The organism is Micromonospora marincola (assembly GCF_056150385.1).
The window spans coordinates 113,170-224,910 of sequence record NZ_JAXCFT010000006.1 but is presented as its reverse complement, the minus strand read 5'-3'; the positions used below and the strand labels follow the sequence as shown (position 1 = coordinate 224,910).

Annotated in this window: 107 protein-coding genes, 2 tRNA genes and 1 pseudogene (2 of these 110 cut by a window edge); 47 read left to right on the top strand and 63 right to left on the bottom strand. The window is 72.7% G+C overall.

The window, feature by feature from the left end; translation table 11 throughout:
- A protein-coding gene (locus tag SM450_RS16805) for a ribose-phosphate diphosphokinase (protein WP_474620657.1) crosses the window boundary here: on the bottom strand, nt 1-451 show its beginning. The gene continues 488 nt to the left of window position 1, outside the view; the window shows 451 of its 939 coding nt (coding positions 1-451); the start codon lies at nt 449-451; its stop codon lies off the left edge, out of view.
- Nucleotides 452-516: 65 nt separating this feature from the next.
- Between SM450_RS16805 and glpK the strand changes: the two genes are divergently transcribed.
- Entirely contained in the window at nt 517-2,001 is a 1,485-nt protein-coding gene (gene glpK, locus SM450_RS16800; protein WP_474620656.1) for a glycerol kinase GlpK, read from the top strand.
- Between the two features lie 104 nt (nt 2,002-2,105).
- Here the strand turns inward: glpK and SM450_RS16795 are convergent, their stop codons facing one another.
- Nucleotides 2,106-2,924, bottom strand: a complete 819-nt coding sequence (locus SM450_RS16795; RefSeq protein ID WP_474620655.1) for an ABC transporter permease — start codon at nt 2,922-2,924, stop codon at nt 2,106-2,108.
- Nucleotides 2,921-3,898 carry an ATP-binding cassette domain-containing protein gene (locus SM450_RS16790; protein WP_474620654.1) on the bottom strand — a complete coding sequence of 326 codons (978 nt, stop codon included), beginning with the start codon at nt 3,896-3,898 and terminating at the stop codon, nt 2,921-2,923. Before SM450_RS16790 ends, SM450_RS16795 begins: the two co-directional genes overlap by 4 nt.
- 52 nt (nt 3,899-3,950) lie before the next feature.
- On the opposite strand from SM450_RS16790, the gene SM450_RS16785 reads away from it, so the two are divergent.
- Nucleotides 3,951-4,691 carry a TetR/AcrR family transcriptional regulator gene (locus SM450_RS16785; protein WP_474620653.1) on the top strand — a complete coding sequence of 247 codons (741 nt, stop codon included), beginning with the start codon at nt 3,951-3,953 and terminating at the stop codon, nt 4,689-4,691.
- Between the two features lie 28 nt (nt 4,692-4,719).
- Here the strand turns inward: SM450_RS16785 and SM450_RS16780 are convergent, their stop codons facing one another.
- From SM450_RS16780 to SM450_RS16765, 4 genes are read right to left on the bottom strand one after another with little or no spacing between them, the layout of a single operon-like run.
- Complete coding sequence (locus SM450_RS16780; protein WP_474620652.1) at nt 4,720-5,457, bottom strand: VOC family protein; 738 nt, start codon at nt 5,455-5,457, stop codon at nt 4,720-4,722.
- Between the two features lie 10 nt (nt 5,458-5,467).
- Nucleotides 5,468-5,629 carry a DUF397 domain-containing protein gene (locus tag SM450_RS16775; RefSeq protein ID WP_474620651.1) on the bottom strand — a complete coding sequence of 54 codons (162 nt, stop codon included), beginning with the start codon at nt 5,627-5,629 and terminating at the stop codon, nt 5,468-5,470.
- Between the two features lie 26 nt (nt 5,630-5,655).
- Nucleotides 5,656-5,913, bottom strand: a complete 258-nt coding sequence (locus SM450_RS16770; protein WP_474620754.1) for a Scr1 family TA system antitoxin-like transcriptional regulator — start codon at nt 5,911-5,913, stop codon at nt 5,656-5,658.
- Between the two features lie 49 nt (nt 5,914-5,962).
- Nucleotides 5,963-6,796 (bottom strand): phosphoribosylaminoimidazolesuccinocarboxamide synthase, encoded by an 834-nt coding sequence (locus SM450_RS16765; RefSeq protein WP_474620650.1) that lies wholly within the window; start codon nt 6,794-6,796, stop codon nt 5,963-5,965.
- Between the two features lie 119 nt (nt 6,797-6,915).
- Here SM450_RS16765 and SM450_RS16760 point away from each other — a divergent pair, with 119 nt between their 5' ends.
- On the top strand, nt 6,916-8,250 hold the full coding sequence (locus tag SM450_RS16760) for an ABC transporter substrate-binding protein (protein ID WP_474620649.1): 1,335 nt from the start codon (nt 6,916-6,918) through the stop codon (nt 8,248-8,250).
- A gap of 73 nt (nt 8,251-8,323) precedes the next feature.
- Here SM450_RS16760 and SM450_RS16755 read toward each other — a convergent pair whose 3' ends face one another.
- The 5 genes from SM450_RS16755 to SM450_RS16735 form a co-directional block, all read right to left on the bottom strand.
- Entirely contained in the window at nt 8,324-8,572 is a 249-nt protein-coding gene (locus SM450_RS16755; protein ID WP_474620648.1) for a hypothetical protein, read from the bottom strand.
- A 105-nt stretch (nt 8,573-8,677) separates the two neighbouring features.
- Nucleotides 8,678-8,751: transfer RNA gene (locus SM450_RS16750), tRNA-Met, on the bottom strand.
- A 124-nt stretch (nt 8,752-8,875) separates the two neighbouring features.
- Nucleotides 8,876-8,949 (bottom strand) — tRNA-Met (locus SM450_RS16745).
- Between the two features lie 60 nt (nt 8,950-9,009).
- Nucleotides 9,010-11,994: a UPF0182 family membrane protein gene (locus SM450_RS16740; RefSeq protein WP_474620647.1), complete on the bottom strand. Its 2,985-nt coding sequence runs from the start codon at nt 11,992-11,994 to the stop codon at nt 9,010-9,012.
- Nucleotides 11,995-12,120: 126 nt separating this feature from the next.
- The gene (locus SM450_RS16735) at nt 12,121-13,134 is read right to left on the bottom strand and encodes a YlbL family protein (protein WP_474620646.1); all 1,014 of its coding nucleotides are present in this window, start codon (nt 13,132-13,134) and stop codon (nt 12,121-12,123) included.
- Nucleotides 13,135-13,248: 114 nt separating this feature from the next.
- On the opposite strand from SM450_RS16735, the gene SM450_RS16730 reads away from it, so the two are divergent.
- Complete coding sequence (locus SM450_RS16730) at nt 13,249-14,520, top strand: zinc-dependent metalloprotease (protein WP_474620645.1); 1,272 nt, start codon at nt 13,249-13,251, stop codon at nt 14,518-14,520.
- A 458-nt stretch (nt 14,521-14,978) separates the two neighbouring features.
- Here the strand turns inward: SM450_RS16730 and SM450_RS16725 are convergent, their stop codons facing one another.
- Both SM450_RS16725 and SM450_RS16720 read right to left on the bottom strand, forming a co-directional pair.
- Nucleotides 14,979-15,581, bottom strand: a complete 603-nt coding sequence (locus SM450_RS16725; RefSeq protein ID WP_474620644.1) for a hypothetical protein — start codon at nt 15,579-15,581, stop codon at nt 14,979-14,981.
- Nucleotides 15,582-15,827: 246 nt separating this feature from the next.
- Nucleotides 15,828-16,349: a M48 metallopeptidase family protein gene (locus tag SM450_RS16720; protein WP_474620643.1), complete on the bottom strand. Its 522-nt coding sequence runs from the start codon at nt 16,347-16,349 to the stop codon at nt 15,828-15,830.
- 477 nt (nt 16,350-16,826) lie between these two features.
- Here SM450_RS16720 and SM450_RS16715 point away from each other — a divergent pair, with 477 nt between their 5' ends.
- The 3 genes from SM450_RS16715 to SM450_RS16705 all read left to right on the top strand — a co-directional run bounded on the left by SM450_RS16715 (nt 16,827) and on the right by SM450_RS16705 (nt 19,644).
- Nucleotides 16,827-16,994, top strand: a complete 168-nt coding sequence (locus SM450_RS16715; RefSeq protein ID WP_007464795.1) for a DUF5679 domain-containing protein — start codon at nt 16,827-16,829, stop codon at nt 16,992-16,994.
- A 180-nt stretch (nt 16,995-17,174) separates the two neighbouring features.
- A complete protein-coding gene (locus SM450_RS16710) occupies nt 17,175-18,287 on the top strand; it encodes a TOMM precursor leader peptide-binding protein (RefSeq protein WP_474620642.1) in 1,113 nt (370 codons plus the stop codon).
- A 10-nt stretch (nt 18,288-18,297) separates the two neighbouring features.
- Complete coding sequence (locus SM450_RS16705) at nt 18,298-19,644, top strand: ABC1 kinase family protein (RefSeq protein WP_474620641.1); 1,347 nt, start codon at nt 18,298-18,300, stop codon at nt 19,642-19,644.
- Between the two features lie 306 nt (nt 19,645-19,950).
- Here the strand turns inward: SM450_RS16705 and SM450_RS16700 are convergent, their stop codons facing one another.
- From SM450_RS16700 to SM450_RS16690, 3 genes are all read right to left on the bottom strand, one after another.
- The gene (locus tag SM450_RS16700; RefSeq protein WP_474620640.1) at nt 19,951-20,316 is read right to left on the bottom strand and encodes a WhiB family transcriptional regulator; all 366 of its coding nucleotides are present in this window, start codon (nt 20,314-20,316) and stop codon (nt 19,951-19,953) included.
- Nucleotides 20,317-20,455: 139 nt separating this feature from the next.
- Nucleotides 20,456-20,707: a hypothetical protein gene (locus SM450_RS16695; protein ID WP_474620639.1), complete on the bottom strand. Its 252-nt coding sequence runs from the start codon at nt 20,705-20,707 to the stop codon at nt 20,456-20,458.
- Between the two features lie 130 nt (nt 20,708-20,837).
- Nucleotides 20,838-22,997 (bottom strand): ATP-dependent DNA helicase UvrD2, encoded by a 2,160-nt coding sequence (locus tag SM450_RS16690; RefSeq protein ID WP_474620638.1) that lies wholly within the window; start codon nt 22,995-22,997, stop codon nt 20,838-20,840.
- Nucleotides 22,998-23,087: 90 nt separating this feature from the next.
- On the opposite strand from SM450_RS16690, the gene SM450_RS16685 reads away from it, so the two are divergent.
- Entirely contained in the window at nt 23,088-23,330 is a 243-nt protein-coding gene (locus tag SM450_RS16685) for a mycoredoxin (RefSeq protein WP_474620637.1), read from the top strand.
- A 57-nt stretch (nt 23,331-23,387) separates the two neighbouring features.
- Here SM450_RS16685 and SM450_RS16680 read toward each other — a convergent pair whose 3' ends face one another.
- Nucleotides 23,388-24,653, bottom strand: a complete 1,266-nt coding sequence (locus SM450_RS16680) for an MFS transporter (RefSeq protein WP_474620636.1) — start codon at nt 24,651-24,653, stop codon at nt 23,388-23,390.
- 202 nt (nt 24,654-24,855) lie between these two features.
- On the opposite strand from SM450_RS16680, the gene SM450_RS16675 reads away from it, so the two are divergent.
- From SM450_RS16675 to SM450_RS16665, 3 genes are all read left to right on the top strand, one after another.
- A complete protein-coding gene (locus SM450_RS16675; protein ID WP_474620635.1) occupies nt 24,856-25,827 on the top strand; it encodes a helix-turn-helix domain-containing protein in 972 nt (323 codons plus the stop codon).
- A gap of 73 nt (nt 25,828-25,900) precedes the next feature.
- Nucleotides 25,901-26,134, top strand: coding sequence for a DUF397 domain-containing protein (locus tag SM450_RS16670; protein ID WP_474620634.1), 234 nt, complete (start codon nt 25,901-25,903; stop codon nt 26,132-26,134).
- A gap of 197 nt (nt 26,135-26,331) precedes the next feature.
- Nucleotides 26,332-26,601, top strand: coding sequence for a hypothetical protein (locus tag SM450_RS16665; RefSeq protein ID WP_474620633.1), 270 nt, complete (start codon nt 26,332-26,334; stop codon nt 26,599-26,601).
- A gap of 73 nt (nt 26,602-26,674) precedes the next feature.
- Here SM450_RS16665 and nudC read toward each other — a convergent pair whose 3' ends face one another.
- The 3 genes from nudC to SM450_RS16650 are packed head-to-tail and all read right to left on the bottom strand — an operon-like array spanning nt 26,675 to nt 30,266.
- On the bottom strand, nt 26,675-27,628 hold the full coding sequence (nudC, locus tag SM450_RS16660) for an NAD(+) diphosphatase (RefSeq protein ID WP_474620632.1): 954 nt from the start codon (nt 27,626-27,628) through the stop codon (nt 26,675-26,677).
- On the bottom strand, nt 27,625-28,959 hold the full coding sequence (locus tag SM450_RS16655) for a M16 family metallopeptidase (RefSeq protein WP_474620631.1): 1,335 nt from the start codon (nt 28,957-28,959) through the stop codon (nt 27,625-27,627). Before SM450_RS16655 ends, nudC begins: the two co-directional genes overlap by 4 nt.
- A complete protein-coding gene (locus SM450_RS16650; RefSeq protein WP_474620630.1) occupies nt 28,956-30,266 on the bottom strand; it encodes a M16 family metallopeptidase in 1,311 nt (436 codons plus the stop codon). Before SM450_RS16650 ends, SM450_RS16655 begins: the two co-directional genes overlap by 4 nt.
- Before the next feature lie 148 nt (nt 30,267-30,414).
- Between SM450_RS16650 and SM450_RS16645 the strand changes: the two genes are divergently transcribed.
- The 4 genes from SM450_RS16645 to SM450_RS16630 are packed head-to-tail and all read left to right on the top strand — an operon-like array spanning nt 30,415 to nt 33,574.
- Nucleotides 30,415-31,479: an ABC transporter substrate-binding protein gene (locus SM450_RS16645; protein WP_474620629.1), complete on the top strand. Its 1,065-nt coding sequence runs from the start codon at nt 30,415-30,417 to the stop codon at nt 31,477-31,479.
- The gene (locus tag SM450_RS16640; protein WP_474620628.1) at nt 31,476-32,255 is read left to right on the top strand and encodes an ABC transporter ATP-binding protein; all 780 of its coding nucleotides are present in this window, start codon (nt 31,476-31,478) and stop codon (nt 32,253-32,255) included. The genes SM450_RS16645 and SM450_RS16640 overlap by 4 nt, the downstream gene beginning before the upstream one ends.
- A complete protein-coding gene (locus SM450_RS16635; protein ID WP_474620627.1) occupies nt 32,245-33,129 on the top strand; it encodes an ABC transporter permease in 885 nt (294 codons plus the stop codon). The genes SM450_RS16640 and SM450_RS16635 overlap by 11 nt, the downstream gene beginning before the upstream one ends.
- Nucleotides 33,130-33,133: 4 nt before the next feature.
- Nucleotides 33,134-33,574 (top strand): RrF2 family transcriptional regulator, encoded by a 441-nt coding sequence (locus tag SM450_RS16630; RefSeq protein WP_474620626.1) that lies wholly within the window; start codon nt 33,134-33,136, stop codon nt 33,572-33,574.
- An 82-nt stretch (nt 33,575-33,656) separates the two neighbouring features.
- Here the strand turns inward: SM450_RS16630 and SM450_RS16625 are convergent, their stop codons facing one another.
- The 7 genes from SM450_RS16625 to SM450_RS16595 form a co-directional block, all read right to left on the bottom strand.
- Nucleotides 33,657-33,824 carry a hypothetical protein gene (locus tag SM450_RS16625; RefSeq protein ID WP_474620625.1) on the bottom strand — a complete coding sequence of 56 codons (168 nt, stop codon included), beginning with the start codon at nt 33,822-33,824 and terminating at the stop codon, nt 33,657-33,659.
- Nucleotides 33,825-33,960: 136 nt separating this feature from the next.
- Nucleotides 33,961-35,214 carry a DEAD/DEAH box helicase gene (locus tag SM450_RS16620; protein ID WP_474620624.1) on the bottom strand — a complete coding sequence of 418 codons (1,254 nt, stop codon included), beginning with the start codon at nt 35,212-35,214 and terminating at the stop codon, nt 33,961-33,963.
- A 214-nt stretch (nt 35,215-35,428) separates the two neighbouring features.
- A complete protein-coding gene (gene cspE, locus SM450_RS16615; RefSeq protein ID WP_013288421.1) occupies nt 35,429-35,632 on the bottom strand; it encodes a transcription antiterminator/RNA stability regulator CspE in 204 nt (67 codons plus the stop codon).
- A gap of 196 nt (nt 35,633-35,828) precedes the next feature.
- Nucleotides 35,829-39,242 (bottom strand): ATP-dependent helicase, encoded by a 3,414-nt coding sequence (locus tag SM450_RS16610; RefSeq protein ID WP_474620623.1) that lies wholly within the window; start codon nt 39,240-39,242, stop codon nt 35,829-35,831.
- Nucleotides 39,239-42,874 (bottom strand): ATP-dependent helicase, encoded by a 3,636-nt coding sequence (locus SM450_RS16605; protein ID WP_474620753.1) that lies wholly within the window; start codon nt 42,872-42,874, stop codon nt 39,239-39,241. Before SM450_RS16605 ends, SM450_RS16610 begins: the two co-directional genes overlap by 4 nt.
- 376 nt (nt 42,875-43,250) lie before the next feature.
- The gene (locus SM450_RS16600) at nt 43,251-43,796 is read right to left on the bottom strand and encodes an LOG family protein (protein WP_474620622.1); all 546 of its coding nucleotides are present in this window, start codon (nt 43,794-43,796) and stop codon (nt 43,251-43,253) included.
- 1 nt (nt 43,797) lies between these two features.
- Nucleotides 43,798-44,667 (bottom strand): LOG family protein, encoded by an 870-nt coding sequence (locus tag SM450_RS16595; RefSeq protein ID WP_474620621.1) that lies wholly within the window; start codon nt 44,665-44,667, stop codon nt 43,798-43,800.
- 156 nt (nt 44,668-44,823) lie between these two features.
- On the opposite strand from SM450_RS16595, the gene SM450_RS16590 reads away from it, so the two are divergent.
- Nucleotides 44,824-44,985: a hypothetical protein gene (locus tag SM450_RS16590; protein ID WP_474620620.1), complete on the top strand. Its 162-nt coding sequence runs from the start codon at nt 44,824-44,826 to the stop codon at nt 44,983-44,985.
- A gap of 48 nt (nt 44,986-45,033) precedes the next feature.
- Here the strand turns inward: SM450_RS16590 and dapE are convergent, their stop codons facing one another.
- Nucleotides 45,034-46,107, bottom strand: a complete 1,074-nt coding sequence (dapE, locus tag SM450_RS16585; protein ID WP_474620619.1) for a succinyl-diaminopimelate desuccinylase — start codon at nt 46,105-46,107, stop codon at nt 45,034-45,036.
- A gap of 102 nt (nt 46,108-46,209) precedes the next feature.
- Between dapE and dapD the strand changes: the two genes are divergently transcribed.
- Nucleotides 46,210-47,169, top strand: coding sequence for a 2,3,4,5-tetrahydropyridine-2,6-dicarboxylate N-succinyltransferase (gene dapD / locus SM450_RS16580; protein ID WP_474620618.1), 960 nt, complete (start codon nt 46,210-46,212; stop codon nt 47,167-47,169).
- Between the two features lie 64 nt (nt 47,170-47,233).
- Here the strand turns inward: dapD and SM450_RS16575 are convergent, their stop codons facing one another.
- Nucleotides 47,234-50,572: a S8 family serine peptidase gene (locus SM450_RS16575; RefSeq protein WP_474620617.1), complete on the bottom strand. Its 3,339-nt coding sequence runs from the start codon at nt 50,570-50,572 to the stop codon at nt 47,234-47,236.
- 143 nt (nt 50,573-50,715) lie between these two features.
- Between SM450_RS16575 and SM450_RS16570 the strand changes: the two genes are divergently transcribed.
- A complete protein-coding gene (locus SM450_RS16570; protein ID WP_474620616.1) occupies nt 50,716-51,270 on the top strand; it encodes a sugar O-acetyltransferase in 555 nt (184 codons plus the stop codon).
- Nucleotides 51,271-51,366: 96 nt separating this feature from the next.
- Nucleotides 51,367-53,928, top strand: coding sequence for a hypothetical protein (locus SM450_RS16565; protein ID WP_474620615.1), 2,562 nt, complete (start codon nt 51,367-51,369; stop codon nt 53,926-53,928).
- 7 nt (nt 53,929-53,935) lie between these two features.
- Here SM450_RS16565 and SM450_RS16560 read toward each other — a convergent pair whose 3' ends face one another.
- Genes SM450_RS16560 through SM450_RS16550 form a run of 3 tightly spaced genes read right to left on the bottom strand, consistent with a single transcriptional unit; the run spans nt 53,936 to nt 56,255 of the window.
- Nucleotides 53,936-54,583 carry a nucleoside/nucleotide kinase family protein gene (locus tag SM450_RS16560; protein WP_474620614.1) on the bottom strand — a complete coding sequence of 216 codons (648 nt, stop codon included), beginning with the start codon at nt 54,581-54,583 and terminating at the stop codon, nt 53,936-53,938.
- Nucleotides 54,583-55,224, bottom strand: coding sequence for an SIMPL domain-containing protein (locus tag SM450_RS16555; protein ID WP_474620613.1), 642 nt, complete (start codon nt 55,222-55,224; stop codon nt 54,583-54,585). The genes SM450_RS16560 and SM450_RS16555 overlap by 1 nt, the downstream gene beginning before the upstream one ends.
- Before the next feature lie 5 nt (nt 55,225-55,229).
- The gene (locus SM450_RS16550) at nt 55,230-56,255 is read right to left on the bottom strand and encodes a prephenate dehydrogenase (RefSeq protein WP_474620612.1); all 1,026 of its coding nucleotides are present in this window, start codon (nt 56,253-56,255) and stop codon (nt 55,230-55,232) included.
- Nucleotides 56,256-56,525: 270 nt separating this feature from the next.
- On the opposite strand from SM450_RS16550, the gene SM450_RS16545 reads away from it, so the two are divergent.
- The gene (locus tag SM450_RS16545) at nt 56,526-58,367 is read left to right on the top strand and encodes a M48 family metallopeptidase (RefSeq protein WP_474620611.1); all 1,842 of its coding nucleotides are present in this window, start codon (nt 56,526-56,528) and stop codon (nt 58,365-58,367) included.
- A gap of 71 nt (nt 58,368-58,438) precedes the next feature.
- Here the strand turns inward: SM450_RS16545 and dapC are convergent, their stop codons facing one another.
- Both dapC and fdxA read right to left on the bottom strand, forming a co-directional pair.
- Nucleotides 58,439-59,548: a succinyldiaminopimelate transaminase gene (gene dapC, locus SM450_RS16540; protein ID WP_474620752.1), complete on the bottom strand. Its 1,110-nt coding sequence runs from the start codon at nt 59,546-59,548 to the stop codon at nt 58,439-58,441.
- Nucleotides 59,545-59,871, bottom strand: coding sequence for a ferredoxin (fdxA, locus tag SM450_RS16535; protein ID WP_030490464.1), 327 nt, complete (start codon nt 59,869-59,871; stop codon nt 59,545-59,547). Before fdxA ends, dapC begins: the two co-directional genes overlap by 4 nt.
- Nucleotides 59,872-59,950: 79 nt before the next feature.
- On the opposite strand from fdxA, the gene SM450_RS16530 reads away from it, so the two are divergent.
- The gene (locus tag SM450_RS16530; protein ID WP_474620610.1) at nt 59,951-60,913 is read left to right on the top strand and encodes a GNAT family N-acetyltransferase; all 963 of its coding nucleotides are present in this window, start codon (nt 59,951-59,953) and stop codon (nt 60,911-60,913) included.
- A 2-nt stretch (nt 60,914-60,915) separates the two neighbouring features.
- Here SM450_RS16530 and SM450_RS16525 read toward each other — a convergent pair whose 3' ends face one another.
- From SM450_RS16525 to mshB, 3 genes are all read right to left on the bottom strand, one after another.
- A complete protein-coding gene (locus tag SM450_RS16525; protein ID WP_474620609.1) occupies nt 60,916-61,380 on the bottom strand; it encodes a hypothetical protein in 465 nt (154 codons plus the stop codon).
- Between the two features lie 81 nt (nt 61,381-61,461).
- Nucleotides 61,462-61,935 (bottom strand): hypothetical protein, encoded by a 474-nt coding sequence (locus SM450_RS16520; RefSeq protein ID WP_474620608.1) that lies wholly within the window; start codon nt 61,933-61,935, stop codon nt 61,462-61,464.
- A gap of 17 nt (nt 61,936-61,952) precedes the next feature.
- Complete coding sequence (gene mshB / locus SM450_RS16515; protein WP_474620607.1) at nt 61,953-62,876, bottom strand: N-acetyl-1-D-myo-inositol-2-amino-2-deoxy-alpha-D-glucopyranoside deacetylase; 924 nt, start codon at nt 62,874-62,876, stop codon at nt 61,953-61,955.
- A gap of 87 nt (nt 62,877-62,963) precedes the next feature.
- Between mshB and SM450_RS16510 the strand changes: the two genes are divergently transcribed.
- Nucleotides 62,964-65,108, top strand: a complete 2,145-nt coding sequence (locus SM450_RS16510) for a S9 family peptidase (RefSeq protein WP_474620606.1) — start codon at nt 62,964-62,966, stop codon at nt 65,106-65,108.
- Nucleotides 65,109-65,153: 45 nt separating this feature from the next.
- On the opposite strand, the gene SM450_RS16505 is transcribed toward SM450_RS16510, so the two are convergent.
- The 6 genes from SM450_RS16505 to SM450_RS16480 all read right to left on the bottom strand — a co-directional run bounded on the left by SM450_RS16505 (nt 65,154) and on the right by SM450_RS16480 (nt 71,374).
- Nucleotides 65,154-65,297, bottom strand: coding sequence for a hypothetical protein (locus SM450_RS16505; protein WP_474620605.1), 144 nt, complete (start codon nt 65,295-65,297; stop codon nt 65,154-65,156).
- A gap of 182 nt (nt 65,298-65,479) precedes the next feature.
- Nucleotides 65,480-67,225 (bottom strand): ABC transporter substrate-binding protein, encoded by a 1,746-nt coding sequence (locus SM450_RS16500; protein WP_474620604.1) that lies wholly within the window; start codon nt 67,223-67,225, stop codon nt 65,480-65,482.
- Between the two features lie 35 nt (nt 67,226-67,260).
- On the bottom strand, nt 67,261-68,247 hold the full coding sequence (locus tag SM450_RS16495; RefSeq protein ID WP_474620603.1) for an ABC transporter permease: 987 nt from the start codon (nt 68,245-68,247) through the stop codon (nt 67,261-67,263).
- Nucleotides 68,248-68,259: 12 nt separating this feature from the next.
- Nucleotides 68,260-69,267, bottom strand: coding sequence for an ABC transporter permease (locus SM450_RS16490; RefSeq protein WP_474620602.1), 1,008 nt, complete (start codon nt 69,265-69,267; stop codon nt 68,260-68,262).
- Nucleotides 69,264-70,274, bottom strand: coding sequence for an ABC transporter ATP-binding protein (locus SM450_RS16485; protein ID WP_474620601.1), 1,011 nt, complete (start codon nt 70,272-70,274; stop codon nt 69,264-69,266). Before SM450_RS16485 ends, SM450_RS16490 begins: the two co-directional genes overlap by 4 nt.
- Nucleotides 70,271-71,374, bottom strand: a complete 1,104-nt coding sequence (locus SM450_RS16480) for an ABC transporter ATP-binding protein (protein ID WP_474620600.1) — start codon at nt 71,372-71,374, stop codon at nt 70,271-70,273. The genes SM450_RS16485 and SM450_RS16480 overlap by 4 nt, the downstream gene beginning before the upstream one ends.
- A gap of 240 nt (nt 71,375-71,614) precedes the next feature.
- Here SM450_RS16480 and SM450_RS16475 point away from each other — a divergent pair, with 240 nt between their 5' ends.
- The 6 genes from SM450_RS16475 to SM450_RS16450 all read left to right on the top strand — a co-directional run bounded on the left by SM450_RS16475 (nt 71,615) and on the right by SM450_RS16450 (nt 79,091).
- A complete protein-coding gene (locus SM450_RS16475) occupies nt 71,615-72,163 on the top strand; it encodes a Uma2 family endonuclease (protein WP_474620599.1) in 549 nt (182 codons plus the stop codon).
- A 33-nt stretch (nt 72,164-72,196) separates the two neighbouring features.
- The gene (locus SM450_RS16470) at nt 72,197-73,630 is read left to right on the top strand and encodes a TldD/PmbA family protein (protein ID WP_474620598.1); all 1,434 of its coding nucleotides are present in this window, start codon (nt 72,197-72,199) and stop codon (nt 73,628-73,630) included.
- Between the two features lie 53 nt (nt 73,631-73,683).
- Nucleotides 73,684-75,081, top strand: coding sequence for a TldD/PmbA family protein (locus SM450_RS16465; RefSeq protein WP_474620751.1), 1,398 nt, complete (start codon nt 73,684-73,686; stop codon nt 75,079-75,081).
- Between the two features lie 209 nt (nt 75,082-75,290).
- Complete coding sequence (locus tag SM450_RS16460; protein ID WP_474620597.1) at nt 75,291-76,097, top strand: hypothetical protein; 807 nt, start codon at nt 75,291-75,293, stop codon at nt 76,095-76,097.
- A gap of 10 nt (nt 76,098-76,107) precedes the next feature.
- Entirely contained in the window at nt 76,108-78,021 is a 1,914-nt protein-coding gene (locus SM450_RS16455) for a fumarate reductase/succinate dehydrogenase flavoprotein subunit (RefSeq protein WP_474620596.1), read from the top strand.
- Nucleotides 78,021-79,091, top strand: a complete 1,071-nt coding sequence (locus SM450_RS16450) for a succinate dehydrogenase/fumarate reductase iron-sulfur subunit (protein ID WP_474620595.1) — start codon at nt 78,021-78,023, stop codon at nt 79,089-79,091. Before SM450_RS16455 ends, SM450_RS16450 begins: the two co-directional genes overlap by 1 nt.
- A 131-nt stretch (nt 79,092-79,222) precedes the next feature.
- On the opposite strand, the gene SM450_RS16445 is transcribed toward SM450_RS16450, so the two are convergent.
- Entirely contained in the window at nt 79,223-79,612 is a 390-nt protein-coding gene (locus SM450_RS16445) for a (deoxy)nucleoside triphosphate pyrophosphohydrolase (protein ID WP_282284651.1), read from the bottom strand.
- Between the two features lie 241 nt (nt 79,613-79,853).
- Here SM450_RS16445 and SM450_RS16440 point away from each other — a divergent pair, with 241 nt between their 5' ends.
- The 5 genes from SM450_RS16440 to SM450_RS16420 are packed head-to-tail and all read left to right on the top strand — an operon-like array spanning nt 79,854 to nt 82,578.
- Nucleotides 79,854-80,162, top strand: coding sequence for a 4a-hydroxytetrahydrobiopterin dehydratase (locus tag SM450_RS16440; RefSeq protein WP_474620594.1), 309 nt, complete (start codon nt 79,854-79,856; stop codon nt 80,160-80,162).
- 31 nt (nt 80,163-80,193) lie between these two features.
- A complete protein-coding gene (locus SM450_RS16435; protein ID WP_281586752.1) occupies nt 80,194-80,556 on the top strand; it encodes a PH domain-containing protein in 363 nt (120 codons plus the stop codon).
- A 27-nt stretch (nt 80,557-80,583) separates the two neighbouring features.
- A complete protein-coding gene (locus tag SM450_RS16430) occupies nt 80,584-81,300 on the top strand; it encodes a SanA/YdcF family protein (protein ID WP_474620593.1) in 717 nt (238 codons plus the stop codon).
- A 41-nt stretch (nt 81,301-81,341) separates the two neighbouring features.
- Nucleotides 81,342-82,073 (top strand): class I SAM-dependent methyltransferase, encoded by a 732-nt coding sequence (locus SM450_RS16425; protein ID WP_474620592.1) that lies wholly within the window; start codon nt 81,342-81,344, stop codon nt 82,071-82,073.
- A 10-nt stretch (nt 82,074-82,083) separates the two neighbouring features.
- Nucleotides 82,084-82,578: an N-acetyltransferase family protein gene (locus tag SM450_RS16420; protein WP_474620591.1), complete on the top strand. Its 495-nt coding sequence runs from the start codon at nt 82,084-82,086 to the stop codon at nt 82,576-82,578.
- 27 nt (nt 82,579-82,605) lie between these two features.
- Here the strand turns inward: SM450_RS16420 and SM450_RS16415 are convergent, their stop codons facing one another.
- From SM450_RS16415 to SM450_RS16400, 4 genes are all read right to left on the bottom strand, one after another.
- The gene (locus SM450_RS16415) at nt 82,606-83,409 is read right to left on the bottom strand and encodes an ABC transporter permease (protein ID WP_474620590.1); all 804 of its coding nucleotides are present in this window, start codon (nt 83,407-83,409) and stop codon (nt 82,606-82,608) included.
- Nucleotides 83,406-84,341, bottom strand: coding sequence for an ATP-binding cassette domain-containing protein (locus tag SM450_RS16410; RefSeq protein WP_474620589.1), 936 nt, complete (start codon nt 84,339-84,341; stop codon nt 83,406-83,408). Before SM450_RS16410 ends, SM450_RS16415 begins: the two co-directional genes overlap by 4 nt.
- Nucleotides 84,342-84,353: 12 nt before the next feature.
- On the bottom strand, nt 84,354-85,196 hold the full coding sequence (locus SM450_RS16405; protein WP_474620588.1) for a DUF4097 family beta strand repeat-containing protein: 843 nt from the start codon (nt 85,194-85,196) through the stop codon (nt 84,354-84,356).
- Between the two features lie 70 nt (nt 85,197-85,266).
- Entirely contained in the window at nt 85,267-85,773 is a 507-nt protein-coding gene (locus SM450_RS16400) for a toxin-antitoxin system HicB family antitoxin (RefSeq protein ID WP_474620587.1), read from the bottom strand.
- Nucleotides 85,774-86,003: 230 nt separating this feature from the next.
- Here SM450_RS16400 and SM450_RS16395 point away from each other — a divergent pair, with 230 nt between their 5' ends.
- Nucleotides 86,004-86,585, top strand: a complete 582-nt coding sequence (locus SM450_RS16395) for a Uma2 family endonuclease (RefSeq protein ID WP_281586744.1) — start codon at nt 86,004-86,006, stop codon at nt 86,583-86,585.
- A gap of 118 nt (nt 86,586-86,703) precedes the next feature.
- Here SM450_RS16395 and SM450_RS16390 read toward each other — a convergent pair whose 3' ends face one another.
- Nucleotides 86,704-87,144 carry an ArsI/CadI family heavy metal resistance metalloenzyme gene (locus SM450_RS16390; protein ID WP_474620586.1) on the bottom strand — a complete coding sequence of 147 codons (441 nt, stop codon included), beginning with the start codon at nt 87,142-87,144 and terminating at the stop codon, nt 86,704-86,706.
- 76 nt (nt 87,145-87,220) lie between these two features.
- Here SM450_RS16390 and SM450_RS16385 point away from each other — a divergent pair, with 76 nt between their 5' ends.
- From SM450_RS16385 to SM450_RS16375, 3 genes are read left to right on the top strand one after another with little or no spacing between them, the layout of a single operon-like run.
- Nucleotides 87,221-87,568 carry an ArsR/SmtB family transcription factor gene (locus SM450_RS16385; RefSeq protein WP_474620585.1) on the top strand — a complete coding sequence of 116 codons (348 nt, stop codon included), beginning with the start codon at nt 87,221-87,223 and terminating at the stop codon, nt 87,566-87,568.
- A complete protein-coding gene (locus SM450_RS16380) occupies nt 87,565-88,302 on the top strand; it encodes an aquaporin (protein ID WP_474620584.1) in 738 nt (245 codons plus the stop codon). Before SM450_RS16385 ends, SM450_RS16380 begins: the two co-directional genes overlap by 4 nt.
- A complete protein-coding gene (locus SM450_RS16375; protein WP_474620583.1) occupies nt 88,299-88,700 on the top strand; it encodes an arsenate reductase ArsC in 402 nt (133 codons plus the stop codon). The genes SM450_RS16380 and SM450_RS16375 overlap by 4 nt, the downstream gene beginning before the upstream one ends.
- Before the next feature lie 332 nt (nt 88,701-89,032).
- Here SM450_RS16375 and SM450_RS16370 read toward each other — a convergent pair whose 3' ends face one another.
- The 6 genes from SM450_RS16370 to SM450_RS16345 all read right to left on the bottom strand — a co-directional run bounded on the left by SM450_RS16370 (nt 89,033) and on the right by SM450_RS16345 (nt 92,737).
- Nucleotides 89,033-89,311, bottom strand: a complete 279-nt coding sequence (locus tag SM450_RS16370; RefSeq protein ID WP_474620582.1) for a hypothetical protein — start codon at nt 89,309-89,311, stop codon at nt 89,033-89,035.
- Between the two features lie 253 nt (nt 89,312-89,564).
- Nucleotides 89,565-89,978 (bottom strand): hypothetical protein, encoded by a 414-nt coding sequence (locus tag SM450_RS16365; protein WP_474620581.1) that lies wholly within the window; start codon nt 89,976-89,978, stop codon nt 89,565-89,567.
- Complete coding sequence (locus tag SM450_RS16360) at nt 89,960-90,244, bottom strand: hypothetical protein (RefSeq protein WP_281586737.1); 285 nt, start codon at nt 90,242-90,244, stop codon at nt 89,960-89,962. The genes SM450_RS16365 and SM450_RS16360 overlap by 19 nt, the downstream gene beginning before the upstream one ends.
- Before the next feature lie 64 nt (nt 90,245-90,308).
- Nucleotides 90,309-91,394: a redox-regulated ATPase YchF gene (ychF, locus tag SM450_RS16355; protein WP_474620580.1), complete on the bottom strand. Its 1,086-nt coding sequence runs from the start codon at nt 91,392-91,394 to the stop codon at nt 90,309-90,311.
- Between the two features lie 11 nt (nt 91,395-91,405).
- Complete coding sequence (locus tag SM450_RS16350; RefSeq protein ID WP_474620579.1) at nt 91,406-92,167, bottom strand: Type 1 glutamine amidotransferase-like domain-containing protein; 762 nt, start codon at nt 92,165-92,167, stop codon at nt 91,406-91,408.
- Between the two features lie 30 nt (nt 92,168-92,197).
- Nucleotides 92,198-92,737, bottom strand: coding sequence for a MarR family winged helix-turn-helix transcriptional regulator (locus SM450_RS16345; RefSeq protein WP_474620578.1), 540 nt, complete (start codon nt 92,735-92,737; stop codon nt 92,198-92,200).
- A 93-nt stretch (nt 92,738-92,830) separates the two neighbouring features.
- Between SM450_RS16345 and SM450_RS16340 the strand changes: the two are divergent.
- A pseudogene (locus tag SM450_RS16340) lies at nt 92,831-93,601 on the top strand (EamA family transporter); the annotation flags it as partial.
- A gap of 101 nt (nt 93,602-93,702) precedes the next feature.
- Here SM450_RS16340 and SM450_RS16335 read toward each other — a convergent pair.
- Nucleotides 93,703-94,164 (bottom strand): hypothetical protein, encoded by a 462-nt coding sequence (locus SM450_RS16335; protein WP_474620577.1) that lies wholly within the window; start codon nt 94,162-94,164, stop codon nt 93,703-93,705.
- Nucleotides 94,165-94,374: 210 nt separating this feature from the next.
- On the opposite strand from SM450_RS16335, the gene SM450_RS16330 reads away from it, so the two are divergent.
- From SM450_RS16330 to SM450_RS16315, 4 genes are all read left to right on the top strand, one after another.
- Complete coding sequence (locus SM450_RS16330) at nt 94,375-95,826, top strand: AlkA N-terminal domain-containing protein (protein ID WP_474620576.1); 1,452 nt, start codon at nt 94,375-94,377, stop codon at nt 95,824-95,826.
- The gene (locus SM450_RS16325) at nt 95,823-96,335 is read left to right on the top strand and encodes a methylated-DNA--[protein]-cysteine S-methyltransferase (RefSeq protein WP_474620575.1); all 513 of its coding nucleotides are present in this window, start codon (nt 95,823-95,825) and stop codon (nt 96,333-96,335) included. The genes SM450_RS16330 and SM450_RS16325 overlap by 4 nt, the downstream gene beginning before the upstream one ends.
- A gap of 35 nt (nt 96,336-96,370) precedes the next feature.
- Entirely contained in the window at nt 96,371-98,185 is a 1,815-nt protein-coding gene (locus tag SM450_RS16320) for an ABC transporter ATP-binding protein (RefSeq protein WP_474620574.1), read from the top strand.
- A gap of 71 nt (nt 98,186-98,256) precedes the next feature.
- Nucleotides 98,257-100,089 (top strand): ABC transporter ATP-binding protein, encoded by a 1,833-nt coding sequence (locus SM450_RS16315; protein WP_474620750.1) that lies wholly within the window; start codon nt 98,257-98,259, stop codon nt 100,087-100,089.
- A gap of 70 nt (nt 100,090-100,159) precedes the next feature.
- Here SM450_RS16315 and SM450_RS16310 read toward each other — a convergent pair whose 3' ends face one another.
- The gene (locus tag SM450_RS16310) at nt 100,160-100,363 is read right to left on the bottom strand and encodes a helix-turn-helix transcriptional regulator (RefSeq protein WP_474620573.1); all 204 of its coding nucleotides are present in this window, start codon (nt 100,361-100,363) and stop codon (nt 100,160-100,162) included.
- Nucleotides 100,364-100,595: 232 nt separating this feature from the next.
- Here SM450_RS16310 and SM450_RS16305 point away from each other — a divergent pair, with 232 nt between their 5' ends.
- Together SM450_RS16305 and valS are read left to right on the top strand one after the other, a co-directional pair.
- A complete protein-coding gene (locus tag SM450_RS16305) occupies nt 100,596-100,754 on the top strand; it encodes a hypothetical protein (RefSeq protein WP_474620572.1) in 159 nt (52 codons plus the stop codon).
- A 114-nt stretch (nt 100,755-100,868) separates the two neighbouring features.
- Nucleotides 100,869-103,433: a valine--tRNA ligase gene (valS, locus tag SM450_RS16300; RefSeq protein ID WP_474620571.1), complete on the top strand. Its 2,565-nt coding sequence runs from the start codon at nt 100,869-100,871 to the stop codon at nt 103,431-103,433.
- Nucleotides 103,434-103,530: 97 nt separating this feature from the next.
- Here valS and SM450_RS16295 read toward each other — a convergent pair whose 3' ends face one another.
- Genes SM450_RS16295 through SM450_RS16280 form a run of 4 tightly spaced genes read right to left on the bottom strand, consistent with a single transcriptional unit; the run spans nt 103,531 to nt 106,985 of the window.
- Entirely contained in the window at nt 103,531-104,241 is a 711-nt protein-coding gene (locus SM450_RS16295) for an ABC transporter permease (RefSeq protein ID WP_474620570.1), read from the bottom strand.
- The gene (locus SM450_RS16290) at nt 104,241-105,200 is read right to left on the bottom strand and encodes an ABC transporter ATP-binding protein (protein WP_474620569.1); all 960 of its coding nucleotides are present in this window, start codon (nt 105,198-105,200) and stop codon (nt 104,241-104,243) included. Before SM450_RS16290 ends, SM450_RS16295 begins: the two co-directional genes overlap by 1 nt.
- A complete protein-coding gene (locus SM450_RS16285; protein WP_474620568.1) occupies nt 105,197-106,078 on the bottom strand; it encodes an ABC transporter permease in 882 nt (293 codons plus the stop codon). Before SM450_RS16285 ends, SM450_RS16290 begins: the two co-directional genes overlap by 4 nt.
- Nucleotides 106,071-106,985 (bottom strand): ABC transporter ATP-binding protein, encoded by a 915-nt coding sequence (locus SM450_RS16280; RefSeq protein WP_474620567.1) that lies wholly within the window; start codon nt 106,983-106,985, stop codon nt 106,071-106,073. The genes SM450_RS16285 and SM450_RS16280 overlap by 8 nt, the downstream gene beginning before the upstream one ends.
- 339 nt (nt 106,986-107,324) lie before the next feature.
- Between SM450_RS16280 and cysC the strand changes: the two genes are divergently transcribed.
- The 3 genes from cysC to galT all read left to right on the top strand — a co-directional run bounded on the left by cysC (nt 107,325) and on the right by galT (nt 110,830).
- Nucleotides 107,325-108,854: an adenylyl-sulfate kinase gene (cysC, locus tag SM450_RS16275; protein ID WP_474620566.1), complete on the top strand. Its 1,530-nt coding sequence runs from the start codon at nt 107,325-107,327 to the stop codon at nt 108,852-108,854.
- 117 nt (nt 108,855-108,971) lie between these two features.
- Nucleotides 108,972-109,760: a DeoR/GlpR family DNA-binding transcription regulator gene (locus tag SM450_RS16270; protein WP_474620565.1), complete on the top strand. Its 789-nt coding sequence runs from the start codon at nt 108,972-108,974 to the stop codon at nt 109,758-109,760.
- The gene (gene galT / locus SM450_RS16265; protein ID WP_474620564.1) at nt 109,757-110,830 is read left to right on the top strand and encodes a galactose-1-phosphate uridylyltransferase; all 1,074 of its coding nucleotides are present in this window, start codon (nt 109,757-109,759) and stop codon (nt 110,828-110,830) included. Before SM450_RS16270 ends, galT begins: the two co-directional genes overlap by 4 nt.
- An 85-nt stretch (nt 110,831-110,915) precedes the next feature.
- Here galT and SM450_RS16260 read toward each other — a convergent pair whose 3' ends face one another.
- Nucleotides 110,916-111,741, bottom strand: the 3' portion of a protein-coding gene (locus SM450_RS16260) for an NADP-dependent isocitrate dehydrogenase (protein ID WP_474620563.1). It continues 392 nt past the right edge of the window; the window shows 826 of its 1,218 coding nt (coding positions 393-1,218); its start codon lies beyond the right edge, outside the window; its stop codon occupies nt 110,916-110,918.

Below are 111,741 nucleotides of genomic sequence, written 5' to 3'. Positions count from 1 at the left end.
GCTCGCGCAGCGCGTGCAGGTGGTCCACCGGGACGCTGAAGAAGCCGTGCACCTGCGGCGAGTGCAGCGTCATGGCCAGCACCCGGTGCGCTCCGGCCGAGGTGAGCAGGTCGGCGACGAGCCGCCCGCCGATGGAGATGCGCGGCGCGTCCTTCTTGTCCGACCGGGCGTACGCATAGTGCGGCAGCACCACGGTGATCCGGCCGGCCGACGCGCCCCGGGCCGCGTCGATCATGAGCAGCAGCTCGACCAGGTGCTCCTGCACCGGCGGCACCAGCGGCTGGATGAGGAAGACGTCCCGCTCCCGGCAGTTCGCCTGCAACTGCACCTCAAGGCAGTCGTTGGCGAACCGGGACACCCGCACCGGGTGCAGCGGTACGGCGAGGTGGGCGCAGATCTCGGCGGCGAGGTCGGGGTGGGCGGTCCCGCTGAACACGGCAATGTCACGCACGTCTGGTGATCGTACGGGCCGGTCGGTGGGAGGCGTGGGACGCTCCCGGCGGGTACGGTGCGTGCGTGACCGGAGAGTTCGTCGCCGCCATCGACCAGGGCACCACCTCCTCACGGTGCATCGTCTTCGACCGGGCCGGCGAGATCGTCGCCGTGGCCCAGCGCGAACACCGGCAGATCTTCCCGCGACCCGGCTGGGTCGAGCACGACGCGGAGGAGATCTGGGCATGCGTCGAGCACGTGGTGCGGGAGGCGCTTGCGACCGCCGACATCGGCCCCGAGCACCTGGCCGCGGTGGGCATCACCAACCAGCGGGAGACCACAGTGGTCTGGGACCGGGCCACCGGCCGCCCGGTCGCCAACGCGATCGTATGGCAGGACACCCGCACCGGTCCGCTGCTGCGCGAGCTGGCCGAGGCGCACGACGCCGACCGGCTGCGGGCCCGCACCGGCCTGACCCTGGCCACCTACTTCGCCGGGCCGAAGCTGCGCTGGCTGCTCGACCACGTCGACGGGCTACGCGAGCGGGCCGAGCGGGGCGAGGTGCTGTTCGGGACGATGGACAGCTGGATCATCTGGAAGCTGACCGGGCGGCACGTCACAGACGTGACGAACGCCAGCCGCACCCTGCTGATGGACCTGGAAACCCTCGACTGGGCGCCGGAGCTGCTGGACGCGCTGCGGATCCCGGCCGCGATGCTGCCGGAGATCCGCTGCTCGGCCGAGGTCTACGGCACCGCCGAGGGCGTGCTCGCCGGGGTGCCGGTGGCAAGCGCGCTCGGCGACCAGCAGGCCGCGCTGTTCGGGCAGACCTGCTTCCAGCCCGGCGAGGCCAAGTGCACCTACGGCACCGGCAGCTTCCTGCTGCTCAACACCGGGGCCAGCCCGGTGCCGTCACGGCACGGCCTGCTCACCACCGTGGCCTACCGGATCGAGGGCCAGCCCGCCACGTACGCGCTTGAGGGCGCGATCGCGGTGACGGGCTCGCTCGTGCAGTGGCTCCGCGACAACCTCGGCCTGATCTCCACCGCCGCGCAGGTCGAGGAGCTGGCCCGCACGGTCGACGACAACGGCGGCTGCTACGTGGTGCCGGCCTTCTCCGGCCTGTTCGCGCCGCACTGGCGCAGCGACGCCCGGGGAGTGATCGCCGGCCTGACCGGCTATGTCACCAAGGGCCACCTGGCCCGGGCGGTGCTTGAGGCGTCCGCCTTCCAGACCCGCGAGGTGGTCGACGCGATGAACGCCGACTCCGACGTCGCGTTGCGCCGGCTGCGGGTGGACGGCGGGATGACAGCCAACGCGCTGCTGATGCAGTTCCTCGCCGACGTGCTCGACGTGCCAGTGGTGCGGTCGCGGATCACCGAGACCACCTGTCTCGGCGCCGCCTACGCGGCCGGCCTGGCCGTCGGCCTCTGGCCGGACCTGGCCACGCTGCGGGAGAAGTGGCGGTCCGACGCGCAGTGGGAGCCGGCGATGGACCCGGCGCACCGGCAGCGCGAGGTGCGCCAGTGGCACAAGGCCGTGCAGCGCACCCTGGACTGGGAGGACTAGGTCCGGGACGGGCGGCCTCGCCCGGGTGACGGTGGTCCGCCACCGGCCCGCACCTGCCGACCTGCCGGTGGGTGTGCCGCACGGCGGTGGATGCCGTGGAGCGTTCAGCGCCCTCGGCGCGTGTAGGCACGCAACGACAGCGGGACGAAGATCACCAGTAGCGTGAGCGCCCAGAGCAGGACCGCGGTCGACGGATGCTCAAGTGGCCAGGCCACGTTCCCGACCGGGGTGCCCGGGTTGCCGAACAGTTCCCGTGACGCGGCGGTGAGCGCGCTCACCGGGTTCCAGTCAGCCAGGAAGCGGAGCCATCCCGGCATGCCGTCGGTAGGGACGAACGCGTTCGACAGCATCGTGAACGGCAGGCCCAGCGGCACCAGTGAGTCGGCGACCTGGTCGTTCTTGACCGCCAGGCCCACATACACGCCCACCCAGCTCAGCGCGTACCGCAATACGATCATCAGCAGGAATGCGTTAACCGTGGGAACCAGGCCGCGGTGCGGCTGCCAGCCCACTGCCAGTCCCGCGACCACCATGATGCCCAGCATGAGCAGGCCGATCAGCAGGTCCGCGCCGGTCTGCCCGAACGGCACCGCCAGGCGTGCCATCGGCATGGAGCGGAATCGGTCCATCACACCGCGAGCGGCGTCGGTGGCCATCCGCGTCGTGACGCCCAACCACGCGGAGAAGGTCACCATCGCGAACAGGCCGGGCATCAGGTACTCGCGGTAGTTGCCACCGTTCGGCACCTGGATCGCGCTACCGAAGACGAACCCGAACAGCACCACCATGATGATCGGGAAGACCAGTGCGGCGACGATCTGCCCCGGTTCCTGCCGCAGCCGACCTACCTCGCGGCCGACCAGGGTCAGCCCGTCGGTGAACGTCCAGCGGAGACGACCCATCGGCGAGGTGAGGGTGGTCATCGGACGGCCTCCTTGCGATCGGTGAGGCGCAGGAAAACCTCGTCGAGGGTGGGGCGGCGCACGCTCACGTCGGCGGCGACGATTCCGGCCTGGTCGAGGTCGCGCACGATGTCGGCGAGGCGAGGGCCGGTGGCGGGCAGGGCAACGCTGAGCCGGTCGGCCTCGGTCGGCGTGACTTCGGCACCGGTCAGCTTGCTCAGGACGGTCTCCGCCACAGGCAGGGTGGCGGGGTCCTCGATGGTGACATCGAGGCGGTCCCCGATCGTGGCCTTCAGCTCGTCGGGCGTGCCGGTGGCGATCACCCGCCCGTGGTCGACGACGGCGATGTCGTCGGCCAGGTGGTCGGCTTCGTCCAGATACTGCGTGGTGAGCAGCACGGTGGTGCCGTCGGCCACCAACTCGCGGATGCTTGCCCAGATTTCGCCGCGGCTGCGCGGGTCCAGGCCGGTGGTGGGCTCGTCCAGGAAGAGCACCTTGGGGCGCAGGATGAGGCTGGTGATCAGGTCGAGCCGACGGCGCATGCCGCCGGAGTAGCCGGCGACCGGGCGGTCGGCGGCGTCCATCAGGCTGAAGCGGTCGAGCAGTTCGTCGGCCCGCTGGTGCGCCGCGCGGCGGGACAGGTGGTAAAGACGCCCGAACATACGCAGGTTGCTGCGACCGGTGAGCTTCTCGTCCACGGCGGCGTACTGGCCCGCGAGCCCGATCCGCGCGCGTACTTTGCCGGCCTCGCGGACGACGTCGTATCCGGCGACACGGGCTTGCCCGGCATCGGGATCCGACAAGGTCGCGAGGATACGCACTGCGGTTGTCTTCCCGGCCCCGTTCGGGCCGAGCACGCCGCAGACCGTGCCCTCCGGGACGGCCAAGTCCAGCCCTTGTAACGCATGCGTGCCGCCGAAGGACTTGTGCAGCCCTTCGGCGACCACGATCGGTTCCGCCACGATCCCCCCACTGAGTACGCCGTACGCGGTCATGGCGGTAGCGTAAGGTACTGGGTACGGCGTACGCAACCGGGAGGGTGACACGGTGACTGGCACCGAGTACGTGAACATCTGGATGCGCCCCGAACGCCCGGCCTACGGGCCCAAGCCGGCGTACAGCCGCGCGCAGATCACCGAAACGGCGATCCGGATCTCCGACGCCGAAGGACTGGAGGCCGCCACCATGCGGCGGGTCGCCGCCGAGATCGGCGCCGGCGCGATGTCCCTCTATCGATACGTCCCCAGCCGAGACGACCTGATCGAGCTCATGGCCGATCGAGTGATGGGCGAGATCGAGGTCACGGACCTGCCCTCAGGCGACTGGCGGACGGACCTGACGCGCTATGCAGACGGGCTGCGGGCCATGTGGCTGAGGCACCCGTGGATCGCCACCGTGCAGCGGTCACTGCCCAGCTTCGGCCCGAACCAGCTGCTCCTGATCGAACGGCTGATGGGAATCCTCGACGCCCACGTCTCCATCGACGAGAACCTCGCCCTCATAGCCATGCTGAACAGCTACATCGAAGGCATGGTCCGCGAGGAGATCAGGTCAGCCAGAGAACTCCATCGCAGCGGGCTCAGCGAATCGGAGTGGATGGCGCGGAGCTACCCGTACGTCGACCAACTGGTGAAAAGTGGGAAGTACCCGATCTTCACCAAGATCGTTATGCAGGCACGCCAGCCGCACCTGAGCCGCGACGATCAGTTCCGGCACGGACTCCAACGCGTTCTTGCCTGCATCGCCACGGCCCTCCCGTCGAACGACCGAGTCCCCGAAGGCGCCTGAGAAGTTCCTGATCCACCAGACACGTGGCTCAGGCCGGGGTGAGCAGGCAGAACTCGTTGCCCTCGGGATCGGTCAGGACCGTCCACGGGACATTGGTGCCGCCCAGGTCGGCGTCGGTGGCGCCGAGCGCCCGGAGCCGGGCCGCCTCGGCCGTCATGTCGCCGCCCGGGTAGGGGCGGACGTCGAGGTGCACCCGGTTCCAACCCGTCTTCGGGTCGGGGCTGCGGACGAACTCCAGGTAGGGGCCGACACCCTGGACGGAACGCAGTGAGGCGTGCTGGTCGGTCACCTCGTGCACGGCCCAGTCCGTCGCCTCGCCCCAGAAGCGGGCCATCTCCCGCGGGTCCGCGCAGTCGACCACGACCGCGGCGATCGGCCCGGTTTCCCGGTAGATCGGACGGGGTTCCAGCACGCAGAACTCGTTGCCCTCCGGGTCGGCCAGCACCGTCCACGGAACGTCACCCTGGCCGATGTCGACGGGTGTCGCGCCCAACTCCGTCAGCCGCGCGACCAGCTCTGCCTGATGGTCCGCCGACGAGGTGGCCAGGTCGACGTGCACGCGGTTCTTCACCGTCTTGGGTTCCGACGAGACGACCAGGTCGAGGCAGACGGCGACCGGGTCGGGGTAGACAAAGTCCTCCGGTTCGAGGTTGGTCACGCCCGGCTCCTCGCTGGAGATGCCCCAGCCGAGCGCCTTCGCCCAGAATCCGCCCAGCGCGGCGTCGTCCCGGGCCTTCATGTTGATCTGCACGAGCCTCGTCGCCATACCGGCGAGACTAGACGACCTTGACCTGCGTGACGAAGGCCCGCCAGGCGGCCGGGGCGAAGCCGAGGGTGCCGCCGGCGCGGTCCTTGGAGTCGCGCACCAGCACCCGGCCGGGCAGGTTGTCGGCGACCTCGACGCAGGTGTTGCCGCCGTTGCCGGACCGGCTCGACACGCGCCACCGGGGGGTGGGGACAGTGTTCACAGCTCGCTCACCAGCTTTCCGATCAGCTCGACGGACACGCCGGCGGGCAGTGCCTCGCTGAGCAGCGTGTCCCACATCGTCCTCATGATAGAGACGGCGTCCGGCCGGTCGACGACGTGACCGAAGACGCCGTCCACATAGGCCACCTCGTCGCCGTCGGGAAGCATGGCCAGCACGAAGCCGCCGGTCAGGCCCGGGTGCGCGCCCACCCCGTCGGGCACCACGTAGAGCCGGATGTGCGCCAGCGCGGCCAGCTCGACCAGCCGCTTGTCCAGCAGGTACGGGCAGATGGCGGTGACGCGGTCAGTTCCAGCGGTTGCCGGTGAGCTTCTCGTACACCTCGACGTAGCGGGCGCGGGTCGCCTCGACCACGTCGGCGGGCACCTCCGGCGCCGGCGGGCGCTTGTCCCAGCCGCTCTCGACGGCCCAGTCCCGCACGTACTGCTTGTCGAAGGAGAACTGGGCCCGACCGGGCTGGTAGGACTCGGCCGGCCAGAACCGGGACGAGTCGGAGGTGAGAAGCTCGTCGGCGAGGACAAGCGTGCCGTCCGGCGCCCAGCCCAGCTCCAGCTTGGTGTCGGCGATCAGGAGTCCCCGGTCGGCGGCGATCTCCGCGCCGCGCCGGTAGACGTCGATGGTGATCTGTCGCAGCCGCTCCGCGGTCTCCGGCCCGACCTTGTCGACCACCTGGTCGTAGGTGATCGGCTCGTCGTGCTCGCCCCTCGGCGCCTTGGTCGACGGGGTGAAGATCGGCTCGGGCAGGATCGACGCCTCCGCCAGGCCCCGGGGCAGCGGCACGCCGCAGACCGAGCCGGCGCGTTCGTACTCGGCGAGGCCGCTGCCGGTCAGGTAGCCCCGGGCGACGCACTCGATCGGCACCATCTCCAGCCGCCGGCACCGGATCGCCCGCCCGGCGAACTCCGCCGGCACGTCGGTGGCGGAGACGACGTGGTTCGGCACCAGGTCCGACAGTTGCTCGAACCACCACAGCGAGAGGGCGGTGAGCAGGCGGCCCTTGTCCGGGATCGGGGTCGGCAGCACCACGTCGTAGATGGAGACGCGGTCGGAGGCGACAAGGATCAGGTCCGCGCCGTCGGCGTAGACGTCCCGGACCTTGCCCGAGTGCAGAAGTTCCACGGCGCTAAGTACACCATGACGGGGCGGGCCGTCCGGCACGCCCACCGGCCGTCCGCCCGGCGTTGACACCCCCCGCCGGGGCCGGTGGAATGATCGGTCCACCCACCTTCGGAGAGAACGTGCGCGCTCAGCGGCCCGTACCCCGCACCGGTCTTGACCGACGGCGGTTCCTCGGCGCGTGCGCCGGCCTGCCGCTGCTGGCCGGCGGGCTGACCGGCGGCCTGACCGCGTGCAGCCCGCAGGAGGGGGCCACGGCCGACGACGGTCCGGTCGAGCTGTCGGTGTTCTGGTGGGGCGGCAACCGGCGGGCCCAGGCCACCGAGCAGGCGCTGCGCCTCTACACCCAGCAGAACCCGCGGGTCGGCTTCCGGATCACCTGGCAGGGGCTGGCCGGCTACTACGACCGGCTCGCCACCCAGGCCACCGGCGGCAACGTGCCGGACCTGTTCCAGATCGACGACACCCTGCTCACCGAGTACGACCGCCGGGACATCCTGCTTGACCTCAGCCGCTACGCCGCCGACGGCCGGCTCGACCTGCGCGGCCTGCCGGAGCAGTTGGCCCGCTACGCGCGGGTGGACGAGCGGACCGTGGCGGTGCCCGCCGCGCAGACGAGCGCGGCGCTCGTCTTCAACCGGGCCCTGCTGCGCCGGTTGGGCCAGCCCGAGCCGCGCACCGGCATGTCCTGGAAGGAGTACGCCCGCTGGGCCGCCCGCGTCACCCGGGCCTCCGGCAGCCGGGTGGCCGGCACCATGGACCCCTCCGGCGACTACCGGGCGCTCTGGCTCTGGCTACGCGGTCAGGGCCGCGAGCTGTACCGGGCACGACAGCTCGGGTTCAGCTCGGCCGAGCTGCTCGAATGGTTCGAGTTCTGGGAGGTCGCCCGCTTCGACCGGGCCACCCCAAGCGCCGCCCTGGTCGAGCAGGCGGACAGCGGCGAGTTGGCCCGCCAACTCGTGGTCACCGGGCACGCCGCGGCGTCCTTCGCCTGGTCACACCAGTTCCCGGAGTTGCAACGCCTTACCAAGGAGGAGCTGGGCGCCGTCGCCTTCCCCGGCACGCCCGCCGCCCAGTGGCCGCGGGCGTCGATGTACTGGGCCGGCTTCCACGGCACCCGTCACCCGGGCATCGTGGTGGACGTGCTCACCTTCCTGACCACGAACGTGGCGGCCGGTCGGGTCCTCGGCGTCGAACGCGGGCTGAACCCGAGCGCGCAGGTCCGCGCGTCAGTCGTCGACGGCGTGACCGACCGGGCGGAGAAGCGGGTGGCGGCCCTGGGCGCGGAGCTGGACGGGCTGGCCGGTCCGGCGCCCGCGCCGCCGCCCAGGGGACACGCCGCGGTGCGGGGCCTGCTGATCGATGCGGCCGAGAGCATCCGCGCCAAGCGGGCCGGCGTCCGCGGCGCGACCTCCCGCTTCATGGCCCAGGCGAACGCCGCCCTGGCCGGCGGGTAAGGCGGGGCCCCCGTTTAACGCATTCGGTAGAGGCGGGGGCCCCGCTTAACACCTGGCGCGGCGGTGCAGCGCGTCAGCGCGGCGGGCGGTTGCGCCGGCCCCGGGTGAGAAGCAGCACCAGCAGCACGATCCCGCCGACCACCACCAGGCAGCAAAGCAACCCGAGGACGCCGAAGCCGCCGCGGGAGCGCCGGCGCGCGGCCTCCACCACGACCTCGCCGGTGCCTGTCGACGCCCAGGCCGCGACCGGCACGAAGACCGAGAGCACGACCGTCCCGATGACCGCGCTCAGGCGGCCCCACCATCTGTTCCATCCAGCCATGCCCCCCATCCTCGCCGAGGCACGCAACCACGGCACAAGGACAGGGCGGAAGGATCGGATACGGCGAAGGCCCCGGAGTTTCCTCCGGGGCCTTCGGCGATCACGTAGCGGGGACAGGATTTGAACCTGCGACCTCTGGGTTATGAGCCCAGCGAGCTACCGAGCTGCTCCACCCCGCGTCGCCTCGCAAAGCCTATCGCATCCCGGTCGCGGAGATCAGCCGGGTCCCCGATCCCACCGATCCGGCGAGGAGAGGAAACGGCGAAGGGCCCCGGAGCGAACTCCGGGGCCCTTCGTCACGAGTAGCGGGGACAGGATTTGAACCTGCGACCTCTGGGTTATGAGCCCAGCGAGCTACCGAGCTGCTCCACCCCGCGTCGGCTCGTTAACCGTAGCGCACCGGCCCGGCGAGGCGCAAAACGGGGTGTCGGCCGGCGTCAGCCGCTCGGTGACACCGACGGCGAGGGGGATGCCGGCGCTGACGGCGAGGCGCTGCCCGAGGGCGCGGCGGACCCCTTAGCCGCCGCCTGGGCCTGCTGGAACGCCGTCATCGCCTCGTCCAGCGCCTTCAACGCCCGCCCGTACCGCTCGAAGTCGCCGGACGCCTGCGCGGCCTTGACCTCGGCGATGGCGGTCTGCACCTTGCCGGCCGCGTCGGCCAGCTCGCCGGTGAGCGGCGGCGGGGTGTTGTTGTTGCCGCCGGACGGTGGCGGGTTGTTGTTGTCGTCGCTCGGCGGCGGGGTGCCCGATCCGGCGCGCTTGCCCTGCTCGACCAACTGTTTGATGCCGTCGCTGAGGTTGTTGGCGAGCACCACGTACGAACCGCCGTCACCGTAGGAGAGCAGCACCTTCTGCAACAGCGGGTACGCGTCCTGGCTGCTGCTCTTCACATAGATCGGCTCGACGTAGAGCATCCCGTCGGCGAACGGCAGCGACAGCAGGTTGCCGTACTGCACCTGGGCCTGGTTGGAGGAGAGCAGGTTGAGCTGTTGCCGGATGTCACCGTTGTTCGTCATCTGCTGGTGCACCTGGGTCGGCCCGGAGATCCGGGTCTGGTCCGGCAACTCCAGCACCTCCAGGCGCGGCTGCCCGTCCACGTACGAGCCGGAGAGCAGCGCGGCGAGGTTCTGCCGCCCGTTCGGGGTGACCGCGGACGTCAGTTGGAAACGTGGCCCCTCCTGCCCCGGGAACTGGGTGAACAGGTAGTAGGGAGGCTGCCGCTGCCCACTGTCCGGCGCGTCCGGCACATTCGGCACCTGCCAGAAGTCCTGCCCGGAGTAGAAGTCACCGGGGTCGGTGACGTGGAACTTGGTGAGCAGGTTGCGCTGCACTTTGAACAGGTCGGCCGGGTAGCGGAAGTGCTCGGCCAGCTCCGCCGGGATGTCGCCCTTGGGCAGCACGAGGTCGCCACCGAACGCCTTGTTCCACGCCTTCAGCACCGGGTCGGTGTCGTCGTACGAGTAGAGCTTGACCGTGCCGTCGTACGCGTCGACGGTGGCCTTCACCGAGTTGCGGATGTAGTTGACGTTCTCCCGGGCGAGCTGGAACGTGCCCCGGCCGGTCAACTCGTCGGCGGTCTCCGCCTGGAGGTTGACCCGCTCGGCGTACGGGTAGGTGGCCGCCGTGGTGTAGCCGTCGACGATCCACAGGACGCGACCGTTCACCACGGCCGGGTACGGGTCGCCGTCGAGGGTGAGGAACGGCGCGACCTTCTCCACCCGGTCGCGCGGGTTACGCACGTAGAGCAGCTTGGAGTTCTCGTTGACCGCCTCGGAGAGCAGGAAGTTGGGCTCCTGCTCCTTGATCGAGTAGAGCAGTCGCCGGGGGAACGAGCCGATCTTGACGCCGCCCTCACCGGAGTAGGTGTAGTACTGCTCGCCACCGGTCTGGGTGGGGCGGTCGAACTCGACGTTGCGGTCGCCGTTCTGCCCGACGATCGCGTAGTCGTCGGCTTCCATCCGCTCGCCGTAGTAGATGCGCGGCTGCTGGGCCGGGATCTCCTCGGTCGGCGAGGAGCACGCCTCCTGCGCCTTCTCACCGAGGAAGCCGGAGACGAAGTACGGCTGGCCGCCGCAGACCACCTGGTTGGCCGGCGCGGCGACCAGGCCGTACCCGTGGGTGTAGACGGTGTGCCGGTTGATCCAGTTGCTCTGCTGGTCGGTCAGCTCGCCGTAGTTGATCTCACGGACGCCGACCACGTAGTCGGAGGTCTTCTCCTTGACCGAGTATCTGTCGATGTCAAGCTTCGAGCCGAAGTCGTAGAAGCCCCGGACCTGCTGCAACTGGGTGTAGGTCTCGGAGACCAACTGCGGGTCCAGCAGCCGGACGTTCGGCACCACCGAGGTGTCGGTGGCGAGGCTGGCGGGTGGCACGAGGTTGCTCGCCGCGTACCCGGTGGTCTTCGTGCCTTCGAGACTGAACGCGGACCTGGTCGCGGCGATGCTGCGTTCGATGTACCGCGCCTCCTTGTCCCGGGCGCTCGGCTTCACCTCGAACGTCTGCACGGCCCACGGGTAGATGCCGCCGATCGCCACCGCGGAGACGCCGAGCAGGGCCAGCGAGATGCCGGGCCACACCAGGTTCCGCATCACCGCGTTGGAGAACACGATGATCGCGAGTGCCACCAGGATGGAGATCCAGGCCAGGATCTCCTTCGCCGGGAGCAGCGCGTTCACGTCGGCGTAGCCGGCGCCGTAGAGCTTGGTGCCCTCGTTGTACTCAAGCAGCATCGCGCGCCGGTCCAGCACGTAGGCGATGGCCTTGAGCAGCACGAAAACGGCGACAAGCGAACTCAGGTGGGCGCGGGCGGCGTTCGTCATCCGGTCGCCGACGCCCTGGAGACGCACCCCGCCGAAGACGTAGTGCACGGCAAGCGCGCCGAGCAGGGCCAGCACCACCGCGGTGAAGCCGACGCCGAGCACGTAACGCCAGAACGGGAGCTGGAAGACGTAGAAGCCGACGTCGACGCCGAACTCGGGGTCCTTGACGCCGAAGTCGCCGCCGTTGCGGAACAGCAGCCACTGGCTCCATCGGGTCTGCGCGGACAGGCCGGCGAAGAGCCCGACGACGGCGGAGACCAGGGCGATCCAGGTGCCGAGCCGGGGGCTCAGCAGCATCCGGTAGCGCTCCAGGGTGGCCTGCTCGGCCGAGTGCGGGCGCATCCGGGGTCGCACCCGGTAGGCCAGCCAGAGGTTACCGGCGATGACCAGCGCCATGACGACGCCGACCACCAGGAACAACAGCAGCCGGGTGGCGAGCACACCGGTGAAGACCTGGGTGTAGCGAACCTCGTCGAACCACAGCCAGTCGGTCCAGGCGTTGACTCCCCACCCGAGCAGGGTGAACAACACGAACACCCCGATCAGGACCCCGATGGTGACGCGCCCGCGCCGGCTCATCCTCGGCAGGGGACTGCTACGCATGACCACTATTGGCTCCGCACGTTTGATGTGATCGGCTCCGACCAGGCACCCCAGAGTACGGGGTGTTCCTGAACACGTCGGGTCAAGGTCACGTCACGATCGCCCGGTGGGGATGACCGGTCCCGCTCAGCAGCGCGTCGGCTGCCCTCCGGCGCGGAGCGTCTCCAGCGCCGTGAGCGCGTCGTCGAGCGTCGCCACCCTCAGCAACGGCAGATCCGGCTGCGGGTTCCGCACCGCCTCGGCGCAGTTGTCCGCGGGCACCAGGAAGACCTTCGCCCCGGCCTCCTTGGCGCCGACCAGCTTCTGCGCGATGCCGCCGATCGGCCCGACCTGCCCCTCGTCGTCGATGGTGCCGGTGCCGGCGATGACCTTCCCGCCGGTCAGGTCCGCCGGTTCCAGCTTGTCGATGATGCCGAGGGTGAACATCAGCCCGGCGCTCGGCCCGCCGATGTCACCGAGGTCGATCTTCAGCGTGAACGGGTGCGGCTGCTGCTGGTCGATCTCGACGCCGATGCGCGGCCGTCCGTCCTGCTCCCGGCTGGTCACCGTGGCCGTGCCCGGAGTGCCGCCCCGGGCGTAGCCGATCTTCAGCGCGGTGCCGGCCGGCTTCGCCCGGATCAGCTCGGTGAGCTTGGCCGCGCTCGTCACGGGCGTGCCGTCGACCGAGGTGAGCACATCGTCGGGCCGGAACACGTCCACCGACGGCCCGCCCGGGGTGACGGTCTTGACCCGTACCCGGATCGGATAGCCCAACTCGCGCAGGGCCGCCGTCTCGGCGCTTGTCTGCGAGTTCTGGAAGTCCTCCGCGTTGCGCTGCTCGACCTCCTCCTGCGACTCCCCCGGCGGGTAGACAAGCTCCCGCGGCACCACCGCCTCGTCCGAGGAGAACCAGCCGGCCAGCGCCGACCGGAGCCGGACGGTGGGCTGCACCCCGACCGTGGTGAGCCGGAGCTGCCCGGCGGAGGTGGACGTCGCGCGACCGGTGACCTGGATGACCTCCTTGCCGTTCTCACTGCCGAGCGTGTTGACGGTCGGGCCGGGGCCGAGCACCACGTACGGCAGGGGCACGCTCAGCACACCGACGCTGAGCAGGGCGGTGAGCAGTGCACCGAGCAGGACGGTCAGGCCGCGACGTCTCATGGGCCAAGAGCGTACCGATCCGTCCCGCGCCGTCCGGCACGGTGACCGCGACTTCGCCCTCAGCGCAACGCCGACGGGCACGACCTGCGGCGCAGCCCGCGTACCGTAGAGGTCGTGCCTGATATTCCGTTCGGCTTCGCGCTCCCGGGTGGGCAACCACCAGACCCCAACGATCCCGCGCAGATGCAGCAGTTCATGTCGCAGTTGCAGCACCTGCTGTCCGCGCCGGGCAGCGGACCGGTCAACTGGGACCTCGCCCGGCAGGTCGCCGCGAGTCAGCTCGCCGCCGCCGGCGACCCGGCGGTCTCGCCGTTCGAACGCAACGCGGTGGAGGATGCGCTGCGAATCGCCGACCTCTGGTTGGAGCCGGCGACCTCGTGGCCCTCCGGCATCCGCTCGTCGGTGGCCTGGAACCGCAATGAGTGGATCTTCAAGACACTCGACGTGTGGCGCAAGCTCTGCGACCCGGTGGCCAGCCGGATGGTCGGCGCGATGGGCGACCTGGTGCCGCCGGAGGCACGGGCCCAACTCGGCCCGATGCAGTCGATGGTCGCCACGCTCGGCGGCGCGCTCTTCGGCGGCCAGCTCGGCCAGGCCCTCGGCTCACTCGCTGCCGAGGTGCTCTCCGCGGGCGACATCGGCCTGCCGCTCGGTCCCGCCGGCACCGCCGCGCTCATCCCGGCCAACATCAAGGCGTACGGCGAGGGCCTGGTGCTGCCGGAGGACGAGGTACGCCTCTACGTGGCCCTGCGCGAGGCCGCCCACCAGCGACTCTTCCAGCACGTGCCGTGGCTGCGCGGGCACGTGCTGACGGCGGTGGAGAACTACGCCGCCGGCATCCGGGTCAACCGGGAGGCGATCGAGGAGGCGATGGGCCGGGTCGACCCCACCGACCCGGAGTCGATGCAGGCGATCGCCCTGGAGGGCATCTTCACCCCCGAGGACACCCCGGCCCAGAAGGCCTCGCTGGCCCGGCTGGAGACGGTCCTCGCCCTGGTCGAGGGCTGGGTGTGCCACGTGGTGGACAGCGCCGCCGGTGACCGCCTGCCGAACGTCGTACGCCTCGGCGAGGCGTTCCGCCGCCGCCGGGCCGCGGGTGGCCCGGCCGAGCAGACGTTCGCCGCCCTGGTCGGCCTCGAACTGCGACCGCGCCGGCTGCGGGAGGCGACGGTGCTCTGGGCGGCGCTTACCGAGCAACGCGGCATCGCCGGCCGGGACGCGATCTGGGGCCACCCCGACCTGCTCCCCTCCGACGACGACTTCGCCGACCCGCAGGGTTTCGCGACCACCGGCAGCGACCTGGACGATGAGCTGGCGAGCTTCGACTTCTCGGCGCCGGGCGCGCCGGAGGAGCCGACCCCCGGCGAGGACGACGACAAGTCCTGACTTCGGGCACCGGTCGGGCCCGCACGGATCTCCGTGCGGGCCCGACCGCCGTTCCGTCCACTGCCGCCATTCACCGCCGGGCCTTCGGGCGAGATCCTCGGCGGACGCGGTTGCGCACCCGCCCGACGCCAAGGGCCGGTACGACCTGCGGCTGCTGGTGAGCCGGCCGGGCGTGGACGTGCCTGCGGTCGAGCTTGCTCGACCCAGCGGCCGGCGCGGAGCTGGTCGCCGCCCGCCTGACGCCCCGCCGATCTTGGACTTGTGGCACCTCCGATACCGGCATGGATCCGACATACCCTGGCACCACAAGTCCAAGATCGACGCCCACCGGCCGAGATCTCCCAGCGGGGGTGGGCAGACCGGGCAGACCGGGGGATCGGTGGGCAGCCTCGACAGGCAAGTGGCGGGCAGCCCCGGAGTGCGGTCAGGCCGGGCGAGCGGTCAGGCCGGGCGAGCGGTCAGGCCGGGCGGCCGGAGAGCAGCGCCCGGGTCGCGTCCCAGCCCTCGAAGGCCGGGTCGAGGGCACCGAGGTCGGCCGGGCCGCGTAGTCGGCGCCAACCGGTGGTGACCGCCACGTCCCCCGGCCGGGGCGCCGCGGCGCGCACCTCGGCGGGCGCGGCCGTATCGAGATCCAGCACCGGAACCCACGCCGGCAGGGGCAGCCGCGCGGCCACCCCGAGCAGGCCCGGCCCGCTCCCCTCCACCGGGGCGACCGCCACCGGTCGGCTGGACAGCGGCCGGAGCAGCTTGCCGAGCGTCAGTCCGGGCACGTCCGGTGCGTCGGCGGCGACCACGGCCGCCTGGTCGTAGGCGGTGAGCGTCGCGAAGACGGCGTTCGGGGTGGGCTCGGGCACCTCGTACACGGCGGTGCCCGGCCACACCACCGCGTCGGCCAGCCAGCGGTCCGCCGGGGTGACCGCCACCGCGGTCTCCACCTCGTTCAGCGTGGCCAGCAGGTCCACCACGTCCTCGGCGAGGGCGGTCCGCCACCGCGCCGGCTCGATCCCCGGCGGCGCCCAGCCCACCGGTCCGAGCAACGCCACCACCACACGTCGAACCATCCGCCGACCCTAGCCCCTTCTCCCCACCGACCCACCCACACGACCCACCCACACGACCCCACCCACACGACCCCCACCCACACGACCCCACCCGCGTCGATCATGAAGTTGGCCGCGACAAATCGGGCGGACCACGCCGCCAACTTCATGATCGACGCGGCAGGTGACCAGCACGGGCGCATGGAGGGGGTGAGGAGGGTGGGGGTGGGGGTGCGGTGGGGGTGGGGGTGGGGGTGGGGGTGGGTCTCAGGGGATGCCGGCGGTGGCGGCCACGCCCTCCAGGTAGCCGCGCGCCCGCTCGGCCCGGGGGTAGCGGGCGACCAGGGCCCAGAACCGCGCGTTGTGGCTGGGAACGATCAGGTGCGCCAGCTCGTGGAGGAGGACGTAGTCGATCACCCAGTCGGGCATGTCCTGGATCCGGTGGGAGATCCGGATGGTGCGGTCGGCCGGGGTGCAGGAGCCCCAGCGGCCGTTCTGGTTGGTCACCCAGCGGACGCTCGCCGGCTCGGCGGTCGACCCGTGTTCCGACAGGTAGAGCCCGATCAGCCGGGCCGCCCGGGCCAGCAGCTCGGCGTCCGAGCGGGCGAACCGGCCCTCGCGGGCGGCCAGCCGGGCAAGCATCCGGTCGACCCACTCGCTCTCCTCGGCCCGGGAGAACTGGTCGGGGATGAGGACGACGACACGTTCCCCGTCCCGGTACGCGGACACCGTGCGTCGCCGGCGCTGGCTGCGCCGCACCTCGACGACGGGCTTCCGCGTCCCGGCCATTACCGGCTCGCGCAGCCTCGGTTGACTGTCACGAGGGAAAGGTAATGCGTACTGACCAGGGCTCCGCAAGAGTCAACACGACGACACGCGCCCGAAAAATGATAGTTGGCGACTAAGAGTCCCGAAAAATTTCTTTGCGACGGTAGTTGACCATCACCTGTCCGCCGCCCCTCACGTTAAGTGATCTACGACGGGCCGCTCGCGGAGGGGCCGCGCGAAGGGGATCTGAGCGCATTTACCCGGCGTGTCCCCGCGAAACTGGCTTATCAGACGTTACTCGGCATGCACACTCTCGTCGTCGACTTGCTCACAGAGTCGGCGTGCAGCTGACATGGAACCCCCCAGACCTGGGTAGGGTCCGCCAACCAGCGGTCAGGAGACTGATCGCGGAGAACCCCCCGGCGCCGGTGCCGCTCGTGGCCCGCCGCAGGGAGACCCGCCGGGGACACCTCCGGCGGACGAGACGAGGAGGCTACCGTGGCCGACCAGGCCCAGACCTACAACGGTTACTGCGTCAAGTGCAAGGAGAAGCGGGACTTCGAGGGGCACGTGGAGGTTTCGAAGACCGGCATGAACATGGCCAAGGGCAAGTGCCCGGTGTGCGGCACAACAGTGAACCGCATCCTGGGTAAGGCCAAGGTCTGACCCGTCCGGGTTCGACCGGGGGAGGAGTGGCCTCGGCCACCCTCCCCCGGTCGCACATCCGACACGGTTACCGACGGGTTGTGGAAAACCCGCGAAATCCTGTGGACAACGCTGGCCAAGGCGCGCCGCGCCTGTGGACAACGAATGACGGAGCGCTCGGACACGGTCACCATTCGTGGCGTGACCCCTCCCACCCCGCTCCCCCGCCCCACGCTCCTGCCCGGCCTGACCCGCCTCTGGCGTGACCGGCACACCCTTCAGCTCGGCCTGGAACCCGGCCCGGCGGTGCTGGTCGAGGTTTCCACGCCGGGCGCCACCCACCTGCTCGACCTGCTCGACGGCACCCGCAGCGAGCGCGCCGTGCTGGCCGCTGCCACCGCCGCCCGGGTGCCACCGGACGAGGCCCGAGCCCTGCTCGACGCGCTCCGGGCCGCCGGTCTGGTCGTACCGGGGCACACGCTGCTCCCCCGCGACCTCGCCGGGCCGCCCCGGGCCCGGCTGGCCGCGGAGGCGGACGCCCTGGCCCTGGCCGCACCCGACCTGCCCGGCACGCCGGCCCGGCTGCTACGCCGTCGCCGGGCCGCCCGGGTGCTGCTCACCGGCTCGGGCCGGCTCGGTGCCGCGGTCGCCGTCGCGCTGGCCCAGGCCGGGGTCGGGCACGTCGTACCCGACCTGTCCGGCCCGGTCCGCGCCGGCGACCTGGTCGGGACCGGCCTGCCCGGCGCGGAGCTGGGCCGGCCACTGGCCCCGGCGGTACGCGAGACGCTGGGCCGGTGCGCGCCCGGCACGGTCACCGGCCCGCTCCGGGCGGCCCGGCCCCACCTGGTGGTGCAGCTCGGTGTGAGCCGGCCGGCTGAGGCGCTCGCCCTCGGCCACGCCCTCCGCCGGCAGCCCCACCTCCTGCTCGACGTGCGTGGCGGCGTACCCGTGATCGGGCCGCTGGTCCGCCCGCCCGCCGGCCCCTGCCTGCGCTGCCTCGACCTGCACCGCGGCGACCGGGACCCGGACTGGCCGGCGCTCGCCGCGCAACTCGCGGCCGACCACGGCGAGCCGGCCTGTGCGACCACCACCCGGCTCGCCGCGACGGCGTTCGCGACGGCCGAGGCGCTGACCCAGCTCGACGGCGGCACACCGGAGACGCTCGGCGTCGCGGTGGAGGTCCGCGGCGCCGGGCGCCTCCGGCACCGCCGGTGGTCCCCGCATCCCTCCTGCGGCTGCTGCGGGCGTCGCCCGATCCGGTCGGCCCCGGCCGCTCCCGGCCGCACGGCAGCAGCGGGCCCCTCGCGTCGGTAACAATGGTCGGGTGACCGACATCCCGCGGCGGGCCGTGTCCCGCACCGCCAAACTCGCCGCCCTGCCGCTCGGGTTCGCCGGTCGAACCGTCCTCGGCATGGGCAAGCGGGTCACCGGGCTCGCGTCCGACGTCATTTCCGCCGAGATCCAGCAGCGCACGGCCGAGCAGTTGTTCAGCGTCCTCGGGCAGCTCAAGGGCGGGGCGATGAAGTTCGGCCAGGCCCTGTCGGTGTTCGAGGCGGCGCTGCCCGAGGAGGTCGCCGCGCCCTACCGGCAGGCGCTCACCAAGCTCCAGGAGGCCGCCCCGCCGCTGCCCGCCGCGACCGTGCACAAGGTGCTCGCCGAGCAGCTCGGGCCGGACTGGCGGGACCGGTTCGTCTCCTTCGACGACGTCCCGGCCGCCGCGGCCAGCATCGGCCAGGTGCACCGCGCGATCTGGCGCGACCCGGGCTACGGGCCGGGCGGCGGCCCGCTGCACCGGGACGTGGCCGTCAAGATCCAATATCCGGGCGCCGGTGACGCCCTGCTCGCCGACCTCAAGCAGCTCTCCCGGCTGGGCGGCATGTTCCGGGCCATCCAGCCGGGCCTGGACGTCAAGCCGCTCCTGGCCGAGCTGCGCGAGCGGATCACCGAGGAGCTGGACTACGAGTTGGAGGCCGAGTCGCAGCGGGCCTTCGCCGCCGCGTACGCCGACGACCCGGACATTTTCATCCCGGCGGTGCTCGACGCCGCGCCCCGGGTGCTGATCACCGAATGGGTCGAGGGCATTCCGCTCTCCCAGATCATCCGGGAGGGCACCGAGGAGCAGCGCGACCGGGCCGGGCAGTTGATGGCCGAGCTGCACCTGTCCGCGCCGGAGCGGGTCGGGCTGCTGCACGCCGACCCGCATCCGGGCAATTTCCGGCTGCTGCCGGACGGCCGGCTCGGTGTGATCGACTTCGGCGCGGTGGCCCGGCTCCCGGAGGGCACGCCCGAGCCGATCGGCCGGATCGCCGCGCTCGCGCTGCGCGGGGACGCCGACGGGGTGGTGGACGGCCTGCGTGGCGAGGGTTTCGTCAGCCAGTCCGAGCCGATCGACGCCCCGGCGGTGCTCGACTTCCTCCGCCCGATGCTGGAACCGATCGCGGCCGACGAGTTCCGTTTCACCCGGGCCTGGCTGCGCGCCGAGGCGGCCCGGCTGGCCAGCCCCCGCTCCGCCGCCTACCAGCTCAGCCGCCAGCTCAACCTGCCGCCGTCCTACCTGATGATCCACCGGGTGACGCTTGGTTCGATCGGGGTGCTCTGCCAGTTGGAGGCGAAGGCGTCCTACCGGGAGATCCTGGAGCGCTGGCTGCCCGGCTTCGCCCCGGTGGCCTGAGGGCAGAGGTACGCCGAAGGGGCGGTGACCATCCGGTCACCGCCCCTTCCTCAGGTGTCGATCTAGAGAACGCCCAGGTCGCGGGCCGACTGGCTGCGGCCCCGCATGGCGACGGTACGGGCGGAACGGGTTGCCTCAGTGCTCGTGTTGGTGCGACCGGCCTGAGGCCGGGGCATTCGAGCCCGGGACAACGCTTCGTGGAGTAGTTGCATCTCGGTTCCATTCGGCAGGTGCAGCATTGGCTTTTTCTCTCTGCTCGGCCGGTGGAGGGACACCGGCATCGGTCGGCTTCGGAACGTAGGTGTGTCAGGCTGCCAGTCGGACGGCGCTGCGTGACTCGGACAGCCCACTGGCCGCCAGTCGCGCCTCCGCCTCGACCCGGAGCTGGGCGTCACGGGCGACGTCCTCCTTACGCGGGCGGCCACGGGGCCGCTTACGCGGGACGACCGCGCCACGCTCGAAGATCTCGCCGCCCCAGACGCCCCAGGGCTCGGCCCGCTCCACCGCCCCGGCCAGGCACTCGACGCGCAGCGGGCAGTCCCCGCAGAGCGACTTGGCCAGCTCGAGCTCGGCGGGCGAGTCGGAGAACCACAGGTCGGGGTCGAACTTCCGGCAGGGCAGGTTCGCCTCCACCTCGACGCTCACGTCGAGTGGGGCCAACGCGAGACTCATCCTCCGGTCACCTCTCTCTCACTTCGATCTCGTGGATCGCATTTCCGACTTCGGCACTACGGCGGTGCACAAAAAACTGAGGCCGCGGATCCCGGTGAGCGGGTTCCGCGGCCTCGAGGTGAGCCGGTGGTCTGATGGATCAGACCGGTCTACCTCGAGGTGGAACGCCGCGGACATCGGTGCGCTTCTTGACGCCGACGCCCATGCCCGTGAAGCCACTGGTCCCCTCGACTCCACGCGGCGGTGCAACGGTCAGGTTCAGCTCGGCCTGAACCTGGGCCTGGTGCACCTGCGGAGCCGACGGTCGAGCGGCAAGGGCCACCCGAACGGACGACAGCGGAACGTCGGCAGCTGGCATCGCCGCCGGACGCTCATACGTGTAAATCTCCATTGGTGCCACCTCCCTGACCTTCCTCGTGCCGACCGTGGACTCATCCCCCGTGAGCAGCCAGAACAGCGCCGCTCCTGAGGTGTGTCCTGAGGCTATTCCTCGCCCTCGGGCGAGGGCAAACGATTTACGGCTAGTTTTCAGAAGTTTTCTGTGGGCAGACGTCGTCCACCGTCGCGCCGGCCACCAGAGCCAGCACCGTATCGCCGTAAAGCCCCACTTTCCGGGGCCCGATCCCGGCGATCGCGACCAGTTCCTCGGTGCGTGCCGGCTTCCGCTCCGCAAGCGCGGTGAGCGTGGCGTCGGTGAAGACCACGTACGCCGGCACCCGCTGCGCGCCGGCCACCCGCTGCCGCCACCCCAACAGCCGCTCGTACAGCTCCTCGTCCAGGTCCGACGGGCAGGTCGGGCAGCGGCCCAGTTTGCGGTCCGCGCCGGCCAGCAGGGTGGCGCCGCAGATCCGGCAGGACACCACCTGCGGTCGCCGCCGCCGCTCCGCCCGCCGGGCCGGGCCCGCGCCGCCGGCCCGCTCGCCACCGCCCGCGCGGTCCAGTTGGGGCAGGAAGCGGGACGGCCGCCGGGCCCGACCGCCGGGCGAGCGGGCCGCCGCGTACGACAGCCACAGCCACTCCCTCGCCCGGGTGATCCCGACGTAGAGCAGCCGCCGTTCCTCCTCGACCTGCGCGGGCGTCTTCGCGTACGTGGTGGGCAGCGTGCCCTCGGCCAGCCCGACCAGGAACACCGCGTCCCACTCCAGGCCCTTGGCCGAGTGCAGCGACGCGAGCGTCACCCCCTCCACGGTGGGCACGTGCTGCTGGGCGGCCCGCCGGGCCAGCTCCTCGGTGAAGTCGGCGAGCGTCACCTGCCGCTCGACCGAGGCGGCCTCCCCGATCGGCACCACAGGCGGGGTCGCGGCGTACTCCTCGGCGAGCTGGACCAGCGCGGCGAGCGCCTCCCAGCGTTCGCGCGCGGCGCCGCCGGCCGGGGGCGCGTCCGGCGCCCAGCCGACCGCGGCGAGCCCCTCCACCACGGCCGCCGGCAGCGGCGTCTCCCCGGGGACGGATCGGGTGGCGGCACGGAGCGCGATCATCGCCTGGCGCACCTCGGGTCGCTCGAAGAACCGCTCCGCGCCCTGGAGCACGTAGGGCACCTCGGCCTCGGTAAGCGCCTTCTCGTACGCCTCGGACTGCGCGTTCGTGCGGAACAGCACCGCGATCTCCCGCGCCGGGGTGCCGCCGGCCACGAGCGCCCGGCAGCGGGCGGCGACGGCGTTGGCCTCGGCCGGCTCGTCGGTGAAGATGCGCAACTCCGGCTCCGGGCCGGGGCGGCGCTGGCCGTGCAGCTCCAGCCGCAGCCGCGCCTCGGCGCCCCGGGCCGCCGAGATCACCGCGTTGGCCAGACCCACCACCTGCGGGGTGGAGCGGTAGTCGCGGACCAGTCGGACCACTGTCGCGCCGCGGTGGTGGCGCGGGAAGTCGACCAGGTACGACGAGGTCGCGCCGGTGAACGAGTAGATGGTCTGACTGGCGTCGCCGACCACGGTGAGGTCGTCCCGGCCACCGAGCCATACGTCGAGCAGCCGCTGCTGGAGCGGGTTGACGTCCTGGTACTCGTCGACGACGAAGTGCCGGTACTGGTTGCGCACCTGCTCGGCCACGTCCGGGTGCTCCTCGATGCCCCAGACCGCGGCGCGCAGCATGTCCTCGAAGTCGATCACCCCGTTGCCGCGTTTGAGCCGCTCGTACGCGGTGAACACCTCGGCCACCCGGGCCGGCTCGTACGGTGTCTCGCGCAGCGCCTTCGCCGCGGCCACCGTGTATTCGTCCGGCTCGACCAGGGAGGACTTGGCCCACTCGATCTCGGCGGCGAGGTCCCGGGCGGCGGCCCGGTCGGTGCGCAGGCCCACCTTGGCGGCGGCCAGGGTGACCACCCGCACCTTGCTGTCCAGCAGCTCCGGCATGGCCCGCCCGGCCAGCAGCCGGGGGGCGAAGTAGCGGACCTGCCGCAGCGCCGCCGCGTGGAAGGTGCGCGCCTGCACACTCTGCACCCCGAGCACGGAGAGGCGGCTTCGCATCTCGGCCGCGGCACGGGCGGTGAACGTGACCGCCAGCACGTGTCGGGCGGCGATGTCGCCGGTAAGCGCCCGGTACGCGATCCGCGAGGTCACCGCCCGGGTCTTGCCGGTGCCGGCGCCGGCCAGGATGCAGACCGGGCCGGCCGGGGCGGTCACCGCCGACCGCTGCTCCGGATCCAGCCCGGTCAGCACCCGTTCCGCCGCTGAGTGAACCCCCACAGCAGGGAATCATCCCAGCCCCGTCCGATGTTGCAGGGGTTAGCCTGGCCTGAACGGGCCGGGCGTGAGCCACCCTTGGAGGACCTGACCATGTTGACGATGTATTCCACCCCGTGGTGCGGCTACTGCCACCGGCTGAAGTCGCAGCTCGACCGGGAGGGCATCGCGTACGAGGTGGTCGACATCGAGCAGGACACCACGGCCGCCGAGTTCGTGATGGGTGTCAACGGCGGCAACCAGACCGTGCCGACGCTGCGCTTCGCTGACGGCAGCGCCCTGACCAACCCCTCGATCAACCAGGTCAAGCAGCACCTCGCCGCGCTTCCCGGCTGAGCTGACCGCACCCGCCGAACGGCCGTACCCCTCGGGGTGCGGCCGTTCGTCGTCGCCTCAGCGCGCGCGGCGCCGCTGGGCGGCGGCGAGCATCTCGTCGTCGAGCGGCCGGCGGGGGCCCGGGACGCGGGCCGGGCCGGCGCCCGGCGGGGTGAGCCCACGGCCCCGCCAGAGATACAGGCCGGCGGCCATGGTGACCATCCCCACCAGCGCGAACAGCAGCCGGTAGTCGAAGACGCCCACGAGCAGCGCGCCGACGCCGATGGACACCGCCTGCGGCCCGCTGACAAGCGCCTTCGACGCGGCGGTCACCCGGCCCAGGAGGCCCGGCGGCGTCCGCCGCTGGACGAGCGTGTGCAACCCCACCATGGTCAGCGGCAGCGAGACGCCGGCCAGCAGCAGCGCCACCACCCCGAGCCAGAGCCGGGGGTACGCCAGCGCCAGCGCGGCCGGGCCGAAGAACGTCACCCCGGCGGCCAGCGTGCCGAGTTCGCCCAGGCGGCGGACCACGGCGGCCGAGAACAAACCACCGATCAGGCCACCGATCCCCTGCACCATGACCAGCACGGCGACGAACGCGGCGTCGCGGCGTAGACCCTGGTCGACGTACGCGAAGATCAGCGACTCGGTGAAGCCCATCACCAGCGAGCCGAGCCCGTACCCGACGAGCGCCCGGCGCAGCGCCGCCTCGCGGGCCAGGTGGCGCAGCCCGGCGCCCAGCCCGGTCGTCAGGTGGCGCCCGGACCCCGACGGCACGCCCTCGTCCACCCTGAGCAGCCCGATCACCGCCGCGGCGGCCAGGAAGCCACCCATGGCCAGCGCCGCCAGCAGCCAGCCACCGACGGCGGCGTAGATGCCGGCCCCGGCGAGCGGCCCGATCAGCCGCAGCCCCTGCCGGACGGTCTGCAGCGCCCCGTTCGCGTCGCCGAGCAGGTCGGGCGGGACCAACTGCCGGATCAGCCCGTTGAGCACTGCGGCCACCGTGATCGAGGACAGGCCGTAGAGACCCGCGACCACGTAGATCACCCACACGTCGTTCCGGTCCCGCACGGTGAGCAGCGGGCTGAGCAGCACGGCGGCGGTCAGGTTGGCGGCGACGAAGAAGGGCTTGCGGCGATGGCGGTCGACCACCCAGCCCACGAGCGGGGCGAGCGCCATCGGCGCGAGGACGGCGAAGAAGGTCGCCCCGGCCATGCCGTCCGAGCCGGTCAGGTCCTTCACCCAGACGGCCGGCGCGAGCAGCAGGATGGACTCCGCCGCCATGCTCGCCACCATCGCGGTGAAGAGCAGGCGGAAGTCGGGGCGGCGCAGGACGGTGCGCATCGGTTCCCTCCGGCAGGGTTGCGCCCGCGGGCGCGTCGGGGGCGGGCGCTGGTGAAGGCGCTCTCCACAGTCCTCTTTTTGTCACGTGACACGCCCTCGCCGGACCCACCGACACCGGTCGCGCCGTCCATACTGGCCGTGGGGGGCGAATTCCATACAGTTACCGTCGTGTCTTGCGGCGGTCGACGGGAAAGAGGACGCCGTGCCTCCTGCCTCACCAGGCCCGATTCTGCGCCGTCGCCGACTCGGCAACGAGCTGCGTCGGCTCCGTGAACACGCCGGCCTCACAGGCGACCAGGTCATCGAGCGGATCGGCTGGGCCTCCGCGTCCAAGCTGTCGCGGTTGGAGAACGGCCGTAGTCGACCCGACCCGGAGGACGTCGAGGCGCTGCTGTCGATCTACGGCGCCGACGGCGAGCTGCGCGCCGAGCTGATCGGGATCACCCACGAGGCCGGCGACATGCGGGGGTGGATGCGCAAGTTCCCGGTGATGACCGAGCAGCAGCGCGCCTTCGCCGAGCTGGAGGCGGGTTGCGCGGAGATCTCCGAGTACAGCCCGGTGCTGGTGCCCGGGCTGTTGCAGACCCCCGGGTACGCGCGGCACCGGATCCTGTCCGCGGCGAAGGTGGCCGAGGAGGCCGGCGACCCGGATCCGGAGGACCCGGAGACCGAGGTGGGCGCCCGCCAGTCCCGCCAGTCGTTGCTGGAGCACGTGACCCGCTACACCGCCGTGCTTGAGGAGACCGCGTTCGGCCGGCGGGCCGGGCCCCCGGAGGTGCTGCGCGAGCAACTCGTCCACCTGTGTGAGCTGGCGCGGTTGCCGAATGTGGAGTTGCGGCTGTTGCTGCGGGACACCCGGGTGGGCGACTGGTACCTTCCGCCGACCGCCTTCTCGGTCTACCGGTTCGCCGATCCCCTCGATCCGGAGACGCTCGCCATCGAAAGTGGGTTCGGTGACGTCATGTCGACCGAGGTAAACACCCTAAATCGCTATAAAGTGGTGTACGAGTGGCTATGCTCGTCGGCACTCTCCGCTTCGGACACCATCTCCTGGTTGATCGAAGCGACGGGACGGCTGACCGGCACGGCAGTCGAGTCCACCGTGGCGTCCGGGCCGGCAACGGCGCCGACCCAACGCCGCCCGGACTCGGGGCGCCTCACGACGGAACGGTGATCCGCCACGGACACCGTCCGGCCCCCGGCGTCACTCGGTCCCATCGGAGCACCTCACCAGGAGCAGGAACACCATGAACGAAATCCGCAACAGCACGACCCCCGGGCAACTCGCCCGCGCCGCCTGGCGCAAGAGCACCCGCAGTCAGACCTCGAACTGCGTGGAGATCGCCCCGCTCGGCACCGGCGCGGCGACCATGGCGCTGCGCGACAGCAAGGACCCGAGCGGGCCGGTCCTGCTGTTCGACCGGGCCGGGTGGCTCGGCTTCATCGCCGGAACGAAGAACGGCCAGTTCGACCTGGACTGATCCGGCGAGTGTCCCGGGGCCGTCGGCGTGATGCCGGCGGCCCCTCGCCTGTCCACCCACGACAACCGTTCTGACCTGGCATCCTCCGAACGGTCGAGCCCGCACGTTTCACTTGCTGGGACGACGTGCGGGCGTACGATGACGCCTGGAGTGACGTGGAAGTTCCACCGCGCATCCGTCCACTTCCGGGGGACACCATGCGGTTCCTGATCGTCCGCACCGAGATCCGAAGCGTCGCCGACGCCGACATCGCCGCCGTCTGGGCGCGCGGAGGCCGACTGCGGGACGAGACAAGCGCGCCGGAACCCCGCCGCCAGGTCGTCCACGCCGAGGACCGGGATGCCGCCCTCCTGCTCGCCCGGGCGCTGTCCGCCGTCGGGGCGGTACGCGCCGGCCGGCACCGGGTCAAGGTGCTGCCCGTCGCGGATCCCGCCCCCGGCCAGCCGTACCGCTGGGACGGCGGATGACCGGCCGCTGACGTGTAAGGAGGGGCCCCCGCTTAACGCCTGCGGTATAGGCGGGGCCCCCGCTTAACGTTGGTCAGCAGTGGCCGTCGAGCCAGCGGTGCACCAGGAACAGGGCGATCGACGACGGCGGCGGCAGGAGCAGGCGGTCCCCACCGTCCAGAGCCACCGGCTCGCCGGCCAGGGCGGCGCCGATCTCCCGCCGGGAGAACCAACGCGCGTGCGCGATCTCGGCCGGGTCGACCTCGATCGGCGCGTCGGCGTCGGCCCGGGCCAGGAAACCGAGCATCAACGAGCCGGGGAACGGCCATGCCTGGCTGGACACGTACCCGATCTCCTCGACCGCGACGCCGACCTCCTCGCGGACCTCGCGCAGCACGGCGGCCTCGGCCGACTCGCCCGGCTCGACGTATCCGGCCAGGCAGGAGTAACGGCGGACGCCGGGGTTGCTCGGCCAGGCCGCGTTGTTCCCCAGCAGGCAGCGGCCCTCCGGACCGTCCACCCCGTCGTGCACCAGCACGATCATGGCCGGGTCGGTACGCGGCCAGGTGCGGCTGCCGCCCGGGTCGAGCCGGGACCAGCCGGCCTCGTCGACCTGGGTCGGCTGGCCGGTGGACGGCGAGTAGCCGTGCCGTAGGTGCCAGTTGAGCAGCGCCAGCGCGGTGGTGAACAGGCCCGCGTCCCGGTCGGTCATCAGGTGGCCGACCTCCCGCAGGTGGGCCCGGCGGGTGTCCGGCAGCACCGGCAGCGGCCCGTCCACCGCGAAGACCGGCACCCCGTCCGGTTCGACACCGAGGAACATCGGCACCGAGCGGGGCACCTCGGGCAGCTCGCCGGCGCCGACCAGGACCAGCTCCGGCGGGGCGGCGTCGCCGCGGACCAGGGCGCGGCCCTGGTCCGCGGAGTCCAGCACCAGCACCCGGGCCTGCTCCCACGCCTCGGCCAGCCACGCCGGGTCGGTACGCCGGTGGGCGGCCCGGTCCAGCGTGGACCGGGCCAGCGGCGGCGCCGGCTCGCCGGTCAGGCTCATGGGGAGGCTTCCGTACGCACCGGAGTGAGCGCCGCAAGCGAGTCGGCCACCCGCGCCGCGTCGCCGAGCACCACGGTGACCGCCCGCGCCGGGGCCAGGTAGCGGGCGGCCACCTCGGCGACGTCGTCCACGGTCGCCGCGGCCAGCCGGGCGGCGTGCTCGGTGAGGAAGTCCAACCGCAGCCCGTTGCCGGCGTACGCGCTTGTCAGCGACGCGAGACCGGCCTGGGTGGACATGCCGAGCTGGAGCGTGCCGAGCGCGTACCGGCGGGCCTGCTCCAGTTCCTCCGGCTTCACCGGGACGGTGGCCAGCCGGCCCAGCTCGTAGGTGGTCTCCAGCAGCGCCGGCGCGGTCACCTCGGTGGCCACCTCGGCGCCGGCGACAAGCACCGAACCGGCCACCGAGTGCTCGACGAGCGAGTGCGGCCCGTACGTGTAGCCCTTGTCCTCGCGGATGTTCTCCACCCAGCGGGAGGAGAAGTAGCCACCGAAGATCAGGTTCGCGAGCTGCAACGCGGCGTGGTCGGGGTGGGTGCGGGGCACCGCGGGCAGCGCGAGACGCAGCGAGGACTGCACCGACCCGGGCCGGTCGACGAGCAGCAGCGGCCCGGGCTCCAGCGGCGGCGCGGGCGGCAGCTCGGCGGTGTGACCGTCGCCCCGCCAGCCGGCGAGCGCCGCCTCGGCCGTGTCGAGCGCCTGCTCCGGGCGGACGTCGCCGACGAGCACCAGCACCGCGCCGGCCGGGTGCACCCGCTCGGCGTGCAACCGGCGCAGCGCGGCCGGGCGGACCGCCCGCACCTGGTCGGCCTCGGGGGTCTGCACCGCGTACGGGTGGCGGCCGTAGACCCGCTTGAGCAGGGCGGTCCGGGCCAGGTGGGAGGGCTGGCTCTGGGCGACCTGGATCCGGTCGACGAGGCGGTCCCGCTCGGTCGCCACCCAGTCGCCCGGGTAGCTGGCGCCGGTGAGCACCTCGGCGAGCAGCTCAAGCATCCGGTCCAGCCCGGTGACCAGGCCCGCGCCGGAGAGCATCAGCCGGTCCGGGTCGAGGCCGGCGGAGAGCCCGCCGCCGACCTTCTGCAACTCGGCGGCGATCTCGGTGGCGGTGTGCGCCTCGGTGCCGGCCAGCATGGTCTGCGCCAGCATCGCCCCCCGGGCCAGGTGGGTCCGGCCGAACGGCATCCAGAGCCGCAGTTCGACAAGGGGTACGGCGGGGCGGCGTACCGCGATCACGGTGAGGCCGTTGCCGAGCGTGCGCTCGGCCTGCTTCGGCACGGTCAGCCGCTTGTTCGGGCCGAGCGCCGGCAGCGGTCGGACGGTGGCGGTGGCGGTCATCGGGCACCTCCGGCCACGACCTCGACTGACGCGCGGCGCTCGGGCCGCAGCGTGGCGGCGGCGGCGCGGACCTGTTCCTCGGTCACGGCGCCGACCAGCCGGGGCAGTTCGTTGAGCAGTTCCGGCTCGCCGCGCTGCTGTTCCAGCACGGCCATCCGCAGTGCCCGGCCCAGCACCGCGTCGGTGTCGCGCAGCAGGTGGGTGGCCATCCGCGCCTGGGTACGGGCCAGCTCGCCCTCGTCCAGCCCGCCGGTGGCCAGCCGGTCCAGCTCCTCGTCGACGGTGCGCAGCACCTTGTCCACGTCGCCGCCGGGCGGCAGGTGGGCCTGGAGCAGCAGCGCGGTGGGGTCGCGTACGTCGAACGGGTCGCCCATGAAGCCGAGGTAGCCGCCCAGGCTGGTGACCGAGCGGTCCCGCTGCACCAGCCGCTCGACCAGCCGGGACGCGTCGCCGTCGGTGAGCACCTCGGCCAGCACGACGTAGGGCAGGTAGCCGGCGAAGTCGGTGACCGGGTCGGGCACCCGCCAGGCGCTCGCCACGGCCGGGAGCGGGGCCAGCGCGTCGGTGTACGTGCTGCGCCGCTCGGTGGTCAGGTCGGGTTCGGTGAAGTCGGGCCGCTCCGGGGCGGGGCGGGCCGGCACGTCGCCGAAGTGCCGTTGGATCAGTGTGGTCGCCTCGGCCACGTCGATGTCGCCGCTGACCGCGAGCACCGCGTTGCCGCTGGCGTAGTAGCGGCGGAAGAAGTCGGCGGCGTCGGCCACCGTCGCCGACTCCAGGTCGTCGAAGGAGCCGTAGCCGTCGTGCGCGTTGGGGAAGGTGTCGAACATCACCGGGGGCAGCGTCAGCCAGGGGAACCCGCCGTACGGCCGGTTGAGCACGTTGACCCGGATCTCCTCCTTGACCACGTCGACCTGGTTGCGGAGGTTCTCCTCGGTCAGCCGGGGGCCGCGCATCCGGTCGGCTTCGAGGAAGAGCGCCCGTTCCAGGGCGTTGCTCGGCAGCGTCTCGAAGTAGTCGGTGTAGTCCAGGTGGGTGGAGCCGTTGAAGGTGCCGCCGGCGCCCTGCACGTGCCGGAAGTGGGCAAGCTTCTCCAGGTTCTCCGAGCCCTGGAACATCAGGTGCTCGAAGAGGTGCGCGAAGCCGGTGCGGCCCTGCGGCTCGGAGCGGATGCCGACGTCGTAGACCACCGCCACCCCGATCACCGGGGCGCTGCGGTCCGGGGTGAGCACCACCCGGAGGCCGTTGTCGAGGTCGAACCGTTCGACCGGGTATTTCGTGGCTGGGATCTTCACTCTCCGCGTCGGCACGCGATCGACACTAGCGCCTCCGTACCGACCGCACCGGTGGTGTGCCCTGGCCGAACGGTGGACAGATGCGGGACAGGTCTTGACGACTGCCACCTCCTGCCCCAGTCTTCCTACCAACTAAATAGGAATACTGCGGATTGGACGATCGATGAGACGGCTTCCCCTGCGCCGCCTGGTCACCCTGGCCACCCTGGCCGCGGTCGGCGCGGCCACGCTCGGCACCACAGCCGCCTGCGGCGGCGACGACAGCGACGGCGCCGGCGACTCCGGCCCGGTGACGCTGCGCCTGGGCTACTTCCCGAACATCACCCACGCGCCGGCCGTGGTCGGCGTGGAGAAGGGGATCTTCAAGGAGAAGCTGGGCGGCGACGTCACGCTTGAGACGAAGACCTTCAACGCCGGCCCGGCCGCCATCGAGGCGGTCTTCTCCGGCGCGCTCGACGCCACGTACATCGGTCCGAACCCGACCGTGAACGCCTTCTCCAAGTCGAAGGGCGAGGCGGTCCGGGTGGTCTCCGGCGCCGCGTCCGGCGGCGTCGCGCTCGTGGTCAAACCCGCCATCACCGCGGTGGAGCAGCTCCGTGGCAAGAAGATCGCCACTCCGCAGCTCGGCAACACCCAGGACGTCGCGCTGCGCTACTGGCTCAAGGAGAAGGGCCTGGAGACCACCAAGGAAGGCGGCGGCGACGTCAAGGTCGTCCCGCAGGAGAACGCGCAGACGATCGAGACGTTCGGCAGCGGCGCCATCGACGGCGCCTGGGTGCCGGAGCCGTTCGTCTCCCGGCTTGTGAACGCCGGTGGCAAGGTGCTCGTCGACGAGCGCGACCTCTGGCCGGACAAGAAGTTCGTCATCACCAACCTGCTTGTCAGCACCAAGTTCCTCAAGGCGCACCCGGACGTGGTGAAGAAGCTGGTGCAGGGGCAGGTCGCGGCGAACGAGTTCGTCAACACCAAGCCGGACGAGGCGCAGCAGGCCATCTCCGAGCACATCGGCAAGATCACCGGCAAGCCGCTCGACATCAAGCTGATCAAGCAGGCCTGGCCGACGCTGGAGTTCACCAACGACCCGATCTCGTCCTCGCTGAAGACCGGCCTGGACCACGCCGTCGCGGTCGGGCTGACCCAGCCGGTCGACCTGAACGGCCTCTACGACCTGACGTTCCTCAACGAGGTGCTGAAGGCCGAGGGCAAGCCCGAGGTCACCCAGCCGTGACGTCGACCACGACGACCCCGCGCAGCGCGACCGGCTCGGTCGCGCTCCGCGGCGTGACAAAGGTGTACGGCCAGGGCGAGCAGGCGGTCCTGGCGCTCGACGGAGTGTCGCTCGATGTCGCCCCGGGCGAGTTCGTCTGCCTGGTCGGCGCGTCCGGCTGCGGCAAGAGCACGCTGCTCAACCTGGTCGCCGGCCTGGACCGGGTCAGCGGCGGCGCGATCGAGCTGGGTGCGGGCGTCAACCCGGGCCTGATGTTCCAGGAGCCGGCGCTGTTCCCGTGGTCGACCGTCGAGGGCAACGTCGAGGTGCCGCTCAAGCTGCGCGGGCTCCCCCGCGACAAGCGCCGGGCGCGGGTGGCCGAGCTGCTGCGCACGGTGCACCTGTCCGAGTTCGGCCGCAAGCGCCCGCACCAGCTCTCCGGCGGCATGCGGCAGCGGGTCGCGCTGGCCCGCACGCTCGCGCTCGACACCCCGGTGCTGCTGATGGACGAGCCGTTCGGCGCGCTCGACGCGATGACGCGGGACATCCTGCACGACGAGCTGGAGCGGATCTGGAGCGAGCGCAAGCTCACCGTCCTGTTCGTCACGCACAACGTGCGCGAGGCGGCCCGGCTCGCCGACCGGATCGTGCTGCTCTCCAGCCGGCCCGGCCGGATCATCTACTCCACCCGGGTCGACGTGCCACGGCCCCGGCGGATCGACTCGCCGGAGGTGTCGGCCATCGCCGCCGAGGTCACCGACCGGCTGCGCAAGGAGGTGGGCCGGCATGGCCAGTGACATCCTCGCCGGGTCGACGCGTACCGACGCGGAGATCTCCGGCCTCGACGCGCTGGAGATCGCCGGTCAGGAGAAGGGCCCGTCCCGGCTGCGCCGGCTCTGGTCGGCCACCTGGCCCAAGTTCGCCGCTCTGGCGTTGGCGATCGCGCTCTGGCAGGCAGTCGTCTGGAGCGGCTGGAAGGAACCGTGGGCGCTGCCCGGCCCGGCGGTGGTCTTCGCCGACCTCGGCCACTACCTGGTCAGCTCGGCGCTCTGGGAGGGCCTGGCCACCACCGCCCGCCGGGCGGTCGTCGGGTTCTCCGCCGCGGTCGCGGTCGGCCTGCTGCTCGGCCTCGGGGTGGCCCGGGTCAAGGTGCTCCGCGCCGCGCTCGGCTCGATGATCACCGCGTTGCAGACCATGCCGTCGATCGCCTGGTTCCCGCTTGCGATCCTGCTGTTCCAGCTCAGCGAGCAGGCGATCTTCTTCGTGGTGGTGCTGGGCGCCGCGCCGTCGGTCGCCAACGGCGTCATCCACGGCGTGGACTACGTGCCGCCGCTGCTGGTCCGGGCCGGCCGCAACCTCGGCGCCCGCGGGCTCAACCTCTACCGGTACGTGATCGCGCCGGCCGCGCTGCCCGCCATCGTGGCCGGGCTCAAGCAGGGCTGGGCGTTCGCCTGGCGCAGCCTGATGGCCGGCGAGCTGCTCGTGGTCATCGCCACCCGCACCTCGATCGGCGCGCAGCTCACCTACGCCCGCGAGCTGAGCGAGGCGCCGCGGCTGATGGCCATCATGATCGTCATCCTGGTGGTCGGCCTGCTCGTGGACTCCGCGTTCGGCGCGGCCGACAAGGCGATCCGCCGCCGTTGGGGCGTGCTGGACCAGGCCGGCAACTGACGTCGTGTACATCTCCGCGCGCGCCGACTACGCGCTCCGGGCCATGCTCGCCGTCGCCGACGCCGGCCCCACCGGCGACGGGGGGTCCGGCGGCGGCGAGCTGGTCAAAGCGGCGAGCCTAGCCGACAGCCAGGACATCCCGCTCAGCTTCCTCCAGGGAATCCTGCTGGACCTGCGCCGGGCCGGGCTGCTGCACAGCCACCGCGGCAACGAGGGCGGCTACGCGCTGACCCGGCCACCCGCCGAGATCAGCGTGGGCGACGTGCTGCGCGCGGTGGGTGGCGCCCTCACAAGCGTCCGGGGCATCCCCGCCGACCGGGCCGGCTATCACGGGGTGGCCACCGGGCTGCGGGACGTATGGCTCGCGGTGGACGGGGCGATCGCGCTCGTGGTGGACCAGACCACCCTGGCGGATCTGCTTGCCGACCGCGCGCCGGCGCCCTGAACTCAGCCGCGCCGGACGCCGGGCGGGGCCCGGTGCCGGGGCCCCGCCCGGCCGCTCGCGCCCCCTCGGTGCGTGCGGACGACTACTGTCCGGGGTTGAAGGTGCGGGCCGCGCCCCGGTCCTGCAGGCCGGCCGCGGCCAGATGCCAGGGCCCGAACGCGGCCACCACGGCGAGTGCCACACCGGCACCCGCGACCGCGAGCACCAGCAGCACTTCCCGGGTCCCGCCCGGGCCCGCGTCGCCCGCCATGGTCACCCCTCCCGCGTCCGGCCGGTCCCCCCGACCGGCCCCCGGCGACAAGCATGGTCGCCGGAGCGCCGCCGCAGTGTCGGACAGCCGACCGAAAGTCCGCTGATCCCCGACTCAGCGAGGTGGCCCCGGCCGGTCAGCGCCGGCGCGGGCGGCGGCGCGGGCGGGTCCCGGGGGCCGGGTGCGCGGCGACCGGCGGCGCGATGGTCACAGGCGTCCCGGAGGGCTCCCGCGCCCCGGTCAACCGACCCAGCTCCGCGTCGCCGGGGCGGACCCGGGTGGTCTTCGGGTTGATCCCCGCGGTGGTCATCAGCCGGGCCACGTCGCGGCGCTGCTCCGGCAGGACCAGCGTGACCACGGTGCCCGACTCCCCGGCCCGCGCGGTCCGGCCGCCCCGGTGCAGGTAGTCCTTCGCCTCCGTGGGCGGGTCCGCGTTCACCACCAGGTCGAGCCCGTCCACGTGGATGCCGCGGGCCGCCACGTCGGTGGCCACAAGCGCGGTGACCTGGCCGGTGCGGAACTGCTCCAGGATCCGGGTGCGCTGCGGCTGCGACTTGCCACCGTGCAGCGCGGCGGCGCGTACGCCCTTGGCGAGCAACTGGCGGGCCACCCGGTCGGCGCGGTGCTTGGTGGCGATGAAGACGATGGTCCGGCCCTCCCGGGCGGCGATGTTGGCGAGCGCGGCCGGCTTGTCCTCCGGCTCCAGGTGCAGCACGTGGTGGGTCATCGCGGTGACCGTGGCGGTGCCCGGGTCGACGGAGTGCGTGACCGGGTCGGTCAGGAACCGGCGGACCAGCCGGTCCACGCCGCGGTCCAGGGTGGCCGAGAAGAGCATCCGCTGCCCGCTCGGCGCGACCTGCTCCAGCAGCTTCGTCACCTGCGGCAGGAAGCCCATGTCGGCCATCTGGTCCGCCTCGTCGAGCACGGTGATGGCAACCTGGTCCAGCCGGGCGGAACCCCTGTCGATCAGGTCGTGCAGCCGCCCCGGCGTGGCCACCAGCACCTCGGCGCCGGCCCGCAGCGCGTCCGCCTGCCGGCTCAGCGACAGCCCGCCGACCACAGTGGCGCAGCGCAGCCCGAGCGCGCCGGCGTACGGGGTGAGCGCGGCGGTCACCTGCGCGGCCAGTTCCCGGGTGGGCACCAGCACCAGCGCCAGCGGGCGACCGGGACGGGCCCGGCGGCCGGACGTCCGGTGCAGCAGCGGCAACCCGAACGCGAGCGTCTTGCCCGAGCCGGTCCGCCCGCGCCCGAGCACGTCCCGGCCGGCAAGCGAGTCGGGCAGGGTGGCCGACTGGATCGGGAACGGCGCGGTGATGCCCTGGGCGACCAACTCGGAGACCAGCGCCGGGGCCAGGCCGGTGGCGGCGAAGGTGGGCAGGGTCGTGGTCATGCGGAAAGCCTTCCTCGGAGGCGGCACGTGTCGAGGAAGGGCGCCGACAAGCGGCGCGTCACCGGCATGGCCGGGATCACAAGCACGAACCGAAAAGGGTACGGGCCGACCCGCCTCGGCGCGCCACGTCCCGGTTACGGGAGGGCGGCGCGGCGGGTCGGCCCGTGCACCACGCCCGGCGGGGCGTGGTGGTGGTGCCGGTTGATCCGAAAGATCAGAGCGGGCGGATGTTCTCCGCCTGCGGGCCCTTCTGGCCCTGGGTCACCTCGAACTCGACCCGCTGGTTCTCGTCCAGGCTCCGGTAGCCGGAGGTCTGGATCGCCGAGAAGTGGGCGAAGACGTCAGCGCCGCCATCGTCCGGGGTGATGAAGCCGAAGCCCTTGTCAGCGTTGAACCACTTCACGGTGCCAATTGCCATGTGTTTCGTCTCCTTGACGGAACGGTCGGCCCGCACGTCTTGCGGGCCGGTCTTGTCGCTGCTGGTCGCCCCGCCCGGAGAACTCCGGACACAACAAAGAGCGCCTGGGGCCACAATCCGCCAGGCGCACACAGAGTCTCTGGAAACCAAAACTGCAACCCGGATAACCTACCACGGATCTCGCCGCTTGGGGAGGTCACGCCGAAATTTCCGGCACGGCCGTCACCAACGTGGTCAGCCCCTCGACGTCGAGCAGGTCGGCCGGGCGGACCGTTGCCCCGTCCCGCACGTAGTGGAACGCCGCGCCGACCCGCTCCACCGGCACGCCGGCCAACTCCGCCCAGGCCAGTCGGTAGACCGCCAACTGCACCGCCGCCGCGTCCGCCTCGCGGCCGGTGGGCCGCCGGCCGGTCTTCCAGTCGACCACGTCGTAACGCCCGCCGGGGCGGGCGAAGACGGCGTCCATCCGGCCCCGGACCACCACACCGGCGATCACTGTGGCGAACGGCACCTCCACCTCCACCGGCACCCGGTCCGCCCACTCGCTGGCCAGGAAACGCTCCTGCAACGCGGCCAACGCCTCGTCCGGGGCGGCGCCGTCGTCGGCCGCGCCCGGCAGCTCGTCGACGTCGAGCAGCCGGTCGGCGCCGAAGCGCTGCTCCAACCAGGCGTGGAACGCGGTGCCCCGCCGGGCGTACGGGCTGGGCTCGCTCGGCATCGGCCGGCGCAGCGCACGGGCCAGCGCCTCCGGGTCGCGCCGCAACGCCACCAGTTGGGTCACCGAGAGCTGACCCGGCAACTCCACCTCGACCGCCTCGGCCCGCCGAGCCAGCTCGGCCCGCTCGGCGAGGAGCAGATCGGCCTCCCGCCGCCACCGGGCCACCTCCGGATCCCCCTCGACCGGATCGGACGGACCGGCGGGAACGGCGGTCGGGCCGACGCTGGCCAGCAGGGCAGCCTCGCGCCGGGCCGCGTCCGGGTCGGCGAGATGACGGCGGACCAGCGCCGCCGCCTCGGTCAGCGCCGGCCGGCGACCGCCCAACGGGTCGGCCGGCCACTCGGCGCGCAGCACCGTCTCGGTGGTCGGATTCACCGCGTCCCCGGCCGGCTCCGGCGCCCAGGCGTCTACCACGTGCCCGTCCGCGCCGGACAGGCCGGCGTCGTGCACCTCACGCAGGAACACCGACGGCCCGCGGAACCGCTTCGTCCCCTCCCCCCACCAGTAGCCGGAGCAGAGCAGCAACCGCCGGGGCCGGGTCACCGCCACGTACGCCAGCCGGCGCTCCTCCCGCTCGTCGTGCGCCCGCCAGGCATCGGTGAACTCGGCCAGCGCGCGGGCCACCCCACGCTGGTCCTCCGCCTCCGGCAGGGCCAGCGCCGGCAGCCCGTCGGAGTCGCCGCGCAGCGGGAACGGCAGCACCCCGAGCCCACCCAGCCAGTGGTCCGAGTTGCGGACCGGCCCCGGCCACACGCCCCGGGTCAGCCCGGCCACCGCCACCACGTCCCACTCCAGGCCCTTCGCGGCGTGCGCGGTGAGCACCTGCACGGCGCCCGCCACCACCTCGACCTCGCCGGGCGCCAACCCCCGCTCCTCGTCCTCTGCGGCGGCCAGGTAGGCGAGGAAACCGGCGAGCGTGGCGCCGGGTGTCTCGCCGCTGAACCGGGCCGCGACGTCGCCGAGCGCGTCCAGGTGCGCGCGGGCCAGCCCGGCGTCCCCGGCGCCGTCCCGGCCGGCCCGCACCGCCACCTCGACATCGAGCCCGATGCTCCGCTCGATGTCCGCGATCAGCTCCGGCAGGGACTGGTCCAGCCGGTACCGCAGCAGCGCCAGCTCCATCCCGTACGACCGCAGCCGGGCGAACCCCTCCGCCGAGTACGCCTGCGCCGGCCCGAGGTCGGCCAACGCCTCGACCAGGGTCGCCTCGTCCAGCACGTCCACGACGATCTCCGGCCCGTCGTCCCCGGACAGCTCCCGACGGCCCCGGGCGATGGCCCGGGCCCGCCGGTGCAGCGCGACCAGGTCACGGGGGCCGATCCGCCAGCGCGCGCCGGTGAGCAGCCGCAGCAGCGCCGCCCCGTCCGTCGGGTCGGCGAGCACCCGCAGCGTGCACACCACGTCCCGCACCTCCGGGGTGTCGAGCAGGCCGCCGAGCCCGACCACGTCGACAGGCAGCCCGCGGGCCCGCAGCGCCGCCTCGATCGCCGGGATCTGGCTGCGCAGCCGCACCAGCACCGCCGTGGTGGGGCGGCGGTCGGCCGGGATGTGCTCGGGCAGCGCGCCAGGCGTCCCGGCCGCGCCCCGCCAGGACGCCAGCACGCTGTCCGCGATCCAGTCGGCCTCGTCGGCGTACGTCGGCAGCAGCGCGCAGTGCACCGTGCCGGCGGCCCGGCCGCCCGGGGTGCGGTGCGGGATCGGATCGCGGACGCTGAGCGCGGCGTGCAGCTCGGCCACCCGGGCGCCGGCCGCCCGCAGCGGCACCGAGAGCGCGTTGGCGACGTCGAGGATCTCCGGCCGGTTGCGCCAGCTCGTGGTGAGGCCGAGCACGTCGGCGGGGGTGCCGTCGACACGGGCGAACTCGCCGGGGAACCGGTCGAGCGTGCCGGCGCTGGCCCCGCGCCAGCCGTAGATGGACTGGCAGGGGTCGCCCACGGCGGTGACCGGGTGACCGCCGCCGAACAGCGCGTTGAGCAGCACCACCTGGGCGTGGCTGGTGTCCTGGTACTCGTCGAGCAACACCACCCGGAACCGGTCCCGCTCGATCACGCCGACGCCCGGGTGGTCGCGGGCCACCCGGGCCGCGCGGGCGAGCTGGTCGGCGAAGTCCATCGCCTCGAAGTCGTCCTTCCGCCTGGCGTACGCCCGCACCAGCGGAAGCAGCTTCAGTCGGGTCCGCTGGAGCTGGAGCGCCTTGCGCACGTCGGCGTAGACCCGGCCGGGGCGGGACTGCACCTCGGCGAAGAAACGACCGGTCCAGCCGGCCAGCTCGTCCGGGTCGACCAGGTGCTCGTCCAGCTCACCGGCGAGAGCGAGCACCGCGTCGGTGATTGTGGACGGCATCCGCTCCACCTCCGACATGTCCCCGTCGTAGTTGCGGACCAGCAGGTCGACGAGCTGCCAGCGGGACGCCTCGGTGAGCAGCCGGGTGGTCGGCTCGTAGCCGGCGCGCAACCCGTGCTCGGTGACGATCCGCCCCGCGTACGAGTGGTAGGTGGACACCGTCGGCTCGCCCGCGAACGGGTCCTCGCGCGGGTCCCGGCGCGGCCGGCCCAGTCGGCGGACGAGCTGGTCGAGGCGGGTCCGGACCCGGTGCGCCAGCTCACCGGCGGCCTTGCGGGTGAAGGTGAGCCCGAGGATGTGCTCGGGGCGCACGTACGCGTTGGCGACCAACCAGACCACCCGGGCGGCCATCGTCTCGGTCTTGCCGGAGCCGGCGCCGGCGACCACGAGCAGCGGCTCCACCGGCGCCGCGATGATCGCGGCCTGCTCCCGGGTGGGCGCCGGCAGCCGGAGCAGCCTGGCCAGCTCGACGGGCGTGTAGCGGGGGCCCGCGTCGGCGGCCCGGGGCGTGGGCGTGCCGGTGGCGCCGAACAGCGCCGGCTGGATCGTCATGACTGCTCCGGGGGCGGCTCGACGACCTGCCGGCCCTGGCCGGAGACCGGGCAGCTCGTGCGTACCGGGCAGACCCGGCACTTCGAGTTGGCGACCGCGGCGAAGGTGGAGGCGGCCATCGTGTCGGCGGTGCGGCGGACGAGCGCGGTGGCCCAGCCGGCCTCCGGGCCCTCGCCGGCCGCCGCCTGGGCCTGCTCCCTGGCGTCCCGCGCGCCGGTGCCGAGCTGCACCAGCGCCGCGCCGCCGGACTCCGCGCCGAACTCCGCGAACCCGCCCGCCTCGACCGCCGCCTGATAGGCGCCGAGCTGCGGATGCTCGGCCACCTCCCGCTCGGTGACGGCGGTGGACTTGCCGGTCTTCAGGTCGATCACCACGAGGCGGCCCTCCGCGTCGACCTCCAGCCGGTCGACCCGGCCGGTCAGCTCGACCGGACGGGCCGGGTCGTCCAGGCGCACGGCGAACTCGTGCTCGATGGCGAGCAGCCGACGCGGGTTGCCGGCCAGCCAGCGCAGCAGCTTGTCGACCATCGCCTCGGCGCGCTGCCGCTCCGGGCCGACCATCCACCGGGCGGCCAGCTCGATCGCGTCGAACCGGGCGGCCACATACTCAAGCAGCGCCTCCCGGTCGGCGCTCGCGTCCTCGGCGAGCATCGCGGCGGCGTGCACCAGGTTGCCGACGCCCTGCGCGGCGCTTGCCGGCCCGCTGCCGCCGTGCCGCTCCAGCAGCCAACGCAGGCTGCACCGCAGCGCGCTCTCCATGGCCGACGGGGTGACCCGCACCGGCTCGCCGTCGTCGACGAGCGGCCGGTCGTCGGAGAGACCGCGCAACCCCCACCAGTCGTCCGGGTGCGCGCCGGGCACCCCGGCGGCGGCCAGCCGGGCCAGCTCACCCGCCGCCGCGTGCCGCCGGGTGATCGACGCCGCCGGGTCGGTGATCGCGGTACGCAGCTCCGCCACCAGCGCGGACAGGGTGAGCCCGCGCGGCGGCAGCGTCACCGGGAGCACGCCCGGCGGCCCGTCCTGCGGCTGCTCGTCACCGTGCGGCACCGGCCCGTCCCGGTCCGGGCCGTGCGGGTTCGGGCCGTGCGGGTTCGGGCCGTGCGGGCCGGTCGGGGCGGTGCCGCCGCTGCCGGTGGCCGGCGGGTCACCTGCGGCCAGTTCGTGCAGGAAGCGGCTGGGCTGCTCCTCGTGGTCGTCGCCGCCGACCGCCGCGGAGGCGACGGCGGTGACCAGCAGGCGGCGCCGGGCCCGGCTGACCGCGACGTGGAACAGCCGCCGCTCCTCGTCCAGCAGCGCCGACGTCTGCCCGACCAGGCTGGCCCGCAACCCGGCGCCGTCGGCCCGGCCGGCGAGCACATCGACAAGCCGCTCCGAGCCGAGCAGGCTGCCGCGCAGTCGCAGGTCCGGCCAAACGCCCTCCTGGACCCCGGCGACGGCGACCAGGTCCCACTCCAGGCCCTTGGCCGCGTGCGCGGTGAGCAGGCGTACCGCGTCCCCCCGATCGGCGGCGGCGGCGAGCGTGTCGGCCGGCAACTCCTGGCCGAGCACGTGGTCGAGGAAGACCTCGGTGCGTGCCCCCGGCAACCGGTCGGTGAACCGGGCCGCCGCGTCGAAGAGCACAAGCACGGCGTCCAGGTCCCGGTCGGCGGCCTCGGCCCGCCAGCGCTGGGCCGTCTCGTGCTCGCCGGTGGCCGCCCGCCCCCGGGTGATCGCCCCGGCCCAGCGCTCGGCCAGCCCGCTCTCCCGCCACACCGCCCAGAGCACGTCCTCGACTGTGGCACCTGCCGCACCGGCGGCCTGCCGGGCGGTCGCCAGCAGGTGCGCCACGGCCTGCGCCGGCTCCGCCCACCGCCGCTCGATGGCGGCCAGCTCGGCCGGATCGCGCAGCGCCTCCACAAGCAACTCACCTGAGGGGCGACGGTCGCCGCCGGCAAGCGCGAGCGCCCGCAACCCCTGGCGCAGCCGCCGCTCGGCCAGCGGGTCGGCGCCGCCGAGCGGCGAGTGCAGCAACGCGACCGCCGACTCCTCGTCCAGCCGGTCGGGTTCGAGCGCGCAGCGGAGCAGGAGCAGCAGCGGGGCCACCGCCGGCTGGAGGTGCAGCGGCAGGTCCTCCCCGTGCACCACGGTGGGCACGCCGGCGGTGTGCAGGGCACGCCGCAGCGACGGAAGCTGCCGCCCGGTGGAGCGCACCAGCACCGCCATCCGGGACCAGGGCACCCCGTCGAGCAGGTGGGCCTCCCGCAGGGTGTGGGCCAGCCACGCGGACTCGCTTGTGGCCGAGCGGAAGGTGCGTACCTCGACCGCGCCGGCCGGCGCGTCCGGGAGCGGGCGCAGCCGCCGGTGGGCCGCCGGGCCACGGAGCCGGCGGGCCAGCCGGGCGGTCGCCGCCAGCAACTCCGGCCCGGCCCGGTACGAGGTGGCGAGCGTGACCTGGGCGGCCGGCGCGCCGGAGGCGGTCCGGAACCGGTGCGGGAACGCGCCGACCGCGGCCGGGTCGGCGCCGCGGAAGGCGTACGTGGAGGAGTCCGGGTCGGCGAAGGCGACCAGGGACTTGCCGCCGCCGGCCACCACGGCGAGCAGGTCCACCTGCGCCGGGTCCGTGTCGGCCAACTCGTCGACGTAGACGTGGGTCAGGCGGCGACGCTCGGCGGCGAGCAACCCGGGATCGTCGAGCAGCATGCCGGTGGCGGCCCGCACCAGCTCCGCCGGGTCGTACGCGACCGAGCCCCGGTTGCTCACGTCGCGCAGCGCGAGGACGGCGACGTATTCGCGGAGGAAGCGGGCGGCGGCCGGCCAGTCGGCGCGGCCCAGCTTCTCGCCGAGGCGGGCCAGCTCGACCGGGCCGACGCCCCGCTCGGCGGCCCGCATCAGCAGGTCGCGGAGCTGCTGGGCGAACGCCCGGGTACGCAGCGCGGGGCGCATGTCCACCGGCCAGCCGACCGGATCGTCGTCCGGCTCCTCGCCGACCACGTCGAGCAGCTCGCGGATGATGAGATCCTGCTCGGGGCCGGTGAGCAGCCGCGGTGAGGGTTCACCGCGTTCCGCCGCGGCCCGGCGGAGCAGCCCGAAGGCGTACGCCGTGAACGTGCGGACCAGCGGCTCGCGGACCACGCGGTGCCCGTCCCCGGCGATCCGGGCCTCGATCCGCCGGCGCAGCCCGGTGGCGCCACGCCGGCCGAAGGTCAGCACCAGGACCCGTTCCGGGTCGACGCCCTCGGCCACCCGGGCGGCGACCGCCTCGACGAGCGTGGCGGTCTTCCCGGTGCCGGGCCCGCCCACGACAAGCATCGGCCCGTCGGTGTGCGCGACGACCTCGGCCTGCACCGGATCCGCCCGACGCCCTCCGGCCCCAGTCGGCCCGGCCTCGGCCCCAGTCGCCCCGGCCCCGGCCACGGTCGCCCCGGCCCCGGCCACGGTCGCCCCGGCCCCGGCCACGGTCGGCCCGGCCCCGGCCCCGGCCACGGTCGGCCCGGCCCCGGCTGGTGGGTGCGCGGCATCGCCCGCCGACCCCCCGGATCGCGGCTCCGTCACGGCCGGCCCGTCGGACCGGCCCACCCCCTGCCCCGCCCCGGCCTCGCGGGTGACCCCCGCCCCCGCGCCGCCGGGCCGACGCACCAACCGGTACGCCTGCATCACCGACATCCCACCACGCCGGTACGACACCCGGAAACCGACGCCGCCCCGCACCCCGCCAGCAGGAACGGCCGTCACACGAGAGACCCGGCCGGCTGGCACCGGCGCTCGGCGTCTCTCGACCGCCAGGACACCCTCCCGAGCCACCATTCGGAAGCGCCCCGCCGGAAGGTGCGGAGACACCCATACCGTTCCACTCGCCCGCCGCGCAGGCGATGAGTGGAACGCTATGGGTGTCAAACAGGGCCGCAGACACCCGTGGCGTTCCACTCGCCCCGTCGGCACACGGTGAGTGGAACGGTATGGGTATCAGCGAGGACGGGGACGAGGACGGGGGCGAGGGCGGGGGTGAGGACGGGGGCGGGGCGGGAACGCCTCAGGTGAGGCGGGCGTCGATGAGGTCGAGGGCGGCGGGCACGCTGTCGGCGACCATCACCAGATCGAGCGCGGCCGGTTTGAGGAAGCGCCGGTCGGCCAGGGTGCCGAGCCAGTCGAGCAACGGCTGGTAGAACCCGTCCGCGTCGACAAGCACCATCGGCTTGGTGTGCAGGGCCAGGGTGGCGGTGGTCCAGACCTCGAACAGCTCGTCGAGCGTGCCCAACCCGCCGGGCAGCGTGACGAAGGCGTCCGACTTGTCGACCATCATCGTCTTCCGGCTCGCCATCCCGTCGGTGACAAGCAGTTCGTCGGCGGCCAGGTCGGCCGCCTCCAGGACGACCAGGGGCTGCGGGATGACGCCGATCGTGCGACCCCCGGCGGCCCGTGCGCCGTCCGCCACCGCGCCCATCATGCCGACGCAGCCACCGCCGCTTACCAGCGTGTGCCCGCGTCGGGCCAGTTCGGTGCCGGTTTCGGTGGCGAGCGCCAGCCAGCGGTCGTCGAGGGTACGTGAGGACGCGCAGAACACGCAGACGTTCGCCATGTCAGCGCGAACCCGTCGGGCCCTCGGGGGCGGCCTCGGCGGCGGCCCGTTGGTCGGCGGCCACCCGGGCGACCGCCTCCTCGCGGACCGCCTCCTGTTCGGCGGAGAGCACCGCCTCGGCCTCGACGATGTGCCGGACCGCCTCGTTGACGTCGTCGGTGACGCGGATCAGGTCGAGGTCACCCGGCCCGATCTTGCCCTCGGCGGCCATGGTGTCGCGCAGCCAGTCGAGCAGGCCGCCCCAGTAGTCCGCGCCCATCAGCACGACCGGGAACCGGGTCACCTTGCCGGTCTGCACCAAAGTGAGCGCCTCGAACAGCTCGTCCATGGTGCCGAACCCGCCGGGCAGCACCACGAACGCCTGGGCGTACTTGACGAACATGGTCTTGCGGGCGAAGAAGTAGCGGAAGTCGATGGCGAGGTCGACCCAGTCGTTGAGGCCCTGCTCGAACGGCAACTCGATGCCGAGCCCGACGGAGAGGCCGCGGGCCTCCCCGGCGCCCCGGTTGGCGGCCTCCATCACGCCCGGCCCGCCGCCGGTGATCACCGCGTAGCCAGCCCGGGCCAGGGCGCCGCCCAACTCCTCGGCCAGCCGGCACTCCGGGCTGTCCGGCTTGCTGCGGGCCGAACCGAAGACGCTCACGGCGGGCGGCAGGTCGGCGAGCGTGTCGAACCCCTCGACGAACTCGGACAGGATCCGCAGGGCCCGCCAGGCGTCCTTGGTCTTCCAGTCGCTGCGGCCCCGGGAGTCGAGCAGCCGCTGGTCCGCGGTACTGTTCGGAATCGCACGATTGCGCAGCGTGACCGCGCCGCGGTGCCGCTCCGCACGCGGCAACCCCTGCCCAGCCGGCTTCCTGCTGCTCTCAGTCATGGGGCCACGGTAGTGGAGCACCGGCGGAGCGGCGCGTAGACGGGCCTGCCGGAGAAAATCTTTGCGATCAAGGCAACTAATTCGGTCGCTCGTACGTCTTACTATTCACATACCGGGTATGCCTGGGCGACGCGTCTTCGGGGGAGGAGCAAGCGTTTGATCAGCAACAGCGAGATGATCCGGATCCGCCGGCAGATGCAGCGGCGGATCCACGACGTGGTGGCCGAGCGCCGCCGAGCCCGGATGGCGGAGGCCCACCGCTCCGAGCCGGCCGTCGAGGCCGACGAGGCGGACGCGTCACTGTCCCCGAGCGCCTGACGATCCGGGGCCCGCGACGTCGGCCGTTGGCCCCGGATCGTCGGTACGTCAGGCCGGGGCGAGCCAGCGGTGCAGGGTGGCCGCGCCGTCGCGGATCTTGGCCAGTTCGACGTGCTCGTCCCGGTGGTGGGCCAGGTTCGGATCACCGGGTCCGAAGTTGAGCGCCGGGATGCCCATGGCCGCGAACCGGGCCACGTCCGTCCAGCCCAGCTTGCCGATCGGGGCGGCCCCGACCGCGGTCAGGAACTCCCGCGCCACCGGGTTGTCAAGCCCCGGTGCCGCCCCGGCCGCCGCATCGGTGACCGCCAGGTCGAAGCCGGCGAAGACCTCGCGCAGGTGCGCCTCGGCCGTCACCGGATCGCGGTCCGGGGCGTACCGGTAGTTGATCTCGATCTCGCAGCGGTCCGGGATGACGTTGCCGGCCACCCCGCCGTTGATCCGCACCGCGTTGAGGCCCTCGCGGTAGTCGCAGCCGTCGATGGTCACCCGGCGCGCCTCGTACGCCGCCAGCCGGCGCATCACCTCGCCGGCGCCGTGGATGGCGTTCACCCCGCGCCAGGAGCGGGCCGCGTGGGCCCGCTCGCCGTGCGTGGTGACGACCGCCCGCATGGTGCCCTGGCAGCCCGCCTCGACCACCCCGTACGTGGGCTCCAGCAGCACCGCGAAGTCGGCGCGCAACCACTCGGGGTGGCTCTCCCCCACCAGGGTGAGGCCGTTGTAGCGCGACTCGATCTCCTCGGCCTCGTAGAAGAAGTAGGTGACGTCGTAGCGCGGGTCGGGCAGCGTCACCGCCAGGTGCAGCGCGAACGCCACCCCCGACTTCATGTCGGAGGTGCCGCAGCCGTACATCAGGTCGCCGCGCATGGTCGACGGGAAGTTGTCGTTGAGCGGAACGGTGTCCAGGTGGCCGGCGAGCACCACCCGTTGCGCCCGGCCCAGGTCCGTGCGCGCCATCACGGTGTTCGAGTGCCGGTGGGTGCGCAGGTGCGGTACGCCCCGCAGCACCTCCTCGACGCAGTCGGTGATCGCCTTCTCGTTGAGGGACACCGACTCGATGTCGACCAGGGCGCGGGTAAGCGCCACCGGATCGGCCAGGACCTCGGGGGTCAACGGGTTCTGCATGTCTCGCACGGTACCGTCATCCTCGGTGGGTGCGAGGCACACGTTCCGCGCCCGCAGCCGCCAGCAGCGGCGCACGCCGCCGCCGGAACGAGAGGTGACACCGTGACGTCCGCACCATCCGCCTGGGGCATCGGCCTGGCCACCGTCACCGCCGACGACCAGGTGCTCGACACCTGGTACCCGACCGGCAAGCTGGGCCTCGGCGAGCTGCCCCTGGTGCCCGGGGAGGACCAGGCCGACGTGCTCGACCTGCCGCCGGGCGCGATCGGCGAGCGGGCGCTGCCCGGCCTGCGTACCGTCGAGGTGACCACCGTGATCGGTTCGCTCGACGACCCGATCAAGGACGCCGCGGACGCGTACCTGCGGTTGCACCTGCTCTCCCACCGCCTGGTGCGGCCGAACGAGCTGAACCTCGACGGCGTCTTCGGCAAGCTGGCGAACGTGGCCTGGACCTCGGCCGGTCCGTGCCCGCCGGAGCGGGTGGACGAACTGCGCGTCATCGAGCGGGCCGCCGGCCGCCACCTGGCGGTCTACGGGGTGGACAAGTTCCCCCGGATGACCGACTACGTGGTGCCGGCCGGGGTGCGGATCGCCGACGCGGACCGGGTGCGGCTCGGCGCGCACCTGGCCGCCGGCACCACCGTGATGCACGAGGGCTTCTGCAACTTCAACGCCGGCACGCTCGGCACCTCGATGGTCGAGGGGCGGATCGTGCAGGGCGTGGTGGTCGGGGACGGCTCCGATGTCGGCGCGGGCGCCTCGATCATGGGCACGCTGTCCGGCGGAGGCACCGAGAAGGTGCGGATCGGCGAGCGCAGCCTGGTCGGCGCGAACGCCGGCATCGGCATCTCGCTCGGCGACGACTGCGTGGTGGAGGCCGGCTGCTACGTCACCGCCGGCTCCAAGGTCACCCTGCCGGACGGCCGGGTGGTCAAGGCCCGTGAGCTGTCCGGGGTGGACGGGCTGCTCTTCTGGCGCAACTCGGTGACCGGCGCGCTTGAGGCCAGGCCGCGCACCGGCCGGGGCATCGAGCTGAACGCCGTCCTGCACGCCAACGACTGAGAGTCGACAGGACCGACCCCGTCCGGGCCCGCGACGCGAGGTCGCGGGCCCGGACGGGCGGGACTCACCGCAGGCGGTACGCCTGGATGATCCGCTGGGTCACGGTGTTGCCGGCGTCGTCCCGGGCGGAGGCCCGCAGCGACACGTAGCCGGGGCCGGCCGGGTGCTTGACGGTGGCCGTCCATCCGGCGCCCTGCTTCTTCACGGTCGCCTTCCGCCACGTCTTCCCACCGTCGTAGGAGACGTCGACGGTGAGCGCCGCGACCTTCCCGGCCGGCGCGCCGGGCTGACGCTGCACCGTCACCGGGACGGTGAAGGTCCGGCCGGCCGGCGCGGCGCCGTCCGCCGACAGCGGCGGGGTGAACCGGACCGCCATCGCCGGCAGTCGCGCCGGCTCGTCACCCGGCACCCGCTTGGAGCGGAACGTCCAGCTCGCCGAGACCTCGGTGCTCAGGTCCGTGAAGCTGCGCGTCGCCTCGGTGTCGACCCGGTAGTTCGCGACGCCCGGTGGCACCTCGAACTCGCCGTACCCGGCGCTGGCCACCTCGTCGACCAGCTTGCCGTTGCGGTAGAGCGCGGTGCGTTCGGTGTCGTTGAACGAGAAGCCGGGGTGCCCGGCCGCGTCGCTGTGCGTCGGCAGCGAGACCAGGATGAGGTTCCCGGTGCGGGTGATGCCCTCCTCGGGGAAGCGCGGCTGCGGCGTGAAGGACGGGCCGTACGGCGCGTTGTTCCAGACCTCGGAGTAGGCGTGGCCGGCCTGGTAGCGGGTCGGCCCGGCCACCAGCAACGCCTGCAGGTCCAGCCACCCGCTCTCCGGGTCCGGCTTGCCGAAGTCCTGCTCGAAGTTCCAGCGGGTGCGGTTGGTGCTGAGGTGTTCGATCCGCTTCCCCGGCGCCTGGACCGGCAGGATGACCGCCGAGCCGCCCATGTTGTAGTCGGGCTCCGGGTAGACCACCCGCTCGTTGTTCAGCCCGGTGTAGCCGTCCGCGAACCGGCTGGTGACGGTCGCCAGGTCGGCGGCCTGGTAGTGCCGGACGAACCCGGTGGGGAACCGCCCGGGGAACAGGTCGCTCAACCCGTAGAAGTACGGGCTGCGTTCCGGCGCGTTCGGTTCGGCCCACTGGCTGGCCAGCGAGCCCACGAAGACCTTGTCGGAGACGTTGCGGCCGAGCTGGGCCGAGTAGAGGCCGTCGAACCGGTCCGTCCAGAGCCCGAAGCTGGCGTAGTAGTCACCGAAACCCCAGGCGGCGCTGAAGTCGATCAGCAGCGGGGCCGCGCCGCGCTGCGGCACGGTGGTGCGGACCGGCTTGCCCCGCCGGGCGTCCAGGGTGAGCCGTTGGTTGCCGGTCACCACCAACTCCGGCTGGGTCAGCATGGAGACCTCCGACCAGCCCTCGTCGCCGTCGACGAAGAGCAGGCTCTGCACCCCGTACCGGCCCTTGGGCACCCGGATCGTGGCCTCGCCGTCGCCGAACACGTCCCGGGCGGTGCCGTCGTCGAGCCCGATCAGGGTGGTGTAGTAGTCACCGGTGAGGGCGCCGGCCCGGTTCCGGTGGGTCAGGGTCAGGTCGTAGCTCTCCACCTCACGGTTGACCGCCAGCGGGGTCACCGCGACGGTGTCGCCGGATCGGGCGACAAGCCGGCCGGTCCAGTACCCGTCGACGCCGAGCCGGGTGTCCACCACGACGGTGACCTGCGCGGTGCCGCCGGCCGGGACGGTGAGCCGGGAGGCGCTGAGGGTGAGCATGCCGGCCGGCGCGGACCGCCCGCCCGGGCCGGTGAACTGGGTGCTCAGGTCGAGCGTGAGCGGGGCCGCGCCGTCGTTGCGGTAGGTGACGGTCTTGGTGATCGGCTTGTCGTCGGCGTGCGGCCAGAGCGCGGTGCCGAACGAGACCGAGGTCGGTTCGCTCGTCACCTGCTCGGTGATCGCGTGGGCCAGGTCGACCCGGCCGGCGCCCTGCTGGAACGCGGTCTGGTCGGGGTGCGGCCGGGCCGAGGCCATGAGCGTGGCCTTGTAGCGGCCCGCGTTCCAGCCGGGGTGCTGCTGGGCGATCAGGGCCACCGCGCCGGCCACGTGCGGCGTCGCCATCGAGGTGCCGGAGAGGGAGACGTAGCTGTCCCCGACCGGGTCGCCGATCTGGCCGTGCGCGGCCCGGGCGGCGACGATCTCCACGCCCGGCGCGGTGATGTCCGGCTTGATGGCCCCGTCGCCGACCCGGGGTCCGCGGCTGGAGAACTCGGCCAGTTCGTCGTCCCGGTCGACCGCGCCGACCGCGAGCGCGGCGTCGGCGGTGGCCGGCGAGCCGACCGAGCCGTCGGCGCCGTCGTTGCCGGCGGCGACCACGAAGAGCGTGCCGGTCTGCGCCGTGAGCGTCTCGATCGCCTGCTCCAGCGGGTCGACCTCCGGCGTGTCGTAGCCGCCCAGGCTCAGGTTGACCACGGTGGCGTGCTGCTCGGCGGCGGCCCACTGCATGCCGGCCAGGATCGCCGAGTCGGTGCAGCCGTACTCCTCACAGACCTTTCCGGAGAGCAGCGTGGCGTCCGGGGCCACGCCCCGGTACTTGCCGCCGGAGGCGGCGCCGCTGCCGGCGATGATCGAGGCGACGTGGGTGCCGTGCCCGACGATGTCGTCCGGGTCGGTCTCCTCGCTGAAGTTGCGCGACTCGGCGACCTTGCCGGCCAGGTCGGGGTGGGTGAGGTCGACGCCGGTGTCGAGCACCGCGACCTTCACGCCCTTGCCGGTGTATCCGGCGGCCCAGGCGGCCGGGGCGCCGATCTGCGGCACGCTGTGGTCGAGTGTCAACTGCCGCCGGCCGTCCAGCCAGATCCGGTCGACACCCCCCGCCGTGTCGAGCCGGGCGCCGGAGCGGTCCGCGCCGACCGCGCGCCAGAGCGCGCCGATGTCGGACTTGGTCGCGGCGAGCGCCGCGCCGCCGATGGCCGGCAGGTCGCGGGTCACCCGGGTGCCGGCGAGCGGGGTCGCTGCCCGCCGGGCCACCCCCTGACGGTACGAGACAAGCAGCGGCACGGCGTCGCGGTGCGCGTCGTCGTAGCCGGCCGCGATCAGCCCGGTGACGTCGAACAGCCGCGCGTCGAGCCGGCCGGACCGGACCAGCGCCAGGGCGTCCTGGGGCACCACGCTGAGGCCGTGCCGCTCGCGGCGGACCACGAACTGCATGCCGGCGCGACCGGCGCCGGGGCGTACCGCGGCACGGCCGCCGTCGGCGACGGTGACCCGGTCACCTGTGATGAGGGTGACGGTGGCCGGCCGGCCGGACGTGCCGGTCGGGGCCGGCGTGCCGGTCGGGGTCGCCGGAGCGGCGGCGTGTGCGGGCACGGGCAGGCCGAGCGCCAGGCCCAGGGCGAGGCCGAGCGCGGCCAGCTTTCTGCGATTCCGGGGCAACCTTTTCTCCTCCGTGCGGCGTCTCATCGATGAGGGTCACATCGACGCGGAGTATCAGAATTACATACCGGGTATGCATTCGGAAGTCGCCAATCCGACCGAAACGGTTCCGACCGACCGACCACGCCGGGGATGATCCGTCGATGACCATGAAGGACCGGATGCTGGCCGGCGAGCCGTACATCGCCGACGATCCCGCGATCATCGCCGACCTGGACCACGCCGCCCGGCTCACCGAACGCTTCAACCGCAGCTCCGCCGACGACCCGCAGGGCCGCCTCGCCGCCCTGCGCGACCTGCTCGGCTCGCTCGGCGAGGGCGCCTGGATCCGACCGCCGTTCCACTGCGACTACGGCCACCAGACCCACCTCGGGCCGCGCAGCTTCGTCAACTTCAACGCGGTCTTCCTCGACGTCGCCCGGATCACCATCGGCGCGGACGTCCAGATCGGACCGAACGTGCAACTGCTCACCGCCACGCACCCGGTGGAGCCGGAGGCACGCCGGGCCAAGTGGGAGGCGGCCGAGCCGATCACCATCGGCGACAACGCCTGGCTCGGCGGCGGGGTGATCGTGCTCGCCGGAGTGAGCGTCGGCGACAACACAGTGGTCGGCGCCGGCGCCGTGGTGACCCGCGACCTGCCGGCCAATGTGGTGGCCGTGGGTAACCCCGCCCGCCCGATCAAAACCCTGGCCTAAATGCTTGAGCTGCCGAAACAACCCCTTCAGGGGGATGCGGAATCCGGAAATGGCGAGCACTCTGGGTAGTGGAACGCTCACTCTGGGGAGACCGCGATGGAGCGCGTGCTGGAACTACGGGTGCACGGGGTGTCGAACACCCCGCCGGATCAGCTGCTGGGCCTCACCCCCGGACCAGGTGCCTGCGGTACGCGACCAGAGCTGGTCGCCGGCGGACAGGTCACCGGTTTCTACCGTTCCTCCGCCGCCGACCGGGACGACCCGATCAACGTCGAGGCGTACAGCTGGGGGACGTTGACCTCCGGCGCGCGGACCCGGCGGGACCTCCAGCGCGCCCTCTGGACGCTGCTGCTGCCCTTCGCGCTGGCGAACGTCGCGCTGCACGCCCGGGCCGGCATCCCGGCGGACCCCGACCGGGAACGCTGGGCCAGCCGGTCCGGCATCACCGCCTGGCTCATCCGGCTGTTCTGCCTGAGCCTGACCTGCACCCTGGTGATCGCCGTGACCGGGATCGGGGTGGACCTCGTCGGCTGGCAATGCGTGGGCCCGCAGTGCCTCGGCCGGATCCCCGGCCCGTGGGAGTTCCTCGGCAACTCCTGGTGGCGCGAGGGCACCCGGACGCTCGCCCTCGGGCTGCTGCTGCCACTGCTCGTGCTGGGCGTGATCGGGCTGCTCGCCTGGCGCACCTACCAGTACGAGGCGGAAATGCCGGCCGAACCGCGCGCCCGCCCGGCCGGCCGCGACGACGGCCCGACCGACCCGCCCGAGCCGCTGGAGAACCCGCTCCAGGACCCGACGTTCTGGAACGGCGAGGGCCAGTTGCGCCGGGCCGCGGTGCTGCACCTGTGCACCGGAGCGGTGACCGCCGCCGCCGTACCCGTCACCGCGGTGCTGATCATGGATCCGCCGCGTGGCCTCCGGGCCGCGGTCGCCGCGCCGACCGTGGCGCTGTTCGTCGCCGTGGCGGCGATAGCCGTGGTCGCGGTGGGCCGCCCCTGGCTGAGCCGCCGCCAGGGCGCCACCCCACTGGGCCGGTGGAGCGTCGCGGTGACGGTGCTCACCGGGCTCGGGCTGATCGGCACGTTCGTCCTGCTGCTGCTCCCGGACGGCCCGGCCGGTCGCCCGCTGAGCACGTACCGGCCGCCGGTCGGCTGCGCCACGACCCCGGACCTCGCCGGCTGTCTCAGCGCGCGCCCGCTGCCCGGCTACGAGACCACCCTCGCCTGGCTGGTGACCTACCAGGTGCTGCTGCTCGTCGCCATCGGCGCGGCGAACCGCTCCGGCCGGCGGGCGCTGGCCGGACCGGTGGCCGCCGCCGTGCTGCTGCCGCTCGGCGTGGCCTGGATCGAGCGCGGCCTGCCCGGCCTGCCCACCGCACCGGCCGGACTACGGACCTGGATGCTCGTCGGCCCGGCCATCGCGCTTGCCGTCGCCGGGCTGCTGCTGCCCCGGCTCCGGCCCGCCGTGCCGGCCCAGCCGCTCGGCGCGTACACAGGTCTCGCCTGGCACGGCTGCGCGCCGGCGGTCATCGCCGGCTTCGGCTGGATGATGGCCGTCGCGTACTGCGCCGGGCTGCTCTACTGGGTGAGCGAGCGGCTCGCCGGGCCGGCCGGCGCGAGCCGCGTGACGCCGCCGCTCGCCGTCTTCTGGGCCGGGCTGGCCTGCGTGGTCGGGCTGCTCACGCTGCTCACGCTGCTGGTCCGGGCCGCGGTCCTGCTGCACGGCCTGCGCCGCGCCGAGTACGCCGGGCTGACCTCCGCCAGTGGCCTGTCCGCGCACGACCTGCGGCGGTGCCGCGACGTCAGCACCTACCGGGCGCTGCACCGGCTGGTGGGCGAACACGCGGTCCGGCTGATCGGCGGGTACGCGGCCGGGTCCGCGGTCCTGATCACCCTCTGCTGCGCCGCCACGCTCTCCGGCCACCGGCCCGGCCCGCTCTCCCCCGGCTGGCAGCCCGCGGTCCACTGGGCCGCCGAACTCGGCGACGCCATGCTCGGCTGGCTGCCGGTGGTGACAAGCGCGCTCGGCTGGCTCGTCTACCGCACCGACTCGGTACGCCGCTCGGTCGGCGTGGTCTGGGACGTGTGCACGTTCTGGCCGCGGGCCGCGCACCCGCTCGCCCCGCCCAGCTACGCCGAGCGCGCCGTGCCGGAACTCCAGACCCGGGTGGCCGGACTGCTGGCGCTGCCGCCACACCACCCGGACCGGATGGACGGTGTGATCCTCTCCGGGCACAGCCAGGGCACCGTCATCTGCGCCGCGATGCTGCTGCAACTGCCCCGCCGGTTGCGGCGGCGGACCTGGTTCTTCTCCTACGGCTGCCAGCTCACCCGGCTCTACGGCCGGGTCTTCCCGTCATACTTCGGGCCGGAGCGTCTGCGCACCCTGGCCCGCGCGGTCACCTGGCCCGACGGGCACGTCGCCTGGACGAACTTCTGGCGCGACACCGACCCGCTCGGCTGGCAGGTGAGCGCCGGGCAGCGGGACGTGCCGGTGACCGACCCGGAGGCGCTGCACCCGTCCGGCGGCGAGGTCGCCGACCCGCCGATCCGCAGCCACAGCGGCTATCCGGACGCGGTGGAGTTCACCCGCGAGCGGGCCGTGGTCGCCCGACTGCTGCGCCGCAGCGTGCCGTCACCCCGCCCGGGAGCCGGCTGACCGCCCCTCATCCCTCCGGCGGGTCCGCGAGCCGGACCACCAGGTCGGCGTGCGCGGCCGTGCCGGCGACCAGCCGGGCGTTCCGCTCGTCGCTGCCGAGCGCCCAGGCGCGGGCCTGCTCCGGCGACTTCCCGTACGCCACATGCCTGTCGGTGAGGCGGCGCAACCGCAACTCGGCGTCCAGGTCGAGGAACCAGGCCCGGTGCAGCAGCGAACGCACCTCCTCCCACGGCTCGTCCCGCAGCAGCAGGTAGTTGCCCTCGGTCACCACCAGCCGCACCTCGGGCGGCACCTCGATCGCCCCCGCGACCGGCTCCTCCAGGTCGCGCCGGAACTCCGGCGCCCACACCGAGGTGGGCTCCAACCGCCGCAACCGGCGCAGGATGGCCACGAAGCCGTTGACGTCGAACGTGTCCGGCGCGCCCTTGCGGTCCGCCCGGCCCAGCCGGGCCAGCGCCGAACCGGCCAGGTGGAAACCGTCCATCGGCACCAGCCGGGCGACCGGGCCGATCTCGGCGACGATCCGCTCCGCGAGCGTGGACTTGCCCACGCCCGGCGCGCCGGCGATGCCGAGCAACTGCCGCGGGCCGTCCTCGGCGAGCGCCCGCGCGCGGGCGACAAGCTCGTCGGACGCGAGCACCTGCGTCGGCGGCATCAGCCGAGCACCGGCTCGCTGATGGTGAACCGGGCCTCCACCGCCGCGTGCACCGGCTGCGGCGCCGGATCCAGCTCCAGCTCCGGCGCGGACTCGCCGGACCGGGCGTACGCGGCCTTGGCAAGCATCGGCGGGGCGGCGGTCAGGCCGGTGTCGGACAGCTCCCGCAGCGCGGTGACGCGGGCGCCGAGCGCCTCCGCGTACTCCCGGGCCCGGGCCAGGGCGTCGGCGATCGCGGCGTGCCGCGCCGCCCGGTAGGCCGGACTGTCCGGCCGCAGCGACCACACCGGGCCGGCCACCTCGACCTGCTCGTGGTCGGCCAGGCGGAGCATCAGCTCACCGAGCGCGGTGAAGTCGGTGACCGTGACCGTGGTGCTCACCCTGCCCTGGTAGGCCACCACCCGGTCGCCCGAACGCTTCGTCACCGGCCATACGTTCACCTGACCGGTCTCCCGCCCCTGGACGACCGGCTCGGCCGCGTCGAGCAGCGCCCGCACCGCGGCGGCCCGTTCCGCCAGCCGGGTCAGCGTGGTCTCCCGATCCCGGTCCCGGGCGACCGCGGTCACCGTGAACCGGGCCAGCTCGGGAGCGACCTCCTGGTACGCCTCGCCGCGTACCGCGACCACAGGTGCGTCCGCCATGTCGCTCAGCCTAACGGCGCGACGGCCGGCAGGCGCGCGGTGTATCCGACCGCCCCGCCCGCCACCCGGCATCCGGTGAGGTGGCCCCCCGCCGTGCCGAGTTCCCGCAGGTAGGCCAGCTCACCGGCGTGGTCCGCGCCGGCCGGGAACTCCCGCCGGTGCACGGTGTACCCGCGGTCGCGCAGCGCGGCACGCGCCGCCCGGGCCTCGGCCAGCCGGTCGGCCAGCGCCCCCGCGTCCCCCGCCCGCAGCGCGCCGGTCAGCTCGTCGAGGAAGGCGGTCACCTCGGCCAGCTCCGCGAGCACCCGGTCCCGGTTGCCCAGGAGCATGTTCGCGGTCCGCTCGGGTGGCCCACCGGCGACCCGGGTGCCGTCGGAGAAGCTGCCGGCCGCGAGCGTCAGCACCGCGTTCCGCAACGCCGACCGCCGCACCGTGCCCGCCAACGCGCCGGCGAGCACGTGCGGCACGTGCGAGGCGAGCGCGGCGGCGGCGTCGTGCTCCGGCGCCGACATCGGCACCACCCGGGCGTGGAAGACGTCGACGAGCAACGCGGCGAGCCGCCGGAACGCGGCCAGCCCGGTCGGCCCCGGGCACAGCACCCAGGCCGCGCCGTCGAGCAGCTCCGGGCCGGCCGCGCCCAGCCCGGCCCGGTCGGCCCCGGCCATCGGATGGCCGGGCACGAACCGGTGCCCGAGTCCCTGCGCGGTGGCGGCGACGGTTACCTCCGCCTTGACGCTACCCACGTCCGTGAGCACGCACCTGTCGTCGGTGGCGGCGGCCAAACGGGCCAGCATGGCGGGCAACGTGGGCAACGGGCCGCAGGCGAACACCACATCCCGGCCGGTCACCGCCTCCTCGACGGTGTCGGGAACCGCGATCCCCTGCTCACGCACCTGCCGCCGGGTCTCCGGATCCGGGTCCCAACCGGCGACGTCGAGCCCCGCGTCGCGCAGCCGGAGCAGCACCGAGCCGCCGATCAGCCCGGTACCGACCACCGCCGCGCATGCCAGCCCGTCGGCCTCGCCCACCATCGGTCCACCTCGGCGTCCGCGTCGTCGGCGGAGCCTCGGCGGCCCCGCGGGAAGTCCCGCCGAGGATATCGCCCGACGTCCCACAGAGGCCCGGGTGTAAGGCGGGCCCCTTCTAACGCCTGGTGTCTAGGAGGGGCCCCCTCTTACCGGATCGTCGGCGGACATCGATCTGTCCGGACGGTGGATGTCCGGACGGGACACGCGTCGTAGGGTCCCCCGGCGGCTCGACCGGAACCACCCGGTGGGGCCCTTCGGAACGGGGGAACACAGATGTCCGCGACATACCGGGCGCTCGCCTCGGTGGTCATGTTGATCGGTTTCTACGTCGTCGCGCTGCTCCAACTCGCCGCCGTGATCGCGCTCGGGGCCTGGCTGTTCAGCCACACCACCGGCGTGGTCACCGCCAAGCTGCTGCTGCCGCTCGTGGTCGCGCTGGGCGCGGTCGGCGTCGGCATGTGGAAGGCGATCCGTACAAAGAACGAGCCGGCAAACGGCCTGATCCTGGACGAGCGGGCGGCGCCCCAGCTCTGGGCCACGGTGCGGGAGCTGGCCACGGCGGTCGGCACCCGGCCGCCGGACGAGATCCGGCTGGTGCCGGAGGTGAACGCCGCAGTCGGCGAGCAGAGCCGGCTGCTCGGCCTGGTCGGCGGGCGGCGCACGCTCTACGTCGGGCTACCGCTCCTCCAGGCCATGCGGATCGACCAGCTCCGCTCGGTACTCGCGCACGAGCTGGGGCACTACTCCGGCCGGCACACCCGGCTCGGCGGGGTGGCCTACCGTGGCCGGCTGGCCATCGGGGAGACGATCGAGCGGATCAGCCCGCGCAACCCGATTGGCTTGGTGTTCAAGGGCTACGCGCTGCTCTACGTGATGGTCGACAACGCCGCCTCCCGCCGGCAGGAGCTGGAGGCGGACCGGGCCTCGGTGGCGCTCGCCGGCACCGAGGCGGCCACCTCGGCCCTGCGGACGCTGCCGGCGCTGGACGCGGCCTGGGCGTTCTACACCAGCCGCTACGTCGAGTCGGGCTGGTCAGCCGGGCTGGCCCCGGACGACCTCTTCGGCGGCTTCGCCCACCTGCTCCAGGCCCGCCGCGACGAGATCGACGCGCTGCGGGAGAACACGCCGGAGCGGAAGGCGTCCCGCTGGGACACCCACCCGCCGATCGGCGTACGCGTGGCCGCGATGACGGCCGGTCCCCCGGCCCGAGCCGGGGCGGACGAGCGGCCGGCCTGGACCCTGCTCGCCGACGTGGCCGGTGCCGGCCGCCAGCTCCAGGCGCTCGTGGTCGAGCACGGCTCCCGGCGGCTGCTGCCCTGGCCGGAGTTCGTCGCGGAGTCGGTGGCCGCCGAGGTGCAACGGCGGGCGGACGGCATCTACCGGGCGGCCGGCCGCTTCACCGGCGCCCCCTCGCCGGGCCTGCAGACGGTGTTGGAGCTGGTGCGCGCCGGCCGGCTCGGCGAGTTCGCCGAACGGTTCCTCGACGGCGCCAGCCGCGAGGGGGCGGCGGTCGCGTTCGCCGATCCGATGGAGATTCTGCTTGACGACGCGGCGGTCCGCTCCGGCCGGGCGCGCTGGGAACTCTCCTGGTCCGGCCCGGCCCGGCTGGTCGGACCGCGCGGTGAGCCGTGGGACCTGGCCGACGTGGCCAAGCTGGCGGTCGCCCCGGAGAGCCTCGACGAGGCGCTCGCCCGGCTGGCCGAGATGGGGATCGACGTCGCCGGCGCCACGGTGGTGCAGGTCCGGGCCTCGGCCCGGAACGCCGACCTGATCGGCGGGCTGGCCAATATCAAGATCGACGGTCGGGAGCACGACGTGCTGGTGCTCGACAACGGCCTGGTGCTGATCCCCGACCCGGGCAAGGCCGGCGAGGGCGAGAAGCGGTTGACCGCGCTCGTCGGCGCGGTGCCGGTCGCCGAGCTGGCCGGCCGTCACTCCTACCTGCCGTACGAGGAGATCACCTCGGTCGAGGTACGGCGGGAGGTGCCGCTGAAGGCCACGCTGACGCTGTTCGACGGCCGCACCGTATCCGTGCAGGAACTGATGTCCAGCGAGTTCCTGGAGAAGCGCAGCCGGGACACGCTGCTGACGGTGTTCCGCCGGATCAACGGCTGAGCCGTCCCTGCCGCCGGCCCGTGTCTCCGGGTCGGCGGCAGGCGGCCACGAAACGACGCGCCGGCCGGCGTTCAGGAACCAGCGAGCCGGCCGGCCACCGCGTCGACGCGCGCGTCGGACTCGGTGAGCGCCACCCGCACGTGCCGGGCGCCGGCCGGGCCGTAGAAGACGCCGGCGGCGACCAGGATCCCCCGCCGCGCCAGCCAGTCGACGGTGTCCCAGCAGTCCTCGTCGCGGGTCAACCAGAGATAGAGCCCGGCCTCGGAGTGCTCGACCGTGAAGCCGGCGCCGGTGAACGCGGCGCGCAGCTTCTCCCGCCGGGCCCGGTAGCGCTCCCGCTGGGCGTCGGCGTGCGCCTGGTCGCCGAGCGCGGCCACCATGGCGGCCTGCACCGGCGCCGGCACGATCATGCCGGCGTGTTTGCGGACCTTGAGCAGCTCGGCGGTCAACGCCGGGTCGCCGGCCACGAACCCGGCCCGGTAGCCGGCCAGGTTGGAGCGCTTGGAGAGCGAGTGCACGGCCAGCACGCCGGCGTACGAGCCGCCGCACACCTGCGGGGCGAGGACCGAGACGGGTTCGGCGTCCCAGCCCAGCGGCAGGTAGCACTCGTCGCTGGCGACCACCGCGCCGCGTTCCCGGGCCCACTCGACCACCTTGCGCAGGTGGGCCGCGGGCAGCACCCGACCGGTCGGGTTGCCGGGCGAGTTGACCCAGACCAGGCGGACCCGGGGATCGGGACCGAGCGCGGTGAGCGAGTCGCTGCGCACCGTGGTCGCGCCGGCCAGCCGCGCCCCGTCCTCGTACGTCGGATAGGCCACGGACGGCACCACGACCACGTCACCGGGGCCGAGCCCGAGCAGCGTGGGCAGCCAGGCCACCATCTCCTTCGAGCCGATGGTGGGCAGCACGCCCAGCCCGTCGACGCAAGCGCCGCAGGCACGCGCCACCCAGGCCGCGATGGCGTCCCGCAGGGCGGGCGTGCCGGCGGTCAGCGGATAACCCGGGGCGTCCGACGCGTCGGCGAGCGCCTGCCGGATGAGCTGTGGCACCGGGTCGACAGGCGTGCCCATGGAGAGGTTGATGAGCCCGTCCGGGTGCGCCGCGGCCGTGGTGGCCGCGGCGTCCAGCGTGTCCCAGGTGAACTCGGGCAGCCGCGCCGAAACCGGCGTGGGCCGGCTCAGTGGCCCTCGCCGCGCGGCGGCTGCGCGGCGACGAAGGTGGCGTCCTTCTCCACCTTGCCGACCTTCGAGGCGCCCCCGGGCGAGCCCAGGTCCTCGAAGAACTCGTAGTTCGCGCCGGTGTAGTCCTTCCACTGCTCCGGCACGTCGTCCTCGTAGAAGATCGCTTCGACCGGGCAGACCGGCTCACAGGCACCACAGTCGACGCACTCGTCGGGGTGGATGTAGAGCATCCGGTTGCCCTCGTAGATGCAGTCGACCGGGCACTCCTCGATGCATGCCTTGTCGAGCACATCCACGCACGGCTCGGCGATGATGTAGGTCACCGGTCTTCTCCTCCGCAAGACTCGTCGCGATCATCCGCAACGCTAAGAGCCTAGTATCTCGCCGGGGAGGGGGTCGATCGTGCTCCGACAGCAGGACGTGGGATACCGAATAGTGGTCCGCCGGATTGTGGGGATTCGCGAGGGCCGGCCGCTGTTCTCGGACGCGCTCGGCGAGCTGGTCGAGCTGAGCGAGACTCACATCACGTTGGCCACCGACGGCGGGCCGCTGCGCGTCCCGGTCGCCGAGGTGCACCGGGCCAGGCGGGTGCCGCCGGCCCGCCGGCCGACCGCCGCCGCCATGATCGCGGTGGAGACGGCCGCCGACGAGGCGTGGCCGGCCCCGGTACGCGGACGGCTCGGTGACTGGCGTCTGCGCTCCGCCGCCGGGTGGACCGGCCGGGCGAACAGCGCGCTGCCGATCGGCGACCCGGACCGCCCGCTGCCCGCGGCGCTTGACGCGGTGCAGCGCTGGTACGCCGACCACGGCCAGCCGGCCCTGGTGAACACGCCGCTGCCGCTGGCCGCCCCGGTCGGCACGGAACTGGACGCGCGCGGCTGGACGTCCCGCCCGCCGGTGCTGGTCCAGACCGTGCCGCTTGCCACCCTGACCACTCCCGCGCCGGAGGCGAGCGCCGCCGACCCGCCGTCCGTGGCGCTTGTCGCCGCGCCCACCGACGACTGGCTGGCGGTCGCCGCCGACCGCAAGGGCGGCCTCCCGGACGCCGCGCGGCACGTGCTCACCGCCGTGGAACGGGTCCGCTTCGCCGAGCTACGGGTCGACGGGCGGCTGCTCGCGGTGGGGCGCGGCACGGTCACCGGCGAGGGCCGGTGGCTCGGCGTGTGCCTGCTTGAGGTGCTGCCGGAGGCCCGCCGGCAGGGGTTCGCCGGCGCCGTCGTCCGTGCCCTGGCCGGCTGGGCCGCCGCCGAGGGCGCGACGCGCGCGTTTCTTCAGGTGGAGCAGCGCAACGTCGGCGCCGTCGCGCTCTACCACCGGCTCGGCTTCACCACCCACCACACCTACCTGACCCGGGTGGCGCCCTGACGTCAGCGGCGGACGACCTTGCGGGGCCGCGACTGCCTCAGCTCGGCGTACCGCTTGAGCTGGCGGGAGCGGAAGTCCCGGCCGAGCGCGGTCAGGGTCAGGTAGCCGATCAGCACACCGGCGGCGGTGGCCGCCAGGTAGAGCCAGATCTGGGCGAAGAAGAGGCCGGCGCCGCCGCCGAACGGGTTCTCGCCGACGAGCAGCGGGCCGACGAGGACGGTGAGCGCCAGCGCCGTGACCACCGCGACGGCCAGGTCACCGGCCCAGTGCCCCACCGGCCGGTCGGCGCCCCACCGGAACGCGACACCGGCCAGGATCAGGCCGATCGCCAGGAACATCACGAGCGAGACCCGGCCGGCGGCGGTGTCGTCGTCCGGAAAGGCGAATTTGATGACCAGCCGGGCCACCACGTTCACCACGAACAACCCGGCCGCCAACACGCCGACCGCACGCCACCGCTCACCCATCGCACGCCTCCCGCCGTACCGCCCGCCGCTGCGGGCCTCTGGCGGAATGTCTACCACCGTCACCTGTGCGGCGTCAGCACCTCAGCCCTGCGCGGGTGGCGGCGCCACCAGGTGCCGGAAGCCGAGCACCGCGAACGTGACCGCGCCGGTCACGATCAGCGCGAGACCGAGCACGTTGTCGCCGGCCAGGGCCAGGTCACCCTCGGTGGTCCGGAACCCGCCCACGACGATCACCAGGAACCACGGCAGCGCGGCAAGCGCCACCGCCCACCGGCTGCCGGTCGAGGAGTGCGCGAACCAGCCCAGCAGCGCCGTCGACGCCGCCACCGCGGCGATCCCGGCGACCGCCAGCCCGATGCCGACAAGCGCCTGGGCGCCGCCGGAGCGGCCCTGCACCGTCTCCCAGGCCCAGGTCGCGAAGATCAGGTCGAGCAGCGCGACAAGCGCGCCGGCCCAGACCGCCACCACGCCGCCGACCACCCGCAACACGCCGTCGAGCGTCCGCTCCGCCCGGTTCGGCGGTGCGGGCGGCTGCGGCTCGGGAAGGACCGACACGGGTACGGCGGGCGACGTCACCGGAGACCGGCCGCCGCGACCGGGGAACGGTCCGGCCCGTGCAGGGGCACCCCGGCGAAGAGGTCGTCCTCCCAGCCGTACGGGCCGGCGCCGGGCCCCTTCCCGCCGACCGCGAGCGTGAAGTATTCGACGCCCATGAACTCGGCGCCGAAGTTGCCGGCGATGGAGTACAGCCAGGAGTTGGCCGGGATCTGGGTGGCGTGCGCGCGCATCGCCGCCTCCTTCGCGGCGTGCTGCTCGGTGGCGTCGATCCGCGCCGCGATCTGCGCGTCAGGCGTGCCGAACGGCAGCTCCGACACGTCTTCGATGCCGGCGAACGGGTTGTCCGACGACTCGGTGAACGCCTCCAGGCCGGCGTCGAGCACGCTGCGCGGCATGGCCGTCCAGTAGACCTTCGCCGGGGCGACCCCCTCGGCCGCGGCCAGCTCCACCCCGCGCATCGCCACCCGGTGCGCCTGGATGTGGTCGGGGTGGCCGTAGAAGCCGTTCGGGTCGTACGTGATCACGACCTGGGGGCGGACCTCGCGGATGACCTCCAGCAGGTGCCCGGCGGCGGTGTCCAGGTCGGCCCGCCAGAACGCCCGCGGGTGCTCGTTCGTGGCCATCCCCATCATGCCGGAGTCGCGGTAGCGGCCCGCGCCGCCGAGGAACCGGTGGTCGGTGACGCCGAGCGCGGCGCAGGCCGCGTCCAACTCCGCGATCCGGTAGCCGCCGAGCTGGTCGGACTCGGCCGCGGCCAGCCGCGCCAACTCCGGCACGTGGATCTCGCCCTCCTCGCCGAGCGTGCAGGTCACAAGCGTCACGTGGGCGCCGGCGGCGGCGTAGTGCGCCATCGTCGCGCCGGTCCCGATCGACTCGTCGTCGGGATGCGCGTGGACCAGCAGGAGGCGTCGGTCGGGCAGCGTCGTCACGCCCGTCACTCTAACCGGCGGTCCTGCCGCCCCGACGGTGATGCGTCCGCCCAGGTCTGTCACATCACGCCCGGTGCCCGCCTACGATCTGCAGGCGTGGACTTTCCCGAGCTGGCCGCCCGTACCCGTCGGTTCAGCCACGGGGCGCCGCGCGCCGTCACCGTCGCCGGGGACGGCTCCCGGGTGCTCTTCCTGCGTTCCGCGGGGCCGGAGGACCCGGCCGACGCGCTCTGGCTGCTCGACGTCGACACCGGCGAGGAGCGCCTGGTCGCGGACCCGGCGGTGCTGCTGGGCACCGACGCCGAGCCGACCCGGATGGCGCCGGGCGAGCGGGCGCTGCGCGAACGGCTGCGGCTCAGCGCCGGCGGCATCGGCTCGTACGCGCTCGACGCGACCGGCCGGGTGGCCGTGTTCGCGCTTGCCGGGAGGCTGTTCCGGGCCGACCTCGGGCACGGCGACGTGGTCGAGGTGGCCACCGTCGGGCCGGTGATCGACCCCCGTCCCGATCCGACCGGCGAGCGGCTGGCCTACGTCACCGACACCGCCGAGGGCGTCCGCCGGGGTCAGCTCCGGGTGGTCGAACCGGACGGTACGGACAACCTGCTCGCCGGCGAGGACAGCGGCGTGACCTGGGGGCTGGCCGAGCACATCGCGGCCGAGGAGTTCCACAGGTACCGGGGCTACTGGTGGGCCCCGGACGGGCGCATGGTGCTGGCCGCCCGGGTCGACGAGTCCCGCCTGCCCCGCTGGTACCTGCACGACCCGGCGGACCCGGCGAGCCCGCCGACGTCGCTTGCGTACCCCCGGGCGGGTGGCCCGAACGCGGAGGTCAGCCTGCACCTGCTCGACCTCGACGACGGCTGGGTCGACGTGCACTGGGACCGGGAGACCTACCCCTATCTGAGCGCGGTGGAGTGGGCGGACGGCGGGCCGCTGATCACGGTGCTGCGCCGCTCGCAGCAGCACGGCCTGGTGCTCGCGGTGGACCCGCGCACCGGCGAGACGCAGGTGCACGCCGAGTTGGCCGACCCGCGCTGGGTGGAGCCGATCCCGGGCACGCCGGCGCACCTGCCCGACGGGCGGGTGCTCGTCGGTGGCGAACTGGCCCACGACGGGTACGACGCCCGCTGCCTGTTCGCCGACGGCACGCTGCTCACCCCGCCCTCCCTGTACGTGCGGCGGGTGGTCGGACGGCTGCCGGGCGGCCCGAACACGGCCGCCGACCTGCTCGTCGAGGCGAGCGAGGGCGAGCCGAGCCAGCGTCACCTCTACCGGGTGCGGACCGCCATCGGTGGCGGGATGGACGCCCGCCGGATGGGCAGCGACCCGGGCTGGCACACCGCCGCGATCGGCGGCTCCACGCTCGCGGTGGGTGTCGCGTCGCTTGAGCACGCCGGGGTCCGCTGGCGGATCTGGCACGGCGACCGTGAGGTGGGCGAGTTGCGCTCGCTTGCCGCCGTCCCGTCGTACGCCCCCCGGCCGACGCTGGTGCGGGTGACCGACAGGCGGCTCCCGAGCGCCGTGCTCTACCCCGCCGAGCACGTCAAGGGCACCCGGCTGCCGGTGCTCGTGGACATCTACGGCGGCCCGGGGCACCAGGAGGTCGTCGCCGCGCGGGGCGCCTGGCTGGAACGGCAGTGGTGGGCCGATCAGGGCTTCGCCGTGGTGACCGTCGACAACCGGGGTACGCCTGGTATCGCGCCCTCGTTCGAGAAGGCGATCCACCGCCGGGTGGCGGACGTGATCCTGGCCGACCAGGTGGACGCGCTTACCGCGCTCGCCGGCAAGCACCCCGACCTGGACCTGGACCGGGTGGCGGTGCGCGGATGGTCGTTCGGCGGCTGGCTCGCCGGCCTGGCGGTGCTGCGCCACCCGGAGCTGTTCAAGTGCGCGATCGTGGGCGCGCCGGTCACCGACTGGGCGTGGTACGACACCGCGTACAGCGAGCGTTACCTGGGCCTGCCGGAGGACGGCATGGACGTGTACGCCCACCACTCGCTCGTCGAGTTGGCCGCCGAACCGTTCGGCGACCCGGCCGAGGCCCGGCCCATGCTGCTGGTGCACGGCCTGGTCGACGACAACGTGCTTGCCGCGCACACGCTGCGGCTCTCCGCCGCGCTGCTGTCCACCGGCCGCCCGCACGCGGTGCTGCCGCTGACCGGCGCGAGCCACCTGACGGCGGGCGGCGTCGCCGAGCGTCTCCTCCCCCTGGAGCTGGATTTCCTCCTCCGCCACCTGTAAGGCGGGGGCCCCGCTTAACGCATTCGGTATAGGCGGGGGCCCCTATTAACACTCGAAGTGGGTGCGGGTGTGGGTGACCGTCAGGTGTGGGGGCCAGCCGAGGAATCGACCGTGGAGCACCACCGGATCGGGCGGGTTGGGATGCAGCCGGGTCAGATCCTCGGCCGCCTCGTTCAGCAATCCCGCCATCTCCAACGCCAGGGGTGGGCGCAGGCGGTGCGGATCCAGATCGGCCAGGACTCCGAGCGGTCGTCCTCAGATGAGTGAGCCCCGGCCGGCATTGGCACCGGTCCGGGGCTCAGCCGTACGAGATCTTGGTACGAAACGGCCCCTCCGGGGGCACTTTCGTACCAAGATCTCCGACGGCGGCTCTACTGCTTCACGTACGCGTTGATGAAGTTCGGGTAACCGAAGACGGAGGAGATGAAGACGCCGCCGGCCTTGGAGCCGTGCACGTTGTACGCCACGTCGACGTAGAGCGGCACCACAGGCGCGAACTCCTTCATGATCCGCTCGTCGAGCTTGCCCCACTCCGGGCCCTGGTCGGCCGGCGGCAGCGCCAGGATGCGGTCCATCTCGGCGTTGATCGCGTCGTCGTTGAAGTAGGACTGGTTGCTGTTGCCCTCGGCCTTGATGGTCCGGCCGTCGTAGAGCACGGGCAGGATCGAGGCGCCGCTCGGCCAGTCCGCGGCCCAGTTACCGATGTAGAGGTCCCACGGGTTGTCCTTCTTCTTGACCTCGTCAAGCTTCGAGTCGTCCGGGATGTTCCGCACGGTGATCTTGAAGCCGGCGCGCTCCAGGTTGCCCTTGAGCTGCACCGCCTCCTGCTGCTCGGTGGTGTTGTCCGCGACGCCGAGGACCAGCTCGGGCGTCTGACCGCCGAGCAGTTCCTTCGCCTTCTCCATGTTGCCGTTGGCGCCCGCCGGGTAGGCGTCGTACGCCTTGTAGCCGATGGTGGACGGCGGCATCAGGGTGGTGATCGGCTGGGCGACGGTCTGCCCGCCGAGGGCCTTGACGATGCCCTCCCGGTCGATCGCGTAGTTGAGCGCCTGGCGGATCTTCAGGTCCTTCACCCGCTGGGTGTTGATCACGAGCTGGTTGGCGCTCGGGGTCGGGGACAGCAGCGTCCGCGACTTCAGCGCCGCGTCACCGGCGACCTTGGCGACGAGCGAGGCGGGCACCGAGTTGAAGGCGATCGCGCCCTGGTCGGCGCCGTTGTCGGCGATCACCCGGTTGTTGGCGGCGTCCGCGGTCGGGCCGAAGCTCCACACGAACTGGTCCGGGTACTGGTGGCGCACCGGGTCGGTCTTCGGGTCCCAGTTCGGGTTGCGGTCCAGGGTGAGCTGGACGCCGACCTGGTTCTTGGCGACCTTGTAGGGGCCGGACGAGAACGGCTTCTGGTCCAGGTTGACGCCGGTGTCCGCCTCCGGCTTCAGCGGCGCGGTGGTGGGCAGCGAGACCGCGAACGGCAGGTCGCAGCGGGGCTTGGCGAACTCGAACCGCAGCGTCTTGTCGTCCGGCGTGGTCAGGCCCGGCGGCAGCGACGTCTTGTTCTTCTTGAAGTCCCACTTGGTGTCGTACTGCGGGGTGTCGGCCAGCCACTCCTGGAGGTACGTCGGGCCGCCGGTGAGGTCCGGGTCGAAGGACCTGGCGATCCCGTACGCGACCTCCTTGGCGGTGATCGGGCTGCCGTCCTCGAACTTCACCCCGTCCTTGATGGTGAATTCCCAGACCTTGCAGTCGTCGTTGACGTTCTTGCCGGGGGTCTCGGCCAGGTCGCCCACCAGGACCAGGCCGCCCTTGCCGTCGTCCTTCCAGGTGGTCAGGTAGCGGGCGAAGAGCGGGTTGGCCATCAGACCGGCGAACGAGTACGTCCGTTGCGGGTCCAGGTGGGAGATGGGGGTTTCCCGGATGATGGTGAAGGTGCCGCCCTTGGCCGCGCCGTCCACCTCCGCCGCCGGGCCCTGCGAATCCTTCGGGTCGGTCGCGATGACGCCGGTCTGCTGCCGGTTGCCGTCGACCTCGGTGCCCTCGCCCGTGTTCTTCGAGCAGGCGCCCAGCCCCACCACGAGTGCGATGGCGCCGCCGACGGCGGCCACTGCGCGTGGTCGTCGCATCTTTTACCTCCAGGAATTGGTTTCGATGGGTTCGTTCAGCCCAGCCGCACCCGCGGGTCGATGACCGCGTAGAGCAGGTCCACCACCACGCTTGCGAGCACCACGAAGACCGCCGCGATCAGCACGGTCGCCATGATGGTCGGCAGGTCACCGGCGCGGACCGCGTCGACGGCGGTCCGGCCCATCCCGTTCAGGCCGAAGGTCGTCTCGGTGATCACGGTCCCGCCCAGCGCTCCGCCGACGTCCAGCCCGGCGATGGTCACCACGGGCGTGATCGCGGCGCGCAGCGCGTGCTTGCCGTAGACCGCGCGTTTGGCCAGGCCCTTGGCCCGCGCGGTGCGGACGAAGTCCTCCGACAGCGTCTCCAGCATCTGGGCCCGGGACAGTCGGGCGTAGATGGCGGAGAAGAGGAAGGCGAGCGCCACCCAGGCCAGCACCAGCCCACTGCCCCATTTCAGCGGATCGTCGAACAGCGACGTGTAGCTGGGCACCGGCAGCAGCCGCAGGTTGTAGACGAAGACGATGAGCAGCACCGCGCCGACGAAGTAGAGCTGGAGGGAGGCGCCGGTCAGGGAGAAGCCGATCGCCGCCCGGTCCAGCCAGCTACCCCGGCGCAGCGCCGAGAGCATGCCCAGGCCGACGCCGAGCAGCAGCCACAGGACGGCCGCCGGGATGACGATGCTCAGCGTCACCGGCAGCACCCGGGCGATGGTGTCCGAGACGGCCTCGTTGGAGACGTACGACCAGCCGAGGCATGGCGCGTCGCACCTGCCGCCCTGGGCGCTGCCCAGGTCCCGGCCGGTGACGATGCCCTTCATGTAACCGGCGTACTGGCTGACCAGCGGGTCGCGCAGGCCCAACTCCTGGCGGACCCGTTCCAGCCGCTCCGGGTTGCAGTTCTTCGGGCACATGCCGGTGACCGGGTCCCGGGGCAGGGCGAAGAACATCAGGAAGCTGAGGACGCTCACCGCGAAGAGGGTGAGCGCGGCCGAGAGTAGCCGGCGGACGAGGAAACGCAGCATGGGTTCGGCCTCCTACCGGGACGACTTCGGGTCGAGCGCGTCGCGCAGCGCGTCGCCGAAGAGGTTGAAGGCGAACACGAGCGCGAAGATCGTGACGCCGGGGAAGAAGACGTACGCCGGGTCGGTCTGGAGGTAGTCGAGGCTGCGGTAGATCATCCGCCCGAAGCTCGGCGTCTCGTCCGTCAGCCCGACGCCGATGAACGACAGCGCCGCCTCGCTCGTGATGTATTGCGGCACCGCGAGCGAGAAGGCGACCAGGATCGGCGCCCAGACGTTCGGCAGCAACTGCCGGAACAGCATGTGTCCCAGTCCGGCGCCGCTGGCCCGGGCCGCCTCCACGAACTCACGCTCGCGCAGCGCGATGATCTGGCCCCGGACCAGGCGGGCGGTGCTGGTCCAGCCGAACAGCGCGAAGATCGCGATGAGCACGCCGATCTGGAAGTACGCCGGCACGGCCTCCCGCTGGCCGTAGAAGCGCAGCGCCACGGTCGGCATCAGCGCCAGCGCGATGATCAGGAAGGGCATGGCCAGGGTCAGGTCGGTGATCCAGTTGATCACCGTGTCCAGCCAGCCACCCAGGTAGCCCGCGAGCGTACCCAGCGTCACGCCGATCACGGCGGTCAGCACGGCGGCGGCGAACGCGATGAACAGCGACGTACGCAGGCCGTGCACCATCCGGACGAAGATGTCCCGGCCCAGGCCGGGTTCCAGCCCGAACCAGTGCTCGCCGGTGACGCCACCGGCGTAGCCGAGCGGCATGCCGTAGCCGTCGAGCCGGCTCTGGAACTGTTCCTTCGGCCCCACCCCGTACAACGCCTCGATCAGCGGGACGGCGAGCGCGACGAGCACGAAGAAGACGAGCAGGGCGCCGCTGACCAGGGCGGTCCGGTCCCGCCGCAGCCGCGCCGCGGCGAGTTGGCCGGGCGAGCGGCCGACGAACTCCCTGGCCCGGCGCTCGTCGCCGGCATCAGGTGACTCGATCTCGGCAAGCGCCACGCCCTCGACCGGGGACAGGCTCATGTCGGCACCTCCACGGATTCGCTCGTCGGGGTGTTCTCCGGGTAGTGGCAGGCGGTGAGTTGACCGCCGCCGTCGCGGGTGACGAGCGCCGGTTCCTCGGCGGCGCAGTGGTCGGTGGCCTTCCAGCAGCGGGTGCGGAAGCGGCAGCCCGAGGGCGGGTCGAGCGGGGTGGGCACGTCGCCGGTGAGGCGGATGCGGCCGGCCGGCCCGAGGGTGGTGACGTCCGGGATGGCCGACAACAACGCCCGGGTGTACGGGTGTTGCGGGCGGGTGTAGATGGCGTCCCGGTCGCCGATCTCGACGATTCTGCCGAGGTACATGACGGCGACGCGGTGACTGAAGTGGCGGATCACGGCCAGGTCGTGGGCGATGAACACGAATGCCAGGTCGAGGTCGCGTTGCAGGTCGCGCAGCAGGTTGATGACCTGCGCCTGGATGGAGACGTCCAACGCGCTGACGGGTTCGTCGGCGACGATCAGTTTCGGCTCCAGGGCCAGCGCCCGGGCGATGCCGATGCGTTGACGTTGGCCGCCGGAGAACTCGTGCGGGTACCTGTTGTAGTGCTCCGGGTTCAACCCGACGAGTTCCAGCAGCTCCCGTACGCGCTTCTTCACCCCGCCGGGCGGGGTGATCCGGTTGACCTGCAACGGCATCGCCACGATCCGCCCGACGGTGTGGCGGGGGTTCAACGACGCGTACGGATCCTGAAAGATGATCTGCAGGTCCTGCCGCAGCGGGCGGAGGTCACGACGGCCGGCGTGGGTGATGTCGCGGCCGGCGAACGTGATGCTGCCGGCGGTGGGTTCCAGCAGCCGCACCAGCATGCGCCCGGTGGTGGTCTTCCCGCATCCCGACTCCCCGACCAGGCCGAGGGTCTCCCCCGGCCGCACGTCGAAGTCCAGCCCGTCGACCGCCCGCACCGCCCCCCTGCCCCGCAGTCCGTCGCGGACGGGGAAGTGTTTGGTCAACCCCCGCACCTGAAGCAGCGGTTCGGTCGCGGCGCTCATCGGGCCACCCCCGTCCGGGCGATCTCGTCGCGGTAGATCCGGGTTCGCTCCTCGTCCGGCAGGTGGCACGCCACCAGATGCCCCGGCTGGCCGGCGTCGCGCAGGTGCGGCACCTCGGCGCGGGACCGGTCGCCGTTGACGTCGGCGTACCGGCACCGCGGGTGGAACGCGCACCCCGACGGCAGATTGATCAGGCTGGGCGGGTTGCCCGCGATGGGCACCAGGTCCGCGTCCGCGTCGCCGTGCAACGACGGCACGCTCGACAGCAACCCCCAGGTGTACGGGTGCTGCGGCGCCCGCAGCACCTGCGCCACGCTGCCCCGCTCCACGGCCCGCCCGCCGTACATGACAAGCACGTCGTCGGCCACCTGCGACACCACACCCAGGTCATGGGTGATCAGGATGATCGCCGAGCGGAACTCCGCCTGGAGGTCGGCGAGGAGGTCCAGGATCTGCGCCTGCACGGTCACGTCCAGCGCCGTGGTCGGCTCGTCGGCGATCAGCAGGTCCGGATCGTTGATCAGGGCCATCGCGATCATGGCTCGCTGCCTCATGCCACCGGAGAACTCGTGCGGATACTGCTCGAACCGCCGCTCGGGCTGCGGAATCCCCACCCGGCCCAGCATGTCCACCGCCCGCGTCCGGGCCTCCCGCCGCCCGGCCTTCGGGTGATGCACCCGGTACGCCTCGGCGATCTGCCTGCCCACCGTGAAGTAGGGGTGCAACGCCGACAGCGGATCCTGGAAGATCATCGCCATGTCCCGGCCCCGCAGCCGCCGTACCTCCTCCTCCGGCAGGCCGACGAGCTGACGCCCACCGACGGAGATCTCCCCGGTGATGGTGGCCCGCTTGGAGTTGTGCAGCCCGAGGACCGCCAACGACGTCACGCTCTTGCCGGAACCGGACTCACCCACGATCCCCAGCGTGCGGCCCCGCTGGACGGCGAACGACACCCCGTCCACGGCCCGGACCACACCGTCCTCGGTGTCGAAGCGCACCCGCAGGTCCGTGACCTGGAGGTATGGCGCTTCACCGGAGCGCTGCTCCGGCACCTCGGGGCGGTCCGGCTTCCCGGACGGCACCGTCTCCGACCTGCTCATGACCGCCTCCCCTTCGGTGATGAAGAGAAACTACAGCAACCCTCTGGAGGCGAAAATAAGCTACATCGAGCGGCCTGTCAGCGGTCAGAGCGTAACGACTGGGTTTCCGACCTGAACAGCCCTCACCTGGGACATTCACCGTCGCAACTGGGGATCACCGCCCCCGTCGTCGCACCCGAGGTGCGACCATGGCCGTGGCGACCACGGGACGATTCCCGCCGGCACGAGGTGGAGGTGACCATGACCGCGGCGGTGTTCGGCCACGACGGCCCATGGAGCGAAGAGGAATACCTCGCCCTCGACGAGACGCGGCAACGCGTCGAACTCTTCGACGGGAGCCTTCACGTGACGCCGGCGCCGACCCCACGACACCAGCGAATCCAACGCAACCTCGGCAACCTGCTGGAAGGCGCGGCGCGGCGCGTGGGCCTGGAACTGTTGGAGACCGTGAACGTCCGGCTCAGGCCGGGCCGGATCCCCATTCCCGATCTGGTCGTCACGGAACCGATCGACTTCGACGAGCCGATGATCGAGGCGCGGGACGTGCGGCTCGTCTGCGAGGTCATCTCGCCCAGCAACGCGGCCACCGACAAGGTGCTCAAGATGCACTACTACGCCGCTGCCGAGATCGAGTGGTACCTGCTCGTCGAGCAGGAGAACGGCACGTTGCACCTCTACCGGCGGCAGGGGCGGCACTACCGGGTGGTGTCGGTGACCAAGCCCGGCGACGTGCTGGAGCTGTCCGAACCCGTCCGGGCCACGATCCGGCCGGAGGATCTCGTCCCCTGACGGATGTCGGTGCGCTCGCCTAGGGTCGGACGCATGGGATTCGATGCGGCCACCGCCGCCGTGCAGTCCGCCCTCGACGCGGGCGCCCGCTACGCGGACGCCCGGGTGATGCACCGCCGCCACGAGTCGATGTCGGCCCGCAACGGCGACGTCGAGGAGCTGACCCAGCACGAGAGCATCGGGCTGGGGGTCCGCGCCCTGGTCGGCTCCGGGTGGGGCTTCAACGCCGTACCCGAGCTGTCCGACGCCACGGCCCGCGACGCCGGCCGTCGCGCCGCGACGGTCGCCGCCGCGAGCGCGCGGGTTCCCGGCCCGCCGATCGACCTGGTGCCGGTCGAGGCCGCGGTGGCGAGTTGGGCCTCGGAGTGCGCGGTCGATCCGCTCGGGGTGCCGCTGTCGACAAAGGGTGACCTGCTCGTCGGCGCCACGGCCACGATGCGGGAGCACGGCGCCGACCTGGCCGAGGGGCTCTACCAGATCTGGGACACCACGAAGTGGTTCGTCTCCAGCGAGGGCCACCGGATCGACCAGCACATCCGGGAGTGCGGCGGCGGCATCTCGGCCACCTCGATCGGCGACGGCGAGACGCAACGCCGGTCCTACCCGAGCTATCGGGGGCAGTACGGCACCACCGGCTGGGAGCTGGTCACCACGCTCGACCTGGGCGCGCACGCCGCCCGGATCGCCGAGGAGTCCCGCGAGCTGCTCACCGCGCCGGAGTGCCCGGCCGGCGAGACCGACCTGATCCTCGGTGGCGAGCAGCTCGCGCTGCAGATCCACGAGTCGGTCGGGCACGCCATCGAGCTGGACCGCATCCTCGGCTGGGAGGCGGCCTTCGCCGGCACCTCCTGGCTCGACCTGACCCGCCTCGGCTCGCTGCGGTACGGCTCCGAGCTGATGAACGTGACGATCGACCCGACCATCCCGGGCGCGCTCGGCAGCTTCGGCTTCGACGACGAGGGCTCCCCGGCGGTCCGGCGGGACGCGGTCCGCGAGGGCCGGTGGGTGGGCGTGCTCGCCGGCCGCGACTCGGCCGCCGTCGCCGGCCTGGATCACGGCGGCAGCGTACGCGCCGACGGCTGGGCCCGGCTGCCGATGGTGCGGATGACGAACGTGGGCCTCGAACCGGGCCCGCACACGCTCGACGAGATCATCGCGGCCACCGACGACGGGGTGCTGATGGACATCAACAGGTCCTGGTCGATCGACGACAAGCGGCTCAACTTCCAGTTCGGCTGCGAGGTCGGCTGGGAGGTGCGCAACGGCCGGCGGGGGCGGATGCTGCGCAACCCGACCTACACCGGCATCGGGCCGGTCTTCTGGCGCTCGATGGACATGCTCTCCTCGGAGAGCGTCGCCTGGGGCACGCCCAACTGCGGCAAGGGGCAGCCCGGCCAGATCGGGCACACCGGTCACCCGGCCGCGCCGGCCCGGTTCCGCGGCGTCCGGGTGGGGGTGCGCGCGTGAGCGAACGCACCGAGCGGAGCGAGGGCCGTGAGGGCACGCCCGGCCAGCACAGCGTGAGCGAGCGGGATCTCGCCGCCCGGGTGGTGGAGCTGGTCCGGCGCGCGGCCGGCCCGGCCGCCGAGGTCGAGGTGCTTGTGACCCGCTCCGAGCTGGCCCTGACCCGCTTCGCCAACTCGTTCATCCACCAGAACATGGCCGAGACCGGCACCGGCGTGCACCTGCGGCTGCACGTCGACGGCCGGACCGCCACGGGCGGCGGCAGCCGGGTCGACCCGGTCGGGCTGGCCAGGCTTGTCGAGCGGACCCGGGCCGCGGTCCGGCTCGCCCCGCTCGACCCGGCCTGGCCGGGGCTCACCGCGCCGGCCCCGACGCCGTCCGGCCCGGCCGTCGACCAGGCCACCGCGTTCGCGTCCCCCGACGACCGGGCCACCCGGGTACGCGCGTTCGTGGACGCGGTCGAGGGGTTGGAGGCGGCCGGCTACTGCCGCACGGCGTACCGGTCCGGGGCGTTCGCCAACTCCGCCGGGCACTCGGCGGTGGGTCAGGCGGCCGAGGCGGCCATCGACGGCATCGCCCGCACCGGCGGCGCGGACGGGGTGGCCCGGCACTGCGCCGACCGCCTCGACGACCTGGACGGGGCCGCGCTCGGCGCCCACGCGGCGGCCAAGGCGCGGGCCGCGACCGATCCGGTCGAGCTGCCGGCGGGGCGTTACGAGGTGGTGCTGGAGCCGGCCGCCGTGGCGGACCTGCTGCAGAACCTCGCCTGGTACGGCTTCAACGGCAAGCGGCACACCGAGGGGCAGTCCTTCGCCGAGCCGGGCACGGCCCAGTTCGATCCGGCGGTGACGCTTGTGGACGACCCGTTGCACGCCTCGACGCTGCCGTTCGACCTGGAGGGCATGCCCCGGCGGGCGTTGCCCCTGGTGGAGGCGGGCACCACCCGGGCCGTGGCGCACGACCGGCGCAGCGGGGCCGAGGCGGGCGCCGGGTCCACCGGGCACGGCATGCCCGGCGGCTCGACGTTCGGCCCGATCGCGCGCAACGTACGCCTGTTGCCGGCGGCGAGCCCGGCCGGCGGGGTCGCGGCCGGGCCGGTGAGCGCCGGGGTGACCGGGGCGGTGGGCGACCCGGACACCGCGGCCCTGGTCGCCGGCGTGCGGCGCGGGTTGCTGGTGAGCGACTTCTGGTACACGCGGGTGCTGGATCCGAAGCAGTTGGTCATCACCGGGCTGACCCGCAACGGCGTGTGGCTGATCGAGGACGGCGTGCCGACCAGGGCGGTGCGCGACTTCCGGTTCACCGAGTCCTACCCGCGTGCGCTGGGGCCGGGTCGGGTGCTCGGCCTGGGCCGGCGTCCGGTCCGCCAGCCGGACCGGGTCGACGGGTCCTGGTCGGAGGCGCCGGCGCTGCGGTTGGCCTCGTGGAACTTCACCGGCGGCGCGTCCGGCTGAACCGGTCGGCTCCGCCAGGTGACCGGTCGGCGCGCCGCGCATCTTGATCATGATTCGGGGCTTTCCAACCAGCGGGACACACGGGACACTGCGTTGCGCGGCCGGGCCGTGAAGATCGGCGTAACGTGTGTCACTTGACCGCGCCGGTTTCGGGGCGTGGTCCCGCGTGTGCGCAGGACGTGACAGTGACGTCAGGGAGATGACTCGAAATGACATCAACGGCAACGAGACCGCGGGGCGCGCGGGCGCGTGCCGCCATCGCGGCGAAGACGTTGCGGACCGACCGCTGGTGGCTCGCGCCACTGATCACCGTCGTCGGGCTCAGCGCCTGGGTCATCTACGCGACCGTCCGGGTCTTCATGCACAAGTGGTACTGGGTCGACCAATACCACTATCTGACGCCGTTCTACTCGCCCTGTGTGACCGAGCGGTGCGTCGAGGGCTCCTCGCACTTCGGCAGCTTCCTGCCCGGCTGGTGGATCATCCCGGACGCGGCGCTGACCCTGCCGTTCCTGCTGCTGTTCCGGCTTACCTGCTACTACTACCGCAAGGCCTACTACCGGTCGTTCTGGCTGTCGCCGCCGGCCTGCGCGGTGCCGGACGGGCACCAGTCCTACGGCGGCGAGACCCGGTTCCCGCTGCTCGGGCAGAACCTGCACCGCTACTTCTTCTACGCCGCCGCGATCATCTCGCTGATCAACACCTGGGACGCGATCTACGCCTTCCACTCGCCCGAGGGCTTCGGCTTCGGCCTGGGCAACATCGTGCTGCTTGTCAACGTGGTGATGCTCTGGGCGTACACGATCTCCTGCCACTCCTGCCGGCACATCATCGGCGGCCGGCTCAAGCACTTCTCCAAGCACCCGGTGCGCTACAAGGCGTGGACCGGGGTGTCGTGGTTGAACGTCCGGCACATGCAGCTCGCCTGGATCACCCTGGGCACCCTGGCGTTCACCGACTTCTACGTGATGGCCGTGGCCGCCGGCTGGTTCAACGACCTGCGGTTCATCAACTGAGAGCCTGGACATGACTGAGACGCGAATCGAACGACACCACTACGACGTCGTCGTGATCGGGGCCGGCGGCGCCGGCCTGCGCGCGGCGATCGAGGCCCGGCTGGCCGGTAAGAAGACCGCGATCATCTCGAAGTCGCTGTTCGGCAAGGCGCACACGGTGATGGCCGAGGGCGGCGCGGCGGCGGCGATGGGCAACGTGAACTCGCGGGACAACTGGCAGGTGCACTTCCGGGACACCATGCGGGGCGGCAAGTTCCTCAACAACTTCCGGATGGCCGAGCTGCACGCCAAGGAGTCGCCGCAGCGGATCTGGGAGCTGGAGACGTACGGCGCGCTGTTCGACCGGACGAAGGACGGCAAGATCTCGCAGCGCAACTTCGGCGGCCACGAATATCCGCGCCTGGCGCACGTGGGCGACCGGACCGGCCTGGAGCTGATCCGCACGCTCCAGCAGAAGATCGTCTCCCTTCAGCAGGAGGACAAGCGCGAGTTCGGCAGCTACGACGCGCGCATCCGGGTCTTCTCCGAGACCACGATCACCGAGCTGCTGCTCGACGGCGACCGCGTCGCCGGGGCGTTCGGCTACTACCGGGAGTCCGGCGAGTTCGTCCTGTTCGAGGCGCCGGCCGTGGTGCTGGCCACCGGTGGTGTCGGCAGGTCCTACAAGGTCACCTCGAACTCCTGGGAATACACGGGTGACGGCCACGCGCTGGCGCTGCGTTCCGGGGCCACGCTCATCAACATGGAGTTCCTCCAGTTCCACCCGACCGGCATGGTGTGGCCGCCCTCGGTGAAGGGCATCCTCGTCACCGAGTCGGTGCGCGGCGACGGCGGCGTACTGAAGAACTCCGACGGCAAGCGGTTCATGTTCGACTACGTCCCGGACGTCTTCCGCAAGCAGTACGCGGAGACGGAGGAGGAGGCGGACCGCTGGTACACCGACCCGGACAACAACAGGCGTCCGCCGGAGCTGCTGCCCCGCGACGAGGTCGCCCGCGCGATCAACAGCGAGGTCAAGGAGGGCCGGGGTACGCCGGCCGGCGGCGTCTACCTGGACATCGCCTCCCGCAAGTCGGCGGAGGAGATCCGCCGCCGGCTGCCCTCGATGTACCACCAGTTCAAGGAGCTGGCCGACGTCGACATCACCAAGGAGCCGATGGAGGTCGGCCCGACCTGCCACTACGTGATGGGTGGCGTCGAGGTGGACCCGGACACCGGCGCCGCGGCGGGCACCGTACGCGGGCTCTTCGCCGCCGGTGAGGTCTCCGGCGGCATGCACGGCTCCAACCGGCTCGGCGGCAACTCCCTGTCCGACCTGCTGGTCTTCGGCAAGCGGGCGGGCGGGCACGCCGCGACGTACGCCGACGGGCTCACCGCGCGCCCGGCGGTGCCGGTGGCGGCGGTGGAGGCCGCGGTGGAGACGGCGCTGGCGCCGTTGCAGCGCGACACCGGCGAGAGCCCCTACCAGCTCCAGCAGGACCTTCAGGTGGTGATGGGGGACCTGGTCGGCATCATCCGGCGGGAGGGCGAGCTGGCCGACGCGCTGGGCCGGCTGGCCGAGCTGCGGGAGCGGGTGGCGAAGGTGAGCGCGGTCGGCGGCCGGCGCTACAACCCGGGCTGGCACCTGGCGCTCGACCTGCGCAACATGCTCGTGGTGTCCGAGTGCACCGCGAAGGCGGCGTTGGAGCGGCAGGAGTCGCGCGGCGGCCACACCCGGGAGGACTACCCGGCGATGGACCCGAGGTGGCGGGCGGTCAACCTGGTCTGCTCGCTTGACGGTGACGCCGTCCGGCTGACCCACAAGCCGCTGCCGAAGATGCGGCCGGAGCTGATCGGGCTCTTCGACCGGGCCGAGCTGTCCAAATATCTGACCGACGAGGAACTCGCCGAGTTCGACGCCCTCACCGAGGAGGCGAGCAACTGATGGGAAGCAAGCGACAGTTCCGCATCTGGCGGGGTGACGAGACCGGCGGCGACCTCAAGGACTACACGGTCGAGGTGAACGAGGGCGAGGTCGTCCTCGACGTGATCCACCGGCTCCAGGCCACCGAGGCGCCGGATCTGGCGTGCCGGTGGAACTGCAAGGCCGGCAAGTGCGGCTCCTGCTCGATGGAGATCAACGGCAAGCCGCGGCTGGGCTGCATGACGCGGATGTCGACGTTCGAGGAGGCGGAGACCGTCACGGTCACCCCGCTGCGCACCTTCCCGGTGATCCGGGACCTGGTCACCGACGTCTCGTTCAACTACGAGAAGGCCCGGGAGACCCCGGCGTTCGCGCCACCGGCGGACGTGGCTCCAGGTGACTACCGGATGCAGCAGATCGACGTCGAGCGCTCGCAGGAGTTCCGCAAGTGCATCGAGTGCTTCCTCTGCCAGAACGTCTGCCACGTGATCCGCGACCACGACGAGAACAAGCAGGCGTTCTCCGGTCCCCGGTTCTTCATCCGCGCCTCCGAGCTGGACATGCACCCGCTCGACGCGCGCACCGACCGCAAGGAGTACGCGCAGTCCGAGATGGGCCTCGGCTTCTGCAACATCACCAAGTGCTGCACCGAGGTCTGCCCCGAGCACATCAAGATCACCGACAACGGGATCATCCCCATGAAGGAACGGGTCGTGGACCGCAGGTACGATCCCCTTGTGTGGCTCGGTAACAAGATCTTCCGGAGGGGTCAGGTGCCTCAGACCAGCGCGACAAGCGGGCATTCGAGCGGCGCGGTGACCGCCGGCGCGGCCCACGGCGGGGTGCACTCGCACGCCGGCGGCTCGCACGACAGCGGCACCGAGCGCCAGGCGCAGCAGGGCGTCAACTGGCAGCGCGAGGTGCCGCACCCGACGGCGCCGGCGGTCGACGCCAGCGGCCGGCTGCCGCTTACCGAGCTGACCTTCGACCGGGCCGCCGCGCCGTCGCCGTTCGGCGACGACGTGGAGTTCCCGCTGCCGGCGGAGCACCTCAACTTCGCCCATCCGCAGCAGGACGAGCCGAAGCACTGAGCAGCGGCACGACGATGACGGGGGCCAGCGGCACACGCCGCCGGCCCCCGTCCCGTTTCCGACCGGCTGTCCGCTTCGGCGGCGGTCCGGGCCGGCGCGGCTCAGGGGACGGCGAGCCCGGCCGGCGCGGCTCAGGACGGGGCGGCGAGCAGGGGGCGCAGCGCGGGCACGATCGGCACGTCGGCCGGGAGCCAGTCGACGCTGTCCAGTTCGGCCGCGGAGAGCCAGCGCAGCTCGGCGTGCTCCAGCGCGGTCGGCTGGTCGCCGTGGAGCAGACGGGCCGCGTAGATCCGCAGGACGGACCGGCCGTGCGCCATCCGCACGTCCCGGCCGACCCGCGCGCCGACCGCGACCCGGACGCCCAACTCCTCGGCACACTCCCGGGCCAGCGCGTCGGTCTCGGTCTCCCCCGGTTCGACCTTGCCACCGGGGAACTCCCACCGGCCGGCCACCTCCGGGGGCGAGGAGCGTTCGCAGGCGAGGACCCGGCCGGCCACGATGATCGCCGCTCCGACGACCACTCTCGGCTCCCGCCGGTCGGCCTGCCCGCCCTCGCTAAACCGTTCGGTCCGCACGGGCCACAAGCGTGCCAGATCAATCGGCGGTTTGGGTAGCTGAGTCGGCCATCAGGCCAGCAGAACACGGAAGTGTGGGCGTGGACACACCATCTGTGCGACGACAGACTAGAGGGCGTCGACTGGGACACGGGATGGCGACGATTTGGCCACAAGCCGGCAACAACGACGCCTGGGAGGTGCGGTGATGCGCGTGCTGTTCAGCAGCCGGGCGAAGCACGACTATCTCAGCGACGCACTCGCCCTGCTGTCCGGGTGGACGCGCGAGGGCGAGCGGATCCGCCGCACGCTGGTCCTCGACGACACCCAGCACGCCGCACTCACCGAGCGGGTCGCAGTGGTGGCCGACGCCCTCCGCCTGCGCCCCGAGATCAGCCGCCGGGCCGACCGCACCCAGATCAGGCTGGGGCACGACGACGGCGAGCCCCTCACCGAGGGTGAGGTTCTGCTGGCGGCGCGCATCGAGGACGCGGTCCGGGCGGTCACCGAGCACTGAGCGCTGGCGCGCCTGCCCTACCGTCGAGGACATGTCTGGTCCGACGTACGACCGCAAGGAACAGTTCCAGCAGATCCAGAGTGGGCTGCTGCCCGGTGAACAGATCATCGCCGTGTACGACGCCGTCGGCACCGGCACCGGCTTCATCGGCCTGACCGACCGGCGGGTGATCATCCAGGACCGCTCCTTCGTCGGCAAGCGGTACGCGATCACCAGCATCCCGTACTCGAAGATCACCAGCGTGAGCGTGGTGAGCAACAAGTCCTGGGGCGGTTCGTTCTTCTCCACCGGCTCGATCGCCGTGCACGTCGGCGCGCACACCTACGAGGTGGAGTTCCGGGGCGCGGACAAGAGCCACCACGTCCACAACGTCATCCTGCACCACATCTCCTGACCGGACGGTCGTGACACAATCGCCGGCATGCGGGGGCTGATCGAACGTTGGCGCGCCTGGCGCGCCACCCACCGGCGGGCCGTCCGCCTGATCCGCCGGCTCCTCCTGGTCGCCGCGGCCGGCGTGGTGCTGCTGGCCGCGGCGACCGCGGCGAGCGTGGCCTGGATCCGCGGCGACGCCCGGGGGCACGTGTTCACCGCCGCCGACGTGCCGGACGCGCCGGTGGCCCTGGTGCTCGGCGCGAAGGTGGAGGCCGACGGCGTCCCGTCACCGTTCCTGGCCGCCCGGCTGGACATCGCCCGCCAGCTCTACGCCGCCGGCAAGGTCAAGGTGGTCCTGGTCTCCGGCGACCACATGAACTGGGACTACGACGAGCCGGACGCCATGCGCCGCTGGCTCGTCGACCGGGGCGTGCCGGCGGAGAAGGTGGTGCTCGACCACGCCGGCTTCGACACCTACGACTCGTGCGTCCGCGCCCGGCGGGTCTTCGGCGTGCGCCGGGCCACAGTGGTCACCCAGTCGTTCCACCTGCCCCGCGCGGTGGCGCTCTGCCGGCACGTCGGCGTCGACGCCAACGGCGTCGGGGACGACACCGTCCGCCGGTTCGCCGGGCAGTGGCGGATCAGCGCCACCCGGGAGTACGGCGCCAGCGTGAAGGCCGCGGCGGACGTGCTCTCCGGCCGGGATCCGGTGCACCTCGGCCGCCGCGAGACCGGGGTGGACGACGCGCTGCGGGCGCGGTAATCCGCTTGTCCACCGGGGACGGTCGCTGGTCTGCTGGCGTCATGTCCGTCTTCGACGATCCCGGCCACTTCGGCCGACTCTGGGCCGCCACCTACGACAACCCTGGCAATCCCGACCCCGCACCGGCGGTCGACTTCCTCGCGCCCCTGGCCGAGGGCGGTCCGGTGCTCGAACTGGCCGTCGGCACCGGCCGGGTGGCCCTGCCCCTGGCCGCCCGAGGGCTGACCGTGGAGGGCGTGGAGGCGTCCCCGGAGATGGTGGCGCGGCTCCGCGCCAAGCCGGGCGGCGAGCAGATGCCGGTCGCCATCGGCGACATGGCCGATGTTCCGGTGTCCGGGCCGTACCGTCTGGTCTTCCTGGTCTTCAACACGCTGTTCAACCTGGTCGACGCGGAGCGCCAGGCGGCGTGCTTCCGCAACGTCGCCCGGGTGCTGGCCCCCGGCGGGGCGTTCGTGATCGAGACGTACGTGCCCGAGCGGGCCGACATCGACCGCGACGAGCAGGTCGAAGTCCGGGAGGTCACCGAGGACTCGGCCACCATCCGGATGCATCAACACGACCGGGCGGCGCAGACGTTCGTGCGTCAGACGATCACGTTCGACGCCGAGGGCGTGCGCCTCTGGCCGTTCGCGATGCGCTACGCCTGGCCGGAGCAGATCGACGAGATGGCGGAGCGGGCCGGGCTCCGCCTCGCCGAGCGGTACGCCGACTGGGACCGGACCCCGTTCGACGCGGACAGCCGGGCGCACATCTCCGTCTACCGCCTCGGATAACGTTCCGCCGATGACAGTGACGATTGCCGCGATGGACGACACGCACGCCGACGCCGTGCTGGAGATCTACCGCCTCGGCATCGACGAGGGCGACGCCACGTTCGAGACCGAGCCGCCGGGCTGGGACCGGTTCACCGCCGGCCGGCTACCCGGCCACCTGTGGGTGGCGCTCGACCCGGCCGGGCGGGTGCTCGGCTGGGTGGCCTGCTCGGCGGTCTCCGACAGGTGCGTCTACGCCGGTGTGGTCGAGCACTCCGTCTACGTGCACCCCGAGGCGCGGGGCCGGGGCGTCGGCCGGATGCTGCTTGACGCGCTCATCGCCTCCACCGAGGCGGCCGGCGTCTGGACCATCCAGTCCGGCGTGTTCCCGGAGAACACCGCGAGCCTGGCCCTGCACGCGGCCCGCGGGTTCCGGGTGGTCGGCACCCGGGAGCGGATCGGCCGTCACCACGGCATCTGGCGGGACGTCACGCTCATCGAACGACGCAGCCCCCGGATCCGCTGACGGCGGACCGGGGGTTACGCGCCGGGTCTAGCGCGACTCGCGGTTGAACAGCCGCCTGGACCAGAGGTAGCCGCCCAGTGCGATGGCGGCGCACCAGCCGAGCGCGATCCAGCCGTCGGGCCCGATCGGCTCGTCCATCAGCAGCCCGCGCAGGCTCTCGATGATCGGGGTGAACGGCTGGTACTCGGCGAACCAGCGCAGGCCGGCCGGCATCGAGTCGGTGGGCACGAACCCGCTGCCGAGGAACGGCAGCAGGATCAGCGGCATGGGCAGGTTGCTCGCCGTCTCCACGCTCTCGCTCACCTGGCCGAGCGCGACGGCCAACCAGACAAGCGCGAACGTCACCGCCGCGAGGAGGCCGACCGCGCCCAGCCAACCGGCCGGACCGGCGGTGGGGCGGAAGCCGACGAGCAACGCCACGCCGATCACCACGGTCAGGCTGACCGCCGCCTGGATCATGCTGCCGAGGACGTGTCCGGTAAGCACCGACACCCGGGCGATGTGCATGGTGCGGAACCGGGCGATGATGCCCTCGGTCATGTCCATGGCGATCGAGATCGCGGTTCCCTGGACCGTGGCCGCCACGGTCATCAGGATGATCGCCGGCGCCACGTAGTTGGCGTACTCGGCGCGCCCGCCGCCGCTGCCCAGCCCGGCCCCCAGCGTGCCGCCGAGCACGTAGACGAAGAGCAGCAGGAAGACCACGGGCATGCCGACGAGCATCACTGTCATCGACGGGTAACGCAGCATGCGCCTGAGGTTGCGGCGCAGCATCGTCGCCGAGTCGCGCAGCGGGTGGAAGCGGAGGTCGGCGAGGGCGGGGGTGCTCATGGCGTGGTCACCTTCCGGTCGGTGAGGGCGAGGAAGACGTCGTCGAGGTCGGGAGTGTGCACGGACATCTCGTCGACCTCGATGCCACAGTCGTCGAGCCGGCCGATCAGGGCTTTCAGCGAGCGCAGGCTGCCGTCGCCGGGCACCCGCAGGGCGAGCGCGTCCGGCTCCCGTGTGGCCCGGTCGAGCACCCGTACCGCCTGGTCGAGACCCTGCGGGTCGGCGAACCGCAACCGGACGTGCCCGCCGGGGATGCGGCGCTTCAACTCCTCGGCCGTGCCCTCGGCGACCACCCGGCCGTGGTCCAGGACCGCGATCCGGTCGGACAGTTCGTCGGCCTCCTCCAGATACTGCGTGGTCAGGAAGATGGTGACGCCGTCGGCCACCAGGTCGCGGACGATCTGCCACATGTCGCGGCGGCTGCGCGGGTCCAGCCCGGTGGTCGGCTCGTCCAGGAAGATCACGCGCGGGCTGCCGACGAGCGTCATCGCCAGATCGAGCCGCCGCAGCATCCCGCCGGAGTAGGTGGACGCCGGTCTGCCGGCCGCGTCGGTCAGGCCGAACCGGTCGAGCAGCCCGGCGACGCGCCGCCGGCCCTCGCCCCGGCTCAGGTGGTGCAGGTCCGCCATCAGGCGCAGGTTCTCCGCGCCGGTGAGCAGCCTGTCGACCGCGGAGAACTGCCCGGTGACGCCGATCGCGGCGCGTACCGCGTCGGGCTCGCGGGCGAGGTCGTGCCCGGCGACCCGGGCCTCGCCGCCGTCGGCGGCGAGCAGCGTGGACAGGATCCGCACCGTCGTGGTCTTGCCCGCGCCGTTCGCGCCGAGCAGCGCGAAGACCGTTCCCTCGGGTACGCGCAGATCGATGCCGTCGAGCACGACGTGGTCGCCGAACGACTTCCGTAATCCGGTGACGGCGATCTGGTTCATGGTCATGGTCGTCCTCCCTCAGGACCGGCGGATGGTGATGTCGCCGTAGGAGGTGCTGCCGCGCACCTCGACGGTCTCCTCGGCGTCGCCGGGCCGGGCGGTGCTCTCCAGCAGGTTGTGCACCTGCCCGAAGCCGGTGTTGACCTCCAGCCAGGCGGCGGTGCCCGCCGCGATGCCGACGTCCAGGTCGCCCATGGCCGTGCCGAGCACGACCGAGCCACGCGCCACCTCGGCGACGCGGATGCCGCCGTTCGAGGTCTTCGCGTCGACGCCGGCGCCGGCACGTGCCACCTCGATGGCGCCGTTGGCGTTGCGCACCCGTACGTCGCCGGTGACCGCGTCGATCGTGGTGTTCCCGTTGGAGTTCTTGACCGCCACGGCGCCATCGACCGGGCCGACCCGGACCGTACCGGAGCCGGTGGAGATCTCCGCGTCGCCGGTGACCCCGTCGACGGCGATGTGGCCGGCGCCGGTGTGCAGGCGCAGCGGCCCGGTCCGCTCCAGCCGGATGTTGCCTGTGGTCTTCACCCGGCTCTCGCCGAGCCGGCCGGTGCTGCTGACGTTGCCCATCAGCAGGTGCGCGGACAGCCGGGAATCGCTCGGCAGTTCGATGGAGACGTCCACCGACCTGCTCTTCTTCGAGAAGTCGAAGCCACTTCGCCTCGGGCCGGTGATCTGGAGCGCGCCGTTGGCGAAGTCGACGCGTACCTGCGCGGCGGCCTGCACATCGGACTCGTCGTCGGCGTTGCTCGGGCGGACCTCCACCACGGTGTCGGCGCGGTCGCCGGCGGCGATGAACACGGACGCGACGCCGAGTTCCATCGTGACGGTGATCGATTCGGGCGTGTCGAAAGTAGGCATGGTTGTCCCCGCATTCCGGGTCGGTGGGTCGTCCCCGCAGGTCAGGGGGACGTGAGAGGTGCGGTGCGGTCTAGTGCACCCAGCCGGTCAGGCGCTGCTGGGCCCGCTTGCCGCCGTGGCGCGGCTCCCGGTCGGCCCGGGGCAGGCCGGCGGCGGCGGCCCGGACCAGCCAGGCGTTGACCGACCGGCCCTCCGCGGCGGCGGCCTCCTCGACCGCGGCCTTGAGCTGCTCGGGCATCCGGACGTTGATCCGGGCGACCGGACCGTCCTCGGCGATCGGCAGGTCGATGTCGGGCGCCGTGCTCTCCTCGGGCGCGGCGTGGAGCGGCTCGGCGGGCGGCGCCGTCACGACGAAGTCCGGATCCCGGCCGCGGAGGCGAAGCTCCACCGAGCCGGGTGCCAGCTCCCGGGTGATCTCGTCGGCGGCGGCCGACAGCGCGTCAAGCAGGGTCATCCGGATCGCCGACTCCAGCGGCCCGGTCAGGCGCTCGACCAGTGCACGCGATTCTTCACCGCCGGCCTCGGCGAGGGCGGCGAACTCCCGCCCGAGGTTGCTCACATACGAGGTCAAGTCCATGGCACTACTGTGGCACACAGCATGGCACCACGGCAAGCCTAGATGGCATCACTTTGGCACGCGGTGACATCGGTGCAAGGAATCGTTGCTGCTCAAACGTCGTCCATTCCGTGGCGTCATCGTGAGGCCACGGCGGCATTCGCCGGTGCCGCAACGCTGGCATTGCCCATCCGGCACGCCGGCAGGATGAGCGCGCAGGCCGGGCCGTTGCCGAGCGCTAGCATGAGGTCATGACTGCGGTGCCCGAGTGGATGCGCCCGCCTCGCCCGGAGGGCTGGTACTCCGAGGACTTGGACCAGCTCACCGAAGCACCGCGTCACACCGAACTCATCGACGGAGCACTCGTCTTCATGATGTCTCCCCAACGGGTCTGGCACGCCCGGATGGTCACCGCGCTGGTGAACGCCCTGACGGAGCAGGCACCGACCGGCGTCGAGGTCGACCGGGAGATCACGATCCGGCTCGACAGATGGAATCGCCCCGAGCCCGATCTACTTGCCACGACGGCGCCCTACGACCCGTCCCGCACCTTCTACACGCCCGAGGAGACGCTCCTGGTCGTGGAGGTGGTCTCGCCCGAGTCGGCGCATCGGGACCGCAGCGTCAAGCTGCGCAAGTACGCGGAAGCGGGTATCGCGAACTACTGGCGGGTCGAGGACGAGGACGGATCACCGGTGGTCCACACCTACGAGATCGACAGTCCCACTCGGTCGTATGCACCGACCGGAATCCATCGACGCGAACTACACACCGCGACGCCGTTTGCGGTCAAGATCGATCTGCTGGGATTGGTGCCCGGCCGCAGTCGCTGAGGGGCGCCGTCGCCGAGCAGGCCATGGCGTCGCCCCTGGAGCGGTGCACCTATCCCGTGCGCCCACAGCGCCACGCGCCCGCCTTCCGATCGGAGGCGGGCGCGCTCGGGCGTGACGATCAGCAACAGGTGGAGGCAGCTCCGCTGGTGGCCGGGGTGCCGCACGCGCTCTCGGTGGCCTTGTCCAACCGGCCCGAGTCGCCCTTGACGGTGTAGACCTCCCACGGCTCGTCGCCGGGGCCGCGTACCCAGACCTTGTCCTGGAGGGCGTAGCAGCACTCGGTGTCGTTCTCCGCAAGGGTGATCAGGCCGGAGTCGGTGAGGCGACTGGTCGCGGCGTTGACCTCGTCGGTGCTCGCCACCTCGACGCCCAGGTGGTCCATGACGGTGGGCTGGTCCCCCTCACCTTCGAGGAGGACGAGCTTCAGGGGCGGGTTCTCGATCGCGAAGTTGGCGTAGCCGGGGCGACGCTTCGCCGGCTCGACGCCGAACAGCTTTGCGTAGAAGGCCACGGAGCCTTCGAGGTCGGACACGCGCAGGGCGAGCTGGACACGGGACATGGGTGCCTCCGAATTAGATGCTTGTCGAAGCAAGACCCACGTTGCACCCTGTTTTGAATTCTGTCAACCTAGAGGCATGTCGAAACAAGACCTGCCGGTGGTGGCCTGCTGCTCCCCGATCGCGGTCCGCCCGATGGATGCCGAGCAGGCGGCGGTGGTCGCGCCGATGTTCAAGGCCCTGGGCGACCCGGTCCGGCTGCGGCTGATGTCGATGATCGCCTCGGTGCCCGAAATGTGCGTCTGCGATCTGACCCCGGCGTTCGACCTGTCCGGGCCGACCATCTCCCACCACCTGAAGGTGCTGCGCGAGGCCGGCCTGGTCGACTCGGAGCGGCGCGGCACGTGGGTGTGGTACCGGGTGAGGCCGGAGGCGTTCCGTCAGCTCGGCGCGCTGCTCGACATCTCCGCCGTCCCCACCACGTGAGCCTCGCCCTGCCCCGGCGGGCATCGGCGGAGTTCGCCGGCACCGCTCTGCTCGTCGCCGCCGTGGTCGGCTCCGGGATCGCCGCCGCCCGGCTCTCCCCCGCCGACATCGGTCTCCAACTGTTGGAGAACGCGATCGCCACCGCCCTGGCACTGGGTGCGCTGATCCTGATCTTCGGGCCGGTGTCCGGGGCACACTTCAACCCGGTCGTCTCCGCCGTCGACTGGCGGCTCGGCCGCCGCGCCGGCACCGGCCTCACCGGCCGGGACCTCGCCGTCTACGCCCTCGCCCAGATCGGGGGCGCCATCGCCGGCGCGGTGCTTGCCGACCTGATGTTCGGTCTGCCGGCCGTCGCCTGGTCGCGCACCGGCCGGACCGGAGGGAATCTGTGGCTGGCCGAAGTGGTCGCCACCACCGGCCTGATCCTCCTGGTCTTCGCCCTCGCCCGATCCGGCCGCACCTCCGCCGCGCCGGCCGCCGTGGGCGCGTGGATCGGGGCCGCCTACTGGTTCACCTCGTCGACGTCGTTCGCCAATCCGGCCGTCACGATCGGCCGAGCCTTCACCGACACCTTCGCCGGCATCGCCCCGGCGTCCGTGCCCGGCTTCGTCGTCGCCCAGCTCGTCGGCGGCCTGGTCGCCACCGCCGCCCTCGCCGCCTGGTACCCGCACGCCGCCGACACGGCTGACGCCGTGGTCGTGCCCCACCTCACCCAGGAGGCCGAAGCTCGATGAGCAGCAAGCCCACTGTCCTGTTCGTCTGCGTCCACAACGCTGGCCGCTCCCAGATGGCCGCCGGCTGGCTGCGCCACCTCGCCGGCGACACCGTCGAGGTCCGCTCCGCCGGCAGCGAGCCGGCCGATCGGATCAACCCTGTCGCCGTCGAGGCCATGCGCGAGGTCGGCATCGACATCACCAACCAGACGCCCGCCAGGCTCACCTGGGATGCGGCCGAAGCCAGCGACGTCATCGTCACCATGGGCTGCGGCGACGCCTGCCCGGTCTTCCCTGGTAAGCGCTACGAGGACTGGACGCTCACCGACCCCGCCGGCCAGCCCCTGGATGTCGTCCGTCAGGTGCGCGACGACATCCGCGCCCGGGTCCAGAAGCTCGTCGACAGCCTCCGCCCGTAGTCCTCGGGGCTGATGTGATCGACCGCCGACCGCAGCCCGGTGACGTCGGAGTGCCGGCTAGGAACTGCTCGCCGCATGGTCGAGCTGGGCGAATGCCTGATCTGCGCTGGCGTACGCCTCGGGTTGCACGTTCGTGCGCTGTCCGCCCGTCGGCCATCTTCTGCCAGTTGGTCCGAGCCAGCACCCGGTAATGTGTCAAGGCGCAGATGCCACAGGACCGGCCGAGGGCTCTTCTACAAATGCCAGGCTTCGAGGGCTACCCACAAGGCACCGCTCAATGCGAGCGGGAGGCCGACTGGCAATCGCATGTTGGTCGGACGAGTCACACCGCGCTACAAGTGCTCGCTGATTAGCAGATAACCACCGCCGAACAGCATTCCCACGCCCGCCAATACCATCACCACTCCAAAAAGCCTGTCGAACATGATGAAAAAGGCCCGACGTCGAGCCAGTCGATCAGCTGTCCATCGGAAGGGGCTCAGCGGGCGGACCGTCTGCATTGACAGCTCGATATGCTTCGTCGCGATGCCGCGATAGTCTCTCGCAAGGGCCACTCCGATCGCGATGAAGAGCACTCCCAACAGCAGCCCGAGCAGAACCCGCCACGTCACGATGCCTCCGCCGAACGAACCCCGGGCAGCCCCACTGATATCGCGAGATTAGACGACGCGCGCAAGCGACCCCGTCCACCACCGCCCCGCCCATCCGTGGAGCGGTGCGTGACCGCTATGAGCAGATCGTCGACGAAATCGCCGAAAGCATTGTCGCCAGCAGGACGAAACAGGCAGACGTTGAAGCGGAACTCGACCGCATTCCGTAACCGTGCAACGTCCCGTGCTCGGCCGACGACGTCGTAGCGAGAGCTCATACCGACACGAGCCGGACACGATCGCCGCAGAGCTTGACCATGTCGTCGATGTCGGAAGTCAACATGACCACGGGGCGATGCTGTCGCAGCGCCGCCTCGGCGACTGCCGCATCAATCGCGTACTTGTGCCCATGCAGGGCGGCATCCATCAGCAGCTTCGACGCCGCCCTTGCTTCCTCGTCGCCAACTGGAATCACTCGCAATCCGGAAAGCACCCAGTTCAGGCGAGTCTTGTTCGTGCGGGCATGGACGACCTCGATGATGGTGAGTGCGCTGATCACGGCCTCCATGCCACGCGAGCGCGCCTCGGCGATCATTGCCACCACCTGCTCGTCGTCGGAGAGCAGCTTCGAGAGCCCTTCGCTGTCGAGGACGAGCGTTCCCTCGTGGATCAGCTTGCGACGGGCCACTCGTTCTCCTCGGCGAACACCTCGTCGAAAACCTGCCGCGCCCGCTGGCGAGCCTTCTCGGAGACCGGCCCCTTACGGCTCTCGTAGTCGGCCAGGTATTCGTCGAGCACTTGGCCGCGCAGCTCCCGCTCGACCGCCTCGGCGATGAACGCGGAGAACTCCCGCTTGCCTACCCGCGCGCGGATCGCCTCGGCCGTCCCCTCGGGCAGCGACAGGCTCACCCGCGTCGCCGGTCCTTCGCCGATGCCGTAGGCCGCTTCACTCATCAACACAGTGTGTCAAACGAGTAGGAAAAATGCCACGACCTGCGCGGCGGACGCCGAACCGGAATCAGACGTTGAAGCGGAACTCGACTACGTCGCCGTCCTGCATGACGTACTCCTTGCCCTCGATCCGGACCTTGCCGGCGGCCTTCGCCGCCGCCATCGATCCGGCCGCGACCAGGTCGTCGTAGGAGACCACCTCGGCCTTGATGAAGCCGCGCTGGAAGTCGCTGTGGATCACCCCGGCGGCCTCCGGCGCGGTCGCCCCGACCGAGACGGTCCAGGCCCGCGCCTCCTTGGGGCCGGCGGTGAGGTACGTCTGGAGCCCGAGCGTCCGGAAGCCCACCCGGACGAGTTGGTCCAGCCCCGGCTCGGACTGCCCGATCGACTCCAGCAGTTCGCGGGCCTCGTCCTCGGGCAGGTCCACCAGCTCCGACTCGATCTTCGCGTCCATGAAGACCGCCTCGGCCGGCGCGACCAGGCCGCGCAGCTCGTCGAGGAACGCGGCATTGCCCAGCTCGGCCTCGTCGACGTTGAAGACGTAGATGAACGGCTTGGTGGTGAGCAGGTGCAGCTCGCGCAGGTGCTCCAGCTCGACCTTTGCGGCGCCGGCGCCCGCGTACAGGGTGACGCCGTTGTCCAAGACCTCGGCGGCCTTCTTCGCGGCCTCGACGGCGGCGGCCCGGTCCTTGCGGAGCTTGGCCTCCTTCTCCAGTCGGGGCAGCGCCTTCTCAAGCGTCTGGAGGTCGGCCAGGATCAGCTCGGTGTTGATCGTCTCGATGTCGTCGGCCGGGGAGACCTTGCCGTCGACGTGCACCACGTTCGGGTCGGAGAAGGCGCGCACCACCTGGCAGATCGCCGAGGCGTCGCGGATGTTGGCCAGGAACGCGTTGCCCCGGCCCTGCCCCTTGGAGGCGCCCCGGACCAGGCCGGCGATATCGACGAACGAGACAGGCGCCGGCAGCACCTTCTGCGAGGAGAAGATCTCGGCGAGCTTGCCCAGCCGCTCGTCGGGGAGCCCGACCACGCCGACGTTCGGCTCGATGGTGGCGAACGGATAGTTCGCGGCGAGCACGTCGTTCTTGGTAAGCGCGTTGAACAGGGTGCTCTTGCCCACGTTGGGCAGGCCGACGATGCCGATGGTGAGACTCACGACGAGCCAGCTTACGCGGTCGGTCGGCCGTCCGGCCCGGTGGGCAGCAGCCGGGGCTCGATCCGGGTCTCCCGCACCGTGCCGTCCTCGGCGCGGACCAGCTCGTACGCGGCCACGTCCGGCCGGTCGGCCACCGCCTCGACCAGCCGGGTGCCCCGGTAGACCAGCCCGACGCCGTCGTCGGTGCAGTGGCTGGTCGGCAGCGTGCCGTCGGCGACCAGCCGGTGCATCAGCGGCCGGCGCTGCTCCTCGCTGTCGTAGTGCACGCCGTTGCCGTACGGCAACCAGGCCAGCCCGTCGGTGAAGGGACGCAGGTCCGGGCCGTAGCTGTCGGTGGCGCCGCCGGTGTGCCAGCAGATCGAGCCGGCGGAGACGCCGCCGAGCACCACACCGGCCTGCCAGCACTCGTGCAGGATCTCCGGCAGGCCGTGTACCCGCCACACCGCGCACAGGTTGGCCACGCTGCCGCCGCCGACCCAGATGATGTCCTGGGCGAGCAGGTGGGCCCGGATGTCCTCGACGTTCGGCATCGGGTAGAGCGCCAGGTGGGACGCGCGGAACCGGGTGCCGGCGAAGGCGCCGTAGAACACGGCGAGGCCGGTGGGCTGGTCGCCGACGGCCTGGCCGAGATAGCAGACCCGGGGCGCGTCGCCGGCCTGCGCCAGCTCGGCCATGTGGTCGAAGAGCTGGCTGGGCCGGGCGTCCCAGGGGCCACGGCGCCGGCTGAAGTAGCCCATGCTGGTCGCGACGATTGTCGGTTCAGAGGCGGGCATGGGGGTCCTTCCGGCCGGCGGCGATGGAGATCATTGTGCCCCGCCCGACGCCGCCCGACCTGACGCCGCCCCGCCCGACGCCGCCTCGGCCGCGGCGAGTAGCGTGCGCAGCAGGTCGGCCAGCCGGTCCCGGTCGGCGGGCGGCAGCGCGTCGAGGATCTGCCGCTGCACCTCCAGCCCGGCCTCGGCCGACTCCTCGACCACCCGGCGGCCGGCGTCGGTGAGGCTGACCCGCAGGGCCCGCCGGTCGACCGGGTCGGGCGCGCGGCGCACCAGCCCGGCCCGCTCCAGCCGGTCGAGCCGGCCGGTCATCCCGCCGGAGGTGAGCATCAGCGCGGCCGTCAGCGCCTTCGGCGCCAGCGTGTACGGCGAGCCGGACCGGCGCAGTGCGGCGAGCACGTCGAACTCGCCGCGGCCGATGCCCCAGCCGGCGTACACCTGCTCCTGGCGGTCGCCGACCAGCCGGGCCAGCCGGTAGATGCGACCGAAGACCGCCATCGGTTCGGGTCGCATGTCGGCCCGCTCCCGGCGCCACTGCTCGACGATCAGGTCGACCTCGTCCACTGCCACGGCTGTCGATTGTGCCGCACCTCGCACTTCCACTTTCACTCGCCACCAAGTAGCTTGACACTAAGATACTTAGTGACGTGGAAAGAGGCCGTGATGACCCGTCGGACCGACATCGCGCTCACCGCGCTCGCGCCCGCGACGTGGGGCACCACCTACCTGGTGACCGCCGAGCTGCTGCCCGCGGACCGACCGCTCTGGGCCGGGACGATCCGTGCCCTGCCGGCCGGCCTCCTGCTGCTGGCCCTGACCCGCCGGCGACCGCACGGCATCTGGTGGGGGCGGGCCGCCCTGCTCGGCGCCCTCAACATCGGCGCGTTCTTCCCGCTGCTCTTCGTCGCCGCCTACCGGCTGCCCGGCGGCACGGCGGCCGTGCTCGGCGCCGCCCAGCCCCTGCTCGTCGTGGCGCTCACCGTCGCCCTGCTCCGCGACCGGCCGGGCCGGCCGGCACTGCTCGCCGCCGTGGCCGCCCCGGCCGGCGTCGCCCTGGTCGTGCTGCGGCCGGGCGCCGGCCTCGACCCGCTCGGCGTCGCCGCCGGCCTCGCCGGCACCGCGGCGATGGCCGCCGGACTGGTGCTCACCCGCCGCTGGGGCCGGCCGGCCGGGGTGGGGACGCTCGCGGCCACAAGCTGGCAGCTCGTCGCCGGCGGCCTGTTGATCGTGCCGGTCGCCGCCGCCGTCGAGGGTGCGCCGCCCGTGCCGGACGGCCCGGCCCTGCTCGGGTACGCGTGGCTCGGGCTGGTCGGCACCGCGCTTGCGTACGCGCTGTGGTTCCGGGGCGCGGCACGGCTGCCGGTGTCCCAGGTGTCGATGCTCGGCGCGCTCAGCCCGTTGACCGCCGCGGCGCTCGGCTGGCTGGTGCTCGGGCAGGCGCTCGGCCCGATCCAACTCGGCGGCTTCGCGGTGGCCGTCGCCGCCATGGTGCTCGGACAACTGCCGGACCGGGCCGGGGCCGGAGCGCGGGCTGGTCAGCCGGCCCGCAGTCGCCGCCGGTCGGCCTGGTGGGTGTCGCCCTCGGGCAGCGCGTCGGGCGGCAGCTCCGCCGCCGCGGCGAGCGGCAGGGTGAACCGGTGGGCGGCGGCGGCCCCGGCCGCGTGCGACCGTTCGAGCAGCCAACGCACCTCATCGACGGTCCAGCCGAGGCCGGACCGGGCGGCGATCTCGCGGACCAGGCGCAGGGCTGCGCGGGTGTCGTCGTCGTAGAAGCGCATGCACCAGTGGTGCGCCCACATGCCGAGCGCGCGCAGCCCGGCCGGGTCGAGCGAGCCGACCAGCCGGCCGCAGGCGGTGTCGGCGAAGGGCCGCCCGGGGTCGTCGGCCCGGTCCCGCTCGATCGCGCCGTAGGCGGCCGGCGCGACCGCCCGCATCCGGTCGTAGAAGCCCTGCACCACCGCGGCGTCGATTCGTGCTCGCCCGGCCACGCTCGCCATGCCCCGCACCTTTTCTTGAGTTGGTGGCGGGACGGTACCGACCACTTACGACACTTTCCCGGTCGAGTCGCCAAGATCCACGCCACCACGCCGAGGTGGCGGTATCCGGGGGCCGGGGACACCGCCACCTCGCCGAGCTGGCGCAACTTCCTCATGCCACGTCCGATTCCCGCCAGCCCAGCGTGTGGCCTGCAAGGCAGTATCGGTGTCATGGAGCTGGACTTCGAGCGGTGCTACCGGGCCGTCGACAGCCGCGACCCGCGGTTCGACGGCTGGTTCTACACCGGCGTGACGTCGACCGGGATCTACTGCCGGCCGTCCTGCCCGGCGATGACACCGAAGCGGCAGAATGTCCGGTTCTTCCCGTCTGCCGCCGCCGCGCAGGGCGCCGGGCTTCGCGCCTGCCGCCGGTGCCGGCCGGACGCCGCGCCGGGCTCCCCGCACTGGGACGTCCGGGCCGACCTGGTCGGTCGCGCGATGCGGCTGATCGCCGACGGCGTGGTCGACCGGGACGGCGTGCCCGGGCTGGCCGTCCGGCTGGGCTACACCGAACGGCACCTGCACCGGATGCTCCGGGCCGAGCTGGGCGCCGGCCCGCTGGCGCTGGCCCGGGCGCAGCGCGCGCAGACCGCCCGGATCCTGGTCGAGACCACCGGCCTCGGCCTGGCCGAGGTGGCGTTCGCCGCCGGCTTCGGCAGCGTGCGGCAGTTCAACGACACGATCCGCGAGGTGTACGGCGCCACCCCGTCCGAGCTGCGGGTCGCCCGGAGCAGCCGACAGCCGGCCGGTGGTGCGGGCGCCATCACGCTTCGCCTGGCCTACCGGCCGCCGCTGCACGCCGGCGCGCTGCTGGACTTCCTCGCGCTGCGCGCGCTAACGGGCGTCGAGGAGGTCCGCGACGGGGCGTACCACCGGGGCCTGCGGCTGCCGCACGGACCCGGCACGGCGGCGCTGACCCCGGCCGACGGGCACGTCGCGGCCACGCTGCGGCTGGCCGACATGCGCGATCTGGCGCCCGCGGTGGCCCGCTGCCGGCGCCTGCTCGACCTGGACGCCGACCCGGTCGCGGTGGACGCCACCCTCGCTGACGACCCGGCCCTGGCCCCGGCGGTCGCCGCCGAGCCCGGTGTCCGGCTCCCGCACACGGTGGACGGCTTCGAGACGGCCGTCCGCGCCGTCACCACCCAGCAGGTGTCGCTCCGGTCGGCCCGGACCACGCTCACCCGCCTGATCGCCGGCGCCCGCCCCGCCGACGGCCCGGTCGCCGACGGGTCGCCGGGCGGTCCGCGGGCGTTCCCCACCCCGGCGGAGGTGCTCGCGGCGCCGGATGAGGCGTTCCGGATGCCGGCGGCCCGGCGGGCGACCATCCGGGCGGTCGCCCGGGCCGTCGCCGACGGCGAGCTGGACCTCGAACCCGGCGGCGACCGCGAGGAGGCGGCCCGGCAGCTCGCCGCGCTGCCCGGCGTCGGGCCGTGGACCGCCGGCTACCTGGCCATGCGCGCACTCGGCGATCCCGACGTCATCCTCGCCACCGACCTGGGCGTCCGCCGCGGCGCCGCCGCGCTCGGCCTGCCCGACGACCCGAAGACCCTGACCGCGTACGCGGACCGCTGGCGCCCCTGGCGGTCGTACGCGACGATCCGACTCTGGAGAGCAGCATGACCACTGTGGACAGCACCGTCGTCGACACCCCCGCCGGGCCGCTGAGCGTGCTCGCCGGCCCCAGCGGGGCGGTACGCGCGGCCGGCTTCACCGCCGACCCGGCGGCCCTGGTGCCGCTGACGCATCCGAGCCTGCGCGGCGACCTGCGGGAGCGGGCCGACCTCGGCCCGGTGACCGCCGCGGTGCGGGCCTACCTCGACGGCGACCTGGCGGCGATCGACGCGATCGAGGTGGAGCAGCGCACCGACGGCCTGTTCCTGACGCACGCCTGGCAGGTGCTGCGCCACGTCAAGCCGGGCGACCCGGTGACCTACACCGGGTTCGCCGCGCTGGCCGGCCGACCGGCCGCGATCCGCGCCGCCGCCGCGGCCTGCGCGCGCAACGCCGCCGCGCTCTTCGTGCCCTGCCACCGGGTGCTGCGCACCGACGGGACACTCGGCGGCTACCGCTGGGGGCTGGACGTGAAAAAGTGGCTTCTCGGGCATGAGGGACGGGTGACGGCTAGCTGACCCCCGAGCGTCACCCCGGCCGCTACCGTCGGCTGGTGCCCGCGCCCAGCGACAGCGATGCCGCGGCGCATCCCGACGCCCGGTCCCAGCCGCTGCGCAACCTCTGGCGGCTGCGGCCCTACCTGCGCCCGTACGCGACGGAGTTCGCCTGGCTGCTCGTCGCGGCGCTGGCCGCGACCGCGGCGAGCCTGGCGGTCCCACTTGTGGTGCAGCGGGTGGTGGACGGGCCGGTGGCCCGGCACGACGAGGCCGGGTTGCTGCGGCTCGGCGGCCTGGCGCTGCTGCTCGGCGTCGCCGAGGCGGTGCTGATCTTCATCCGGCGGTGGACGCAGTCGTCCTCCTCGGTGGGCATGGAGGCGGCCATCCGGGCCGACCTCTACGCGCACCTGCAACGGCTCCCGGCCAGCTTCCACGACCGCTGGCAGTCCGGCCAACTGCTCTCCCGGGTGACGAGCGACCTCTCGGTGATCCGCCGGTTCCTCTCCTTCGGGCTGCTCTTCCTGGTGCTCAACCTGACCACCTACGTCGCCGTGGTGGTGCTGCTGATCCGGCTGCACCCCTGGCTGGGCCTGCTGGTGGCGGCAAGCGCCGTCCCGCTGTTCCTGATCAGCCGGCGGTTCGCCCGGCACTACCACGCCGCCTCCCGCCGCATGCAGGACCAGCAGGGCGACGTGGCGACGCTTGTCGAGGAGACGGCGCAGGGGCTGCGCACCATGCGGGCGTACGGGCGGGGTCCGGAGCTGGCGGCCCGGTTCGCCGTCGGCGCCCGCCGGCTGCACGACACCGGGATCGGCAAGGCCCGGTTGCTGGCCCGTACCTCCGCGCTGTTCGACCTGGTGCCCAACCTGACCCTCGGCGCGGTCCTGGTCGCGGGCGCCGCCGCCGTGGCCGGGGGCGCGCTCACCATCGGGCAACTCGTCGCCTTCGTCAGCCTCCAGCTCATGCTGATCTGGCCGGTGCAGTCCCTCGGCTGGATCATCGCGAACGGGCAGGAGGCCGCCACCGCCGCCGACCGCATCCAGGAGGTCCTCGACACCCGCCCGGCCATCGTGGACGGCCCGCGCGCCCGGACGCTGGACCGGGCGCAGGTGCGCGGCCGGCTCCGCTTCGAGCGGGTGAGCTTCCACTACCCCGGCACGTCCGCCCCGGTCCTGCACGAGCTGGACCTGACCGTCGAGCCGGGCGAGACGCTCGCGCTCGTGGGCGCCACCGGGTGCGGCAAGAGCACGCTGCTCTCACTTGTCCCCCGGCTGCACGAGGTGACCGGCGGGCGGATCACCCTCGACGGGCACGACGTACGTGACCTGCGGCTCGGCTCGCTGCGCCGGCTGGTCGGGGTGGCCTTCGAGGAGCCGACCCTGTTCTCCATGTCGGTGCGGGAAAATCTCACCCTGGGCCGGCCGGACGCCGGCGAGGAGGAGGTCCGGGCCGCGCTGACGCTGGCGCAGGCGGACTTCGCGTACGAGTTGCCGTGGGGGCTGGCCACCCGGATCGGCGAGCAGGGGCTGTCGCTCTCCGGCGGGCAACGGCAGCGGCTGGCGCTGGCCCGGGCCGTCCTCGGCCGGCCCGCCCTGCTGGTCCTCGACGACCCGCTCTCCGCGCTCGACGTGCACACCGAGGCGCTTGTCGAGGCCGCCCTGCGACGGGTGCTGCGGGACACCACCGCGCTGCTCGTGGTGCACCGACCGTCCACGGTGGCGCTCGCCGACCGGGTGGCGCTGCTTGACGGCGGCCGGATCGTCGCCGTCGGCACCCACTCCGAGATGCTGGCCAGGGTGCCCGCCTACCGCGCGGTGCTCTCCGCCGAGCCGGAACGCCGGCCGGGCGGCGTCGGCCTGGTGCGGTCGTGACCGGCCGCGTCCCGCGATCCCGCCGCCGAGACGCCGCCAGGCGCGACACCCCGGTCGACCCGGACGCCGAGCTGGCCCGGTGGCGGGGCCTCGCCACCGACCCGGACGCCGACCGCAGCCGCGCCGAGGACTCGTCCCCCGCGGCGGTGACCCGGCTCCGCGCCCGCAGCCGGCTCCTGCTGCGCGTGCTGTTGCGCCCGCACCGGCGCCCGCTCGGGGTGGCGGTGGCGCTGCTGCTGGCCCAGAACGCCGCCGCGATGACCGGCCCGTACCTGGTCATGCTCGGCATCGACCGGGGCATCGGACCGCTGCGGGCCGGCGATGCGGGCCCGCTTGTCGCGGTCGCCGCCGCGTTCGTCGTCGCCACCGCCGTCGAGTACGCGGCCCGGCGCGCGTTCCTCACCCTCGCCGCCCGGATCGGCCAGGCCGTCCTGCTCGACCTCCGCCGCCGGGTGTACGCGCACTTCCTCCGCCTCGACGTGGGCTTCCACGAGCGCTACACGTCCGGCCGGATGGTGTCCCGGCTGACAAGCGACCTGGAGTCGATCGGTGAACTGGTCGACGGCGGGATCGACCGGCTGGTGATGGCCGTGCTGTCCGTGCTGTCGGTGGCGGGCATCCTGCTCTGGCTGGACCTGCCGCTGGCCGCGGTCACCCTGTTCGCCTTCCCGTTCCTGTTCTGGCTGTCCCGCTGGTTCGCCCGCGCCTCGGCCGGGGCGTACCGGCGTACCCGGGAGGCGGTGGCGCTCGTCATCGTGCACTTCGTCGAGTCGCTGCGCGGGATCCGGGCGGTGCAGGCATACCGCCGAGAGGCCCGCAACCAGCGCATCTTCGACGCGGTGAGCGACGACTACCGGCGGGCCAGCCTCAGCGCGTTCCGGCTGATCGCGATCTACTCGCCGGGAATCCGGCTGATCGGCAACCTCACCGCCGCGACGGTGCTTGCGTACGGCGGATGGCGGGTCCTGGGCGGCCACACCGAGGTCGGCGTACTCGCCGCGTTCCTGCTCTACCTGCGGCGCTTCTTCGAGCCGATGGAGGACTTGAGCCAGTTCTACAACTCGCTCCAGTCGGCGACCGCCGCGCTGGAGAAGCTGGCCGGGGTGCTCGACGAGCGTCCGGCGGTGGCCGAACCGACGCGGCCGGTGCCGCTGCCCGCCGGGCCGCCGCGCGGCGCGGTGGACTTCCGCTCGGTCTCCTTCGGCTACCGTCCGGACACGCCGATCCTCTCCGGCCTGGAGTTGACCGTGCCGGCCGGGCAGACCGTCGCGCTGATCGGGCCCACCGGCGCCGGGAAGTCCACGGTCGCCAAGCTGCTGGCCCGCTTCCACGACCCGGACGCCGGCGCGGTCCGGCTGGACGGGATCGACCTACGCGACCTGGCCGACGCCGAGCTGCGGCGGGCGGTGGTGCTCGTCACCCAGGAAACCCACCTGTTCAGCGGCACCGTCGCGGAGAACATCCGGTTCGGCCGCCCGGACGCCGACGACGCCGCCGTGATCGCCGCCGCCCGGGCCATCGGCGCGCACGAGTTCATCGCCGCGCTGCCCGACGGGTACGCCACCGACGTGCACCGACGCGGCGGCCGGCTCTCCGCCGGGCAGCGGCAGCTTGTCGCGTTCGCGCGGGCGTTCCTGGCCGACCCCCGGGTGCTGATCCTCGACGAGGCCACCTCCTCGCTTGACGTGCCGACCGAGCGGCTGGTCCAGCGGGCGTTGCGGAGCGTGCTGTGCGACCGCACCGCGCTGGTGATCGCGCACCGGCTCTCCACCGTGGAGATCGCCGACCGGGTGCTGGTGCTGGACGCCGGCGGGATCGCCGAGGACGGCCCCCCGGCCGAGCTGGCCGCCGCCGGCGGACGTTACGCCGCCCTGCACCGCCAGTGGCGCGACTCCCTGCTCTGAGGCGCGAGTAGATCTTGGTAGGAAATGGCCCCCATAGGGGCACTTTCGTACCAAGATCTTCACGAGGGGCTTACGCCTCGTCGTCAACTTCACCGAGATGCGGGCGGTGCTCTCGAATCCAAGCCTCGACATCGGCCTTCAACCAGACAGAGCCCATGCCTAGCCGGTCGTACGGCTTCGGGAAATCGGGCCGGTCGATGATCTGCCGAGCCCGTTGGCGACTGACGCCCAGCCGGGCCGTGATCTCGCCCGCCCCGTACAGGTGGCGTGGCACGGCCGCAGGGTAGCCAGGAGTGAAGTAGTCAAACCGCACCTCGGCTTAGTGCAGGTTGCACCTTGACAAGAGGCAGGCTGAAGGCGACGCTCGATCGATGTCGCACAACACCCCATCTGCGCCCAACCGCCCATCCCGCGCAGTCCGCCCACATCACCCGATGCGGCCCACCTGGCTCTGCCGAGTGTGTGCGGCCCCTTGGCCCTGCCAGCCAGCGCGGCTCTTACTCGGCATGGAGTATCGGGGCGACCGGGCAGGGCTCGCGGTCTACATGGCGGGCATGCTGTTCGACGCGACCGGGGATCTACTCAGGCTCAACCCGAACCCCGGCCCGCAGCCGGACGAGATGTTCTCCCGCTTCATCAGTTGGACCGGCCCTGCCGTCCGGTGAGGCGCAGTCCGCCCAGGCTCGGAACCCGAAACGGCCCTTCCGTCCTCAGCGGCACCGACCGGCCGCCCCGCGAAAGCCGTGGAGCGCCCGGGCGCACCTGCCTACCATCGGCGGATGACCGACACGACGAGGACGGCCCGCGCCGGCGTCCCTGAGCGCCCGAGCCTGGACGGCCTTGAGGACACCTGGGCCCGTCGCTGGCAGTCCGACGGCACGTACGCGTTCGACCGCTCGAAGGAGCGCTCCGACGTCTACTCGATCGACACCCCGCCGCCGACCGTGTCGGGCGAGCTGCACATGGGGCACGTCTTCTCCTACACCCACACCGACACGGTGGCCCGGTTCCAGCGGATGCGTGGTCGGACGGTGTTCTACCCGCTGGGCTGGGACGACAACGGGCTGCCCACCGAACGCCGGGTGCAGAACGTCTACGGCGTGCGTCCCGACCCGACGCTGCCGTACGACAGGGACTGGCGACCGCCTGCCACCCCGGTCGGCGACGACGCCCGGAAGAACCCGACCGCGATCTCCCGGCGCAACTTCATCGAGCTGTGCGAACTACTGACCGTGGAGGACGAGAAGGTCTTCGAGGCGCTGTGGCGGCGGCTCGGCCTGTCGGTGGACTGGTCCCTGACGTACACCACGATCGGGCCGGCGGCCCGGGCGGCCAGCCAGCGCGCGTTCCTGCGCAACATGGCCCGGGGTGAGGCATACCAGGCGGAGGCTCCGACGCTGTGGGACGTCGGGTTCGGCACCGCGGTCGCCCAGGCGGAACTGGAGGACCGGGAGCGGCCGGGCGCCTACCACCGGCTGCGGTTCGCCGGGCCGGGCGGGCGCGAGGTGCTTATCGACACCACCCGACCGGAGCTGCTGCCGGCCTGCGTGGCGCTTGTCTGCCACCCCGACGACGAGCGGTACGCGGACCTGGTCGGCGCGTCCGTGCGTACCCCGGTCTTCGGGGTGGAGGTGCCGGTGCGCGCGCACCCGCTGGCGGACCCGGCCAAGGGCACGGGCGTCGCGATGGTCTGCACGTTCGGTGACCTGGCGGACGTGACCTGGTGGCGGGAGCTGCGGCTGGACACCCGGGTGGTGGTCGGCCGGGACGGCCGGCTGCTGCCGGAGCCGCCGGCAGGCGTGCCGGCGGAGCCCTACGCGGCGCTGGCCGGGCAGACGGTCAACGGCGCCCGGCGGACGCTCGTGGAGCTGCTGGCCGACGCCGGTGACCTGGTCGGCGAGCCGCGCCCGATCACCCACCCGGTGAAGTTCTACGAGCGCGGCGACCGGCCGCTGGAGATCGTCTCGACCCGGCAGTGGTATCTGCGCAACGGCGGCCGGGACGCCGGCCTGCGCGACGAGCTGCTGGCCCGTGGGCGCGAGCTGCGCTGGGTGCCGGAGCACATGCGGCACCGCTACGAGCACTGGGTGGGTGGCCTCACCGGCGACTGGCTGGTCAGCCGGCAGCGGTTCTTCGGCGTGCCGGTGCCGGTGTGGTACCGGCTCGACGACGCTGGCGAACCGGACTGGAACCACCCTCTCACACCTGATGAGACGACGTTGCCGATCGATCCGACGAGCGAGCCGCCGCCCGGTTTCACGGAGGCGCAGCGCGGCCGGCCCGGCGGTTTCACAGGCGATCCGGACGTGCTCGACACCTGGGCCACGTCGTCGCTGACCCCGCAGATCGTCGGCGGGTGGATGACCGACCCGGACCTGTTCGGCCGGGTCTTCCCGATGGACCTGCGCCCGCAGGGGCACGACATCATCCGGACCTGGCTGTTCGCCACCGTGGTCCGGTCCCACCTGGAGCACGGCGCGCTGCCCTGGCGCACGGCGGTGCTCTCCGGCTGGATCCTCGACCCGGACCGGAAGAAGATGTCCAAGTCCAAGGGGAACGTGGTCACGCCGATGGGGCTGCTGGAGCAGCACGGCTCCGACGCGGTGCGCTACTGGGCCGCCAACGGCAAGCCCGGCATGGACCTGGCGTTCGACCCGGCCCAGGTCAAGGTGGGCCGGCGGCTGGCCACCAAGCTGCTCAACGCGTCCCGGTTCGCGCTCGGGCTGGGCGCCGCCGACGCGCTGCGCGCGCCGGTGACGGAACCGCTGGACACCGCGATGCTCGCCGAACTGTCAGGCGTGGTCGCGACCGCGACCACCGCCTTCGACGGGTACGACCACACGGCCGCGCTGATGGTCACCGAGGCGTTCTTCTGGCGGTTCTGCGACGACTACATCGAGTTGGTGAAGGAGCGCGCCTACGGCGACGGGCCGGCGGCCGACTCGGCCCGGGCGGCGCTGGCGACCGCGCTGTCGGTGCAGTTGCGGCTCTTCGCCCCGGCGCTGCCGTTCGTCACCGAGGAGGTCTGGTCGTGGTGGCGGTACGGCTCGGTGCACCTGTCGACGTGGCCGACCACGTACGAGGTGGGCCGCGCGATGCGGACGCCTGGCGACCCGGAGTTGCTGCGGCTGGCCGCCGACGCGCTGGGGCAGGTCCGGCGGGCCAAGTCGGAACGGAAGCTGTCGATGAAGGCGGACGTGCCGCTGGCCGAGGCGCTCGGGCCGGCGGCCCTGCTCGACCAGCTCACCACGATCGCCGACGACGTGCGCGCGGCGGGGCGGATCGCCAAGCTCGACCTGCTGCCCGACCGCACACCCGAGCTGGTCATCGCCTGCGCCTTCTGACCCCCGCTGGACCGGTTAGGCGGGGCCCCCGCTTAACACGTGGGTGTTAAGCGGGGGCCCCGCCTCTACCGAATGCGTTAAGCGGGGCCCCCGCCTTCTAGCTGGTTTCGCCGGCCACGCTGAAGGAACGGAGGCGGTCGATGGCAAGCACGGTGAAACCGATCGCCACAAGCGCGGTCAGCACGGCCGCGACCGGCACCGAGACGGTGGTGCCGAGCAGCGGAGTGGGCGCCATCCGGTCGGCCATCGCGATCACCCACTGCTGGATCGAGAGCACCTTGGTGCCGTTGACGAACCGGCCGAGCAGCCCCTCCCAGATCAGCACGTAGACCAAGCCGAGCAGCACCGGCCGCCGGCTCACGAGGCTGAGCGCCAGGAACAGCGCCGAGTAGGCCAACGCGCCCGCCGCCGACGCCGCCACCAGGGCCAGGCCGAGGCGTACCGAGTCGGCAAGCACGCCCGCGACGTAGAGCGGGACGCCGACGGTGACCGCGCTGACCGCGGCGGCCACCGCCAGCTTCGGCAGCACGATCTGCCAGCGGGGCAGCGGCTTGGTGAGGATGTGCACGACGGTGCCGTCGTCGATCTCGGCGCCGAGCACGCCGGTGCCCACGATCAGGGCGACCACCGGCAGCACCACGGCCAGGCCGAGCCCGACGAGCACCGGCGGCCCCCACTGGCCCGGGTCGACCCCGAGCGACCGGCAGAGCACCGCCAGGCCGATCAGGATCAGCGGCAACGGCAGCAGCATGAGAAACCGGCTACGGCCGAACAGGCCGCGGGCGGTGATCCAGGTAACTGTCGACATCAGGCCTCCACCAGATACGAGAAGACGCTCTCCAGCGACTCGTCCTCCGGCAGCAACTGCCGGACCCGGATGCCGTGGCGGAGTGCGATCCTGGGCAACGCCCGGGTGAAGGCGCCGTAGTCGTTCGCCTTCACGGTCAGGCCGGTGCGGTCCAACTCGACGCCGGAGACCGAGGTCTCGGCCATCAGCGCCACCGCGAGCGCCCGGTCGTCTGTGGAACGCACCCCGAAGACGTGCGGACGGTTGGTCATCAACCTGCGGATGGTCCGGTAGTCGCCGGAGGCGGCCAGCCGGCCGGCGACCATCACCTGGACCGTGCCGGAGACCTGCTCGACCTCCTCCAGGATGTGCGAGCTGAACAGGATGGTCCGGCCGGCGTCGCCGAGCCGGTGCAGCAGCCCCATCATGTGCAGCCGCTGCCGGGGGTCCATGCCGTTGAACGGCTCGTCGAGCAGCAGCACCTGCGGGTCGTGCACGAGCGCGGCGGCCACCCGGGTGCGCTGCCGCATGCCCTTGGAGTAGGTGCCGATCCGGCGACCCTGCGCGTCCTCCATCTCGACCAGCTCGATCGCCCGCCGGGCCGCCGCCTCCGGGTCGGGCAGCCGGTGCAGCTTCGCGCTCGCGAGCACGAACTCGTAGGCGGTGAGGAAGGTGTGCACCGCCTCCCGTTCGCTGACCAGGCCGAGCCGCCGGTAGACGCCCGGGTTGCGCCAGGTCGGCTCCCCGTCCAACGTCACCGTGCCCCGGGACGGGGCGAGGAACCCGGCCATCATGTGCAGCAGCGTGGTCTTGCCGGCGCCGTTCGGGCCGAGCAGGCCGGTCACCCCGGGGCCGAGCCGCATGCTGACGTCGTTGACCGCCACCACGTTGCCGTACCAGCGGGAGACGCCGGCCAGATCGAGGGTGCTGGCACCGGCGGCGGACACGTCGGCCGCCGGTTGCGTGCTGATCGCCGTCATCGGGCGGCCACCTTCCGGTATCGCAGGAGCAGCAGGCTGACGCAGGCGGCCACCAGCAGCACGGCGACCACGGCGTAGACCGGGCCGAAGCCGCCGATCGGGATGCCCCCCTCCTGTCCCTGGGTCAGCAGGTCGCCGAGCGCCCAGGTGCCCACGCCACTGACGAGCGACGACGGGGAGGCGAGGAAGGCCAGCTCGTTCACCGTCCGGGAGGGCAGGATGGAGAGCACGCCGACCACAGGCGTGGTCATCAGGAAGACCGCCACGATGCCGCCGGCGGCGAAGGCGCGCTTGCCGGTCAGCGAAGCGACAAGCAGGGCGATCGAGGCGAAGACCACCGCCCACAACCCGGCGTAGAGCAGGCCGGGCAGCAGGTCGAGCAACTCGTCCCAGACCCCACGCACGCCCCGCGAGGTGGTGAACGCGGCGCCGAGGAACATCACCAGTTGCGGGCCGCCGAGCAGCAGCCAGATCGACGTGACAAGCGCCAGCAGCTTCGCCAGCGCGTAGTCGCCGCGCGGCAGCGGCCGGGAGAAGTAGAGCGGCAGCACGCCGCTGCGCAGGTCGCGGGAGACCAGCTCGGGGGCGGCCACCGCGGCGAAGAAGATGACCAGCCAGCTCATCGCGTCGGCGAACTGGGCGTACGTCATCACCACCTGGCCGGTCTGACTGCGCACCGCGGTCAGACCGGCGGCCACCACGGTGACCACGGAGACCACCAGCCACGGGAAGATCTTCGCCTTGGCGCTGCGGCCCAGCCCGAAGACGGTACGCACGCCGTGGCCGTAGAGCGCGCCGAAGACCTGCCGGCGGCTCAGCCGCGGGCCGGTGTAGCGCTGGTAGCCGATGTCGTGGATGACGCCTGTGGCTTCAGGCATGGCTGGGCTCCCTCGGGGCGAAGAGCTCGGCCACCCGGTGCCGCCGCTGGTCCAGCCGGTGCAGTGGCAGGTCCAGCTCGGCTACCGCGCCGAGGATCAGGTCGTAGGTGTGGTCGTCGGCGAGCGGGACGAGCAGCAGCCGACCGTCCCGGGACACCGGCAGGTCGAGCGCGGCGAGCCGGGCGGCCAGCTCCTCCGTACCCTCGCTCACCTCGACGGCGAGCACGTCGGTGGCGGTGGTCATCGCGGCGACCCGGTCGGCGCGCAGCAGCCGGCCGCCGTCGATCGCGACGAGCGTGTCGCAGATCCGCTCCACCTCGCCGAGCAGGTGCGAGCAGACGACCACCGAGATGCCGAACTCGGTGCCGATCCGGTGGATCAGGGCGAGCATGGCGTCCCGGCCGGCCGGGTCGAGGCCGTTCGTGGGCTCGTCGAGCAGCAGCAGGTCGGGGTCGTGCACGAGCGCCTGGGCGAGCTTCACCCGCTGTTTCATGCCTGTGGAGTAGCCGCCGACGGCCCGGTGCCGTTCCTCGTGCAGGCCGACGTGGCGCAGCGCCTCGGAGGCCCGTTCCCGGGCGACCGTGCGCGGCAGCCCGCTCATCCGGCCCAGGTGGGTGACCAGCTCGGCGGCGGAGAGGTCCGGCGGGAGGGCGTCGTGCTCGGGCATGTAGCCCACCCGGGCGCGGACCGCGGCCGGGTCGGTGGTGGGGTCGAGGCCGAGCACCTGCACCCGGCCGCTTGTCGGCGGGAGCAGACCCAGCAGGATCTTGATCAGGGTGGACTTGCCGGCGCCGTTGGCGCCCACCAGCCCGATGATCCCCGGCTCGACCGACACGGTGAGGTCGGCCAACGCGGTGACCCGGCCTCCGTACGTCTTGGTCAGCGACTCGGTCGCGAGCAGTGTCACGCTGACAGCCTAGAAACCCCGGTCCCGTGAGGGCACCAGGAAACGCTCGGGGTTGTCCCTGATTCCGCCCCGACACGCGGCCGGCGCCCATCTGGTTCCGTTCCCCTCCGGGCGGTCCGGCGGATCCGCCGCGCGCTCCGCCGGACGGCGCGCGTCGGCAGCCGGTCGCCCGATCGACCCGTGGGGTCCCGTCGGTGAGGATTCGGTGTCCCTGACTCCATTCGCGGCCCGCTCACCGACGGTCGTCGGAACGCCCGGTTACCGGCGGGTGGAGTGGCGCTCTCGACCGATCGCCGGTGGGCTGCGAAACTGTGTGCCGGCCGGCGAGTTGGGGGTTCGATGAGCAACGGGTGGATCCTGCCCGAGGATGTGCTGCGGGATGCGCCGGCGTACGCGCCCAGACCCGCTGAACTGGCCGATCTCGAGTTGTTGTTGACCGGGGCGTACGCGCCGCTGAGCGGTTTCATGACCCGGGCGGACGTGGCGTCGTTGGGCCGGCGCGGCCGGCTCGCCGACGGCACGCCGTGGCCGGTGCCGGTGACGTTGCAGGTGCCGGCGGCGCTCGTCGAGGGACTGGAGCTGGCCGATCCGGCCCGCCGGGCACTTGTGCTCACCGACGGCGAGGGCGCGCCGGTGGCGGCCATGGACGTGACAGACGTATGGCCGGCCCGTGCGGGCACGGTGGGCGTCGGGGGCGCGGTACGCCGGCTGGGTGACGGCGGTCACGGTCCGTTCCAGCGCCTGCGGCGCGGCCCGGACGAGGTGCGGGGGCTGCTGCCACCGGGCCGGGTGCTCGGTGTCTTCGCCGACCGCCCGCTGCACCGCCCGCAGCTCGCCCAGATCGCGCACGCGGCCCGCACGCTCGGTGCGCACCTGCTGGTGCTCATCCCGGTGGGCGAGGAGTCGAGCGGCGGGCTGCCGGCCGAGGCGCTTGTGCGCAGCGTGTTCGCGGCCCGCGACCGGATGCCGCCGGCGACGCTTGTGGCGGTGCCGCTTGCGGGTCGGGCCGACGAGATCAGCGACGCGTTGCTGCGGGCCCGGGTGGCTGCCGCGTACGGGGTGACCCATCTGCTCTCCACCGAGGGCATGCTCTCCGGCGCCGGCCTGCGGGTGCTTGTGCCCCGGGAGTTGGCGTACGACAACCGGGACGGGCAGTGGCGGTGGCGGGAGGACATCCCGCCGCGCAACCGCCGGCTGGCGCTGAGCCAGGCGGAGATCGACGACCTGCTCGACCGGGGCTTCCCGCTGCCGGAGTGGCACACGCCGCCCGCGGTGGCCCGGGAGCTGGCCCGGGCCCGCCCGCCGCGACGGCACCGCGGTCTGGTGATCTTCCTGACCGGCCTCTCCGGCTCGGGGAAGTCGACGATCGCCCGCGGTCTCGCCGACGCGCTCCGGGAGCAGGGCGACCGCACGCTCACGCTGCTCGACGGCGACGTGGTCCGCCGGGAGCTGTCGGCCGGGCTGAGTTTCAGCAAGGCCGACCGCGATCTCAACGTGCGCCGGATCGGCTGGGTGGCCGCCGAGATCGCCCGGCACCGGGGGGTGGGCATCTGCTGCCCGATCGCGCCGTACGCGGCGGCCCGGGCGGCTGCCCGGGAGATGGCGGAGGCGGCCGGGGCGGGTTTCCTGCTGGTCCACGTGGCGACCCCGCTGGCGGTCTGCGAGCAGCGCGACCGCAAGGGCCTCTACGCCCGTGCCCGCGCCGGCCTGATCACCGGGATGACCGGGATCGACGACCCCTATGAGGAGCCCACCGACGCCGACCTGGCGGTGGACACCGCGGACCTGACCGTCGAGGAGGCGGTGCAGCGGGTGATGGAACACCTCACCGAGACCGGCTGGGTGGAGCCCCGCCTCCAGCCCGCCTGATCTTCTCCGCGTCCCCCGACCGGCCTCGCGCCCCCTCCCCCTGCGCGGTAGTGTTCGGCTTTGTTGGAACACGTTCGACCGCGTTCGCGGGGTCGGGGAGGCGGGAGGCGACCGGGGATGCTGGCGCGGCAGCGGCAGACGGCCATCCTGGAACGGGTCCGCTCCGCCGGCGGGGTCCGGGTCACCGAGCTGGCCGCCGAGTTCGGCGTGTCGGACATGACCATCCGGCGGGACCTGGAGACGCTGCACGAGCAGGGCCTGCTCGCCAAGGTGCACGGTGGGGCGACGCTTGCCGGGCCCAGCTCGACCGACGAGCCCGGCTTCCGGGCCAAGTCCGTTCGCCAGTCGGCCGAGAAGGCGGCCATCGCCGACCGCGCCGCCCGGCTGGTCCGCCCCGGCGCCGCGATCGCCCTCTCCGCCGGCACCACCACCGCCGAGCTGGCCCGCCGCCTGATCGACGTGCCCGGCCTGACGGTGGTCACCAACTCGCTGCCGGTGGCGGAGATCCTGCACTCCGCCGGCCGGCCGGACCACACCGTCGTGCTCACCGGCGGGGTGCGCACCCCGTCGGACGCGCTCGTCGGTCCGCTGGCCGTGGCCGCGATCGCCACGCTCCACCTGGACCTGCTCTTCCTCGGCGTGCACGGGATCAGCGAGCGGGCCGGGTTCACCACGCCCAACCTGATGGAGGCGGACACGAACCGGGCGCTTGTGACGGCCGCCGACGCGCTCGTGGTGCTGGCCGACCACACCAAGTGGGGCACGGTCGGCATCTCCTCGATCGTCGGCCTGGACGCGGCGGACGTGCTGGTCACCGACGACCGGTTGACACCCGACGCACGGCGGGTACTCGAGGACAGGGTGGGTGAGCTGGTGACGGTGCCGGCGATGAAGGGAGCGGAGTGAAGCGTACGCAGATCGAGCTGGCCGACGGCCGCGAGCTGATCTACTTCGACGAGCGGGACGACGCGGTGCGCGACCAGCCGGACCGGCGGGAACTGCCCCCGCCGCCACCCGCCTCGCAGCTACGGTACGACCCGCTCACCGACGAGTGGGTGGCGGTGGCGGTGCACCGGCAGACCCGCACCTTCCTGCCCCCGGCCGACCAGTGTCCGCTCTGCCCCTCCCGGGGCGACCGGCACAGCGAGATCCCGGCGCCGGAGTACGACGTGGTCGTCTTCGAGAACCGGTTCCCGTCGCTGAGCCAGCGGGTGGCCGAGGAGCCCGCGGAGATCACGCCGTTCACCCCGGTCCGCCCGGGGGTCGGCAGGTGCGAGGTGGTCTGCTTCACCGACGACCACAACGCCTCGTTCGCCCGGCTCACCCCGCTGCGGGTGCGGACCGTGCTGGACGCGCTCGCCGACCGCACCGCCGCGCTGAGCGCGCTGCCCGGCGTGGAGCAGGTGTTCCCGTTCGAGAACCGGGGCGTGGAGATCGGGGTGACGCTGCACCACCCGCACGGGCAGATCTACGCGTACCCGTTCGTCACGCCGCGGACCCGGAGCCTGCTCGCCGCCGCCCGGCGGCACGCCGACCGCACCGGGGGGAACCTCTACGCCGACGTGTTGGCCGCCGAGCGCGCCGCCGGCGACCGGGTGGTGGCGGGCAACGAGCACTGGACCGCGTACGTGCCGGCGGCGGCCCGCTGGCCGTTCGAGGTGCACGTGGCCCCGCACCGGCCGGTGCCGGACATCCCGGCGCTCGACGACGACGAGCGGGACGCCTTCGGGCCGCTCTACCTCGACCTGCTGCGCCGCTTCGACGGGCTCTTCGGGATGCCGATGCCCTACATCGCGGCCTGGCACCAGGCGCCGGTGCGCGTCGACCGGGAGCTGGGCCACCTGCACCTGCAGTTGTTCAGCGTCCGGCGGGCGAAGGACAAGTTGAAGTATCTGGCCGGTTCGGAGTCCGGCATGGGCGTCTTCATCAACGACATCGCCCCCGAGCGCGCCGCCGAACTCCTGCGCGCCGCGTGAACGGCGGACGCCGGCTCGCTGCCGCGAGGTGTTAAAAAGGGCCCCTTCTACAACGCGAGGCGTTAAGAAGGGGCCCTTCCTTACGTCAGGCCGCGAGCTTGCGGGCCAGGTTCTCGTCGAGCGCGTTCATGAACTCGTCGGTGGTCAGCCACGGGGCGTCCCGCGAGATGAGCAGCGCTAGGTCCTTCGTCATCTGGCCGCTCTCGACGGTCTCCACGATGACCTGCTCCAGCGTGTTGGCGAACTCGGTGACGGCGGGGGTGCCGTCCAGCTTGCCCCGGTGGGCCAGGCCCCGGGTCCAGGCGTAGATCGAGGCGATCGGGTTGGTCGAGGTCTTCTCGCCCTTCTGGTACTGCCGGTAGTGCCGGGTGACGGTGCCGTGGGCGGCCTCGGCCTCGACGGTGCGGCCGTCCGGGGAGAGCAGCACCGAGGTCATCAGGCCCAGCGAGCCGAAGCCCTGCGCGACGGTGTCGGACTGCACGTCACCGTCGTAGTTCTTGCAGGCCCAGACGTACCCGCCCGCCCACTTGAGCGCGGCGGCGACCATGTCGTCGATCAGCCGGTGCTCGTAGGTGAGGCCGGCGGCGTCGAAGTCGGCCTTGAACTCGGCCTCGAACACCTCGGCGAAGATGTCCTTGAACCGACCGTCGTACGCCTTGAGGATGGTGTTCTTGGTGGACATGTAGACCGGGTAGTTGCGGTCCAGGCCGTACCGGAACGAGGCGCGGGCGAAGTCCCGGATCGACTCGTCGAAGTTGTACATGCCCATGGCGATGCCGCCACCGGGGAAGTTGGCGATCTCCATCTCCATCGGCGCGCCGCCGTCGGCCGGGGCGTAGGTGATGGTGACCTTGCCCGGGCCGGGCACGACGAAGTCGGTGGCCTTGTACTGGTCGCCGTGCGCGTGCCGG

Bases quoted from the DNA above. Each gene is read 5' to 3' on its own strand.
- SM450_RS16545 (WP_474620611.1), top strand. From the start codon at position 56,526: ATGTCCGCGACATACCGGGCGCTCGCCTCGGTGGTCATGTTGATCGGT.
- SM450_RS16270 (WP_474620565.1), top strand. From the start codon at position 108,972: ATGCTGGCGCGGCAGCGGCAGACGGCCATCCTGGAACGGGTCCGCTCC.
- nudC (WP_474620632.1), bottom strand. From the start codon at position 27,628: ATGAGCCTGACCGGCGAGCCGGCGCCGCCGCTGGCCCGGTCCACGCTG.
- SM450_RS16485 (WP_474620601.1), bottom strand. From the start codon at position 70,274: ATGAGCGCCGCGACCGAACCGCTGCTTCAGGTGCGGGGGTTGACCAAA.
- SM450_RS16400 (WP_474620587.1), bottom strand. From the start codon at position 85,773: ATGGACTTGACCTCGTATGTGAGCAACCTCGGGCGGGAGTTCGCCGCC.
- SM450_RS16550 (WP_474620612.1), bottom strand. From the start codon at position 56,255: ATGGTGGGCGAGGCCGACGGGCTGGCATGCGCGGCGGTGGTCGGTACC.
- SM450_RS16680 (WP_474620636.1), bottom strand. From the start codon at position 24,653: ATGCGCACCGTCCTGCGCCGCCCCGACTTCCGCCTGCTCTTCACCGCG.
- SM450_RS16700 (WP_474620640.1), bottom strand. From the start codon at position 20,316: ATGAGTCTCGCGTTGGCCCCACTCGACGTGAGCGTCGAGGTGGAGGCG.
- SM450_RS16600 (WP_474620622.1), bottom strand. From the start codon at position 43,796: ATGGCGAACGTCTGCGTGTTCTGCGCGTCCTCACGTACCCTCGACGAC.
- SM450_RS16480 (WP_474620600.1), bottom strand. From the start codon at position 71,374: ATGAGCAGGTCGGAGACGGTGCCGTCCGGGAAGCCGGACCGCCCCGAG.
- SM450_RS16425 (WP_474620592.1), top strand. From the start codon at position 81,342: ATGTCCGTCTTCGACGATCCCGGCCACTTCGGCCGACTCTGGGCCGCC.
- SM450_RS16330 (WP_474620576.1), top strand. From the start codon at position 94,375: ATGGAGCTGGACTTCGAGCGGTGCTACCGGGCCGTCGACAGCCGCGAC.
- SM450_RS16295 (WP_474620570.1), bottom strand. From the start codon at position 104,241: ATGTCGACAGTTACCTGGATCACCGCCCGCGGCCTGTTCGGCCGTAGC.
- SM450_RS16440 (WP_474620594.1), top strand. From the start codon at position 79,854: ATGCGCGTGCTGTTCAGCAGCCGGGCGAAGCACGACTATCTCAGCGAC.
- SM450_RS16335 (WP_474620577.1), bottom strand. From the start codon at position 94,164: ATGGCGAGCGTGGCCGGGCGAGCACGAATCGACGCCGCGGTGGTGCAG.
- SM450_RS16565 (WP_474620615.1), top strand. From the start codon at position 51,367: ATGGAGCGCGTGCTGGAACTACGGGTGCACGGGGTGTCGAACACCCCG.
- SM450_RS16605 (WP_474620753.1), bottom strand. From the start codon at position 42,874: ATGCAGGCGTACCGGTTGGTGCGTCGGCCCGGCGGCGCGGGGGCGGGG.
- cysC (WP_474620566.1), top strand. From the start codon at position 107,325: ATGAGCAACGGGTGGATCCTGCCCGAGGATGTGCTGCGGGATGCGCCG.
- SM450_RS16685 (WP_474620637.1), top strand. From the start codon at position 23,088: ATGTTGACGATGTATTCCACCCCGTGGTGCGGCTACTGCCACCGGCTG.
- SM450_RS16470 (WP_474620598.1), top strand. From the start codon at position 72,197: ATGGGATTCGATGCGGCCACCGCCGCCGTGCAGTCCGCCCTCGACGCG.
- SM450_RS16790 (WP_474620654.1), bottom strand. From the start codon at position 3,898: ATGACCGCGTACGGCGTACTCAGTGGGGGGATCGTGGCGGAACCGATC.
- SM450_RS16500 (WP_474620604.1), bottom strand. From the start codon at position 67,225: ATGCGACGACCACGCGCAGTGGCCGCCGTCGGCGGCGCCATCGCACTC.
- SM450_RS16350 (WP_474620579.1), bottom strand. From the start codon at position 92,167: ATGCCCGCCTCTGAACCGACAATCGTCGCGACCAGCATGGGCTACTTC.
- SM450_RS16725 (WP_474620644.1), bottom strand. From the start codon at position 15,581: ATGGTTCGACGTGTGGTGGTGGCGTTGCTCGGACCGGTGGGCTGGGCG.
- SM450_RS16430 (WP_474620593.1), top strand. From the start codon at position 80,584: ATGCGGGGGCTGATCGAACGTTGGCGCGCCTGGCGCGCCACCCACCGG.
- SM450_RS16740 (WP_474620647.1), bottom strand. From the start codon at position 11,994: ATGCGTAGCAGTCCCCTGCCGAGGATGAGCCGGCGCGGGCGCGTCACC.
- SM450_RS16450 (WP_474620595.1), top strand. From the start codon at position 78,021: ATGGGAAGCAAGCGACAGTTCCGCATCTGGCGGGGTGACGAGACCGGC.
- SM450_RS16670 (WP_474620634.1), top strand. From the start codon at position 25,901: ATGAACGAAATCCGCAACAGCACGACCCCCGGGCAACTCGCCCGCGCC.
- SM450_RS16570 (WP_474620616.1), top strand. From the start codon at position 50,716: ATGACCATGAAGGACCGGATGCTGGCCGGCGAGCCGTACATCGCCGAC.
- SM450_RS16410 (WP_474620589.1), bottom strand. From the start codon at position 84,341: ATGACCATGAACCAGATCGCCGTCACCGGATTACGGAAGTCGTTCGGC.
- cspE (WP_013288421.1), bottom strand. From the start codon at position 35,632: ATGGCAATTGGCACCGTGAAGTGGTTCAACGCTGACAAGGGCTTCGGC.
- dapE (WP_474620619.1), bottom strand. From the start codon at position 46,107: ATGCAGAACCCGTTGACCCCCGAGGTCCTGGCCGATCCGGTGGCGCTT.
- SM450_RS16395 (WP_281586744.1), top strand. From the start codon at position 86,004: ATGACTGCGGTGCCCGAGTGGATGCGCCCGCCTCGCCCGGAGGGCTGG.
- SM450_RS16490 (WP_474620602.1), bottom strand. From the start codon at position 69,267: ATGAGCCTGTCCCCGGTCGAGGGCGTGGCGCTTGCCGAGATCGAGTCA.
- SM450_RS16475 (WP_474620599.1), top strand. From the start codon at position 71,615: ATGACCGCGGCGGTGTTCGGCCACGACGGCCCATGGAGCGAAGAGGAA.
- SM450_RS16560 (WP_474620614.1), bottom strand. From the start codon at position 54,583: ATGCCGCCGACGCAGGTGCTCGCGTCCGACGAGCTTGTCGCCCGCGCG.
- SM450_RS16285 (WP_474620568.1), bottom strand. From the start codon at position 106,078: ATGCCTGAAGCCACAGGCGTCATCCACGACATCGGCTACCAGCGCTAC.
- SM450_RS16610 (WP_474620623.1), bottom strand. From the start codon at position 39,242: ATGACGATCCAGCCGGCGCTGTTCGGCGCCACCGGCACGCCCACGCCC.
- valS (WP_474620571.1), top strand. From the start codon at position 100,869: ATGACCGACACGACGAGGACGGCCCGCGCCGGCGTCCCTGAGCGCCCG.
- SM450_RS16645 (WP_474620629.1), top strand. From the start codon at position 30,415: ATGAGACGGCTTCCCCTGCGCCGCCTGGTCACCCTGGCCACCCTGGCC.
- SM450_RS16460 (WP_474620597.1), top strand. From the start codon at position 75,291: ATGACATCAACGGCAACGAGACCGCGGGGCGCGCGGGCGCGTGCCGCC.
- SM450_RS16435 (WP_281586752.1), top strand. From the start codon at position 80,194: ATGTCTGGTCCGACGTACGACCGCAAGGAACAGTTCCAGCAGATCCAG.
- SM450_RS16625 (WP_474620625.1), bottom strand. From the start codon at position 33,824: ATGGCGGGCGACGCGGGCCCGGGCGGGACCCGGGAAGTGCTGCTGGTG.
- SM450_RS16415 (WP_474620590.1), bottom strand. From the start codon at position 83,409: ATGAGCACCCCCGCCCTCGCCGACCTCCGCTTCCACCCGCTGCGCGAC.
- SM450_RS16755 (WP_474620648.1), bottom strand. From the start codon at position 8,572: ATGGCTGGATGGAACAGATGGTGGGGCCGCCTGAGCGCGGTCATCGGG.
- SM450_RS16795 (WP_474620655.1), bottom strand. From the start codon at position 2,924: ATGACCACCCTCACCTCGCCGATGGGTCGTCTCCGCTGGACGTTCACC.
- SM450_RS16325 (WP_474620575.1), top strand. From the start codon at position 95,823: ATGACCACTGTGGACAGCACCGTCGTCGACACCCCCGCCGGGCCGCTG.
- SM450_RS16360 (WP_281586737.1), bottom strand. From the start codon at position 90,244: ATGAGTGAAGCGGCCTACGGCATCGGCGAAGGACCGGCGACGCGGGTG.
- SM450_RS16780 (WP_474620652.1), bottom strand. From the start codon at position 5,457: ATGGCGACGAGGCTCGTGCAGATCAACATGAAGGCCCGGGACGACGCC.
- SM450_RS16525 (WP_474620609.1), bottom strand. From the start codon at position 61,380: ATGGGTGAGCGGTGGCGTGCGGTCGGCGTGTTGGCGGCCGGGTTGTTC.
- SM450_RS16385 (WP_474620585.1), top strand. From the start codon at position 87,221: ATGTCGAAACAAGACCTGCCGGTGGTGGCCTGCTGCTCCCCGATCGCG.
- SM450_RS16555 (WP_474620613.1), bottom strand. From the start codon at position 55,224: ATGGCGGACGCACCTGTGGTCGCGGTACGCGGCGAGGCGTACCAGGAG.
- SM450_RS16655 (WP_474620631.1), bottom strand. From the start codon at position 28,959: ATGACCGCCACCGCCACCGTCCGACCGCTGCCGGCGCTCGGCCCGAAC.
- SM450_RS16695 (WP_474620639.1), bottom strand. From the start codon at position 20,707: ATGGAGATTTACACGTATGAGCGTCCGGCGGCGATGCCAGCTGCCGAC.
- SM450_RS16665 (WP_474620633.1), top strand. From the start codon at position 26,332: ATGCGGTTCCTGATCGTCCGCACCGAGATCCGAAGCGTCGCCGACGCC.
- SM450_RS16735 (WP_474620646.1), bottom strand. From the start codon at position 13,134: ATGAGACGTCGCGGCCTGACCGTCCTGCTCGGTGCACTGCTCACCGCC.
- SM450_RS16375 (WP_474620583.1), top strand. From the start codon at position 88,299: ATGAGCAGCAAGCCCACTGTCCTGTTCGTCTGCGTCCACAACGCTGGC.
- SM450_RS16635 (WP_474620627.1), top strand. From the start codon at position 32,245: ATGGCCAGTGACATCCTCGCCGGGTCGACGCGTACCGACGCGGAGATC.
- SM450_RS16595 (WP_474620621.1), bottom strand. From the start codon at position 44,667: ATGACTGAGAGCAGCAGGAAGCCGGCTGGGCAGGGGTTGCCGCGTGCG.
- SM450_RS16420 (WP_474620591.1), top strand. From the start codon at position 82,084: ATGACAGTGACGATTGCCGCGATGGACGACACGCACGCCGACGCCGTG.
- SM450_RS16390 (WP_474620586.1), bottom strand. From the start codon at position 87,144: ATGTCCCGTGTCCAGCTCGCCCTGCGCGTGTCCGACCTCGAAGGCTCC.
- SM450_RS16455 (WP_474620596.1), top strand. From the start codon at position 76,108: ATGACTGAGACGCGAATCGAACGACACCACTACGACGTCGTCGTGATC.
- SM450_RS16495 (WP_474620603.1), bottom strand. From the start codon at position 68,247: ATGCTGCGTTTCCTCGTCCGCCGGCTACTCTCGGCCGCGCTCACCCTC.
- SM450_RS16305 (WP_474620572.1), top strand. From the start codon at position 100,596: ATGGAGTATCGGGGCGACCGGGCAGGGCTCGCGGTCTACATGGCGGGC.
- SM450_RS16505 (WP_474620605.1), bottom strand. From the start codon at position 65,297: ATGGCGGGATTGCTGAACGAGGCGGCCGAGGATCTGACCCGGCTGCAT.
- SM450_RS16405 (WP_474620588.1), bottom strand. From the start codon at position 85,196: ATGCCTACTTTCGACACGCCCGAATCGATCACCGTCACGATGGAACTC.
- SM450_RS16290 (WP_474620569.1), bottom strand. From the start codon at position 105,200: ATGACGGCGATCAGCACGCAACCGGCGGCCGACGTGTCCGCCGCCGGT.
- SM450_RS16720 (WP_474620643.1), bottom strand. From the start codon at position 16,349: ATGGCCGGGACGCGGAAGCCCGTCGTCGAGGTGCGGCGCAGCCAGCGC.
- SM450_RS16620 (WP_474620624.1), bottom strand. From the start codon at position 35,214: ATGACCACGACCCTGCCCACCTTCGCCGCCACCGGCCTGGCCCCGGCG.